This is a genomic window from Streptomyces sp. NPDC058579 (genome assembly GCF_042718575.1).
In the GTDB taxonomy this organism is placed as follows: Bacteria; Actinomycetota; Actinomycetes; order Streptomycetales; family Streptomycetaceae; genus Streptomyces.
The window spans coordinates 1-114,667 of record NZ_JBHXPI010000019.1 but is presented as its reverse complement, the minus strand read 5'-3'; the positions used below and the strand labels follow the sequence as shown (position 1 = coordinate 114,667).

Genomic DNA, 114,667 nt, shown 5'->3' with positions numbered 1-114,667 from the left:
CTGCCGGGCACCACGCCGCAGCTGGTCATCACGACGGCGGCGCTGCGCCGGCTGAAGGGACGCCAGCTCGACGCCGTCCTCGCCCACGAGCAGGGACACGCGCGGGCGCGCCACGACTGGCTGCTGCACTGCTCGGGCGCGCTGGCGAGCGGCTTCCCCGGCATTCCGGTCTTCGCGGCCTTCCGCGACCAGATGCACCGGCTGGTGGAGCTTGCGGCCGACGACGTCGCCTCGCGGCGGTTCGGGCGGCTGACGATCGCGCTTGCGCTGGTCGAACTCAACGAGGAGCGTGGGGTGTTCGGCCCCGGCACAGGCCCCGGCGCGGACCTCCCTCGGCGGGTCGAGCGGCTCCTGACGGCCGCGCCCCGGCTCACGCCGGTACGGCGGCTGCGGCTGACGGCCGCCGCCGCCCTGGTGCCGGTGGTGCCGGTCCTGGTGGCGTTCGTCCCCGCGCTCCGGGCGCTCGGATAGCCCGGACAGGGGGCACGGCGCGGCTTCGGCGCGTGGGTCGGGGAAGATCGACGCATGCGCTCCTCCGCCGTGGTCTCCGGTGCTCTGCTCGTGGTGCTGCTCGTGCTGGTGGGGGTCGGGTGGTCGCCGCTGCTCTCCCTGGACCGGTCGGTCGCGGAGTCGTTGCACCGAAGCGCCGTCGCCGAGCCCGGGCTCACCCGGCTCAACCGGGTCCTGAGCGACTGGGTCTGGGATCCGTGGACGATGCGCATCCTGGTCGGCGTCACGGCGTTGGTGCTGTGGTGGCGGCGCGAGCGGTGGCTCGCGCTCTGGCTGGCCGGCACGCTCCTGGTGGCGGCGGGCGTGCAGCAGGGGCTGAAGGCGGCGGTCGACCGGGAGCGGCCCATGTGGCCGGATCCGGTCGACTCGGCGCAGTACGCGGCCTTCCCCTCCGGGCACGCCACGACGGCGGCGGTGGGCTGCGGGCTGCTGCTCTGGGTGCTGGCCCTGCACTGGCGGGATTCCTGGCGCGGCTGGAGCGTGCTCTCGGTGACGGCCCTGGTCTCCGTGGCCGGTGCGGGGTGGACCCGGCTCTACCTGGGCGTGCACTGGCCGTCGGACGTCGTCGCGGGCTGGCTGCTCGGCTGGTGCGTGGTGGTTGTGGCGATCGTCACGTACCGCCGCTACGGCCCGGACGGCCGAAAAAGGGTGCGGCCGGAATCATCGGGCCCGAACGGGAGCAGAATGGGAGAAACGACGTGAAGCCGCCTGTTCTGGACGATCCCCCGCGTCGCCCAGAACAGACGGCCAACCCGCTGACCAGCCACGAAGGCGCGACAGCAGGCTGCGCTGAGTATATTGGCTGCGAGCCAGTCAACGCAGGAGTCAAGCATGTCCCCGCGTAGCCCATCGGTCAATGAAGAGCTTCGGCGACGCTCTCGGGAGCGACTGCTCCAGGCCACCGTCGAAGTCGTGTCGGAGCGCGGCTACGAGGCGACGACGCTGGGCGACATCGCCGAGCGCGCGGGTTCGGCCCGGGGCCTGATCTCGTACTACTTCCCTGGCAAACGCCAGCTGCTGCAGTCGGCGGTGCACCGGCTGATGCACCTCACGCTCGAGGAGGCGCTGGAGCGGGAGCCGCGTACGGAGGACGGGCGGGAGCGGATGGCGCGGGCCATCGACGCGATCCTGGGGCTCGCCGTGGACCGTCCCGTGCTGATGCGGACGCACATGGCGGGGATCCTGCAGGCCGAGGGGTTCGTGCAGTGTCCGGAACAGCAGCGCCTGGCGTTCCTGCTGCGCGACACGGTGACCCGGTACGGCTCGGCGGACGTGGACGCGGACTATCCGCTGCTGCGGGCGCTGCTGATGGGCGCGGTGGTGGCGGTGCTGCTGCCGGGGGCGCCGATGCCGGCGGCGCGGCTGCGGGCGGAGCTGTTCCAGCGGTACGGGCTCGACTGGGAGCGGGGCATGCCGCCGGACGGGGGGCCGCCCGACGGCATGCCGTTCACCGCTCCGGTGTCACCGGAGCGGGTGCCGCGTCAGTCCCTGTCCCAGTCGCCCCAGCCGCCGTCGAAGTCGTCGAAGTAGTCCGGCTGCGTCTGGACGTTGAGCTCGTCCATCCGGATCCGCTTCGCCTCGTCCGTGCGACGGTCGTCGAGCTTCAGCACGTCGAAGCCCTTGACCAGGTCGTTCGAGTAGATGTAGCCGTTGTAGTAGTACGCCGACCAGGAGCCGCCGCCGACGAGCGTGTCCGCGGAGATCGGGCCGCGCTCGAAGTAGGCGATCTCCTTGGGCTTGCGGGAGTCGGTGAAGTCCCAGACGGAGATGCCGCCCTGGTACCAGGCCTGGACCATGATGTCCTTGCCCTTGACCGGGATCAGCGAGCCGTTGTGGGCGACGCAGTTCTCGGTGTCGGCCTGGTGGCGGGGGATCTTGAAGTAGCTGCGGAAGACCAGCTTGCTCTTCTTGCCCTTGCCGACGATGTCGTAGATGCCGTCGGCACCCCGGTTCGGGCCCACGGCCTCGTTGCAGGTGGCCGCGCCGCCGCCGCCGAGCTCGTCGGTGAAGACGACCTTGTTGGCCCGCTGGTTGAAGGTCGCGGAGTGCCAGAACGCGAAGTTGACGTTGTCCTGGACCCGGTCGATGACCTTCGGGCGCTCGGGGTCGTCGATGTCGAAGATGATGCCGTCGCCCATGCAGGCGCCGGCCGCGAGGTCCTTGCCGGGCAGCACGGTGATGTCGTGGCAGCCGGTGGTCTTGGAGACGCCCGGGTTGGTCGGACCACCCGGGTTGCCGCCGCCGTCCGGACCCTCACCGGGGAACAGGACGGGGAAGGAGACGATCGCGGACTTCTCCGGCGCCTTGCGGGGCACCTTGATGACCGTGATGCCGTCGTGCGGCGGCTGGCAGTCGGGGAAGGCGGAGTTGGGCGAGTACGAGGAGACGTAGACGTACACGTCCCTCTTCTTGGGCACCAGCGTGTGCGTGTGCGAGCCGCACGCGGTCTCGACGGCCGCGACGTACTTCGGGTTGCGGATGTCGCTGATGTCGAAGATCTTCATGCCCTCCCAGGAGGACTTCTCCGTGGCCGGCTGGCTGACGCTGGCACAGGAGTTGTCGCTGCGGGAGGAGTCGGTGGACAGGAAGACGAGGTTGCCGGAGACGGAGATGTCGTTCTGCGATCCGGGACACAGGACCTGGGCGACCGTCTTCGGGGCGCGCGGGTTGCTGATGTCGAAGATCCGGAAGCCGTCGTAGTTGCCCGCGAAGGCGTACTTGCCCTGGAACGCGAGGTCGGAGTTGGTGCCCTTGAGAGCGTCCTTGGGGATGTTCACGAGGTGCTTGATGTTGGCGCTGTGGACGATCTCGTCCACGCCGGGTATCTCCCCGCTCTGGATGGCGGACCGCGCCTCGGCCGCGGTCTCCGAGGAGACCGTGGACCGCGCGGTGCTGTCACCCGGGTCGGGCGTGGCGGCCGCGGGGCCGGCCGCGAGCAGGCTGACCAGCAGTCCGGCCGCGGCGGTCGCCACACCCAGGCCTCTGATCCGAGCGCGCGGGGTACGCGTGATGCGCGTCGTACGCAACGAAGTCACTCCGTCCTCCCTTGTATCCGTTCGCAGTCGAACGGTTGATGGACCCCGGCAGTATCGTCCTTAGCGTGCACATCTCAACAGATGGCAACACACATGTAATGAAGGTTTTTGATCAACGCCCCGTGGAAGCGTGCTAGGAACGGTCCCCCGGCCCTCTCCCCCGGAACCACCTCTGGAGGTCGTCTTGTTGAACCGCCGCCGCATCCGCGGAGCCGTCGCCGTGGCGCTGAGCGCCGTCGCCGTGCTCGCCCTCGCCGCCTGCGACTCGGAGCCCGGCGGGAACACGCCGCAGAGCAAGGGGTCCACGGAACCGGCGGTCGTGGCACCGGGGAAGCCCGGTGAACCGGCGCGGCGGATATCCCCGGCCGAGGCCTCCAAGCTGCTGCCCGACGACAAGCCCAACGCGGCGGACTTCACGTACGCACAGATGATGATCGTGCACCACCGGCAGGCGCTGACGATGACCGCGCTCGTCCCGGAGCGGGCCGCTTCGGCTCAGGTCAAGAAGTTGGCGGAGCGGATCACGGCGGCGCAGCAGCCGGAGATCGGCGCGATGGAGGGCTGGCTGAAGAACAACGGCGGCCCGCGCGACCAGGGCGGTCACGACCACCACACGATGCCGGGGATGGCGACCGAGGCGCAGCTGGCGCAGTTGCGGAAGGCGAAGGGCGCGGCCTTCGACGAGCTGTTCCTGAAGCTGATGATCACCCACCACGAGGGCGCGGTGACGATGGCCGCGGAGGTGCTCGGCAACGGGAACAACGTGCTCGTGGAGGAGATGGCGAGCGACGTGATCGCGCAGCAGTCGGCCGAGATCAACCGGATGCGGACGATGTAGCGCGGGCCGCCGAGGCCGGTGCGAGGCTTCGCGTCACGTCCCGCACCTCCCCTCCGGGGGCTTCCGGTGGGATGCTGGAAGCCTCTCGGCGGGCATCCCCGCGGCGGGAAGGAGTACGGACGTGCTTCGAGTCGCTGTCGTCGGTTCCGGGCCCAGCGGGGTCTACACGGCCCAGTCGCTGGTCCAGCAGTCGCTGGTGCCCGGGGTACGGGTCGACGTCCTGGACCGGCTGCCCTGCCCGTACGGCCTGGTCCGCTACGGGGTCGCGCCCGACCACGAGAAGATCAAGTCGCTCCAGCAGAACCTCCGGGCGGTCCTGGAGGACGAGCGGATCGCCTTCGTCGGGGACGTCGAGGTCGGCGAGCGGGGGCTGACCCCGGCCCGGCTCCTGGAGCTGTACCACGCGGTCGTGTACTGCGTGGGCGCGGCACGTGACCGCCGGCTCGGCGTGCCGGGCGAGGACCTGGCGGGCAGCTGGTCGGCGACGGACTTCGTCTCCTGGTACAGCGCGCACCCCGACGCGGTGACCGACGGCTTCGCCGGGTCCGGAACCGGTCTGGACGGCCGCTCGGCGGTCGTGATCGGCGTCGGCAACGTGGCCGTGGACGTCACCCGGATCCTGGCGCGCGGAGCGGACGAGCTGCGGCTCACGGACGTGCCCGAGGGCGCGCTGCGGGCCCTCGAGGCGAGCCGGGTGCGCGAGGTGCACATGGTGGGCCGACGCGGCCCCGGGCAGGCCAAGTTCACGACGAAGGAGCTGCGGGAGCTGGGCGGGCTGCCGGGCGCGCGGGTGCGGGTGGATCCGGCGGACCTGGCCCTGGACCCCGCGTACGCCGACCCGGCGGGGCTGCCCGCCGTGAACCGGCGGAACGTGGAGGTCGTCCGCGGCTGGGCGGCCGACGGCGCGGGGTCCGACGCGCCCCGCGGGATCCACCTGCGGTTCTTCCTGCGGCCGGTGGAACTGCTCGGCGAGAACGGGCGGGTGGCCGCGGTCCGCTTCGAGCGGACCGAACCGGACGACGCCGGAGGCGTGCGGGGCACGGGCGAACACGAGGAGATCGAGGCCCAGTTGGTGCTGCGGGCCGTCGGGTACAAGGGTGTCCCGCTGTCCGGGCTGCCCTTCGACGAGGCCCGGGGCACGGTCCCGAACGAGGCGGGCCGGGTGCTGCGCGACGGCGTCCCGTCGCTGGGCGAGTACGTGGCCGGCTGGATCAAGCGCGGGCCGACGGGCGTCATCGGCACGAACCGCCCCTGCGCGAAGGAGACGGTGGCGTCGCTGCTCGCCGACGCGGCGGCCCTGACCGACCGGCGGCTCGCGGGCGACCCGCTCGACGCGCTGCGCGCGCTGGGCCACGAGCCGGTGGCCTGGCGGGGCTGGCTCTCCATCGAACGCGCGGAATCCGCCCTGGGCCGCTCACTGGGCCGCGGCCGGGTCAAGATCCCCGACTGGGCGGGACTGCGGGAGGCGGCGGGCGGGGACGGGCCCTAGGGGGTGTCTTGTGGATCAGGCCGGATCAGGGAGCGGCGTCTGGTGCGTGCGATCGCAAGGCGGAGGAGGGAGTCGACGCGGTGGGGGTACCTCCCGTGCCCGAAGGGCTACGGGGGACGTCGGCGAGTGACGACAACGCGGCGAGCGGGCGTGCCAGGCGTCGCGAGCCCGGCATGATCCACAAGACACCCCCTAGGTTCCCTGGCGGGCGGTCTGGGCGTTCGTCGCGCGCAGGACGCTGTCGAGGAGGCCCGGGAAGAGCGTGTCGAGGTCGTCCCGGCGCAGGGCGTTCAGCTTGGCGGTGCCCCGGTAGACCTGCTCGATGACGCCGCTCTCGCGCAGCACCCGGAAGTGGTGCGTACGCGTCGACTTGGTCACCGGGAGTTCGAAGAACGAGCAGCTCACCTCGGCGCCGTCCGCCTGCGCCATGTCACTGACGATCCGCAGCCGTACCGCGTCGGAGAGCGCGTGCAGCACGCCCTCCAGGCGTATCTCGTCCCGCGTGGGGTGGTCCAGGACCCGGGGCTTGGTCGCGGTCGTCACGGCGGCTCCACTTCATCCGGAAGCCGCCATTGTACGATAATCCTCGTAGTTTGACAGTCGCCGTACTACGACGGCTATCGTACGAGGACCCCCGGGAGGCCACCCGCAAGGCCCCCGCCAGAGGAGTCCGTCATGAGCGTCGCCCTGTTCGAGCCCTACACCCTGCGGTCGCTGACCATCCCGAACCGGGTGTGGATGGCCCCCATGGACCAGTACTCGGCGGAGGCGTCCGGCCCGAACGCGGGCGTGCCGAACGACTGGCACTTCGCCCACTACGCCTCCCGCGCCACCGGCGGAACGGGCCTGATCCTCGTCGAGGCGACGGCTGTCTCCCCCGAGGGCCGGATCAGCCCGGCCGACCTGGGCATCTGGAACGACACCCAGGCGGAGGCGCTGAGCCGGATCGCCCGCTTCCTCAAGGAGCACGGCACGGTGCCGGGCATCCAGCTCGGGCACGGCGGCCGCAAGGCGTCCACCAAGCGCCCCTGGGAGGGCCGCGGACCGGTCGGCCCCTGCGAGCACGGCTGGCAGCCGGTCGGCCCGAGCGCGCTCCCCTTCGCCGAGGACCACCCCGTGCCGACCGAGCTGACGGCGGACCGGATCGCGGAGATCCCGGGGCAGTTCGCCGAGGCGGCGCGCCGCGCGCGCGGCGCCGGTTTCGAGGTCGTCGAGGTGCACGGCGCCCACGGCTACCTGATCAGCAGCTTCCTCTCCCCGTACGCCAACCACCGCACCGACGCCTACGGCGGCTCCTTCGAGAACCGCACCCGCCTCGCCCTCGAGGTCGTGGACGCCATCCGGGGCGCGTGGCCCGAGGAGCTGCCGGTCTTCTTCAAGATCTCGGCCACCGACTGGCTGGAGGACCAGGGCTGGACCGCCGACGACACCGTCCGCTTCGCCCGCCTGCTGCGCGAACACGGCGTGGACCTCCTGGACGTCTCCAGCGGCGGCAACGGCGGCCCGGCCAGCATCCCCGTCGGCCCCGGCTATCAGGTGCCCTTCGCCGCCCGGGTGAAGGCCGAGACGGGGCTGCCGGTCGCCGCCGTGGGGCTGATCACGGAGAGCGGGCAGGCGGAGAAGATCGTCGCCAACGGCGAGGCCGACGCCGTCCTGCTCGGGCGGGAGCTGCTCCGCGACGCGTCCTGGGCCCGCCGGGCGGCGCGCGAGCTGGGCGCGAGCACGCACGCGCCGACGCAGTACGCCTGGGCGATCTGAGACCAGGCCGCAGCGGGGTCCGAGGTGGGGGCCGGAGGAACACGCCTCCAACCTGGGGAGACTCCGCCGCGGGCGCCACTGTCGGTGGTCGGGTGCAGACTGGCCCGTATCCGCGACAACGGCGTCCTGGAGGTGTCGGCCATGCCCGACGTAGTCCTGACCGTAGGTACCCGCAAAGGCCTGTTCATCGGCCGACGGCGCGACGGCCGGTGGGAGTTCGACGATCCCCACTTCAACGCGCAGGCGATCTACTCGGTCGCCATCGACACCCGCCGGCCCACGCCCCGGCTGCTCGTCGGCGGGGACAGCGCGCACTGGGGCCCGTCCGTCTTCCACTCCGACGACCTCGGCGGCACCTGGGCCGAGCCGGCGAAGCCGGCCGTCAAGTTCCCCCAGGACACGGGCGCTTCGCTGGAGCGCGTCTGGCAGCTGCACCCGGCGCCCGCGCACTCCCCGGACGTCGTCTACGCCGGGACGGAGCCCGCCGCCCTGTTCAGGTCCGACGACGGCGGGGAGTCGTTCGAGCTGGTCCGCCCGCTCTGGGAGCACCCCACCCGGTCCCGGTGGGTCCCCGGCGGAGGCGGCGAGGCGGTGCACACCGTCGTCACCGACCGGCGCGATCCGGAGGCCGTGACGGTCGCGGTGTCGACGGCAGGGGTGTTCCGCTCCCGGGACGGCGGCGCGAGCTGGGCCCCCGCCAACCACGGGGTGTCCGCGGTCTTCCTGCCCGACCCGGACCCGGAGTTCGGGCAGTGCGTGCACAAGATCGCGCAGGACGCGGGGGACCTGGACCGGCTCTATCTGCAGAACCACTGGGGCGTGTTCCGCAGCGACGACGCGGGCGGGAAGTGGACCGACATCGGCTCCGGGCTGCCCTCCGACTTCGGCTTCGCCGTCGCGGCGCACCCCCATCGGGCCGATGTGGCCTACGTCTTCCCCATCAACGCCGACTCCGACCGGGTGCCCGCGGGCCACCGCTGCCGGGTCTACCGTACGAGCGACGCCGGCGCGACCTGGGAGCCGCTCAGCACCGGCCTGCCCGAGGGCGACCACTACGGCACTGTGCTGCGCGACGCGATGTGCACGGACGACGGGGACCCCGCGGGCGTCTACTTCGGCAACCGCAACGGCGAGGTCTACGCGAGCGCGGACGACGGCGACACCTGGCAGCTCCTGGCCGAGCACCTGCCGGACGTCCTGTGCGTACGGGCGGCGGTGATCGGCTGAGGGGCCGCCGGGCCGCGCCTCCATCGCCGGGTGATCGCCGAGCTCGCTTAACGCACCACGCGGTAGCGGAGGTAGACGACCTTCGAGGGGAAGGTGCGGGTCTCGACGAGTTCGAGATCTACCCGGCGCTCGCTCCGGGGAAAGAACGGAGTGCCGCCGCCGACCAGCACCGGGTAGACCATGACCCGGTACTCGTCGATCAGATCCGCCGCGGCCGCGTCGACGGCGAGAGTCGCGCCGCCGATCGCGATCTCGCCCTCCCCCGGCTCGGCCCGCAACCGCTCGATCTCCTCCGCCAAGCCGCCGGAGGCCAGGCGGGCATGGCCCTGCACCTCCGACAGCGTGGTGGAGAACACCACCTTCGGAAGCGGGTTCCAGAGCTCGGTCCACTCGCGCTCCGCGTCGCCGAGTGCGGGATCCTGGTCGGCGGTCTCCCAGTACAGCATCGTCTCGTACAGCCGTCGCCCCAACAGGTGGACGCCGACCTTTCGCGTCTCGTCGATCCAGAAGCGGAAGACCTCCGGGTCGGGGTCCGTCCAGTCGAAGCCGCCGTCCGGCCCGACGATGTAGCCGTCGAGCGAAACGCCCATGGCATAGGTCACGCTGCGCATCAGAAGCCCTCCTCGGAACCGGCTTCGCAGTATGACCGCCGGACACCGCGGGACTCATCGCGACTCGCGGGCGGGGGCGGCCCGAAGCCCGCTACGGCAGGCGCCAGTCCACCGGCTGGGCGCCCATCCGCTCCAGGTGCTCGTTGGTGCGGCTGAAGGGGCGCGAGCCGAAGAAGCCGCGGTCCGCCGACATCGGCGAAGGGTGTGCGGACTCGATCGCCGGCAGATCGTTCAGCAGAGGTCGCAGATTGCGCGCGTCACGGCCCCACAGGATCGAGACCAGCGGCTTCCCGCGTGCGGCGAGCGCCTTGATGGCCTGCTCCGTGACCGCCTCCCAGCCCTTGCCTCGGTGGGCCGCGGGCTTGCGGGGCGCTGTCGTCAGCGCCCTGTTGAGCAGCAGGACGCCCTGCCGGGTCCACGGCGTCAGATCACCGTTGGACGGGCGGGGCAGGCTGAGGTCGGTGTGCAGCTCCCGGTAGATGTTCTCCAGGCTGCCCGGCAGCGAACGCACGTCGGGCGAGACGGCGAAGCTGTGCCCGATGGCCATTCCCGGTGTCGGGTAGGGATCCTGTCCGACGATGAGCACGCGCACCTCGTCGAAGGGCTGCTGGAAAGCGCGCAGGATGTGCGGGCCGGCAGGGAGGTAGGTGCGGCCGGCCGCGATCTCCGCGCGCAGGAAGTCGCCCATGGCGGCGATCTGCCCTGCCACCGGCTTCAGCGCGTCGGCCCAGCCGGGCTCCACAAGTTCGTTCAATGTCTGAGCTGCCACAACACGTCACTCTAGTGGCGCACACCGACAACTCCCGAACCCGGCAACGACCGCCCGCCTCATCCGCTTTCCCGTTCGAAGCGCGCTCCCCGAACGCGTCCTCCCGGGATAGCCTGCCGTCGTCACTCCCCCCTCTTCCCCTCTTCCCGGAGCCGGTCCATGAGGTCACGCACGCGTTCGTCCGTCGACCGGTGGCTCCCGTGACGGCCGGCGCCGAAGGCTGGGTCGTCGGGGTCGACTCGGGCGGCTCCGGGCTGCGGATCGCCCTGGCGCGCGCCGCGGACGGGCGGGCCGTGGAGACCGTCACGTCCCGCGAACCGGTGCGGACGGGCCCCGGCGGGATCGAGGCCGCCCACCTGCTCGGGCAGCTGCTGCCCGCCGTCGCGTCGCTGCGCGAGCGCGCGGGAGCCGGGCCGGTCGCCGCCGTGGCCGTCGGCGCCGCCGGGATGGCGACGCTCGGCGAGGAGCTGCGGGCCGTTCTGCCCGGCGCGCTGCGGGAGGCCCTGGGCGTACGGTCCCTGGCGCTCGCGGCCGACGCCGTCACCGCCTACGCCGGGGCGCTCGGGCAGCGGCCCGGCGCGGTCGTGGCGGGCGGCACCGGCCTCATCGCCCTCGGTACGGACCTGACGACCTGGCGCCGGGCCGACGGCTGGGGCCACCTCCTCGGCGACTGCGGCAGCGGCGCGTGGATCGGCCGGGAAGGGCTGGAGGCGGCGATGCGCGCGTACGACGGGCGGCGGGGCGGCTCGTCCGCGCTGCTCGCCCGCGCCGAGGCCAGGTTCGGCCCGGCCGCCGGGCTGCCGGCCGCGCTGTACCCCCGGACCGACCGGCCCGCCGTGCTCGCCTCGTTCGCACCCGACGTGGCCGCCTGCGCCACCGAAGGCGACCCGGTGGCGGCCGACGTTCTGCGGCGGGCCGCCGCGCACGTGGCCGAGGCGGCGGCCGCCGTGTGCCCGGCCCCGGGTGCGTACGAAGTGGCCCTGACCGGTGGCCTGTTCAAGCTTGGCGCCCCTCTTCTCGTACCGCTCCGGGCCGAGCTGGCCGGGCAACTGCCGCACGCCCGGCAGACGTCGGCGGCCGGGGATCCGCTCGACGGCGCGCTCGCGATCGCGGCGGCGCTGGCCACGGACGCGCTACGGCTGCCCGTGGAGCCGAAGTTGTTGCATGTGACCGCGTAAGTCACGCTTCGGACAAAGCGGGGCAGATAACGCTCAGCCGCACCTCACCGCACTGCGCGGCGGGCAAAACCAGTAGCATGCGGCCGCATGAGCTCCCCCACTGGGCCCGCTTCCGGCCTGCCTGTACGAATGCCGCGACCCCGCCAGCCTGGACGGCACCGTCGCCCCGAACCCGCGGCGGCGCCCGAGGGCGCTCCCACCCTGGTCCTCGCCGTCCCCGGCGCGCCGTCGGCCGCCATACGCTCGCTGGCCGAAGAGGTCGTGAGCATCGCCCGTTCCGAGCTGCCCGGCCTCGAGGCCGCGATCGGCTACCTGGACGGTGACGACGCCGAGTACCCCACTCTCGGAAGCGTGCTGGCACGCACCGAGACCCTGCGCACCGAGCGGTACGAGCTGGCCGTGGCCGCCGGCCGTGAGGTCAGCGCCCCCGCGGGCCCGGCCGCCGTCGTGGTGCCTCTGCTCGCCGGTCCCGACAGCGCCCTGATGCGCCGGATCCGCCAGGCCGTGATGGACAGCGGCAACGTTGCCGAGCTGACGGACGTGCTCGGTCCGCACCCGCTGCTCGCCGAGGCCCTGCACGTGCGCCTGTCGGAGGCCGGTCTTGCCCGTGCCGACCGCGCGCGGCTCTTCACGGTCGCCACGGCCGCCGACGGCATCGTGCTCGCCACGGTCGGCGGCGAGGAGGCCGTCCAGGCCGCCGGGATCACCGGCATGCTCCTCGCCGCGCGCCTGGCCGTGCCGGTGATGGCCGCCGCGCTCGACCAGGAGGGTTCGATCACCGCGATCGCCGAGCAGCTGCGCGGCTCCGGCTCGGAGCAGCTCGCGCTCGCCCCGTACCTGATCGGCCCCGAGCTGGCCGAGGGCCTGCTCGACGCGGCCGCCAAGGAGGCGGGCTGCGCCGCCGCCGAGCCGCTGGGCGCGTACCCGGCGATCGGCAAGCTGGTGCTCTCGCAGTACACGGCCGCGCTGGGCATCGCCCCGCAGCAGCCGCAGGGTGCCCCCACGCACTGAACGGCAGGACACGCAGGACATGACTGAGGGCCCGCGCCGGATGCGTTCCGGGCGGGCCCTCAGTCGTCGCACGGCCTGGCCGGTCGTACGGCCTGGTCGGCCAGGCGGGTCAGTCTGCCTGGCCAGGTGGCCTGGTCAGGCGAAGACCACGCAGGAGGCCGCCGGGGCCTCGACGGAGCCCGCGCGGTGCGGTATCCCGGTCTCCGGGTCGAGGTCGAACCAGGTCACGTCGCCGGAGCGCTCGTTGGCCGCGTAGAGGCGCCGCCCCGAGGGGTCGAGGGCCAGGTCGCGCGGCCAGCGGCCGCCGCAGTCCACGGCGGTACGGAACTCGGCCCGCTCGCCGCTCGGCTCGAGGGCGAGGACGGCGAGGGTGTCGTCGCCGCGCACGGCGGCCCAGAGGAAGCGGCCGTCGGGGGCGACGACGACCGCGGAGGGGTAGCTCGGCCCGGGAGTCCCGGCGGGGACGACGGGGGCCTCTCCGAGCGGCTCCAGGGTGCCCGCGTCCCCGTCCCAGCGGCAGACCGTGACGGTGGGCTCCAGCTCGTTCAGGACGTAGGCGTGACGGCCCGACGGGTGGAAGGCGAGGTGGCGCGGTCCTGTGCCCGGCTTGAGCGCGGTCTCCCCGTGCGGGCTCAGAGCGCCGGAGACGGGGTCGAGGGCGTAGATCCGTACGGAGTCGGTGCCGAGGTCCACCGCTGTCGCCCAGCGCCCGCCGGGGGCCACCAGGACCTGGTGGGCGTGCGGGCCGCCCTGGCGGTCGACGACGGGCCCCGAGCCCTCGTGCCGTACGACGTCGGTGGCGGCGCCGAGGGAGCCGTCCGCCGCGATCGGCAGGGCGGTGACGCTGCCGGAGGTGTAGTTGGCCGTGAGGACGTGGCCCTGCGTGACGGCGAGGTGGGTGGGGCCGGCGCCGCGAACGGGCGCGGGCGCGCCGAGCGGCCGGGGTACGGCCCCGGAGACGTCGAAGGCGGCCGCGGCGCCCTCCTCGGTCTCGGAGACGGCGTAGAGGACGCCCCGGTCCCCGAGGGCGAGGTAGGACGGGTCGGGGAGCGCGTCCGTCGCGCCGGTGACGGTCAGGGCGCCGGTCTCCGGGTCCACGTCGGCGGCGAGGATGCCCCGGCCCCCCGCCGAGGTGAACGACCCGATGAAGGCCCGTCCCCGTACCGGTTCACGCGCGTCCGTGCCGCCCATGGCGTCTCCCCTCTCCACCGGGGCGGTCGGCCGACGGCCCCGTCGTCGGGGCTGACGTTAGCAGGCGGTCTAGACCAACTTGGATCAAGAGGCATGGCCGAGCGCCTGGATCAGGCCGCTTCGATCAGGCGGCCGGGACGAGCGGGGCGCTCGGTGCCGTGCGCAGGGGCGCGGCCAGTTCGACCAGGGCCCGCTCCAGGCCGTGGAGGTGGCCGAGCGCGACTTCGGCGCCCGGGTGGCGGGCCACCGGCGGGGCGGCGGGCGCCTCGACGGTCGCACGGCGCGCGGGGTGGGCCGGCGGCACCAGGGCGTGGACGGCCGCCTCGACGCGCCAGGAGGCGGCGGCGAGCCGGGCGTCGTGCGAGGCGTCCGGGTCGGCGGCGATCACCGCGAGGCCCCGGATCTCACGGGCGCAGTCGTCGAGCAGGGCGAGGACCCGGCGGGCGCGGGCCTTGCGGGCCCGCAGCGGGCTCAGCGGGTGGACCAGCGGCGCGAGCGACAGCCGGACCCGGCCGAGCAGCACCTCGAGGTGGGCGGCGTGCGGCGCGGGGTCGGCCTCCGGGTCGCCTGCGAGGCGTCGCGCGGCGGCCGTGGTGCAGGCGTGCACGCAGGTCACGGCCCGCTCGATCCAGGCGTTGGTGGCGGCGTGCGTGGTCACCGGCAGCAGGGCCACGCCGACGGCCGCGCCCAGCGCGCCGACCGCGGTCTCCTCGAAGCGCAGGACCAGCAGCCCCGGGTGGAGCACGCCGAGCAGCCCGTAGAGGAGACCGGCCATGACGGTCACGAAGAACATCATCCAGCTGTACGAGAGCGCGGCCGTGTAGAAGATCCCGAAGACGCAGACGGCCACCAGCGCGGCCGTCGGGGCGGGCGCGCCGGCCAGCGGGATCGCGATCAGGAAGCCGGCGGCGATGCCCGTGACCGTGCCGACGACCCGGCGGAAGCCGCGGACCAGGGTCTCGCCGCGCGAGGCGGTGTTGACGAAGATCCACCAGGCGGTGCCGACGGCCCAGTACCAGCGCTCGTGCGAGATGAACTGGCCGGCGGCGAGCGCGACCGCGCACGCGGCGGTCGCCTGGAAGGCCTGCCGGGTGGTGGGCCGGGCGAGCCCCCTGCCGGGCAGCGGGGCGGGCGCGGCGGGCGGCGGGACGCGCCGCTCGATGCACCAGGCCACGAACCGGACCGCGCCCGCGGCCGCGAGGGCCAGGCCCACCGCCGCGTACAGCTCCGGCAGCTGCGCGGGCAGCGCGTGCAGGAACTGGGTGACGAAGAACATCATGAACGCGAAGATGCCCAGCGCGTGCCCGCGCGGGCCCCAGCGGCGCGCGTACACGCCCGCGAAGACCACGAGCAGCCAGGACGCGTCGCGCAGCAGCGGAGTGCTGTGCAGCGCGGTCGCGAGGGCGAGGACGGGGAAGCCGACGGCGGGGAGCAGCGCGGTCGTCACGGCCTGGCGGCGCACGGTGGGGTCGCCGACGGTGAAGAGCGCGAGCAGGGCGGCGAGGCCGCCCGTGATCGAGGCCGTGAGGGAGAGTCCGCAGAGTTCGGCGGCGGCGACCGCGAGGGCGATGGCGAGGACGGCGCGCGAGGAGACGCGCAGCCGGACGCGGCCCGGATCGGGGGCCACGAACATGAGCCTGACCAGCCGGTGGCCGGCGGCCCGGCTCTTCTTCACGACGGTCGTTCCGCCCCCGCTGAAGTACACACACCCTCTTCGCGTCATCTCGTGCCCCGGCCTGCTTGTGGCGGCCCCAGGACATGGGAAAGGCGCCGCGGTCCGGTTCCGGCCTCGTCGCCGGTCCGGCGCGTGCGGCGCCATCACTTCACTCTGTACCCCGAGGAAAACACCTGGTCACCCACTGGCTCAACCGGCGCGACGAACACTGGGCCATTGGTACAGTCGACGGGCGTGGACATCGGCCAGAAGGGAGCCAACGGACCATGGCGGTGGACGAGCTCGACACCCGGATCCTGCGGCTCCTCATCGAGCGGCCGCGCACCAGCGTGCGCGAGTACGCCCGGATCCTCGGGGTGGCCCGGGGCACGGTGCAGGCCCGGATCGACCGCCTGGAGCGGGACGGCGTGATCACGGCGACCGGCCCCGTCCTCTCCCCCGCCGCGCTCGGCCATCCCGTGCTGGCGTTCGTCCACATCGAGGTGACCCAGGGGCATCTGGACGAGGTCGGGGACGCGCTCGCCGCCGTACCGGAGATCGTCGAGGCGTTCTCGATCACCGGCGGCGGGGATCTGCTGACCCGGGTGGTGGCCCGGGACAACGGGCACCTGGAGGACGTGATCCAGCGGCTGATCCAGCTGCCGGGCGTGGTCAGGACGCGTACGGAGATGGCGCTGCGCGAGCGGGTGGCGCACCGGCTGCTGCCGCTGGTGGAGTCGGTGGGGCGGGGGCCGGCCCGGAAGGGCTGACGAGGGCGGGGCTTCCCCGGTCAAGGCTTCCCGGGGCGGGGACCAGGGACTTTCGGACCTGGGGGCGGTGTGCGCGGGTTGAGATGCTTGACCGTATGAGCACCCCTCCGACTGCGGTCGTCTTCGATCTCGACGGAACGCTGGTGGACAGCGAGCCGAACTACTACGAGGCCACCCGGCGGACGCTCACGGCCTTCGCGGGCGACACGGACTTCGACTGGGAGCGGCACACCGCCTTCATCGGGATCGGGACGCTGGAGTCGCTGGAGATCCTCGGCGCCCGGTACGGCATCGAGGCACCGGTCGAGGAGCTGCTCGACGCCACGAACCGTTCGTATCTGGAGCTGGCGCGCGCCTCGACCCCGGTCTACCCGGAGATGCGGAAGCTCGTGGAGCGGCTGTACGTGATGGGTGTACCGATGGCGGTGGCCTCCGGTTCGTCCCGCGCCGCGATCGAGGCGGTCCTGACGGGGACCGGCCTGGACGCGTTCCTGACGACGCTGGTCTCGGCGGAGGAGGTCGAGCGCGGCAAGCCGGAGCCCGACGTCTTCCTGGAGGCCGCGCGGCGGCTCGGCGTGGAACCGGCGCGGTGCGTGGTGTTCGAGGACGCCGCGCCGGGCGCCCTGGCCGCGCGGGCGGCGGGCATGCGGTGCGTGGCGCTGCCGTACGTGGCGTCTTCGGCGGACGATCCGGCGTTCCTGGCGGCCGATCTTCTCTTCCGGGGCGGGCAGGCGGAGTTCACGGCGCGGGAGGCACTGCGCCTGCTGGAGCTGGAACCGGCTGAGCCCGCTTGAGACCGGAGCCCGGTCGAGCCCACCTGAGTCTGGGCAGCCCGCCGCCTCAGCCGCCGGCCAGCGGGCCGGGCTGCTGCCCCTGCGCCGGAAGGCCCGGCTCGTCAGCGGTGGACCTCAGGAGCCGGAGGAACGCCTTCAGCCCGGCGATGATCTCCTCGTTGTCGGTGAGGCGGTTGACGGTGGCCTCGAACTCCCGCGCCAGGGCGGCGATCCTGCGGTCGGTGTCGTCGGCCCGCCGATGCGCGGAGAGGCCCGACGCGTCGACCGTGCGCCGCAGTTCGGCGAGGGCGCGGTACTGCTCCTCGGCCTTGCCCTCCAGGACCTGGCTGCCGCCCTCCAGTTGAGCCACCCGGGCGCGCAGCTCCACCACGTCGTCGCGGGGGTACGTGACGTCCCGGAGCAGCACTCCGAGGCGGCGGCGCAGCTGGGCGAACCAGGCGCCCGCCGGCCGGAGGAAGGTGCTCAGTACGAAGAGTCCGGCGAACCACCAGCCCGCCGCGCGCCCGGTCGCGAGCGTGCCGAGGACCACCGCGACGGCGCTCAGCAGATGGCCGGCGACCGCGACGCGCAGCATGAGCCGGGCGATCCGGGAGGCCTCGGCGTCCCGCTCCTTGGAGACCGTGAGGCCCTTCTCGCGGCTGAGCGCGATCTCGGCCCGGACGGCGTGGGCGCGAAAGTACAGGTTCCAGGGGGCGGTCAGGAGCAGCAGGAGCCACAGCAGCCCGAGGACGCCCGCTCCGACCCCGAGGACCAGGCCGGGCGGTGCGCCGACCGCGTAGGCCACGACAAGCGCCAGGACCGCCGTACCCGCGACCACGAACGCGCCCACGACCTTGCTCATGCCGCCCCCCTCTGACGCCCGCCGAGTTCCGGCCATCGTCCCGCTCGGGTCGACGGTCGGCATGAGTACGGGTACTCAGCTCCGCGCCGCGCCCCGGACATGGCCGTGCCCCGGTACGCGCTGCGGCGTACCGGGGCAAGGAGGGGTCGGCTCGGTCGAATATGTCGGAGCGCCCGTCAGGAGCCCCAGGCCTCCACCTCGTAGATCCGTGCGGCGGGGTCGGTCGTCTGGGTGGGGCGGGTGATGTCCAGGCGTACGTAGCGTGCCGTTCTGCCCACCGGGTGCGTGGTGGTGGCCGCCGTGTTGCCCGTGACGGTCGCGACGTTCGTCCAGGGGTCGGCGGTGGAGCCGCGGACCTGGAGGGTGAAGTCCCGGGTGTTCCAGGCCGCGTTCTCGCCTCCGGCCGCCGCGTGCTTCACCGTGAGCCGGTCGAGCGAGCGGACGGCGCCGAGGTCGACCTCCAGCCACTTCGCGGAGGTGGTCGTGCACCACTTGTCGGTGGTGCCTCCGGAGACGGTGCCGTTGACCGCCTTGGCCGGGGTCTCGTTGCCGTTGCACTGGCCGGAAGCGGTCGCCGGCCGGCCGAGGGCGAGGTTGGACTCGGTGCCGCCCGGCGACCAGGCGACGGTGGTCGTGGCGGCGGGTGAGCGGCCGTACTCGGTGGAGACGGCCTCCACGTCGAGGGTGGTCGAGGTCTCCGTACCGGCGCGGTCGAGCCGGGGGACGAAGAGGGCGTCGTTGGGCGTGGCGCCGAGGAACGTACGGGTGGAGTCGGCGTTGCGCCGGTAGACCTCGTAGTGGTGGACGGAGCCGGAGGCGGAGGGCGTCCAGGCCAGGCGGAGGGACTTGGCGGTGGCGCTCAGGTCGGTGGCGCCGAGCACGGTGACGCCGGTCGGGGCGGCGGCGGAGTCCACGGCGCCGTCGTGGAGCGCGAGTTGGCCGACGCGGATGTCGTACGAGGGGACGGAGCCGGCGGCCTCCAGGCCGATCTGGGCGATGGTCCGGCCGGCGAAGGCGGAGAGGTCGAGGGTCTTGCGCTCCCAGCCGGTGGTGGTGGTCGAGCCGAGGTCGAGGGTGGTGAAGGTGGTGGGAGCATCGGTGAAGGAGACGGCCGCCTTCAGCCGGGTGGGGCCTGCCGCCGGGGTCTTCAGGACCACGGACAGCTTGGTGTCGGCGGCGACCGGCAGCCTCGTCTGGTAGAGCCGCACGGTGTTCACCGCGTCGAGGGTGCCCGTCAGCCGCAGCGAGGAGCCGCCCTCGTAGGCGTCGGCGAAGTCGATGGACGGGGTGAGCTTCGAGCCGGTGGAGGTGACCAGCCAGCGGTAGGTGGGCGGCACGTCCTGGAGGGAGAGGTTGTTCCAGCCGGTGGAGGAGACGCGGACGCCCCCGGAGTTGTAGAAGTCGCCCTGGCCCGCGCCGAAGGAGGTGACGAACGGTTTGGCGGTGATGGCCGAGGACTCGGGGATGTAGTGCGCGAGCCCCTTCCAGGACGAGGTCGTCGTGGTGTTGGACGGGTCGCCGTTGGCGCCGTCCCAGTAACGGGCCTCCCGGGCATGGGAGTCGGCCCGACCGGAGGACGAGGTGAAGGTCCATTCGGGGCGGTAGATGCCGAGCGAGGTGACGTGCGGTTGTCCGGCGGGGAAGACCGAGGCCCAGGGCACGGAGGAGTTGGAGCCGTTCGCCTCTGTGTCGATGCCCGAGTACAGCTCGTACTCGCTGCGGCCCAGACTCCGCGCGAGCGTACGGGAGTTGGTCAGGCCCGAGGCGCTCCAGCCGAAGTCGAGGAACATCGAGTCGGAGGTCCGCTGCGAACCCTCCTGCAGGAACGAGTCGTTGGCCGAGGTGAGGGAGTCCTGCCAGCTCACCGCGCCCGATTCGGTCATGGCGTCGTACCACATGAACTCGATCGGGCCGAGGGAGCGGGCGTACCGCATCTCGTTGCGCAGCTCGGTGGCGAGGGCCGCGTCGCCGCCCGCCGTCTCCTGGTTGATGAACCAGCCGTCGAAGCCGTAGTGCTGGGCGACTTGGGCGAGCTTGTCGGCTACGGGGTAGGTGGAACCGGACTTCTGGGCGAAGTCGCGGACCCACTGGATCTGGCCGCCGTAGGCGGTGGGCGGGAAGAAGACGGTGCCGTAGACCTTGACGCCGTTGCGGTGGGCGGCGTCGATGACGGTCGCGTTCGGGGCGAGGATCAGGCCCTCGCCGGCGGAGCCGCCCCAGAACACCAGCTTGTCGATGTACTGCCAGTGTCCGAAGGCGTAGTAGTGCGGGTTGGTGGAGCCCTGTGAGGGGTTGTTCGAGGTCGGGCCGAAGGAGACGAGGGAGGCGATCTTCCCCTCGCCCGCGCGGGCGTTGGCGTTGGCCTTCAGCGCCGGGTCGGAGACGCGGGGCTTCAGCGGGACGCGGGAGCGGTTGAACCGCGCGTCGGGGTCGGTGGCGGGATCCCAGTTCAGGATCGTGTTGGGGTGCCAGTACGAGGCGTAGGGCTGGTCGCCGGCGGCCGCCGGGGCGGCCTCGGAGGCAGGCACGGGGGCAGGCGCGGCGTGTGCCGCGGGTGGTGCGAGAGGCGCGAGGCCGAGCAGGGCGGCGAGGAGCGCCGCGACGTTCAGCAGAGGCAGGTGTCGTCTCATCCGGTTCTCCGGTCCAGCGGGAGGGGTGGGGGTGCTGGGCGTACGGAAGTGCGGCGGTACGAGCGTGCGGTGCTTCGAGGCCGGAGGCTAAACGGCTTTAGTCGAACGGGTCAAGGGGCCGGCGGCGCCGTGGACTCGCGGACGGTGAGGCGCGGTGTCGGGTTCTTGACGTCCCGCGCCGAGGTCGGGTCGTCGACGACGGCGAGGAGTTCCCGCGCGACCTGCTCGCCGAGGGCGAAGGTGTCACGGGAGAGCGCGGTGAGGGAGGGGTGGACGATCCGGGCGAGGGCGGAGTCGTCGAAGGAGACGATGGAGAGTTCGCCGGGGACGGCCACGCCCATCTCGGTGGCCACACCGAGCCCGGCGACGGCCATCACGTCACTGTCGTAGATGATCGCCGTCGGCCGCTGCGGCCGGGCGAGGAGCGCCCGGGTGGCGGCGGCACCCTCGGCGTCGCTGAAGTCGGTTGGCAGCGAGACCGCCTCGGTGAGGCCGAGCCGCCGGGCGCTGTCCCGTACGGCCCGGATGCGGCGCTGGGTGTGCTGGAAGGCGGGGAGCCCGGCCAGGTGCGCGATGCGGCGGTGGCCGAGGGCGGCGAGGTAGTCGACGATCGACACCATCGCCTCGCGGTCGTCGGCCCAGACGCTCGGCAGGCTGCCGTGCCGGCCGGGGCCGCCGAGGACGGTCGTGGGCACGCCGAGCTCTTCGAGGACGGGGATCCGGGGGTCGCGGACCTGGAGGTCGACCAGGACGAAGCCGTCGACGCGGTGCTCGGAGGTCCAGCGTCGGTAGACCTCGATCTCGGCCGCCGTGTCCTCGACGACCAGCAGGTTGAGCGCCGTACCGCGGGTGGAGAGTCCGGCCTGCAGTCCGCTGAGGAGTTGGCTGAAGAAGGGTTCCAGGCCGATGGTCCGCGCGGGGCGGGCGAGGACGAGGCCGACCGCGCCGGCCCGCGCTCCGCCGAGGGCGCGCGCGGCGCTGTGCGGGCGCCAGTTCATCTCCTCGGCGACCCGCAGGATGCGGGCGCGGGTGGTGTCGCTCACCCCCGGGCGGCCGTTGAGCGCGAAGGACACGGCGCCCTTGGACACCCCGGCCCGGCGGGCGATGTCGGCGATCGTCGGTCTGGCCACGCGGCGCCCCTTCGGTCTCGCGCACGGTCGGTCTCACGCAATGGCGATGCGCGCGCAGTGTCTTGACAGCGGAGTGTAGCGGGAGCATAGTCCCCCATCGCTAGACCGGTTTAGTAACGCGTTCCGTACGTCCGCACAGTCCGCCAGCACAGACCGGGAGACCCCTCATATGCGAACAAGCAGCCACTGGATACGGCTGGCCGTGGCCGCGGTCGCCGCGGTGACCCTCGCCGGCTGCGGCCTCGGCGACCCGAGCGGATCGGACGACGCCGGCGGGGGCGGCGGAAGCGAGGTCACGGGCAAGGTCTCGCTCCAGACCTGGGCCCTGAAGCCGAAGTTCACCGCGTACATGGAGGGCGTGATCGACGCCTTCGAGAAGAAGCACCCGGGCGTCGAGGTGGAGTGGCTCGACCAGCCGGGCGACGGCTACTCCGAGAAGGTGCTCAGCCAGGCGGCCGGCGGCACGCTGCCCGATGTCGTCAACCTGCCGCCGGACTTCGCGCTGCCGCTGGTGAAGCAGAACATGCTGCTCGACGTGGCGGGCGCCGACCCGAAGCTGGAAGCCGACTACGTCGAGGGCGGCACCGCCGCGTACCGCTTCGCCGGTCACCAGGGGACGTACGGCTATCCCTGGTACCTCAACACCGACGTCAACTACTGGAACTCCACGCTGCTCACCCGCTACGGCCTGGACCCGCAGAAGCCGCCGGCCTCCCTGGACGAGCTGATCGCGGCGGCCAGGACCGTCAAGGAGAAGTCGAAGGGCTCGGTCTATCTGATGAGCCGCAAGCCAGGGCTGATGGACTTCGCCAACGCCGGCGTGAAGCTGATGTCCGAGGACGGGAAGAGCTTCACCTTCAACACCCCCGAGGCCGCCGCCCTCCTGGACACCTACCGCGCCGCGTTCAAGGAGGGGCTGCTGCCCAAGGACGTGCTGACGGAGACGTACGCGGGCAACACCAAGCTGTTCTCCTCCGGCACCGCCGCCTGGACCACGGCGGGCGGCAACTACATCACCTCGCTGGCGACGGACAATCCGAGCCTCGCGCCGCAGGTGGTCTCCTCCCCCGCGATGGGCACCCCGCCGCTGTACGTCCAGGGCCTGTCCGTCTCGAAGGCGAGCAAGAACCGGGCCACCGCGCTCGCCCTCGCGCGCTGGGTCACCAACGCCGAGAACCAGGCCGCGTTCGCCCACCTCACCAGCATCTTCCCGTCCACCAAGGCTTCCGCCTCGGACCCCTTCTTCAGCAAGAGCGACGGGACGAACGCCGGGGACGCCAAGGTCACCGCGTTCGGCTCGCTGGCGAAGGCCACGATGCTGGAGCCCGTCCAGGCCAACGACGCGATCAAGACGGTGATCAACCAGCAGATCGCGCTCGCCCTGAACGGCCAGGCCGGTTCGCAGGAGGCGCTGGACACCGCGGTCGAACGCGCCGACCAGCTCCTGAAGGACTGACCACCGTACTCGTTCCTCACCACCGGACCGCGAGCGGCGCCGACTTCCCCCGGCGCCGCTCCCCCACCCGGAAGGCACCCCATGACCCACCGGCGCTGGTTCACGCCGTGGCTGCTCGCCGCGCCGGCCGTCGTCTGGCTGCTCGTCTTCAATCTGTGGCCCGCGCTGAACACGGTGATCCTCTCGTTCACCAACGCCAAGCCGCTGGGCGGCGGCCGCTTCACCGGACTTGAGAACTACGAACGCGCCCTGAACGACGAGCAGTTGACCTACGCGTTGATCAACAGCATCGTCTATCTGCTGATCTGCCTGCCCCTGCTGACGCTGTTGCCGCTGCTGCTCGCGCTGCTCGTGGAGAAGAAGCTGCCGGGCATCACCTTCTTCCGCACCGCCTTCTACACCCCGGTGGTCGCCTCGGCCGTCGTGGTCGCCCTGATCTGGGGCTGGCTCCTGGACGACCGCGGGCTCCTCAACGGGGTGCTCGGCCAACTCGGCCTCGCGGACCGGCCGGTGGACTTCCTCACCGACCGCTGGCTGCTGCTCTTCAGCGCCATCGCCCTGACCGTGTGGAAGGGCCTCGGCTACTACATGGTCATCTACCTCTCCGCGCTCGGGAACGTCGGCCGCGAGCTGCACGAGGCCGCCGCCGTGGACGGCGCGTCCGCCGTGCGCCGCTTCTGGCACGTGACCCTGCCCGGGGTGCGGACCACGATGATGCTGGTCTCCGTCCTCATCTCGGTCTCCGCCCTGCGGGTCTTCTCCGAGCTGTACGTCCTCTCCCACGGCACCGGCGGTCCGGGCGGCCGGGACATGTCGGTGGTCATGCTCATCCAGATGTACAGCCGCGGCTTCTCCGGGCACATCGGCTACGCCTCCGCCCTGAGCCTGCTGCTCTTCGTGATCACCGTCGGCCCGATGCTGCTCCTCGCCCGGCTGAACCGGAAGGCGTCCTGACCATGCCCGTACGAGCCTCACGGGGTTTCGGCACACCCGGCCCGGCCGCGCGGGCGGTCCGCTACGCGCTGCTCCTCCTGGTCCTGCTGCTCACGGTCGGACCGTTCCTGTGGCAGCTGTCCACCTCGCTCAAGGGACCGGGCGAGGACGTGTACTCCCGTACGCCGGACTTCCTGCCGAGCGACCCGACGTTCTCCAACTACGCGCAGGTGGCCGACACCATCCCGGTGTGGACGTACGCCCTCAACTCGCTGACGGTCGCGGCGATCGCGGTCCTCGGCAACGTGGTCGGGGCCACCCTCGCCGGCTACGCGCTCTCCCGGCTGCGCTTCCGGGGCGCGCGGCTCGTGCTCGGCCTGTTCCTGGCCACGCTGGTGCTGCCCGGGGAGGTCACGATCGTCTCCCAGTACGTGACCGTACGGAGCATGGGCCTGACGGACACGCTGCTCGGGGTGGCGCTGCCGGGGGCGATCGCGATGCTGAACGTCCTGCTGATGTACACGGCCTTCCAGGCCGTCCCGCCCGAGCTCGACGCCGCCGCCCTCGTCGACGGCGCGAACGTGTGGCAGCGCCTGGTCCATGTGGGGCTTCCCAACGTGCGGGGCATGCTGAGCGTCGTGGTGATCTTCACCTTCATCGGCGCGTGGGACGACTTCCTGTGGCCGCTGATCGTGCTCAACGACCCCGAGCGGTACACGCTCACCGTGGGGCTCCAGTACCTCGACGGCACGTTCACCGCCAATCCGCGGCTGATCGCGGCCGGGACCATGATCGCCTTCCTGCCGATCGTGGCCGTCTTCGCCGCGCTCCAGCGGTTCTTCTTCAAGGGCGTCGAGGAAGGCGCCATCAAGGGATGACCTGGGGAAAGGAACCCATGCCGAGCACGACCGCTCCGCTCGACGCCCCTCGCTTCGGCGTCAACTACACCCCGAGCCAGGGCTGGTTCCACCACTGGCTGGACTTCGACCTCGACCCGGTCCGCGCCGACCTGGACTCCATCGCCGCCCTCGGCCTGGACCACGTCCGGGTCTTCCCGCTGTGGCCCGTCTTCCAGCCGAACCGCACCCTGATCCGGCCGCGCGCGGTCGAGCAGCTGGTGTCGCTCGTGGACGCGGCGGCCGAGCGGGGCCTGGACGTGGCCGTCGACGGGCTGCAGGGGCATCTGTCCAGCTTCGACTTCCGGCCCTCGTGGACGCTGACCTGGCACCGGCGCAACATGTTCACCGACCCCGAGGTCCTCGACGGTCAGGCCGCCTATCTGCACACCCTGGCCTCGGCCCTCGCGGAGCGGCCGAACTTCCTGGGCATGACGCTCGGCAACGAGATCAACCAGTTCTCGGGCGACCCGCACCCCGATCCGGACCGGATCACCCCGGCCGAGGCCGAGAGCTGGCTGCGGCGCATGCTCGGGGCGTGCGAGCGGGGGGCGCCCGGGCGGCTGCATCTGCACGCGGAGTACGACGCCGCCTGGTACCTGGACGACCACCCCTTCACCCCGGCCCAGGCGGCCCGGCTCGGTGCGGTGACGGCCGTCCACTCCTGGGTCTTCAACGGCACCGCCCAGCGCCACGGCGCCGACTCCGTCGCGACCGGGCAGCACGCCGCGTATCTGATCGAGCTGTCGAAGGCCTGGGCCGACGACCCCGCGCGCCCGGTGTGGCTCCAGGAGGTGGGGGCGCCCGCCCCGCTCATCGCGCCCGACCGGGCCGCCGCCTTCACCCGTACGACGGTGGCGGCGGCGCTCGACTGCCCGGACCTCTGGGGCGTCACCTGGTGGTGCTCCCACGACGTCGACCGGTCGCTCGCCGACTTCCCCGAACTGGAGTACAGCCTGGGCCTCTTGACCAGCGATCGGCGGGTGAAACCGGCCGGGCACGCGCTCGCCGAGGCCGTCGCCGAGGCCCGTGCCCGGGCCCACCACCGGCCGCGGCCACGGACCACGGCGCTCGTCCTCGACCTGCCGGACGAGGCGCCGAAGCGCTCGACGTGCGCGCCGGGTGGGGCGTTCTTCGAGGCCTTCATGCGGCTCGCGGCGGACGGCGCGCGGCCGGCGGTCGTACTGGCGTCGCGAGCCTCGGACCGCGATCATCTCAGCGCACGCGGGATCACCGAGACGGTCTCCGTCGACGACGTCGACAGGCCCTGACGACCACCCTCTCTCACGTGATGGAGCGACTTGCATGCATGACGACCGCACCCTGACCGAGTCCCGTCTCAAGCGCGTCCTGGAGGAGCGGATCTGCCCCGCGATCCACCCGGAGTCCGTGCCCCTGGAGGTGGGGATCTGGACCGCGCCCGACGAACCGGTGCCGGTGGCCGAGGGCATCGCCGCCCCGCGCGCCCCGATCGCCGCCGGTGACGCCTGGGGCGCGCCCTGGGGTACGAGCTGGCTGACCGTCTCCGGGGTGGTGCCGGCGGCGTGGGCGGGCCGGACGGTGGAGGCGATCATCGACCTCGGCTTCGACGCGAACATGCCCGGCTTCCAGTGCGAGGGTCTGGTCTACCGGCCGGACGGCTCGCCGGTGAAGGGCCTCAATCCGCGCAACCAGTGGGTGCGGATCGCGGACCGGGCGGCCGGTGGCGAGGAGGTGCTGCTGCATGTGGAGGCCGCGTCCAATCCGGTGATCCTGGACTACCACCCCTTCCTGCCGACCGAGTTGGGCGAGAAGGAGACGGCCGGCGGCACCCCGCAGTACCGGCTGGCGCGGATGGACCTGGCGGTCTTCGACGAGACCGTGTGGCAGCTCGTGATCGATCTGGAGGTGCTCGGCGAGCTGATGGCGGAGCTTCCGGTGGAGGGCGCCCGCCGCTGGGAGATCCTGCGGGCGGTGGAGAGCGCCCTGGACGCGGTCGACCTGCAGGACGTGAACGGGACGGCGGTCGCGGCCCGTTCGCGGCTCGCGGAGGTGCTGGCCTCGCCCGCCGAGCCGTCGGCGCACCGGATCAGCGCGGTGGGCCACGCCCACATCGACTCGGCCTGGCTGTGGCCGCTGCGCGAGACGGTCCGGAAGGTCGCGCGGACCACGGCGAACATGACGGCGCTCCTTGAGGACGAGCCGGACTTCATCTACACGATGTCGCAGGCGCAGCAGTACGCCTGGATCAAGGAGCACCGTCCCGAGGTGTACGCCCGGGTCAAGAAGGCGGTCTCGGAGGGCCGGTTCGTCCCGGCCGGGGGCATGTGGGTGGAGTCGGACACGAACATGCCGTCGTCGGAGGCGATGGCCCGTCAGTTCGTGCACGGCAAGCGGTTCTTCCTGGAGGAGTTCGGCGTCGAGAACGAGGAGGCGTGGCTGCCGGACACCTTCGGCTTCGCGGGCGGACTGCCCCAGATCATCAAGGCGGCCGGGTCGAAGTGGCTGCTTACGCAGAAGATCTCGTGGAGCCAGGTCAACTCCTTCCCGCACCACACCTTCTGGTGGGAGGGCATCGACGGGACCCGGATCTTCACGCACTTCCCGCCGATCGACACCTACAACTGCTCGATGAAGGGCAAGGAGATCGCGCACGCGGTCCGCAACTTCAAGGACAAGGGGCGGGCCCGGCACTCGATCGCGCCGACCGGCTGGGGCGACGGGGGCGGCGGCACCACCCGCGAGATGATCGCGAAGGCGGCCCGGCTGCGTGACCTGGAGGGTTCGGCGCGGGTGCGCTGGGAGCGGCCCGCGGAGTTCTTCGCGAAGGCGGAGGCGGAGTATCCGCACGCGCCGGTCTGGGTGGGCGAGTTGTACCTGGAGCTGCACCGGGCGACGCTGACGAGTCAGGCGCGGACCAAGCAGGGCAACCGGGCGAGCGAGAACCTGCTGCGGGAGGCGGAGCTGTGGGCGGCCACCGCCTCCGTACGGTCCGGAGTGCCGTATCCGTACGAGGAGTTGGACCGGATCTGGAAGACGGTGCTGCTGCACCAGTTCCACGACATCCTGCCCGGCTCCTCCATCGCGTGGGTGCACCGGGAGGCGGAGCGGACGTACGCGGCGGTCGCCGAGGAGCTGACCGGCATCATCGACCGGGCGCAGCGGGTACTCGCCGGCGACCCCGTGACGGGCGGCGAGCTGGTCTTCAACGCGGCCCCGCACGAGCGCGCGGGCGTCCCGGCGGGCGGGGCGGGGTCCGTCGCGACGGCTTCCGCCGACGCCACGGCGGAAGCGCGGCCGGGCGGCGGGTTCGTGCTCGACAACGGGCTGCTGCGGGTGGCGGTGGACGGGCGGGGCCTGGTCGTGTCGGTGGTCGACCTGGCGACCGGCCGGGAGACGCTGGCCCCGGGCGCGGCGGCCAATCTGCTGCAGGTCCACCCCGACTTCCCGAACATGTGGGACGCCTGGGACGTCGACCAGTTCTACCGGAACACCGTCACGGACCTGACGGAGGCGGACGAGGTGGTGCTCGCCGAGGAGAGCCCGCGGGCCGTGTCCGTACGCGTGACGCGGACGTTCGGCGCCTCGCGCGCGGTGCAGACGCTGAGGCTCGCGGCGGGGGCGAAGCGGCTCGACCTGGACACGGAGGTGGACTGGCACGAGACGGAGAAGTTCCTCAAGGCGGCGTTCCCGCTCGACGTGCACACCGACCGGTACGCGGCGGAGACCCAGTTCGGCCATCTGTTCCGGCCCACGCACACCAACACCAGCTGGGAGGCGGCCAAGTTCGAGGCCTGCAACCACCGGTTCGTCCACTTCGAGGAGCCCGGCTGGGGCGTCGCCCTGGTGACGGCCTCGACGTACGGGCACGACGTGACCCGTACCGTACGGCCCGAGGACGGCGGCACCACGACGACCGTACGGATGTCCCTGCTGCGCGCCCCGCGCTTCCCGGACCCGCACACCGACCAGGGCGTGCACCGCTTCCGGCACGCCCTGGTGCCGGGCGCCTCCGTCGGGGACGCCGTGCGCGAGGGGTACCTGATCAACCTTCCCGAGCGCGTGGTGCCCGGGGACGCGGAGGTCGTGCCGCTGGCCGTCGTGGACGACGACGCCGTCGTGGTCAGCGCCGTGAAGCTGGCCGACGACCGGAGCGGCGACGTGGTTGTCCGGCTCTACGAGTCCCGGGGCGGGCGGGCCCGGACCCGTCTGACCACCGACTTCGGATGGGACGCGGTAACGGTGTGCGATCTGCTGGAGCGCCCCCTCACCGACCTGGCGCCGGACGGGGACGTGGAGCTGTCCCTGCGCCCCTTCGAGCTGGTCACGCTGCGCTTCGCGCGGTCCGGCCAGCACGGGTGAAGGGCGTCGATGCGGAAGTCGTGCACGTGACAGGGGCCGTCCGTGCCGGTGATCGCGCCGGCCAGGTGCGGATGGTCGCCGGCCAGCTCGGGATGGCGGTGTTCCAGGGCCTCCGGGTCCTCGCGCGGCCAGAGCCGTAGGGCGGCGAAGGCCGCGCCGAGGGCGAGGAGGCCGAGCGCGCCGGCGGCGACCGCGAGGCCGGCGCGCGCGGCCGTCCACCCCGCGAGGGGGTAGGTCAGCAGCCAGCAGCCGTGGGCGAGGGAGAACCGGGCGGCGAAGACGGCGGGCAGGTCCGCGCTGCCCGCCGAGCGCCGCAGGAGCCGCCCGCCGGGCGTGAGGACGGCCGAGGAGGCGGCCCCGAGCAGCAGCCAGGCGATGAGCAGGCCGGGCCACGCCCAGGGTCCTGGGACCGCCGCCCCGGCCGCCGGGAGGAGCAGCAGGACGCCGGCCGTCACGAAGGCGGCGGGGAGCATCAGGGTGCGGTCGCCGGCCCGCTCCAGGGCGCGGGGCAGCAGCAGCGCGACGGCCATGGAGCCCGCTCCGTACGCGCCGAGGGCGAGCGTGACGTCGCCGGCCGGGCGGCCGAGGGCCTCGCGGACCAGGACGACGGTGGTGACGAGGACCATCGCGCCGCCGGCGGCGACGACCAGGTCGAGCGCGAGGAGGGCGCGCAGGCGCGGGGTGGCGAGGACGAGCCGGATACCACCGGTCCGCCCGGCGGAGGCGGCCACGGAGGCGGGTACGGGGGCAGGGGCGGGCGCGGGCAGGACGACGGAGGCGACGAGGGTGGCGGAGGCGAGGAAGCCGACGGCCGTGCCGGTGAAGAGCAGGCCGGCCGGGAGGAGCGTGAGCAGCGCGGCCGCGAGCGCGGGGCTGAAGAGGTTCTCCAGGTCGTACGCGAGGCGGGAGAGGGCGAGGGCGCGGGTGTAGTCGCGCTCGTCGGGCAGGACGTCGGGGACGGTCGCCTGGAAGGTCGGGGTGAAGGCGGCGGACGCGGCCTGGAGCAGCAGGATCAGGACGTAGACCTGCCAGACCTCGGTGACGAAGGGCAGGGCGAGGGCGGCCGCGGCCCGGGTGAGGTCCATGGTGACGAGCAGCGCCCGCCGGGGTACCCGGTGGGCGAGGGCGCCGGCCAGGGGCGCGACGGTGACGTAGGCGACCATTTTGATCGCGAGCGCGGTCCCGAGGACGGCGGTGGCGTCGGCGCCGGCGAGGTCGTACGCGAGGAGGGCGAGGGCGACGGTCGCGAGCCCGGTGCCGGCCAGGGCGACGAGCTGCGCGATGAAGAGGCGACGGTAGGTGCGGTGACGCAGCACGGACAGCATGGGGCCCGCCCTCGTTCGGCTCCGGGGGTCGTGACCACCGTAGCGAACATGTGCATGATTGCGCACACGTAGACGGGAGCGCTGGGTTCAGTCGTGCCAGGGCTCTCCGGTCACCTGGTGGTCGGCGTGGCTGATCGCCTCGACCACGAGGCGCCGCATATGGCCGTCGGGGAGCGTGTAGACGACGCGGCGGCCGTCCTTGCGGTGCTGGACGAGCCCGCTGAGCCGCAGCTTGGCCAGGTGCTGGCTCACGGCCGGGCGGGCCGCGCCGCAGGCCTCCGCGAGGGCGGTGACGTCGGACTCCCCTTGGGACAGGAGCCAGACCAGGTGCAGCCGGGTCGGGTCCGCGAGGAGCGCGAAGACCCCCGCCGCCGCCGCGAGCTCGGGGGCGCCCGGTGTGCGCTGGTGCACCACGCTCGCAGGTGGGGACGGTTCGCGTTGCGACATGGGCCCATCGTAGGCACCGGGACGAAAGCCGCCCCGGTGCGTGTGAGTGTCCGGGAAGTATGGCCGTCCGCCCGAAGGGCGGTGCGGACTTCCCGGACACGACCTGGCACCGGGGCGGTCTTCCGTGAGGCTGTCGGGGGCCGTCAGAGAGGGGGCCGTCAGAGCTTGTGCATGCCCTTGTAGGGGCTGAGGACTCGGACCTGGGTGGCTCCGAAGTCGACGAGCAGCGCACCCGTCGGCTCCTGGCCGATGACCTTCCCGAGGCCGTGGCGATCGTGGGAGACGCGGTCACCGACGGCGAAGTCCTTGATCACGGGATCGGTGGGAGCCGCGAAGGGGCTGGTGGACAGGTGGCGCCGGGGCGCGGATCGGTTCGTCATCGTCCTGTCAGTATGCCTCGCGTAAGGGCAGGGGCACAGGCCCTGAGGTGAGGCCTGTGCGGCCATTACGCCAACACACCTGCGCCGCACGGGGGTTGCCCCGCACATTCGCCGCCGCCCGACAGGCCCCTACGTGGTCGTCGCCGCCGGGAGTTCCGCGCGGGACAGGGGCAGGCCCTCCACCATGCGGAGGCTGACGGCCATCGTCAGTCCGCCGCCGGGGGTGTCCTCGGCGGCGACCGTGCCGCCCATCGCCTCGATGAAGCCGCGGGCCACCGCGAGGCCCAGGCCGACACCGGCGCCGCGCGGGGCGTCGCCGTAGCGCTGGAAGGCGCCGAAGATGCGGTCCTTGGCCTCGTCAGGGACGCCCGGGCCCCGGTCCACCACCCGCAGCTCGACGCGGTCGGCGATGGCGCTGGCGGCCACCAGGACCGGCTCGTCCGTCGGGCTGTACTTGACGGCGTTCTCGACGATGTTGGCGACGGCCCGTTCGAGGAGGCCCCGGTCTACGGCGACCATCGGCAGCGTCTCGGGGATGTCGAGCTCCACGCTGCCCTCCGGCACCCCGACGAGCGCCATCGGGACGACCTCGTCGAGGTCGGTCTCGCGGATGACGGCGGTCACGGTGCCGGTCTCCAGGCGGGAGACGTCGAGCAGGTTGCCGACCAGGTGGTCGAGGCGGTCGGCGCCGTCCTCGATGCCTTCGAGGAGCTCCGCGCGGTCCTCCTCGGACCACTCGATGTCGTCGGCGCGCAGCGAGGTGACCGAGGCCTTGATGCCGGCCAGCGGCGTACGCAGATCATGGCTGACGGCCGCGAGGAGCGAGGTGCGGATCTTGTTGCCCTCGGCCATCTTGCGGGCCTCCTCGGCCTCGCCGACGAGCCGCTGGCGGTCCAGGACGGTCGCGGCCTGGGCGGCGAAGGCGCCGAGCACGCGCCGGTCCTCGGCGGGCAGGACCCGGCCGGTCAGGGCGAGCGCCAGGTTGTCGCCGATGGGCATGTCCACATCGGCGTCCTCGGGCCGCTCGCACTGCCGGGTGCCCACGGAGGCGACGCAGGACCAGGGCTCGGACTCCTCCTGGCGTTCGAGGAGGGCGACCGAGTCCATGGCGAAGGTCTCCCGGACCCGTTCGAGGAGGGACTCCAGGCTGGTCTCCCCGCGCAGCACGCTCCCGGCGAGGAAGGACAGCGTCTGGGCCTCGGCCCGCGACCGCGCGGCCTGCTGGGTGCGGCGGGCCGCCAGGTCCACCACGGAGGCCACGGAGATCGCCACGCCCAGGAAGACCACGAGGGCGACGATGTTCTTCGGGTCGGCGATCGTGAGTTCGCCGATGGGCGGCGTGAAGTAGTAGTTCAGGAGCAGAGACCCCACCGTCGCCGAGGCGAGGGCCGGCTTGAGTCCGCCGAGCAGGGCGGCGGCGACGGTGAGGGTGAGGAAGAGCAGGACGTCGTTGGCGAGCCCGATGTCGGGGGCGATCCCGAGGAGCACGGTGAGCAGCGCGGGGCCCGCGATGCCGGTGAACCAGCCCCAGAGGGTCCGGGAGCGGCCGAGCTTCGCGCCCCGGGCGGTCGGCAGGCCCCGCCCCTTCGCCATCTCGTCGTGGGTGACGATGTGGACGTCGAGGTCGGGGCCCGACTCGCGGGCCACCGTGCCGCTGACGCCGGGCCCGAACACGTACTGCCACGAGCGTCTGCGGCTGACGCCGAGGACGATCTGGGTGGCGTTGACGCCCCGGGCGAACTCCAGGAGCCCGGAGGAGACGTGGTCGCCTATGACGTGGTGGAAAGTGCCGCCGAGGTCCTCGACCAGCGTGCGCTGGACGGCGAGTTCCTTGGGCGAGGCGGCCGTGAGGCCGTCACTGCGGGCGATGTAGACGGCGAGCACCTCGCCGCCGGCGCCCTTCTCGGCCAGCCGGGCGGCGCGGCGGATGAGCGTACGGCCCTCGGGGCCGCCGGTGAGGCCGACGACGATCCGCTCGCGGGAACCCCAGATCTTCGAGACCCGGTGCTCGGTGCGGTACTCCTGGAGGTACTCGTCGACCCGGTCGGCGGTCCAGAGCAGGGCGAGTTCGCGCAGCGCCGTGAGGTTGCCGGGGCGGAAGTAGTTGGACAGGGCCGCGTCGACCTTGTCGGACTTGTAGATGTTGCCGTGGGCCATGCGTCGCCGCAGGGCCTGGGGCGACATGTCGACCAGCTCTATCTGGTCCGCCCGCCGCACGACCTCGTCGGGGACGGTCTCCTTCTGCCGTACGCCGGTGATCGACTCGACGACGTCGCCCAGCGATTCGAGGTGCTGGATGTTGACGGTCGAGATGACGTCGATACCGGCGGCGAGCAGCTCCTCGATGTCCTGCCAGCGCTTGGAGTTGCGCGAGCCGGGCACGTTGGTGTGCGGCAGTTCGTCGACGAGCGCGACGGCGGGCTTCCTGGCCAGGACTGCGTCGACGTCCATCTCGGTGAAGTTGGTGTCGCGGTAGGCGAGCGTGCGGCGCGGGATCTGTTCGAGCCCGTGCAGCATCACCTCCGTACGCGGCCGGTTGTGGTGCTCGACGAAGGCGACGACGCAGTCCGTGCCGCGTTCGACCCGCCGGTGCCCCTCGGAGAGCATCGAGTACGTCTTGCCGACGCCCGGTGCCGCGCCGAGGTAGATACGGAGCTTTCCGCGTCCCATGGTGGTGTGATGCCGTTTCTTCGATGGAGGACGGACCGGGTCACGCCTCGAAGCGGTAGCCCATGCCTGGTTCGGTGATCAGATAGCGGGGGTGGGAAGGGTCTCGTTCCAGCTTGCGTCGCAACTGGGCCATGTAGACCCGGAGGTAATTGGTCTTTCCCCCGTAACTGGGTCCCCAGACCTCCTGGAGCAGCCGGCGCTGGCTGACGAGGACCCCGGGGTTGCAGATCAGTATTTCCAGCAGGTGCCATTCGGTCGGGGTGAGCCGTACGTCGCGGTCACCGCGCCGGACCTTCTTCGCCACCAGGTCGACGCTGAACTCGTCGGTGGAGACCAGGTGCGTGGTGTTCGGCTGGGCCGGGGCCTCCTCCGTACGACGGGTCGCCGCCCGCAGCCGGGCGAGCAGCTCGTCCATGCTGAACGGCTTGGTCATGTAGTCGTCCGCGCCCGCGTCGAGCGCGCGGATCTTGTCCTCGGAGCCGCTGCGGGCGGAGAGGACCAGGACCGGCGCCCGGCTCCAGCCACGGAGGGCTCTGATGACGTCGACGCCGTCCATGTCGGGCAGTCCGAGGTCGAGCAGGATCATGTCCGGCTGTCCCGCGGCGACCAGGCGGAGGGCGGTGGCACCGTCGGGTGCCGCGTCCACCAGGTACTGACGGGCCTGGAGATTGATCACCAAGGCTCGTGCGAGCTGCGCGTCGTCCTCCACGACAAGCACCCGGGTCATCGGCGTGCTGCCTTCCTCTTGTCGTCCACGTGCGACGGGAGTCGGCGGGGCCGGGACTTCCCGGTGCCCCGCCGACTCCCTCTGGTGCGTTAAAGCCATCAGCCCTTGGTCAGTTCCTTGAGCGCGATGTTGAGCTTGAGCACGTTGACGCGGGGCTCACCCATGAAGCCGAGGGTCCGGCCGTCGGTGTTGTCCGCGACAAGCTTCTCGACCTGCTTGACGTCGAGACCGTTCTTCTCCGCGACCCGGTGGACCTGCAACTCCGCGTACTCCGGGGAGATGTGCGGGTCCAGGCCGGAGCCGGAGGAGGTGACGGCGTCCGCGGGGATGTCCGTCGGCGTGAAGCCGGCGGCCTTGTTGTCCGCGATGACGGCTTCCCGGGCGGCGAGCACCTTGTAGCAGAGCGACGCCTGGTCGTCCTCGGTCTTGTACTCCTCGATCGGCAGGCAGGACGCCTTGCCGGTCTTCGGGTCGTGCTTGGCACCGTCCTCACCGGAACGGTTGGTCGCGCCCGACAGGATCAGCGAGTACTGCGTGTTGACGCTGTTCGAGCCCAGACCGTTGGAGGGACGCGGCTGGAACCACTTGAGGTCCGCGACCGAGGCCTCCTCGGCGTCGTCCGGGTTCTTCTTCGGCAGGTAGTAGCTCTGGCCGATGAGTTCCGAACCGACGACCTTGCCGTCGCTCTTGATCTCGGAGCCGTTGGCCTTGTTGTTGAACGCCACCTGAGCCAGGCCCGTGACGACCAGCGGGTAGAGCACACCCGTCACCACGGTCAGGACGAGCAGGGCGCGGAAGCCGGCCCAGAGCAGACGCCCTGCGTTTCCTACGGAGTTGTTCATGATCAGCCGATTCCGGGGATGAGGGAGATGAGGAGGTCGATGATCTTGATGCCGATGAACGGGGCGATCAGGCCGCCGAGGCCGTAGATCCCGAGGTTCCGGCGGAGCATCTTGTCCGCGCTCGTCGGCCGGTACTGCACGCCCTTCAGGGCGAGCGGGACCAGCGCGATGATGATCAGCGCGTTGAAGATGACGGCGGACAGGATCGCGGACTGCGGCGAGTGCAGGTCCATGATGTTGAGCTTGTCGAGCGACGGGTAGGCCACGGCGAACATCGCGGGGATGATCGCGAAGTACTTGGCCACGTCGTTGGCGATCGAGAAGGTGGTGAGCGCGCCTCGGGTGATGAGGAGCTGCTTGCCGATCTCGACGATCTCGATGAGCTTCGTCGGGTTGGAGTCCAGGTCCACCATGTTCCCGGCCTCCTTGGCGGCCGAGGTACCGGTGTTCATGGCCACGCCGACATCCGCCTGCGCGAGGGCCGGAGCGTCGTTCGTACCGTCGCCGGTCATCGCGACGAGCTTGCCACCGGCCTGCTCGCGCTTGATCAGCGCCATCTTGTCCTCGGGGGTCGCCTCGGCGAGGAAGTCGTCGACTCCCGCCTCCTCGGCGATGGCCTTGGCGGTCAGCGGGTTGTCACCCGTGATCATGACCGTCTTGATGCCCATGCGGCGCAGCTCGTCGAACCGCTCCCGCATGCCCTCCTTGACGACGTCCTTCAGGTGGATGACGCCGAGGACGCGGGCGCCCTTGTCGTCCTCCACGGCGACCAGCAGCGGCGTGCCGCCGGCCTGGGAGATCTTGTCGTTGAGCGCTTGGGCGTCGTCGGAGACGGAGCCACCCCGCTCCTTGACCCAGGCCAGGACCGAACCGGTCGCACCCTTGCGGATCTTGCGGCCGTCGACGTCCACACCCGACATACGGGTCTGGGCGGTGAAGGCGATCCACTCGGCGCCGGTCAGCTCGCCCTGGTGGCGCTCGCGCAGGCCGTACTTCTCCTTGGCGAGGACCACGATGGAGCGGCCCTCGGGGGTCTCGTCGGCCAGCGAGGAGAGCTGCGCGGCGTCCGCGACCTCGGCCTCGGTGGTGCCCTTGACCGGGACGAACTCGGAAGCCTGGCGGTTGCCGAGCGTGATGGTGCCGGTCTTGTCCAGGAGCAGCGTGGAGACGTCACCGGCGGCCTCGACCGCACGGCCCGACATGGCGAGGACGTTGCGCTGCACCAGGCGGTCCATGCCGGCGATGCCGATGGCCGAGAGCAGTGCGCCGATCGTGGTCGGGATGAGGCAGACCAGGAGCGCGGCGAGGACGATCATCGACGTCTGGTCGTCGGCGCCCGCGTAGATCGCGAACGGCTTCAGCGTGACGACGGCGAGCAGGAAGACGATGGTGAGGGACGCCAGCAGGATGTTGAGGGCGATCTCGTTGGGGGTCTTCTGGCGCGCCGCGCCCTCGACCAGGTTGATCATCCGGTCGATGAAGGTCTCGCCCGGCTTCGTCGTGATCTTGATGACGATGCGGTCGGACAGCACCTTCGTACCGCCGGTGACGGCCGAGCGGTCGCCGCCGGACTCGCGGATGACCGGGGCCGACTCGCCGGTGATGGCGGACTCGTCGACGCTCGCGACACCCTCGACGACGTCACCGTCGCCGGGGATGATGTCGCCGGCCTCGCAGACCACCAGGTCACCGATCTTGAGCTCGGTGCCGGGGACGCGCTCCTCGTTCTTGCCGATCAGGCGGCGGGCCACCGTGTCGGTCTTCGCCTTACGGAGCGTGTCGGCCTGCGCCTTGCCACGACCCTCGGCCACGGCCTCCGCCAGGTTGGCGAAGATGGTGGTCAGCCAGAGCCAGGCGGCGATCGCCCAGCCGAACCAGTCGCTCGGGTCCTTGATGGCGAGCGCGGTGGTGACCACCGAGCCGACCAGGACCACGAACATCACGGGCGACTTGATCATCACGCGCGGGTCGAGCTTCTTGACCGCGTCCGGGAAGGACTTGATCAGCTGCTTGGGGTCGAACAGACCCCCGCCGACGCGTCCGGCCGGCTTGTGTCCGCCGGACAGGTCGCCGTGCGGCGCCTTCGTCGGGGTTGCGGTGGACATGGCGTCCTCTTGCTTCTTCACATCGATGTTCATGACGCGAGCCCTTCAGCGAGCGGGCCCAGGGCGAGTGCCGGGAAGTAGGTCAGACCGGTGATGATCATGATCGTGCCGACCAGGAGACCGGTGAACAGCGGCTTCTCGGTCCGCAGGGTGCCCGCGGTCTCGGGGACGGGCTTCTGCTCGGCGAGCGAGCCGGCCAGGGCCAGCACGAACACCATGGGCAGGAACCGGCCGAGCAGCATCGCGATGCCGATCGTCGAGTTGAACCACTGGGTGTCGGCGTTCAGACCAGCGAACGCGGAGCCGTTGTTGTTGGCGCCGGAGGTGTACGCGTAGAGGATCTCGGAGAATCCGTGCGATCCGCTGTTGGTCATCGAGTCGGCCGGGGTGTCCAGGGCCATCGCCGCGGCGGTGAAGCAGAGCACCAGCGCCGGGGTGACGAGGATGTAGCAGGCCGCGTACTTGATCTCGCGGGTGCCGATCTTCTTGCCCAGGTACTCGGGCGTGCGGCCGACCATCAGACCGGCGATGAACACCGCGATGATCGCCATGATCAGCATGCCGTAGAGGCCGGAGCCGACACCACCGGGGGCGATCTCGCCGAGCTGCATGCCCAGCATGGTGATGCCGCCGCCGAAACCGGTGAAGGAGGAGTGGAAGGAGTTGACCGCACCCGTGGAGGTGAGGGTCGTGGCCACGGCGAAGATCGACGAACCGCCGATGCCGAACCGGGTCTCCTTGCCCTCCATCGCGCCGCCGGCGATGTCGTACACCGGAGCGCCGTGGTGGAACTCGGTCCACATCATGAGCGCGGTGAAGCCGAGCCAGATGGTGGCCATCGTCGCCAGGATCGCGTAGCCCTGCTTGAGCGAGCCGACCATGCGGCCGAACGTGCGGGTCAGCGCGAAGGGGATGACCAGGATGAGCCAGATCTCGAAGAGGTTCGAGAAGGGGTTCGGGTTCTCGAAGGGGTGGGCCGAGTTGGCGTTGAAGTAACCGCCACCGTTGGTGCCCAGCTCCTTGATGACTTCCTGGGAGGCGACGGCGCCGCCGTTCCACTGCTGCGTGCCGCCCGTGAACTGGCCGACCTCGTGGATGCCGGAGAAGTTCTGGATGGCGCCGGTGGCGACCAGGATGAGCGCGCCCACGATGGAGATCGGGAGCAGGATGCGGATGGTGCCGCGCACCAGGTCGGCCCAGAAGTTGCCGAGCTCACCGGTACGCGAGCGGGCGAAGCCGCGCACGAGGGCGACGGCGACGGCGATGCCGACCGCGGCCGAGACGAAGTTCTGCACCGCGAGGCCGCCGGTCTGGACGACGTGGCCCATGGCCTGCTCGCCGTAGTACGACTGCCAGTTGGTGTTGGCGACGAAGGACGCGGCGGTGTTGAACGCCTGGTCCGGGTCGATGGAGGCGAAGCCGAGCGAGCCCGGGAGCGAACCCTGCACCCGCTGGAGCAGGTAGAGGAAGAGGACGCTCACCGCGGAGAAGGCGAGGACACCGCGCAGGTAGGCGGGCCAGCGCATCTCCGTGTTCGGGTTGGCACCGATGCCCTTGTAGATCCACTTCTCGACACGCAGGTGCTTGTCGGTGGAGTAGACCCGGGCCATGTAGTCACCGAGCGGCTTGTAGACCAGGCCGAGGGCGGCGATCAGCGCGAGGAGCTGGAGGACACCAGCAAGAATGGGGCTCATATCCGTACTCAGAACCTCTCCGGCTTGACGAGGGCGAGGACGAGATAGACCAGCAGGGCGACGGCCACGATCAGACCGACAATGTTCTCGGCAGTCACAGCTTGGCCACCCCCTTGGCGATGAAAGCCACCAACGCGAAGATCGCGATCGTGGTGACGACGAAGGCCACGTCGGCCATCGTGAGCTCCTGAGTGAAGAACGGATTCTCGGACTGGATGAGCAAAGCGCTTTTCAGCCACGTCAAGGCCTCCGTTAACGCGTCCCTTACGACCAGCACTGCGCTCTTTACGCATCCTCTACGTGGCCGGGCCCTGAGCTGGGACATCGCCTCCGCCCGGCGCGCCGCGGGGCCCTCTGCGGGGTCCTCCGCGGAGTCCTTCTCGGGGGCCTTCGCGGGGTCCCGGCGGCGGCATCGTCAGCGGAACTCGGCGAGGCGCGAGCGCAGGCCCAGGGCCGTCAGGGCGGCGGCCGCGAGGAGGGCGAGGCCGGCCCAGGGCAGGGTGGTGCCGAGGGCGCCCCTGCCGTCCGAGGCGGCCTGGGCGAAGGCGGTGCGGTTGATGCCGGTGACCTCGTCGAGGGCCGCCATCCACTCGCCGAAGTGGGCGTTGGACTCCCCCGGCTCCCAGCCGATGCCGAAGGACACCGCTTCGCTCTCGTGGCCGGCCGCGACGAGGGACCGGATGGTGCGGTCGTCGCGCTGGTAGACGAGGTACGCCTGCACGGTCCGCTCGGCGGCGTCCCGCTCGCCGGGGAAGGTGATGTTGTCCAGCTCGCGGCGGAACTCGCCGGTGAACCGCTTGTCCGTATTGTCCTGACCATAGGCCTGCCAGGTCTCGGTGAGCGCGGGCTCGTACCCGTCGAGCGTGCTGACGCCCTCGACCCCGTAGAGGCTCTGCGACTTCGCCAGGAAGGCCGCCTCGTGGGCGGAGCGGTTCTCCTTGTCCAGAAGGAAGCGGCTCTCGTCGGCGTTGACGTCGTACGCGATGGCGCGGGCGCGCGAGAGGGCGGCGACGGAGTCGAAGGCGTCGCGGCGGGCGACCCGCAGCTCCTCGGAGGTCGCGGTGAGCGCCTGGGCGCCGAGGACGAGCGCGGTCAGGGCGCAGACGGTGGCGGCGAGGACGCCCGGGTTCAAGACCCGGTGGAAGCGGCGCGCGAGGTACCACTGGAGCGCCACGAGTACGGTGAGCAGCGCGGCCCCCACGCCCAGGAGCAGCGCGGTGTTCGTCCGCAGGTCCTCGCGTTCGGCGCCGTAGGCGTCCTCGAACTGCTGGTTGTTGGCGTCGACGAGGGCGCGGGACTCGGGCAGCATCCGCTCGGTCAGCAGCCCGTAGGCGGTGCGGTAGTCGTCGACGGCGGCCGCCTTGCCGCCGGCGCGGGTGTCGTTCTCCAGGGCGCGTCCGACGAACTCCTGGTAGCGGGCGAAGTCCTGGGTGAGCAGCTCCACGGTCCGCTGGGCCCGCTCGTCGCCCTCCGCCGCCACGGCGAGGGTGCGCAGCTCCTTGCTGACGGACTCGCGCGCCTCGTCGTAGAGCTGGAGCGCCTTGTCGTACGACTCGGTCAGCCGGCCCTTCCCGGCGTCACCGTTGGACAGCAGGATGTTGACGGCCTGCGCGTCCATGTCGTTGAGCGCGAGGTTCAGATCGGCGGCGCTCACCGTGCGCGGGGCGTGCCGGCCGGCGACGGCGTCCCAGGTGCCGGAGGCGGAGAGGCCCGCGGTGAGGAGGATCCCGGCGCAGGCGGCCGCGAGCAGCAGGACGCCGCCGCGCAGCAGGCGCAGCCGGGCGGGCAGGGTGTCGCCGTAGCGGCGGCGCAGCACGCGCAGGCGCCGCGCGACCCGGTCGAAGGACCGGTCGAGGAGGCCGGCGGGCGGGGCGCCGGGGTCTCCGGGTACGCCGGTGGGGCCGTCCGGGCCGCGGCCCCCTCGTGGCCGCGGACCTGGACGGCCCGCCGGTCGTCCGGCTGTCCCCGTCGGTGCGGTGGCGGCCCGGGCCGTCGAGTCCGGACCTTGCGCGATACCTGTCGTGGTAGCCACGCATCCCTCCCACCTCACATGATCGGACAGCCGTCCGATCCCCCGTGCGGTCGAGTCTGCGTTGCGCTCCGGCGCGGAATGACCTTCATTGACGGCCTCCTGACGGTCCGTCGGCCCGCTTTGACGGGCCCTTGGCGCGCGTCCGCGGCGCGCCGTCAGAGCAGTGTCAATTCCGGTGCCCGAACGCGTACGCAGCGTTGCCGTGCGACTAGATTCCCGTCTCGGTCGCTCACCGACCGGGACGTCAGTGGCCTGACCGTCTCCGGCTCGCGAGGGCACGCGCCACCCGACCCCATCCGGTGGCCCGTGCCCTCACGGAGCGACCGACGCCGCACGTCCGCGGCCGTGACCATGGGAACCGGGGTGACCCCGCGCAGCCCAGGCCGTGGGCGACGGTGCTCCCTGCCGTCTTCCCCCGGGCGTCCGCCGCGCGGGCTGCTCCGGGGCCCATCAGAAGGTCCTCCCGCGATGCATCCCGCGTCCCCGCACGCGCCTTCGGCACCGTCCGCCCCCTCGGCCCCGCCTCGCGACCCGGTCCCTCGACCGGGTCGGCGGCGCTCGGCGCGGAGCGGGCTGCTCGACCCCGTCATGCTGATCAAGTGCTTCCCCGAGGCGGTGCGCAAGCTGCACCCCCGGGCCCTGGTGCGCAACCCGGTGCTCTTCGTGGTCGGCGCCGGATCGGTCCTGACCACCCTCTCCGCGCTCTTCGACCCCTCGGTGTTCACCTGGGTCATCAGCGTCTGGCTCTGGCTGACGGTGATCTTCGCGAACCTCGCCGAGGCGGTGGCGGAGGGACGGGGGAAGGCGCAGGCCGAGTCGCTCCGCAAGGCGCGCACGGACACCGTGGCGCTGCGGCTGCGGCACTGGCGGTACGGGGAGGACCTCGACCGGGCCGAGACGGAGGCGGTCGCCGCGAGCGACCTGAAGCTCTTCGACTTCGTCCTCGTCGAGGCCGGCGAGATGATCCCGGCCGACGGCGAGGTGGTCGACGGGGTCGCCGCCGTCGACGAGTCCGCCGTCACCGGTGAGTCCGCCCCGGTGATCCGGGAGTCGGGCGGCGACCGGTCCGGCGTGACCGGCGGCACCACAGTGCTCTCGGACCGGATCCTGGTCCGGGTCACCTCCCGCCCCGGCCACTCCTTCATGGACCGGATGATCGCCCTCGTCGAAGGCGCCTCGCGGCAGAAGACCCCGAACGAGATCGCGCTCAACATCCTGCTCGCCGCGCTGACCATGATCTTCATCCTGGTCGTCGTGGCCCTGCGGCCGATGGCCGCGTACGCCGAGGCCGCCCCGTCCACGACCGTCCTCGTGGCGCTGCTCGTGACCCTGATCCCGACGACGATCGGCGCGCTGCTCTCCGCGATCGGCATCGCCGGCATGGACCGGCTGGTCCAGCGCAACGTCATCGCCATGTCGGGCCGCGCGGTCGAGGCCGCCGGCGACGTCAACACGCTGCTCCTCGACAAGACGGGGACGATCACGCTCGGCAACCGGGAGGCCGCCGCCTTCGTACCGCTGCCCGGGGTCGAGGAGGCGAAGCTCGCGGACGCCGCCCAGCTGTCGTCGCTCGCCGACGAGACGCCCGAGGGGCGGTCGGTGGTGATCCTCGCCAAGGAGCGGTACGGGCTGCGGGCGCCGGCCGAGGGCGAGCTCGCCAACGCCCGGTTCGTGGAGTTCAGCGCGCAGACCCGGATGAGCGGCATCGACCTGCGCTGGGACAACGGCGCCGCGTGCCACATCCGTAAGGGCGCGTCCGCGCAGGTGATCGCCTGGGTGGAGATGTACGGCGGCATGGTGCCGGACGAGGCACGCGACTGGAGCGACGCGATCGCGGACGCGGGAGGCACGCCTCTCCTGGTGGCCGTGCACGACTGGGACGGCCCGCGGGTCCTCGGGATCGTCCACCTCAAGGACGTCGTCAAGGACGGGATCAAGGAGCGCTTCGCCGAGCTGCGGCGCATGGGCATCCGTACGATCATGATCACCGGCGACAACCCGCTGACCGCACGCGCCATCGCCCAGGAGGCGGGCGTCGACGACTACCTCGCGGAGGCCACCCCTGAGGACAAGCTCGCCCTCATCAAGAAGGAGCAGGAGGGCGGCAAGCTCGTCGCGATGACCGGCGACGGCACGAACGACGCCCCGGCCCTCGCGCAGGCGGATGTCGGCGTGGCCATGAACACCGGTACCTCGGCCGCCAAGGAGGCCGGGAACATGGTGGACCTGGACTCCAACCCGACCAAGCTCATCGAGATCGTCGCCATCGGCAAGCAGCTCCTCATCACCCGGGGCGCGTTGACGACCTTCTCCATCACGAACGACGTGGCCAAGTACTTCGCGATCATCCCCGCGATGTTCGCCGGCGCCTACCCGGGCCTGGAGGCGCTGAACATCATGGGGTTGCACAGCCCCACCTCGGCGATCACCTCGGCCATCATCTTCAACGCGCTCATCATCGTGGCGCTGATCCCGCTCGCCCTGCGGGGCGTCCGCTACCGCCCCTCCTCCGCCCACGACCTGCTGAAACGCAACCTCACCGTGTACGGCCTCGGCGGCCTCGTCCTGCCGTTCGTCGGCATCAAGGTCATCGATCTCCTGGTCTCCACCATCCCCGGCCTGGGGTGAATCTCCGTCAGGGGGGCGTCAGGGAAACGGGGTCGTTCTTGCCCCCGGACTCCGGCGCGGGTTCGATGGACACCATGAACAGCGCATGGCTCCTGCTCGACCGGCCGCCTCATCGGGCGCCCCGTCGTGAGCCCCGCTGTCCGCAGACCGCAGCCTTCCGCTGTCCGGAGACCGCAGCCTTCCGCTGACCGTCTCCGGTTCTGCCTTCGGGGCGTCGTGACTTCACAGTCCGGCGCCCCTTCTTCGTACCCGAACACTCTTCACCCTTGAGGGACTGAGACCAGTCATGTCCGTTTCCGACCTTTCCTCCCGCACCGTTCTGGTGACCGGTGCCACCTCCGGCATCGGCTACCAGACCGCGCGGCTGCTCGCCGAGCGCGGTGCGACCGTGCTCGTCCACGGCCGCACGGCCGAGGAGGCCCACGCCGCCACCGACCGGCTCGTCACGCTGGCCGACGTCGACGGGTCCCGACTGTGCGCGTTCGCCGCGGACTTCACGCGGCTGGAGGAGGTGGAACAGCTCGCCGCCCGTGTGCTGGCCGAGCACCCGCACCTCGACGTCCTGGTCAACAACGCCGGCATGGCGGCCCCCGAGCGGCACACCGTGACCCCCGACGGCAACGAGATCGCGTTCCAGGTCAACTTCCTGGCGCACTACCTGCTCACGCACCTCCTGGAGCCGGCCCTGACCACCGACCCGGGCGGCCGGGTCGTGAACGTCTCCTCCTCGCTGCACCGCACCGGCTCGATCCAGTGGAACGACCCCAACCGCACCCGTCGTTACTCCCGCCTGGCCGCGTACGCGCAGTCGCAGCTGGCGCTGACGGTGTTCGCCGCCGACGCGCGCGTCACCGCCGTCTCCGTCCACCCGGGCATCTGCACCACCAGCCTGCTGCCGCTCTACGCCCACGAGGGCGTGTCCCCGGCCGAGGGCGCCGCGCACGTCGTGCGGCTCTGCGACCCGGCCGTCGAGATCGTCAACGGCGCCTACTACGACCGCGACCACCGCGTCGAGCCGGCCGCGGGCGCGTCCGAGGAGCGCACGGTCAAGCGTCTCAACAAGCTCGCCGACCTGCTCGTCGGCCAGCCCGCCTGACGACTCGACGACCCGCTTCACCACCAGCACAACCGGCACCACCAGCTCCACCGAAAGGAACACCGTCCATGTCCAAGCGCGCCCGCAAGAAGAAGGCACGGCGCAAGAAGAAGGCGAACCACGGCTCAAGGGCCGGCGCTCGCTGAATGCCCAGGGGCGGCCCGTCCATTACACGGGCCGCCCCGTCCCGTACCCGAAGGAGGTCTCCGTGTTCCCGCACCCGTCCCACCAGCCCCCCGCCCCCGCCCGGGCGTTCCCGACCGGTGCCCCCGGCACGGCCGCCCTCACGGAGCACGTCCTCGCCACCGGCCACGGCCGCTGGTGGACCGACCGCGCCGAGCGACCGCGCGCGGTCGCCGTCTCCTGCGGGGACCACGCCCTCCTCGCGGGCGACCCGACGGCCATGACACCGGCCGACCTCGCTCCGCTGGCCGACCACTACGTCGAGGCCGCGGACCGCTTCCTGCCGCTGCTCGGCGGCGCGTTCGACCGGGTCACGCCCTGGGAGCGGATGCTCTACGTCCACCGCGTCCCCGTCGCCGCCTCCCCGGTGCCGCGCGGTGTGCGGGTGCGCCGGCTCTCCGCCGAGTACGCCCCGGCCCTCGCCGCGCTCGACCCCTCCATGGCCTGGATCCACGACACCTGGGACGGCCCGGCCGGCCTCGCCTCCTCCGGCCTCGCCTGGGCCGCCTTCCACAAGGGCCGCGTCGTCGCCGTGGCGTGCACGCGGTTCCTGGGCAGCCGCTACGAGGACCTGGCCTGCGCGACCGCGCCCGACGCGCGCCGCAAGGGGCTTGCCCTGGCGTGCGTCACCCGGCTCGTCGCCGATGTGGCTGAGCGCGGCCGCACCGCGAGCTGGTGCTGCTCCCGCGACAACCGCCCGAGCCGGCTGCTGGCCTGGACGGCGGGCTTCCGCCTCGACCACGAGTACGTCCACCATGTCGCGGGTTCGGCCGGGCGCGTGCCGCAGATGGCCGCGGCGGCCTGAGGCCTGGAGGCCTTGAAGGTCACACGGGCGTCGTGCTCACACCGGCGTCGCGGTCCTGCCGTCCTCGGCGAGGGCCGCGGCCGCCTGGGCCGCGAGGTCGAGGGCGACGAGGCGGGACTCCAGCGGCGGCGGTACGGAGCCGGGTGCGGGCTTCATCATGAAGCGGCCCTGGTAGCGGCCGTGGGCGACGGCGCGCAGTTCGATCTCGCCCTCCGGCCAGCCCTGCCGGTCCAGGTCCCAGATCCAGCCCTGCACCTTCACCGATCCGTCCGGGTCGAGCCGTGGCGGGCGCCCGAGCAGCGAACCCTGCTCGAACCGGCAGGCGCTCAGGTCCAGTACGTCGGTCAGCTCGGCGCGCACCCGGCGGACGATGTCGTCGGAGGAGGTGCTGAAGCGGGCGAGCCGTGTCGTGCCGTGCAGCCGCTCCAGATGGGTGGCGTCGATGACGGCGATCCGCTTCAGGGTCCTGGCGCGCGCCGCGAGTTGCGAGACGGCAAGGCCGACGACCAGGAGCAGGACCGAGGTCTCGATGTCGGCCCGGTCCTCGATGTGGAAGCTCTGGTACGGCGCGGTGAGGAAGAAGTCGAACCAGGCGGCGGCCGACAGGGCCCCGATCGCACCGGCGAGCCGGTTTCCGAGGGCCGCCACGGCGACGACCACGACGACGAGCAGCAGCGCCAGATTGGTGGGCGTCACGTTGTCGCGCAGCGGCACCAGGACGAGGGCCGCGGCGAAGGGGGCGAGGACTCCGGCGGCCACGGCCGCGGTGTCCCGGGAGAGCGTGCGCATGGTCCACCTCCGTATGTCACAAGCCTCCGCCCGGTGTCGCGTACGCGGCACCGGGCGGAGGGGTCCTTGACGGATTTCGTACGGCGGATCCGCTGGGATCCGCCGGGATCCGCGGTGTCAGCAGCGGAACCGGAGCCGGCAGATCACCGCGTCGGTGTCGCGCCGGACGGCGTGGGCGACGACCGCGCCCCGCTGGTTCTGCAGGAGCCGCTGCCACAGGTGCGCGGGCTCGGCCTCCGGGATGAGGACCGTGACGCGGGTGTCCGGTTCGCTCTTGGCGAGCTCGCGGACGTACGCGGTGATGGGGCGGCCCAGCGAGCGGCGCTCGGAGGGCAGCCTGACGAGGTCGACCCCCGGGTTCCAGAGCGCCCAGTCGCGCTCCAGGGCCTCGGTCGCGGCGCGGTCCTCCGGCTCCGGGTGGCAGACGGTGACCGCACGGACCTCGTCGCCGAGGGAGACGGCCGCGGTGAGGGCCTCGCTGGTGAGCCGGGTCAGGGAGGAGACCGGGACGAGGACCAGCGAACGCTCGCGGTGCGGGGGCTCGGGGATCCGGCCGACGCCGAGACGCTCGCCGATCTTGCCGTAGGCGCGGTGGACCAGCTCGAAGACGACGACGAGCAGCGGCAGCGCGACCACGATCAGCCAGGCGCCGTCATGGAACTTGGTAGCCGTGACGACGACGGCGGAGACGCCGGTGAGCAGGGCGCCGAGGCCGTTCAGGAATGCCTTGCCCGCCCAGCGCGGGCCGCGCTCGCGGCGCCAGTGCAGCACCATGCCGGTCTGGGCGATCGTGAAGCCGACGAAGACGCCGATCGCGAAGAGCGGGACGAGGGTGTTGGTGTCGCCGCCGGAGAAGACGAGCAGGGCGGCGGAGACGACCGAGAGCCAGACGACACCGTGGCGGTGGACCTGACGGTCCGCCTTCAGGCCGAAGACGTGCGGCAGGTAGTTGTCGCGGGCGAGCAGCTTCAGCAGGACGGGCAGGCCGCCGAAGGAGGTGTTCGCGGAGAGCGCGAGCAGGATCATGGTGGCGAACTGGACGACGTAGAAGGCCCAGTTGTGGCCGAGGGACGCGTCGGCGAGCTGCGCGAGGACGGTGACGCCCTCGACCGGCTGGAGGCCGAAGCGGGAGATCAGGACCGAGAGGCCGATCAGCATGACGCCGAGGAGCGCACCGAGGGCGACCTCCGCGCGCATCGCCCGCTTGGCGGCGGGGGCGCGGAAGGACGGCACGGCGTTGGCGATCGCCTCGACACCGGTGAGCGCGGAGCAACCGGAGGCGAAGGCCTTCAGGAGCAGCAGCGCGCCGACGGTGGTGGCGTTGTCGGCGAGGACGGAGGCGTGGCCCGCGGAGGCGGCCGTGGAGACGGGCGCGTCGCGGAAGAGGCCGACGACGATCAGGACGAGGATCGCGCCGATGAAGACGGCGGTCGGCACGATGAAGGCGCGGGCCGAGTCGACGATGCCGCGCAGGTTGACCGCGGTGATCAGGACGAGGACGACCAGACAGATCCACAGCCGGTCGCCGTAGAGCTCGGGGAAGGCCGAGGTCAGGGCCGCGACACCGGCGGTGACCGCGACGGCCACGTTGAGGACGTAGTCCAGGACGAGCGAGCCGGCCGCGACGAGGCTGGTGCGCCGGCCCAGGTGGGTCTTGGCCACCGCGTAGGAGCCGCCGCCGTCCGGGAAGGCCCGGATGACCTGCCGGTACGAGGCGACGAGCACGGCCAGCAGGCCGGCGATGGCGAGCGTGACCGGGAGGGTGAAGCCCAGGCCGTGGGCGCCGGCCGCCGCGAGGACGAGGACGATCGCCTCGGGTCCGTAGGCCACCGATGCCATCGCGTCGAGCGACAGCGCGGCGAGCCCGGTGACGGCGGTCAGCCGGTGGCGTGCACCGGTATCGGGGGGCTCCTCGGCGCTGGGTGCGGCACCGGTCTCGGTGGTCAGGACGGCCATCTCGCTGATCCCTTTCGTGGCAGGTCCGCTCAGGTTCGGCCCCCACGAGGTCGTCTTCACGCCACCCTTGCGCCCTCTTTACGCACTCCTGGCTTGTCCGTACGCGTTCTTGACACGGCCAGGTCGTCGAGGCGCGGTCAGCGGCGCCGGGCATCGTCGGGAGCGCCGAGGAGCGGAAGGAAGGGGATGGGCGCTGGCGTACGCCGTCCGGGCGGAGGGCCCGGCCGGCGCCGGCCCCGTCAGGCCCCGGTGCCTTGCGGTGCCGCGCACTCGGTGAGCAGGGCCATCGCGTCCGGCCGCGACAGCTCGGCTCCGCGCCGGAAGGCCTCGTCGTACGCCTCCTCGCCGAGCCGCTCGCGCAGGTCGGCGGCCAGGGCCCGCACCTGCGGGTCGCCGTGGTCGAACGCGCCGCGGACGGTCCGGGTCAGGCCCAGTGCGGTCGCGGCGGCGGTCGGGTCGTCCTCCGCCGCGCGTAGTTGGGCGAGGAGCAGGGGTCCCCGGGCCACCGCGTCGCCTTCGCCGCGGTTGAGCAGGCCCCGCACGCTGCTCGGGAACAGGGCGCGCGCCTCCTCGACGGCCCCCTCCGCGAGCCGGTTCGCCATGCGGTCGGCGGCCAGGACGTCCCGGCTCGTCTCCTCGGTGTACGGCAGCCGGTGGAGGAGGGACTCCATGCGGTCCAGGGCCTCGTCGGCCCGTGGCAGGTCACCCAGGGCGCGGTGCACGGCGGCGAGAGCGGACAGCATCCCGACCTCCAGCCTCCGGTGGCCGCGCTCCTTGCCCTGCCGCAGGGCGGCCCGGATGTCGCGCAGGGCCCCTTCCAGGTCGCCCGTGCGCCGGCGTTCCCTCGCGAGCCGGGCCTTGGTCCACAGCAGGTGTTCCTCGGTGCCGAGTTCCTCACTGATGGCGACGGCCCGCTCGAAGGCGGCCATCGCCGCGTCGTGCTCGCCCCGCAGGGAGTGGTGGCCCCCGGTCGGGAGCAGCGTCATCACGAGCCCCCAGCGGTCCCCCACCTCCTCGAAGCCGCGGAGCGCCGCACGCCGTGCCTCGGCACCGCTCTCCACGTCCCCCTGCTCCCGGAGGACGAAGTCGTGGGCCCAGTGGGCGCTCGCCCGCACCCAGGGGTCCGTGGAGCTCAGGGACTGCCGGAGCCCGCGCTCGCGCTCCTCCTCGGTGCCCGCGAGCTGGGACATCCGCAGCAGCGGCAGCGCCGGGTGGAAGCCGAGCACCTCGGCCCGGTCGACGTCGGGCTTCGCCGGGAAGGCGTCGTCCGGGTCGGGAGGGCCCGCCGCGCTCCGGACGAGTCCGAAGGCCGCGCGCGTCTCCTCGGGCAGCGCGTCGCCGAGGCCCAGGACCTCCCCGAGGAAGGTCTCGAACTGGGTGGTCATGCCCCTGATCCCCCAGTACCAGAACAGCGCCCTGACGAAGCGGGCGGACCGCGCCGCGTCCCGCGCGTCGAGGACCGAGCGCAGGGCGGCGGCCATGTTGTCGTGCTCGGCGTCGAAGTCGGCTATCGCGCGGAGCTGTTCGCGGGTACGCAGGAGGGGTTCGAGCTCCTCCGCCAGGGCCAGGAAGTGGTCGGCGAACGGCAGGGTGACGTCGTCCCCGTCCCCTACGAGCCGGTCGGCGGCGAAGGCCCGTACGGTCTCCAGCATCCGGTACCTGGGCTCGTCCTCGCCGGAGCCCGAGCAGGTCACCAGGGACTTCTCGACCAGGGTGTCGAGGACGTACGCCACGTCCGCGGCGGGCAGGGTCGCGTCGGCGCAGACCCCCTCAAGGGCGGCGACCGTGGCACCGCCCGGGAAGACCGACAGCCTGCGGGCCAGGGTCCGTTCGGGCTCGTCGAGGAGGTCCCAGCTCCATTCGACCAGGGCGAGGAGCGTGCGCTGCCGGGGCAACGCGGTGCGGCTGCCCGAGGTGAGGAGGCGGAAGCGGTCGTCCAGGCGGCGCGCGATCCGGTCCACGTTCATGGAGCGCAGTTTGGCGGCGGCCAGTTCGAGGGCGAGCGGCATCCCGTCGAGGCGGCGGCAGATCTCCACCACGGGACCCACGGTGGTGGCGTCCAGGGTGAAGTCGGGGCGGACGCCGACGGCCCGGTCCACGAAGAGCCGGACGGCGGTGGCGTCGGCCGACTCGGCGAGCTCGTCGGCGGTCGCGGGGAGGTCGAGCGGGCGGAGCGGGCAGAGCGCCTCGCCGGTGATGGCGAGGGCCTCGCGGCTGGTGGCGAGGATCCTCAACCTCGGGAGCCGGTCGAGGAGTTCCTCGGCGAGTGCGGCGGCGGCCTCCACGACGTGCTCGCAGTTGTCCAGTACGAGCACGGCCTCGCCGCCCTCGAAGAGCTCGGCGAGCCGGTCGACGGGGGTGAGGCGCCGGTCCTGCCCGCCGTCGTAGAACCGGCGGTCCTTGGAGCTGAGCGCGCCGAGGACCGCGTCGGCCAGCTGGTCCGCGGGGCCGATGCCCGCCAGCGGTGCGAACCAGACCCTGCCCCGGTCGTGGGCCCGGTGCCGGGCCGCGGCCTCCAGGGAGAGCCGGGTCTTGCCCGCGCCGCCGAAGCCGACGACGGTGACGAGTCGGGAGGAGGCCAGCAGACCGGCGACCCGTTCCAGTTCCCGGTCGCGGCCGACGAAGCTCGTCAGCCGGGCCGGAAGGCGGCTCGCTACCGACTCCGCGCGGGCCGGAGCAGTCAACTCGCCCCGGAGGAGCGCTAGATGGATCTCCTGGAGCTCTGCCGACGGGTCGACTCCGAGTTCGTCGCCGAGGCGGCCGCGTATCTGCTCGTACACGGCGAGCGCGTCGGACTGCCGCCCGGCGGCGGAGAGCGCCTTCATCCGCAGCCCGGCGAGGCGTTCGCTCAACGGGCGTTCCGCGCCCGCCGTTTCGAGGTCGGCGAGGACTTCGGCGTACCGGCCGAGGCGGAGTTCGGCGTCGAAGCGGTCCTCTGCGGCGGTGGCGCGCAGGTCGTCGAGGCGGGTGGCGGCGGCGCGGGCGAACGGGGCGTCCAGGACGTCCGCGAGCGCGGGGCCCCGCCACAGCCCGAGGGCCGTGCCGAGCAGCGAGGCGGCCTCGTCCACGTGCCCGGCGGCCAGTTCGCGCCTGCCGCGCGCGGCCAGCTCCTCGAAGCGGTGGGCGTCCACGTCCTCGTCCCGTACCGAGAGGCGGTAGCCGCCGGCGACGGACTCCAGGGTGGCGACGCCCCGCAGGGCCTTGCGGAGCCGGGAGGCCAGGGCCTGGAGGGCGTTCTGCGCCTCGGCCGGGGAGTCGGCCCCCCACAGGCCGTCGACGAGCGCGTCGACGGAGACGGGCCTGCCGCCCTCAAGCGCGAGCCTGGCCAGCAGCATGCGCAGCCGTACGCCCCCGATGTCGACAGCCGGACCACCGACGGTCGAACCGTCTTCGGCCTGACCGCCGACGGCCGAACCGTCGTCAGACGGACCCTCGTCGGCCGTGGCCCCGACCGGGCCGAGCAGCAGAATCCTCACGGCGGCAACCTCCCCCATGGCGCGGTGAACCGCGCCATCCTAGCGATTCGATCATGCGTTCCCGTGTGTCACCTCGATCACCGACGTACGGTGGGAGCCGGTGAGTTGACAAGGCACGCGACGGAAGAGGGAGCGATGGTTCCGGGAACGGTGCAGCAGCTGACCATTCTGCTGATCCTGGTACTGCCCGGAGTCTTCTACCAGGCCGTACGGGAGCATCTGCGCGGCGCGGTCGCGGCGGAGCAGGAACCGCAGAACCGGATCGTGCGGGCCATCGCGGCGGGCGCGCTGCTCGACGCGGTGTACGCGGTGGCCGCCGGGCCGTGGCTGGTGCGGCTGCTCGGCGGGCAGGGCAAGGGGCCGGTCGCGGGGGTGCTCGCGCATCCCCGGGAGGCGGGGATCGCGGCGCTCCTCCTCGTAGTCCTGGTGCCGGCGGGGATCGCCTGGGCGGAGGCCCGCCTGGACCGGCGGCGCAGGCGGGCCCGGTACGAACCGACGCCGACGGCCTGGGACGCGCTCTTCCGGGACCGGGGCTCGTGCTTCGTCCGGGCCCGGCTCAAGAACGGTCTGTGGGTGGGTGGTTGGCTGGGGTCGAGGTCGGCTGTCTCGGCCTATCCGCAGCCGGGCGACCTCTATCTCCAGGCCCAGTACAGGATGGCGCCCGACGGCCGGTTCCTCGGGAAGGTTCCGGACACCGGCGGGGTGTATCTGCGCGCCGCCGACATCGACGTACTGGAAGTGCTGCAGCGGCCGACGGCGCCGGCCGTCCCCTCGGCCCGGGCGCACGCGGAGGAAGGGGTCGAGGCATGACACAGCATCACAAGGGCAGTGAGGACGGGGAGTTGGAGGAGCTGCTCACAGAGTTCTCCGGGCGCCGCACCTACCGGCCGTCCGACGACGCGGCGGAGCCGGACGACGTCCCCCAGGCACCGTCCGGGACCGCGATGGGCGAGGACGCGCCGTCCGACTGAACGAGCGGATCGCCCCCGTCACGGACCGGTGTGGATGTGCGCGGCCCACAGGTGCGGGGCGCCCGCGAGACGACGGCGCAGTTCCCTGACCGGGCGGTGCAGGGCCGTCGCCGGATCGATGGGGCGGCCCCGCGCGAGGTCGTCCACGAGGGTCGCGTACAACTCCTCCGTCAGCCGCGTCGCCACCTTGTCGGCGACGGGCCACAGCGTGCCGATCACGTGCGGGTACCCGGCCAGTTGGAACGACGAGGCCAGGTGGACCGACTCGTCGGGGAGGGTGAATCCGCCCTGGGAGGTCGAGCAGGCCGACAGGACGGCGAGGACCGCCTCGCGGGGGCGCTGCTCGGCGGCGTCGCGCGCCGTGAGCCGCCCGTCGTGGAGGATCAGTCCGCTCTCGGACGGCGTGTTCGGGTCGCTCACGCCGTGGCAGCTGAAGTGGACCCACGGGTGCGCCGGCAGGGCGTCACGGACCGCCGCCACGGTGGCTGCCTCGCCCGCGAGTTCGCGGTGCACGGGGAAGAGCCGCCGGAGCAGTTTCGCCTCCTGGGCGACGCCGGGCAGCGAGGGGGCGCCGGGGGTGTCGGCGAGGCTGACGATCAGCGGGGCGGGGAGGGTCACGGCGGTGCCGACGGGCGCGTTCCGGGCGCGGACCAGGGCGCGCAGGGTCGGGGTGTAGGAGGAGACGACCCGGTCCATGACGGTCTCGCCCGGCCTCGGGTCGGGGCGGCCCGCGGCGTGCAGCGGCAGGAGCGACAGCCAGCCCGTGGGGCACCACCAGAGCCGGGTCGACGGTCCGTCCTCGCGCGGGGCGGCGAGCGGGCCGAGGCGGTCGAGGACGGGTTCGGCGACGGCGGTCCAGAGCCACTCCAGGGTGTCGGACAGGGTCCGCATCGCGGCGACGGCCCGCCGGGCCCCCTGGTCCCCGTACGCCTGGTCGACGGCCTCGACGAACTCGGTGGCCCTGTTGAGGGACTCGTCGTGGCCGAGGGCGGGCAGCGGGACGACCTGGATGCCCTCGTCGGCGGTGACGAGGAGCGCGGCGGAGCCGTGCCGGCTGACGTTGACGACCACGACGGGCCCGCCGGAGGCCGCGCCGAGCAGATCGGCCGCCGTCGGCGTGGACAGGAAGTCTTCGAGACCGGGCAGTCGGCGGATCCGGTCGAGGAGTTCGTCCCACGTCCGGGCCAGGGCGTGCCGCGTCTCGGCGAGCAGCCCGGCCTCGTGCCCGGGGTATGACGGGCCGGGGTACGACGGGCCGGGCCGGCCGGGATCGACGGTGATCATCCCGGGGCCGGCGTGTGGATCGGCGCTGAGGGCGTCGCGGACCCGTTCGAACTCCGCGGCGAGGGCGGGGTCCGCCGTACGCAGCCGGGAGAGGTCGCCGCGGTTCTCCAGGCCCTGGGCGAGCAGGATGCCCCGGCCCTGTTCGAGGAGGGTGAGCGCGGTCCGGGGGTCCCCCGCCCGCAGCGCGAACGCGGCGGCGTCGGAGGCGAGTCCCGTACCGATGACCAGCCGGCCCTCCTGGTCCGCGCGGGCGAGTCCGCGTGGGGCGAGCCGGGACAGCAGACCGACGGCGTACGCGTAGCCGTCGAGCGCCTCGGCGTCCTCGCCCGCGGCGGCCGCCGCGTCGCCCCAGGTACGGGCGGCCAGCAGCCGTTTGGAGACCGGGGCGACCGTGGTGCGGGCGGCCTGCCGGGCGCACCGGATCGCCTCGGCGAGGTCCGCCGCCCGGGCGGCGCCACGGGTCGTGGTGGCGCGATCCGGCCCGGCGAGCCGGGCGCGGGCCACCTGGGTCCTGGCCAGGATCCACAGGGCGTGGGTGTGCTCGGGGTGGCCCTCGGACAGCCGGCCGAGCACCTCCCGTACCGCGCTCAGTCCCCGGTCGAGCAGCGGGCCGAGCGCCGGGTCGGTGTCGTCCTCGGCCATCTCCGCGGTGGCCATGACGGTGCCGGCCAGGTTGATCAGGGCGAGCGCCCGTCGCGGGTGGTGCTCATCGAGGTTTGCGAGGGCCTCCTCCAGGACGCGCCTCGCCTCCAGGAGGAGCCCGGTGTCCATCGCCCCGGTCGGGTAGAGCGCGACCCGGTGCAGCAGGACGCCGAGGTTGATGCGCGCGATGTCCCTGCCGTGCCGTTCGCCGTGGTCCAGGGAGATGGCCTCGCGCAGCAACTCCGCCGCCTCTTCGGCTGAGGCGGAGTCGCCCGTGACGTCGAACCGGAAGCTCAGGGCCTGGGCGAGGTTGGAGAGTTGGACGGCGCGTTCGAAGTTGGTCGGCGCGGACTCGTCCACGGTGCGCCGCAGGACGGTCAGGCCCTCGGCGAGCCAGGTGCGGTCGCCCGTGAGACGCGAACGCCGCACCAGGGCGATGCCCAGGTTCATGAGGACGCCCGAGCGCCCCGTGTGATGGGCGGGGACGACGGCGGTCGCCTCGCGCAGGACGCCGATCGCCGTGCCCATGAGGGTGGCGTCGACGGTGTCGGCGGCGAGGCCGAAGAGGGCGTTGCCGTAGTTGGTGAGGAGGACGTGGCGTTCGCCGGGTTCCTGGTTGTTCTCGAGCGCGGCGCGGTAGTGGTCCAGGGCCTCCTCGCGCTGGGACGCGTCCAGGCTGCGCTGGTGGAGCTCCAGGAGGACGTTGGCGAGGTTGGCCCGGGCGCGCCACACGGAGGCCGGGCGGGTGCCGGCGGTCCTCGGGGCGGGCACCCGTGACGCGGCGACCGCCTGTCGCTGCCAGTGGACGGCCTCTTCGAGGTGCGCGGCGTCGCCGGTGAAGCGGGTGAGCGAGCGCAGGGCGTTGCCGAGGCGGGTGAAGTTGTCGGCCGCGCCCGGCACGGTGGGGCCCGCGTCACGGACGACCCCGCGCAGCACCTCGACGGCCTCCTCGAGGAGGGCTACGTCCGAGCGGTGCTGGGCCAGGCGCTGGAGCGCGTCGCCCAGATTGCCGAGGCGGTGCGCGCGGTAGTGGTCGCGCGGGCCGGTCGCCGCGACCGCCTCCCGGTGCGCCCGTATCCCCTCGGCCAGCGGCGCCTCGTCGGCGGTGAGCATGCCCAGCACCACCAGCGCGGCGCCGAGGTTGGAGCAGGCCACCGCCCTGTCGTGCCCGGAGCCGGGCGCGGCCGCCGCCACGGCGAGGCGCAGCGTGCGCACGGCCTCGGCGCAGGCCTCGGGGCGGCCGGTCGCCTCGCCGTACTCCATGAGGACGCAGCCCAGATCGGACAGGTACTCCGAGCGCCGGGGATCGTCCTCGCCCATCAGGTCGAGCGCCTCGTCGATCAGGGCGAGCCCCTCACGACGCGCCTCCTCGGCGCGTACGGCGGCCGGACCGGCGGCGGGGCCGGCGTCCGTACCTGCTGCCGGACCTGCGCCCGGATCGGCGCCCGGACCGGCCGGATCGCCGTACGCCGCGGCCCGGTTCGCCCGTCGTACGAGCAGCTGCCCGAGGGCGTTGCGGGCGGCGGGCCCGACGCCGTCGTTGCCGACCGTCAGCGCGACGCACTCCCGGTACGTACGCTCCGCCTCCGCCGCGTACGCCTCGGCCCGCTCGCCCCGGCCGTCGTCCGACGCGTCGAGGACCCGCGCCAGTTTGAGCAGCACCCTGGCCCGCCCGGCGTCGTGCGCCGGGCTGTCGGCGGCGACGCGGCGCAGCAGGGCGAGCGCTTCGGCGAGCGCCTCGGGCGCGTCGCCGACGGCGCCCGCACGCAGCCGCAGCAGCTCGGCGAAGTCCAGGGCCCTGCCCTCGTACTGGCCGTCGTGCGGCGCGGTGGCGTCCAGCGCCCTCCGGGCGTGCCCGAGCGCGGAGTCGAGGTCGTCGAGGACGCCGGTCTCGACGTACCGGGTGCGCAGGACCTCCGACAGGACGTACTCGGCGTGGGCGTGGGCCGGGTGTCCGGGCGGGGCGGTCGCCAGGGCGTCGCGGGCCGCGTGGTGGGCGTCGTCGAGGGCGGCGAGGTCGCTGGTGTTGACCGTACGGCCGTTGAGGACGAAGGCGAGGTTCGAGAGATAGAGGGAGGCCTCGATCGGGTTCCCGGCCGCGGCGGCCGCGCGTCGGATGGTGTCGATGCCGTCGTCGTAGAGCCCGGTGCGGTCCAGCGACCCTGTGGCCCGCTCAGGGGCGAGGGAGAGCCCGATGGACGCCATGCCCAGATCGGCGAGATGGGCTGCGGGCGGCGGCTGCCCCGGGGGCTCGGCGGCGACGGACCGGCGCAGGAAGTCGACGGCCTCGATGAGGAGGGCGGGCTCGTCGAGCCGCGGCGCGGCGCTGAGCAGCGCCGAGCCGAGGAGGCCGAGGTGCAGGGCGTGGTACGGGTCTCCCGGCAGGCTCACGTCCAGCGTCCGGCGCAGGGTCTCGACGCCCTCACGCGTCACGTCCGGATCGGAGCTCGCGTCCGCCGCGTGCCTGAGGACGAGCCCCAGGTTGCCCTGCCTGCGGGCCTGTTCGGCCCGTTCCGGGGAGGGGGCGGCCACGGCGGCGCGGCTCCGGTGCACGGCCTCGTCGATGAGTTCGGGGCCGCCGCCGTCCCGGAATCCGTAGAGGAGGACCAGACCGAGGTCGGACAGGCACGTGCCCTGCTCGACGCTCCCCTCGGGGAAGCCCGCTACGGCGTGGCGCAGCAGGGCGGCCGAGGGGGGCAGCAGGGCGGGGTTGCGGTGCTGGGTGTACAGCAACAGGATCCCGGCGCCCGCCTCGTACGCGCTCCCGGGGTCGGCGTCCGCTCCGGCGGGCTCGCCCGCGAGGAGCGCGAGGAGCTGGCTCAGGACGGGCGGGGCGTGCGCGGGCGAGGCGCGGTGGACGTCGAGGAAGCAGAGGACGGCCGAGCCGAGCACCGAAAGGTCCGTGGCGCCGCCCGCGAGGAAGCGGCCCCAGTCGTAGTAGCCGATCGCGTTGACGGCGGCCAGGAGGACGTTGCCGTCCGGGAGCCGACCGGCGTCGCGTACCGCGTCGGCGTCCGCCGCGGCCTCCTCGGTCAGGAACCAGGCGAGCGCCTCGGGGTCCTCCTCCGCTCGCTGGAGATGGTCCAGGATGCGCTGCGCTGTCTCCTCGACGTCCATCGCCCCGCGCCCCGCTCCCCCGTCGGCCCCACCATCGTGCCCGGTCGAGGTCAACGTAGCTCAGTGGTACGGGTGTTGACCAAGGGCCTCGGCTCGCACCGAAACCTCCCGGCCACGCGCCCCGCGAGCCCGGCCAGCCGCCCCGCGAAAACCGGACGGGCGTCGGGAACCGGACGGCGGTCCCGTCCGACTACCGGGGCGGACTCCACGAGGCGGCGGCGGGAAGGCGAGGAATGGGCGGGCTTGACGTTCACATGCGGGGGGTCGCCTGCCGCCATGGCCGGATCGACGCCGTCACGGGCGTGGACCTGGAGATCGCGGCCGGCGAGCGGGTCGCGCTGACCGGCACCAACGGGTCGGGGAAGACCACCCTGCTGCGGGCCGTCCTGGGGCTGCACCGGCCGGTGAGCGGCTCGATCCTGGTGGGCGGGCGGGGCACCGACTCCCCGGCCGGGGCGGCCTGGCGGCGCCGGGCCTGCGCCTGGATCCCGCAGAAGCCCGCGGCCGGCCGGTTCCCGCTGCTCGCGAACGAGCTGCTGGCGAGCGGCGGCGCGCCGGTGGAGGCCGCCGAGGCCGCCGCCCGGCTGGGGGTCGCGCAGCTCGCGGAGCGGCCCGTGCACACGCTCTCCGGCGGGCAGTTGCAGCGCGTGTACCTCGCGCGGGCGATGGGCTGCGTGGCCGCGGGCGCGCAGGTGCTGCTCGCGGACGAGCCCACCGCCGCCCTCGACTTCGAGGGGCAGGAGGAGGCGGCCGACACGCTGACGTCCTTGCCGGTCACCCTGATCGTGGTGACGCACGACCGGGCGCTCGCCGAACGCTGCGACCGGGTCCTGGAGATGGCCGCCGGACGGCTGCGGGAGGTCCGGTGAACCTCGCCGCCGACCTGGGGGAACTGCTCCAGCTGCTGCCGGTCCAGCGGGCCGGGTTCGCGCTGCTGCTCGCGGCGGTCGGGCTGCCGGTGGTCGGGGTGGTGATCGTCGGGCTCGACATCATGCCGGTCCGCTTCGCGATGATGCACGTGGCGCTGCTCGGCATCGCCGTGGGCCTGCTGACCGGTCTGGACCCGATGGGGTGCGCGCTGGTCGCGTGCGCCCTCGCGGGCGCCGGGGTCGCGCCCCTGGCCCGTACCCCCGACGGACTGTCCGGGGCGATGGGGCTGCTGATGAGCCTGGCCATCGCCGCCGCCCTGCTCGTCCTCGCCGTGTCGGGCGTCAACGCCTCCGGGGCCTTCGCCCTGTTGTGGGGGTCGATCCTGTCCGTCGGGACCGCCGACCTCGTCGTACTCGGGCTGCTCGCCGTGCTCGTACCGGGCCTCTTCTGGTGGAAACGGCGGGATCTGGCCCTCCTGCTGTACGACCGTGAGCTCGCGCTCTGCTCGGGCGTGCCGGTGCGCGCCCTGACGCTCGTCCTGCTCGTCCTGGTCGCGGTGGCCGTCGCCGGGGCCATCAAGCTGACCGGTGCGCTGCTCGTGGACGCCCTGACCCTGCTGCCCGCGCTGGCCGCCCGGCGGCTCGGCACCTCCCTGAAGTCCATCACCCTCTGGGCGATCACCATCGGCGTCGCCGTCAACCTGACCGGCTTCCTCATCGCCCTCTGGCTGGACTGGCCCCCCGGGCCCGTCCTCGTCCTGACGGCGGGGGCCGTCGTCCTCGCCGTCCATCTCATCCCCGAACGGAGAACCCGCTCATGGCGCGCACCCGCGTCCACATCCGCATCTCTTCCCTCCTCCCCGTCCTCGCACTGAGCGCGGCATCCGTTCTGCTGACCGGCTGCGGCGACACGGGCCCCTCCACCGATGCCAGTGCCGGTGGCGGCGACGGGAAGCCGGTCGTGGTCGTGACCACGACCTGGGAGGGAGCCTTCGCCAAGGCGGCGGGCGCCGAGGACATCACGGTGATCGTGCCGCCGTCCACCCACCACGCGCCCGACTACGATCCCAAGCCCTCCGACCTCGCCGCCGTCGCGAAGGCCGACTTCGTGCTGTACGCGCCCTTCGAGCCGTACGCCGCGAAGATCAAGGAGGCGGCGGGCTCCAAGGCCGAGCTGGTCGAGGTCGGTCTCGACAACGACGCCGACAAGGTGAAGGCCGAAGTCACCCGCCTGGGCAAGCTGTTCGGCACGGAGCAGGCGGCGACGACGTGGAAGTCCGGCTTCGACACCGAGTACAAGAAGCTCTCCGAGGAGCTGAAGGCCGCCTGGCCGGGCGGGAAGAGCCCGAACGTCGTCGCGCAGGTCTTCACAGCCTGGTCGGCGAAGCTGGCGGGCGCCACGACGGTCGGTACGTACGGTCCTGAGGCGGTCACGCCCGCGCAGCTCGCGGACCTCTCCAAGAAGAAGCCCGCGTTGGTCCTCGACAACGCGCACATGTCGACGGGCACGGTGCTGCCCGACTCCGGCGCCACGCAGGTGAAGATCGTCAACTACCCGGGCGAGGACCTCGATCTGCTGGCCGTGTACCGGTCGGCGGGGGCCGAGTTGAAGAAGGCGATGGGCGCCGCGTCCTGAGGCTGACGGACTCGGAGCATGGGTGAGGGTGGGGGCGGTCCGGGCGGACCGCCCCCACCGTCACGTCATCCGGCCGCGCGAACACCCCTGTCTTCCGCGACCAGTTGGGCTCGCAGCGTCGCTCGGTCGGGCTTGCCCGCCGGGGTCAGGGGGAGTTCGGCGACGGTGAGCAGGCGCTCGGGGTGCTTGCGCGCTTCGAGGCCGTACGCGGTCAGGTGCGCGCCCAGCGAGTCGAGCGCCAGGGGCTGGCCGGCCGGCCCGTCGGCGCGGGGCACCACACAGGCGGCGAGCCGCTCCCCCATCAGCTCGTCCGGCACACCGACGCAGACGACGTCCCGGATCCCGGGGTGCGCGGCGAGGGCGCGTTCCACCTCGGCGGGGCTGATGTTGGCGCCGCCGCGGATCACGATGTCCTTGAGTCGGCCCACCACGTGGAGGATGCCGTCCGGGTCGAGGAAGCCCAGGTCGCCCGTGCGGACCCAGCCGTCGGCGGTGCGGTAGCGGGCGTCGAGTTCGGGCGCGCCGACGTAGCAGAGCGGGGTCATCGGGCCGCGCGCGACGATCTCCCCGACGCCGCCCTCCGGGAGCGGCTCGTGGGTCTCGGTGTCGGTGATCCGGATCTCGGCCACCCGGGGGTCGGGCCGGCCGACGACGACACCGGTTCCGTCGGTGGGCGGGGTGCGGTTCTCCAGGCCGGTGTGGCAGTTGACGCCGTCGGCCGATCCGTACAGGTTGACGACCGGGCAGCCGAAGGCCGCCGCCGCGTCGGCCGCGGTCGTCTCGTCGAGCGGCGCGCCACCCAGGACGAGGGCGGTGGGCGCGGGGAGCTTGGCGGCGGGGGCCGCGGTGGGCGCGCCGTGGGGCGCGTCTTCGGCCGAATCGAGACGGTCGAGCATCATCCGGATCATCGTCGGCACGCCGAGGATGTGGGTCGGCTCGTGCTCCCGGATCGCCGCGAGGGCTGCCTCGGGGGTGAACCGGTCGAGCAGCACGAGCGTGCCGCCGTGCCGGGCCAGGGTGACGGCCGTGCCGTTGGAGCCGAACGCGGAGGCCAGCGGCACCAGAAAGAGGCAGCGTGGCGGGGTGGCGTCGGGGATGAGGGAGGCGAGGAAGTTGCCGCGTCCGCCCGCGAGGGCGTTGTGCGAGTACGCGATCATCTTCGGCTCCGCCTCGGAGCCGGACGAGACGAGGATGCGGGCCGCGCTGTCGGGGTCGGGGCGGGCCGCGACGAAGTCGGCCGGGTCCGAGCGCAGCAACTGGGAGAAGGCCACGGCCCCTTCGGGCGCGGTCCCGGGCCCGGCGGCGACGACATGGCGCAGGGCGGGCAGTTGCGGGGCCAGTGCCAGGAGGTCGGCGGCGGGGTGGGCGTCGCGGTGCTCGGTCGCGGCGATCACGGCGACGGCCTCGGCGCGCCGCAGCAGCGACCCGGCCTCCTGCGCGCAGCGGCCGGCCGGGAACGGCAGCGCTACGGCTCCGAGTGCGGCGAGGGCCAGGTCGGCGATGACGGCGTTGCGGTTGTCGGGGAGTTGGACGCCGACCACGTCGCCCTCGCGTATGCCGAGCTCTCTGAGCCCGGTGGCCAGACATCGGACCTTGCGGTCCAGGGCGGTGTAACAGAGCTTCCCTTTGGAGTCGAGGACGGCCGTGCGGTGCAGCTCGGCGATCTGGCGGGCGCGGAAGAGGCTGTAGAGGTCGAGGTCGGGGCAGGTGCCGTCGACGGCCCAGGAGCGGCGCAGCCGCGCGGGGAGGAGGTCCCGGAGGCCGGTCGCGGTGCCCGTCGTGCTGCCGGTCGTGGTCGTGCCGACAGGGGTCCGGGCGGCGGGCGGGCTGGGGGCGGTGAGGCTGTCGGCGGTCATGCGAAGCTCCAGGGGTCGGGGACTGCGGGTGCGCCGTGCGCGTCGCGGCTGATCGAGCCGGCGAAGCGCGGGTCGTGGTGCAGGTCGGAGAGATCGGTGGTGACGGCCGTCGCGGTCAGGCCGTGGGCGCTCAACTGCCGTACGGCTTCCTCGGTGGGCAGCTCGCTCAGGTCGTACGCGGCCGCCGCTCCGGCGCACGCGTCGGCGGGGGTGACCCAGCCGTCGGCCGTGGGCAGCGGGTGGCGGAACCCGGCCGGGCGGCGCGGGTCCGCCCCGCCGGCGGCCCGCCGCAGCGCGGGAGCGATCAGCGTGTCGGCGGCGCCGAGGAGGGAGGAGTCGACCCGTACGCCGTGACCGGCGCGTTCGCGCAGGAGGAGCCCTGCGAGCACCGCCTCCGCGCCGACGAGACCCCCGAGGACGTCGAGGAGGGTCATCAGGGAGGGCGCGGCGGGTTCGCCGTGCGGGCGGACGGCCTCGCCGACTCCCGTACGGGCCTGGACCATGAAGTCCGTGCCCATCGGGGCGTCGGCCAGACGGTCGGCCCAGCCGCTGGTGTACGCGTGCACGAGGGTCGGGTTGACGGCGGCGAAGTCCTCGGCGTCGAGGCCGAGTTCGGCGGCCTTGCCCGGGGCCCAGTTGTGCAGGAAGACATCGGCATCGGCGGCCATCTCCCGCAGCCGACGCCGGTCGTCGGCCGACTTGATGTCGATCTCGACGGCGCGCTTGCCCCGGTTGAGGGCGAGCCAGCGGGCGGACACCCCCGAGCAGGCGGGCGGCATGCCTCGCAGAGGGTCGCCGCCGGGCGGTTCGATCCGGACGACGTCGGCGCCGAGGAGGCCGAGGAGATGGGCGGCGAGCGGGGCCTGGATGCGGCGGCCCGCCTCCAGGACGGTCAGGCCCGCGAGCGGGCGCTCGGGGGTGGGCGCGTTCCCCGCGGGAGCGGTTGTGCCCGGTCGTAGGAGGCCGAGCGACCAGGGGGCGGCGCCGTCGTCCTCCGCCGCGCGGTCGGCCAGGGTGCGCAGGGCGCAGACCTCGGCTCCGGAGACGCTCGCGGCCCGGCGCACGCGCTCCCAGCCATGGGCGCGCGTGGTGGCGTGGAGCGCGACGGGGAAGGGTGCGCAGGCGGTGGCGTAACGGAACTGGAAGGGCCGCCAGCCCGCCCGTATCGCGTCGGGCGGGGCGTCGAGGGCCCGCCAGAACGCCGCCCAGGCCCCCGGGTCGAGGGTCTCCAGCTCGAACAGGACGCCGTCGGCGGAGGTGAACGGCGGCCCGCCGGGCGCGAGTTCGGCAGCCTCGCCCTCGTCGGCTCCGGCGGCGGCCAGGTACTGGGAGACGGTGAGGAGCCCGGCCCGGTCCGCCGAGGTGCGGACCCGGGCGGGGCCCTTGCCGCCCCGGGCCTGGGCGAGGAGGGCGGCGAGCATGCCCTGGACGGTGAGGACACCGGTGGCGGTGGCGGCGAAGTCGGCGGCGAGCCCGCGCGGAGCGCCGTCACGGCGGCCGTGCACGGCCATGATCCCGGTGGCGGCCTGGACGGTGGCCTCGTCGGCGATCCCGTACGCGGCGGGCGCGCCGCTCCAGGACATGACGGCCTCGACGCCGGCGAAGCCGCCCCCGGTCAACTGGGCCGCAGCAGAGTCGTGTTCACGCCCGGGGGTGGCGAGCGTGGTCGCCGTGGCGCCGAGCAGCCGCAGGTGGCGGGCGACGACATCGGTGAGCTCCGGGGGCCCGACGGCGTCGAACTGGAGTGTGTCGAGCGGCCGGACCGTCTGGGTGGTGACGGATGTCGCCATGCCTCTCCTCTCCCGGCGCGGCGGTGGCGGCGCCCGGTGGGTGTTGGGTGAGCGGGAACCCGAAGGGCTCCGCTCCCGACCAGTTCCACGCATGAGTCAGTCGGACAGCCGTTCCCACGGGTTCCCGGCGACCTGGACCTGGCCCTGAAACCCGAACCGGAGGAGTGACGTGGCTGATACGGCCGTACAGGAGCGGGTGGCCGCGTTCGTACGGACGCTGGTCGTCCCGCGCGAGGACGTGCTCGACGCCGGCGGCCCGGCGGCCTCGGCCGCTCTGCGCGAGCTGCGGGAGGAGGCGGTGGCGCAGGGCCTCTGGGCGCTGCCCCTGCCCGCCGAACTGGGCGGTGGGGGTGTCGGGTTGGCGGAGTACGCGACGTACGCCGAGGTGGAGGGGGCGAGCGACCACGGACCGGCGGCGCTCGGTTCGGCCCCGCTGCTCGACGTACGGATGCTGGCGCGGCACGGCAGTGCGGGCGTACGGGACCGGTATCTGAAGCCGCTCGTGGCCGGGGAGGCGCGGACCTGTTACGCCATGACGGAGCCGGACGTGCCCGGTACGGACCCGTTCCTGACCGCGACGCGCGCCGAGCGGCTGCCGGACGGGAGTTGGCGCGTGACGGGACGGAAGTGGTTCACGTCGGGTGCGGGCGACGCCGACCTGGTGACGGTCCTCGCCCGTACGGACGGAGCGGACGGTGACCGGGAGGGCCTGTCGCTGCTCCTCGTGCCCACGGGCTCGACCGGATTTCGGGTCGTGCGCGAACTTCCCGTGTTCGGGGCGGGCGGTCAGTGGGAGATCGAGCTGGACGGGGTCGTGGTTCCGGGCGACCATCTCGTCGGCGGGCGGGGGCAGGGCCTGGCAGTCGCCGGTGAACGGCTGCTGTGGGGACGGACGTTGCGGTGCCTGCGCTGGCTGGGCCAGGCGCAGCGCGCGTTCGACCTGATGTGTGACCGGGCGGTGTCACGGGTGGGGTCGCGGGGGCCGCTGGCCGGTCACCAACTGGTCCAGCAACACGTCTTCGAGGCCCTGCTCGCGCTGCGCACGACCCGCCCCCTCGTGCACGAGGCGGTGTCCCTGCTGGTGGCTGGGCGGGACGCGCGGACCGAGGTCGGCCTGGCCAAGGTCGCGGCCGCGCGGATGCTGCAGAAGGTCGCGGACGCGGCGATCCAGGTGCACGGCGCGGCGGGGCTCGGCCCGGACACCGCGCTGCCCGCGCTCTTCCGCACCGGCCGCGCGGCGCGGATCCTCGACGGCCCGGACGAACTCCACATCACGTCGGTCGCTCGCCGCGTCCTGCGGGACCGCGAGGCGGGCGGTGCGGCGGCGACTGGTGTGGCGGGCGGGGCGGCAGGCGGTGCTGCGGCTACACGGCCGTGAGGTCGACGAGACCGGTGAGCGCGGCGAGGCCGAGGGCCAGGAAGAAGTCACCCCAGACGAGTTGGTGCCGTACGGCGGTACCGCTCCCGGCGTCGTAGCAGCCGTCGAGGAGCCTGCCGTCGGCGACGTGCGCGGAGACCAGTCGGTGGAGCGCATCCCGCGAGCGCTCCGCGTACCACGCCGAGCGGCTGTCCCGCAGGAGCGCCAGCTTCGCCAGGGCTACGGCGGTGATCGCGGCGGCGGAGGTGTCGAGGGGCCCGTCGCCAAGGCTGGTGTGCGCAGAGGGCACGAGCGGCTCGTCAGGGCGGGGCAGGAGCAACTCCAGGGCCTCGTAGACCTGTTGGGCAGTACCTATGGGCGGCCCGGCGAGCAGGGCATCGGCTGCGGCGAGGAGGAGCCAGGCGCGGCCCCGGGCCCAGTCGGGGGGCGGGTCCTCGCACGGATGCCAGCCGGTGGCGGCGTCCCACTGCCAGGCGGGGCGCGGTCCGCCGGGGCCGTGTACGCAGAGGTCGAGGTGCGTGCGGAGATGCGCGCCGGCGGCGGTAGCGTTCTCGGTTGCCAGCAGCGGGACCAGGCCGGGGACGCCGTCAGCCCGGGCTAGGAGGCGGGGTCCACCGAGCGCGGCGCCCCAGGGGACCAGGCCAAGTTCGGGCTCGAAGTCCCGTAGGCAGGCGCGCGCCGCGCGCGCTCGGAGGGCGTCGGCGCCCGGGTCACGGTCGGCCAGCGCGGTCCCGTACCAGAGGATGAGCCCGCGCGTCGCGGTGTCTGCCTCCGCCCAGGGCGCGAGCCGGGCGGTGCACTCCACCGCCGCCGCGCGGTCCCGCTCGTCGCCGGTGTGCCTGGCCCTCAGCCAGAGCAGCCCGGCCCAGAACCCGCCGGTCCAGGAACCGCGCCCGGTCGTGGTCCAGCGACCGGGGTTGGGGGCGGGGTTGGGGTTGGGGTTGAGGTCGGGGCTGGGGTCGGCGAACAGGGGGAAACGCGCCCCGACCTCGGCACGGCTCGCCGCCACCTGGTCGAGCACCGCCCCGAGCGCTTCGGAGGCCCAGCGCTCCGGCTCGTCGGGACGCGTGGCCTGACGTGCGTCGGGGCGGCCGTGCGCGCCCGGAACGTCGAGCCCGCGCACCTCACCCGCGCCGGGCGGCGCCTCCCCCGTCGGCGTCATGACGCCTTGACCGGGATCGGGGCGCGGTCCCTGCGCGCCCACGCCAGGGCCACCGCGCTGGCCGTGGCGAACTCGGCGGCCACCAGGAGCCAGCCGGTGCCGTAGCGGCCCGATTCCGCGAGGAGGCCGAAGAGCGGCGGGCCCACGGCGAAACCGGTGAAGAAGCCGGCCGCGACGAGGGCGGAGTCCTGGCCCGCGCGGCCGGGGGCGGCGCGTTGAAGGACGAGGACCATCGAGACCGCGTTGCCCGCGACCGCGAAGACGCCGACCGCCGCCGCGCCCAGCCAGGCGACCGGTGCCACGGCCCCCGCGGCCGCGAGCAGGAGCGCCGCACCGACCGCGCCGGCGGCCAGGAAGCCCGGGAGCCACTCGGCGCGGCCGGGGCGGGCCGCCCGCGACCAGCCGACGCGGCCGGCGATCCCGGCCACCCCGAGGACCGCGACCAGCGCGCCGGCGGCGGTCGGCCCGAGGCCCAACTCCCGTGTGCCGAAGAGGGCGAGGTACGTGTTGACGGAGGCGATCCCGCAGCCCAGGAAGAGCGAGAAGACCGCGAGCCAGGCGATCACCCCGCGCGGCACGAGCGACGGGCGCCCGCCGGGCGCCGGGGGCGCGGGAGGGTCCGCCGGGAGCGCCCGCCACGCCCAGAGGCCGGTGAGCAGCGCCGTACCGGCTGCGGTCCATACGGCGCCCTGCCACCCGATCCCGCCCGCGAGGGCGGCCAGCGGCAACCCCGCCGCGAACGCGCCGAGTTGGACGCCGGACTGCTTCGTGCCGGTCACGGCGCCCCTGCGTTCGGGCGGAACGGCGGCCAGGACGGCCTTGTTGGTCGCGGGGTTCGCCAGCGCCTGCGGCAGCCCGCCCAGCGCGACGGCGCCGAGCAGCAGCCCTGCCCCCGGTGCCGCGCCGATCAGCGCGAGCGCGGCCGAGGAGACGAGGAGGAGCAGGACGAGGGAGCGGCGGGGGCCGATCCGGTCCACGACCCGCCCGCCCGAAGGCGACAGTACGGCGGCCGTGCCGAATCCGATGGTCGTCGTCAACCCCAACACCGTGGGCGAGATGCCGAGTTCGTCCACCAGGCGCGGTCCGAGCGCGCCCAGCAGGAACAACTGCAGCATCGAGAACGCCATCGCGCAGGTCAGCAGTGCCGTGAGCCGGCGCTCCGCCCGCGCGTCCCCCTCCATGGTCATGAGGCAAGGGTCGGATCGGAAGGTGTAGCGGTTCCCCGCCTCCGCTGTGACCTGTGCCACAACTCCTTTGCTGAGTAAGGCATCTGGAAGGTTCCGTACCTACCGGTGCCTACGGACGGGGGGAATGCGAGGATGGCCCCGCCATGATTCCGGACCAGTGGTGTCGAGGGATACGGGCCGCGGTGTTCGCGGCCGCCTGCGTGTTGCTCACAGCCACCGGCCACGTCCTCATGTCGGACACCTCCGTGCCCTGGTGGGCGCTGACGGCGGCGTTCGCCGCGACGGGCGGGGCGGCCTGGTGGCTCGCCGACCGGGAACGCGGTCCTGTCGGGGTCACCGCCGCGACGGTCGCCGCCCAGGCGGCCCTGCACACCTGCTTCTCCCTGGCCCAGGGCGCCGCTTGGGCGCCGGGGTCCTGGCTCTCGTACCTGACCGGCGGCGCGTCGGGCCCGACCACCGCGACCACTCCCGGGACCGCGACGCCCACCGCCCACACCTCGCACACGGTCCTGGGCCACGACCACATGGCCCACGCGACCATGGGGCACGCCACCATGGGCCGCGACCCCATGGGCTACGACCCCGTAGGCCACACCTCCATGGGTGGCGGCCCCATTGACCTCACACCCATGTCCGGCCACGACATGGCGGACATGTCCGCGAGCGGCATGCTCGCCGCCCACCTCTTTGCCGCGCTCGTCTGCGGCCTCTGGCTCGCGCACGGCGAGCGCGCCGCGTTCCGTGTGCTGCGGGCCCTCGCGGCCGTCCTCCTGGCGCCGCTCAGCCTGGTCCTGCGGCTTCCCACACCGCCCCACCGCCCACGGATCCGTGCCCGTCGCCAAGAGCGGGCCCGACGGCTCCGGCAGCTCCTCCTCGCCCACGTCCTCACCTCCCGGGGTCCACCCCCGGTTGCCGCCGCCCTCTGACGGCCGGCGGCAACCGGAACCACCGGTCGAGCGCGCCCGCGCCCGGCCGTACGACGCACCGGCCGCGCCCCACACGCGCGCCGCCGGGACCCCATTCCTCACGAAGGACCCGAGGCGATGACACCTGCCCCGAACCAGCCGCGCGTCTCGCGGCACGCCACCTGTACCGCCGACGAGGCGGTGACCCTGCTCGCGCTCGCCGCACGCGACGGCGACCCGCACGCCGTGGACCGCTTCGTCCGCGCCACCCAGCGCGACGTCTGGCGGTACGTCGCCTTCCTCAGCGCCGACACCCAGGCGGCCGACGACCTGACCCAGGACACGTTCCTGCGGGCCCTGGGGGCGCTCGCCCGCTTCGAGGGCCGTTCGTCCGCGCGGACCTGGCTCCTCGCGATCGCCCGCCGCACGGTGATCGACAGCGTCCGGCACGCCGCCGCCCGACCCAGGCTCTCGGGCCGGGACGACTGGCAGACGGCGGCCGAACTGGCCCAGCCGCGCGGCCTGCCCGGCTTCGAGGACGGCATCGCGCTCGCCGAGCTCCTCGCGGCGATACCGGCCGAGCGCCGCGAGGCGTTCGTCCTCACCCAGCTGCTCGGGCTTCCGTACGCCGACGCGGCCGCCGCGATCGGCTGCCCGGTCGGCACGGTCCGCTCCCGGGTCGCCCGCGCCCGCATCGCGCTGATCGCCCTCCTGACCGAGGAGCCCACCACCACGACGCCGCCCGCGCCCGCGCCGTCCTCGGAGCCGTCGCCCGCGCCCTCCCGTCCCCGCACCCCTGCCCGTACCCGTACGAGCGACAGGGCGCCCCTGGTGGCCTGAGCCACCGGGCACCCCCGCGCACCCACCCGCCGAGGCCGCGAGCAGCCACCCCAGCCGCTCGCGGCCTCCGCCGCGCCCGCCCCTACCCCCGCAGCCGTGCCTCCGCCGCCTCCAGCATCAGGTCCAGGGCGAACGGATACCCGCTCTCGCGCATGTCGGCGGCGAGGAGCGGGAACGTCGCCGCGACGTTCGGGTGGGTGTCCGGCGGGAGCTTCCCGTACGAGGAGAGCCACACCTCCTCGTCGGCCTCGCGGGCCGGCGTCGGCAGGGCGTTGGCCGCCGCGTCCAGGGCCGCGAAGGCCAGCGCCTGGTCGACGAAGGCGTGGTAGAGCCGGACGGCGGTCGGATCGGGGAAGCCCGCCCCGCGGAGGATGCCGAGGATCTTCTCCACCGCCGCCGTCTCGTGGGCGCGCCCGGTCGTCCGGTGCGCCGCGAGCAGTGCGACCTGCGGGTTCTCCACGTACACCCCGTGGATCCGCAGCCCCATGTCGCGGAGGTCCACGCGCCAGTCCCCGGTGGGCGTCCAGCCGTCCTGGGCGAGCCCGATGAACTCGTCGGCAAGGCGGAGCAGCAGGTCGTCGGTGTTGCGGAAGTACCGGTAGAGGGAGCTGGGGTCGGCGCCGAGGGCGGTCCCGAGCCGCCGTACGGAGAGCGCGTCCGCGCCGTGCTGCGTGACGAGCCGCAGCGCCGTGTCGATGATCAGCCGTTCCGAGAGGACGGCGCCTTGCTTGGTGGGCCTGCGCCGCCGCCGCTGCCCTTCGGGAACCACTCGCTCGGCCATGCCCGGACCTTACGACAACAGCATTGACATGTAAACGCACCGACCAGTTCCATATCCGTTCACCAGACCCCTCCGCACTCTCGCTCTGGAGCCCCCATGTCCAAGGCCGATCTGGTCTTCACCCACGGCCCCGTCCACACCGGCGATCCCGCCCGCACCCGGGCGAGCGCCCTCGCCGTCACCGGGGAGCGCATCACCGCCGTCGGCCACGACGACCTCCACGCACTCATAGGACCGGACACCGAGGTCGTGGACCTGCGGGGCAAGGTGCTGCTGCCCGGCTTCCAGGACGCGCACATCCACGCCGTCTTCGGCGGGACGGAGCTGGCCGAGTGCGACCTGACCGGCACGGTCGGCGTCGAGGACTACCTGGCCCGGATCCGGGAGTTCGCCGACGCCCACCCGGACCGCCCGTGGATCACCGGTGGCGGCTGGTCGATGGAGAGCTTCGAGGGCGGTCTGCCGACCCGACAGCTCCTCGACGCGGTGGTCCCCGACCGCCCGGTCTACCTCGTCAACCGCGACCACCACGGCGCGTGGGCCAACACCCGCGCCCTCGAACTCGCCGGACTCACAAAGGAGTCGGCCGATCCGGTCGACGGCCGGATCGAGCGCGAGCCGGACGGCACCCCGAGCGGCACCCTGCAGGAGGGCGCCACCGGCCTGGTCTCACGGCTCGTCCCGCCGAGCACCCCCGCCGCCCGGCTCGCGGGTCTGCTGCGCGCGCAGGAGCTGCTGCACTCGCTCGGCATCACCGGCTGGCAGGACGCGATGCTCGGGGTGTACGGCGGCAACCCCGACCCCTCCGACGCGTATCTCGCCGCCGCCCGCGCCGGGACGCTCACCGCCCGGGTCAACGGGGCGCTGTGGTGGGACCGCGAGCGGGGCGCGGAGCAGATCGACGAACTCGTCGAACGGCGCCGCGCGTTGTCGTACGGGCGGTTCCGGGCCGACTCCGTGAAGATCATGCAGGACGGCGTCGCCGAGAACTTCACGGCCGCCATGACCACGCCGTACCTCGACGGCTGCGGCTGCCCGACCGCCAACTCGGGCCTGAGCTTCATCGATCCGCTCGCCCTGCGCTCGTACGTGACCCGACTGGACGCCCTCGACTTCCAGGTGCACTTCCACGCGCTCGGCGACCGGGCGGTGCGCGAGGCCCTGGACGCGGTCGAGGCCGCGGTCGAGGCCAACGGGCGGCGCGGGAACCGGCACCATCTCGCGCATCTCCAGGTGGTGCACCCGGACGACATGGAGCGCTTCGCCCGCCTGGGCGCCGTCGCCAACATCCAGCCGCTGTGGGCCGCGCACGAACCGCAGATGGACGAGCTGACGATCCCCTTCCTCGGGCCCGAACGGGCCTCGTGGCAGTACCCGTTCGGCTCCCTGCTCCGCGCCGGGGCCACCCTGGCGGCCGGCAGCGACTGGCCCGTCTCCAGCCCCGACCCCCTCGCGGGCCTGCACGTCGCGGTGAACCGCAAGGAGCCCGGCGCGACCGACGAGCGCGTCTTCCTGCCGGAGCAGCGCCTCGACCTGACCACCGCCGTCGCCGCGTACACCGCCGGTTCGGCCCATGTGAACGGCCATGACGAGACCGGCACGCTCCTCCCGGGCATGCTCGCCGACCTCGTGGTGCTCGACCGCGACATCTTCACCGCGCCGCCGGAGGAGATCGCCGAGGCGAGGGTGCACAGCACCTACGTCGGCGGCACGCGCGTGTACTCCGCCTGACGCCCCATAGCGAAACACGCCGACACACCGACCATCGGCCCACCGACACACACCGACTCGTTCCCGCGCGCAGCCGGCGCGCGGCGCCGTGAGGCCCGTACCCCATCCCCCCACCCGGCAGCACCGCTCCTCGCTCGATCCCCCAGCGCCCGTCACTACACCCGTAAAGGGGTGGGTCTCCTTGCGCATGTCCAGAGCCACCGCACTGCTCGTCCGTACCGCCACCGCCACCACCGCCGCCGCCCTCGCGGCCGCCACCGCCGGCTGTTCCGGCGCCACCACGTCCGGGGCGGGCTCCGCCGCCTACACGGTCACGCCCACCTCCCCGCCGGCAAAGGGCGCTCTCACCTCCCTCACCTGGTCCCTCTACGCCGAGCCGTACACGCTCGACTACGCCCTCGCCTACGACTACCCGCCCAACACCGTCCTCGCCAACGTCTGCGAGCAACTGCTGCGGGTCACCCCCGACTTGAAGATCGAGCCCGGTCTCGCCGTGAAGTACGCCAACCCGGACCCGAAGACCTGGGTGTACACGCTGCGCCCCGGTGTGACGTTCCACGACGGCACGACGATGACCGCCGACGACGTGGTCGCCTCCCTCAAGCGCCACATGGACCCGGCCACCGGCTCCCCCTGGGGCTCCGCGTTCAAGAACGTCGCCTCGATCACCTCCTCCGGACCGCTTGAGGTGACGATCAGGCTGAACAGGCCCGACGTCCTCCTCAACGAGCTCCTCGCCGCCTCCCCGGGCACGGTCGAGAGCGCCGCCTTCCTGAAGAAGGCGGGCAAGGACTACGGCGGCCCGAAGGGCAAGGTGAACTGCACCGGCCCGTACGCGCTCGACGGCTGGGCGCAGGGCGAGAGCGTGACGCTCAAGAAATATCCGAAGTACTGGGACAAGGCTCTGGTCCCGAAGAACGACACGGTGACCTTCACCTTCATCGAGGACCCGGCGGCCCGCACGAGCGCCTTCCTGTCCGGTACCTCCGACGGCGGCTACATGGTGCCTTCCTCCTCGATCGCGCAGTTGCGGGGGACGACGAAGGGGAAGCTGTACTTCGGCCCCAACACGGCGGCCGCCGACCTCTCCGTCCTCAACCTCAAGGGCCCGCTCGGTGATCTGAAGGTCCGTCAGGCGCTCTCGATGGCGCTCGACCGGAAGAACATCGTCAAGGCGGCGGCCGGTGGTGTCGGCGTCCCGGCGAAGGCCCCCACCGCGCGCGGCGCGTGGGCACTCGTACCGGAGAAGACGGACGCGTACTTCGCGGCGCTGCCCGAGCCGGTCTACGACGTGGCGGCCGCGAAGAAGCTGATCCAGGAGGCCGGCGCCGCCGGGCGCACGATCACGCTCGCGACGAGCACGCTCGCTCCGGAGATCAGCGTCGTGGCCAACGCCGTTCAGGCGGCGGGCAAGGAGATAGGGCTGGACGTACGGCTCAAGTCCGTCGCCCCGGAGGCGTACAGCAGCATCTTCGTCGACCCCACCGCCCGCGAGGGCCTGGACCTGGTCGTCACCAACGGGTACGACAACACGCCGGACCCGCTGGAGTTCTACCAGTACCTGCGCACGGGCGACTTCGGGAACTACGGCAACTGGTCAAACGCCGAGTACGACGCCGCCTTCGACAAGGCGAACGCCGAGCCCGACCCGGCCCGACGGGCGGACCTGACCGCCGAGCTGATGAAGATCGCCGTACGTGAACTCCCTGTCATCCCGCTCTACGAGGCGCCGTACTCGGTCTTCCTCGGCAGCCGGGTGACCGGCGCGCCCACCGGCATCGCCCAGCTGTACTACCCGTGGGCCGCGACGATCGGGGCGGCCCAGTCATGACGCGCTATCTCGCGGGCCGGCTTCTCGGCCTTGTGGCGGTGCTGTTCGTGACCTCGGTCGTGGTCTTCGGCGCCGTGCACCTCGCTCCCGGCGACCCGGTGTCGTTCCTGCTGCACGGCCGTCCCGCGACGCCCGAGGCGGTCGCGTCGCTGCGCGCCCAGTACCACCTGGACGACCCGGTGCCTGTCCAGTACGCGAAGTGGCTGGGCGGGGTCCTGCGGGGCGACTTCGGCCGCTCCGCGCAGTTCCACCAGGACGTCGGCGCGCTGATCGGCTCGCGGCTGTCCGGCACGGGCGTGCTCATCGGGTACGCGGCGCTGCTCGTCGCCCTCCTCGGGGTGTCCGGCGGCGTGCTCGCGGCCCTGCGGCCCGGGACGGTGGACCGGGCGGTGCTGCTCGGCACCGGTGTGGCGACGGCGACCCCCTCGTTCGTCAGCGCCATCGGCCTCGTCTCGCTGTTCTCCGTCCAACTGGGCTGGTTCCCGGGGCCCGGTGGGACGCCCGAGGACTTCGGCGACCGGGTGTACCACCTGACGCTGCCGGCCTTCGCCCTCGCGATCACGTTCGCCGGGCTGCTAGCCCGGGTGACCCGATCGGCGATGCTTGACGAGCTGGGGCGCGAGCACGTCGAGGTGGCGCGCGCCCGGGGTGTCGCGGGCCGCGCCGTAGTCCGCCGCCATGTGCTGCGCAACGCGCTCGGTCCGATCGTCACCGTCGGCGGCACGATGCTCGCCTCCCTGCTGATCAGCACGTCCATCGTGGAGACCGCGTTCAACGTGTCCGGGGTCGGTTCGCTGCTCGTGCAGTCCGTGACCGCGAAGGACTTCGCCGTCGTCCAGGCGATCACCCTGCTCGGCGTCACGGGCTTCGTCCTCGTCAATCTCCTCGTCGACCTGCTCGTTCCGCTGGTCGACCCCCGCCTGTCGCTCCACGGGGAGGCCTCCAGATGACCACCACCCTCTCGCCGCCGCCGAGCGCGCTGCGCCGCCGCCCGGGCATGCGCGGGCTGCGCGTCCTGGGACAGGGCCCGCTCTTCACGGCCGCCGTCGTCGTCCTGGTCGCGCTCGTCCTCGTCGCCGTCCTCGCGCCCGTCCTCGCGCCGTACGACCCGGAGGCGCTCGACCTGTCGGCGAGCCTGGTCGGCACGGGCGGCGACCATCTCCTCGGCACCGACCAGTCGGGCCGGGACATCCTGTCGCGGCTGCTGCACGGCGCCCGGACGGGCCTGCTCGGACCGCTGCTGGTCGTGGGCGTCTCGACGGCTCTCGGCACGCTCCTCGGCCTCGTCGCCGCCTGGCGCGGCGGCTGGGCGGACGCCGTACTCTCGCGGTCGATGGACCTGGTCTTCGCGCTGCCGGGGCTGCTGCTCGCGATCCTGCTCGTGGCCGTCCTCGGCTCGGGCATGACCGCGCCGGTGATCGCCATGGCGGTGGCGTACACACCGTACGTGGGACGGCTCGTGCGCGGGATCGCCCGTCAGGAGAAGGCCCGTCCGTACATCGAGTCGTACCGGGTTCAGGGCTGGTCGGGCTGGACGATCTGCCTGCGCCATCTGCTGCCCAACATCGCCCCGACGGTCTTCGCGCAGTCCGCGATGAACTTCGGGTACGCCCTGATGGACCTGGCCGCGCTGTCGTACCTCGGCTTCGGCGTGCAGCCGCCCACGGCCGACTGGGGCGCCATGATCAACGATGGCCAGGGGGCGCTCCAGCAGGGCGCGATGCTCCCCGCGATGGCGCCGTCGGTCTGCGTCGTCCTGGCCGTGGTGGCGTTCGGCATCGTCGGCGAGGGGATCGCCGACCGGATCGCGAAGCGGGAACGGTGAGCACGATGGACAAGCAGTCTCCAGTCCTGCAGATCGACGGACTAGGGGTCCGGCTGCCGGACGGGCAGGCGGCCAGGCCGCTCCTCGACGGGGTCACGCTCCGGGTCGCGGCCGGCGAGACGGTCGGCCTGGTCGGCGAGTCCGGGTCGGGCAAGTCGGTCGCGTGCCGCAGCGTGCTCGGCCTGTTGCCGGCCGGGGCGCGGACGAGCGGTGAGGTACGGGTCGGGGGCCGGGACGTCCTGACGATGGACCGCGCCGCGCTGAACCGACTGCGCGCCCGGCAGGTCGCCATGATCTACCAGGACCCCCGGGCCTCGGTGAACCCGCTGCGCCGCGTCGGCGACTTCCTCACCGAGGGGCTGCGGGGCGCCGGGACCCCGGCCGCGGTGGCGCGGGCCCGGGCCGAGGAACTCCTCGACGCCGTCGGCATCCGCGACCCGCGCGGCGCGCTGCGCCGCTATCCGCACCAGTTCTCGGGCGGCATGCTCCAGCGGGTGGTGATCGCGGCGGCGCTGGCGGGCGAGCCGGAGCTGCTGGTCGCGGACGAGCCGACGACGGCGCTCGATGTCACCACGCAGGCCGAGATCATCTCCATCCTCACCCGCCTCCAGGCGGAGCGGGGCACGGGTCTGCTCTTCGTCACGCACGACCTGGAGCTGGCGTCGGCGATCTGCGACCGCGTGTACGTGATGTACGCGGGCCGGATCGTCGAGACGGCGGGTACGGACGCGCTGTTCGACCGCCCGCGCCACCCGTACACGGCGGGCCTGCTGGCCTGCACCCCGCGCATCGAGGCCGGGGCCCCGCCCCCTCGCCCCATCCCGGGCCGCCCTGTCTCCCTGGCCGAGACACCCCCTGGCTGCGCCTTCGCGGCGCGCTGCGCGCACGCGCTGCCGAGGTGCGCGGAGGAGCCCCCCGTACTGATCGCCCAGGGCGACGGCCTGACGGCCTGCCACCGCGCGGACGAAGGAATCGAACTGTGAGCACTGCGCCGTCGGACCTGGTCGTGGAAGGCCTGCGCAAACGCTACGGGAACCATCTGGCCGTGGACGACGTGTCGTTCACCCTCGCGCCGGGCGCCTCGCTCGGCATCGTCGGCGAGTCCGGCAGCGGCAAGACGACGACCGTGCGGATGCTGGTCGGCCTGGAGCGCCCCGACGGCGGGACGGTCCGCGTCGGCGGCCGCGACCGCTCGACCCCGGCCCGCGGCCGAGCCGAACGCCTCGCGCGGGCCCGCGAGATCCAGATGGTCTTCCAGGACCCGTACCTCTCCCTGGACCCCCGAGTACCGGTGGCGAGGTGCGTGGAGGAGGTACTCCGCCTCCACCACCCCATGGACGCCCGCGCGCGGGAGGCCCGCGTAGCCGAACTCCTCGACCAGGTGGGCCTGGGCGAGCGGGAGGCGTCCGCCCTCCCCGGCCGCCTCTCGGGCGGCCAGCGCCAACGCGTGGCGATCGCCCGCGCGCTGGCCGCCGAGCCACGGGTCCTCGTCCTGGACGAGGCGGTGGCGGCGCTGGACGTCTCGATCCAGGCGCAGGTCCTGGAGCTCCTGACGAGGATCCGCCGCGAGACGGGCATCGCCTTCCTCTTCGTGACCCACGACCTGGCGGTGGTCCGCCACATCACGGACGAGGTGATGGTCCTGAAGGCGGGCCGAATCGTGGAGCACGGCCCGACGCCCCGCCTCCTGGACACACCGGCCGATCCCTATACCCGCCTCCTCCTCGACTCCGTCCCCCACCGAGGCTGGAACCCGTCCCGGGCGTCGGCGGGCCGCAGGCTTACGGGGGCGTGAGGCCCTTGGTCGTGTCCGGCGAAACTGTCTAGCCCGGGCTGCCGCCACGTAGGCATGATGCGGCGGTGGACTACTGGGAATATTTCATCGCACCGGACGACGAATCGGCCGCACAGGTACAGGGATTCGGGACGGCCGGCGCCTACGAAGCGATGCCTGTCGGCAACTACGACCCGCGGGATTCCGTGGTCGAGTGGGAGGGGCTGTTCGCCGGGGTGACGCCGCAGGTACTCATCCGGGCCGGTGAGCCGCGGCTGCTGAGTTGGCTCACCAACGACGGCAGCTATGTCTTCGTGTTCTCGGCGCGTCTGCAGAACTCGCTCGCAACGGCGGATCGGGAACAGCTCGACTCGGTCGCCCGAGCCTGGTCGCGGCTGCGCCGGGAGGAGGGCGACGACATCTCCGAGGAGGAGGCGATCGACCACCTCGGCGACGTCTCCGTCTGGGCGCGCAAGGCCAAGGACCAGGGGCTTCGGCTCTACTGCTCCGTGACGTAGCGGACTTGGTGATCGACGGCGAGGGCCTGTCCGGCGGATCGTGCCGGACAGGCCCTCGGTCGCGGGGCGGGCTCAGCGCTTGAGCGTGAAGGTGAAGTCGCCGGAGAGCCTGCCGCTCAGCCGGACCGCCGAGACGATGTTCCCCTCCGTGATCAGTCGCTCGACCTCGGCCCGCGAAAGACCGCACCCTTCAGCGATCAGGCGCACCGGCCGGACGGGGATCCGCGCGGCGAAGCGGACCGAGACGTCGACCTTCCTCACGCTCTCCAGGTGAGGGGATCCGCCGGTGTCGAGGCGCCAGGCGTTCTCCCAGTCGAGAGCGATGCGGTTACGCCGCCGCACGACCGGGTCCTGAAGCAACTCGGCCGCCAGGCCGAGGTCGTTGCCATGAAGCCGGTCCAGGAGTTCAGGTCGTACGGAGCGCACGTTCATCCGCTCCAGAACCGTGAGCTTCGCCGTTTCCCCGCACGCCGTGCAGAGCACGAGGAGCCAGGCGTCGATGAGCTTGTGGTGGGCGTTGACGCGAAATTTGCCGTTCGCCCGGAAGCGCTCGGACGCGCACGTGTGGCAACGGCGGAGAACGAGCGGCAGGCACGTGGGCATGACCACCCAGGTGGTGAGCACAGGAGTACACCGGTTTCAGTGAGAAGTCCGCAGCAAAAAGGAGCGCGGCGCACATGCGCGACGCGCGACGATTCATCGCTCGGGAGGTCTCACAGGGTGTACAACGGCACGTCCTTGCCCAGACAGTTGGTCGGGCAGCACGGTACTGACACACAGCGGCACCGCTCCACCGGATTTCCCCGGCCGACGACGAACGCACGGTCCCGGAACTCCCGTGCCCCGCGCCGCGACCAACTACCCGTGAGGCCGCTGGGGTTCAGTGGCGAGGTTCGTGACGGGTGGAGGCTTGCGGCATGGTGGGGATCGATCGGCGGAAGGCGCTGGGGGCGGCGGCGGGTGCGGGGGCCGTCGTCGCCGGGTGGGGTGCCGGCGGTGGGACCGCGGCGGCGGCCACCGCGAGCGCGTCGGCCACGTGGAGTGCCGAGCGGCCCTTGCGCGTGCACATCGTCGTGTTCGACGGCGCCGAGGAGCTCGACATCTTCGGCCCGCTCGAGGTGTTCGGGGCGGCCAGGGCCATGGGGTATCCCGTACAGCCCCTGCTGGTCACCAGTGGGAAGCGGCCCGGTCGGGTCACGGCGAGCTTCGGCACCGAGATCGCCGTCCCGGGCGGCTGGGACCCGAGCGCCGCCGACGCCCTCGTCGTCCCCGGCGGCGGCTTCCGGAAGCGCGACGCGCCCGGCATCTGGACCGAGATCGCCAAGGGCGTCCTCCCCCGCGCGCTGGCCCGCGCCGAACGGCCGTCCCTGACCGTCCTCGGCGTGTGCACCGGGGTCATCGTCCTGCATGCCGCCGGGCTCATCCGCGACAGGCCCTGCACGACCCACCACGGGGCACAGCATTACCTCAAGGACCAGGGCGCCGACGTCCGTACCGTCCGCGTGGTCGACGACGGCAACCTCGTGTGCGCCGGCGGCGTCAGCTCCGGCATCGACGGCTCGCTGTGGCTCCTGGAGCGGGAGCTCGGCTCCGAGGTCGCCACCCGCGTCGAGGCGCTGATGGAGTTCGAGCGCCGGGGAACGGTTCTGCGTACGGCCGCTGGAGCATGAGTTCCGAAGGGGTACGTTCCGGGGAGAGGATCACAGGATCGATGGACGTGACCTGACACCTGACCCTAGGAGCCCGATGCGTGTCGCTCTCTTCCTGACCTGTGTCAACGACACGCTCTATCCCGACACCGGCCGCGCCGTCGTACGGCTGCTGACCCGTCTTGGCGTCGACGTCGACTTCCCGCCGGGTCAGACCTGCTGCGGGCAGCCGCAGTACAACACCGGCTACCGCCGCCTCGCGGAGCCGCTCGCGTTCCGCTTCGCCGAGGTCTTCGGCGCGTACGACGCGATCGTCACGCCGTCCGGTTCGTGCGGGGCCATGGTGCGCGAGCTGTACCCCCGCATGGGCGAGCGGGCCCGGGCGGAGGGGCGTGGCGGCGGGCTCGCCACGGCCGTCGCGCCGGTGGTGCCGAAGACGTACGAGCTGACCGAATTCCTCGTCGACGTCCTCGGGTTGACGGATGTCGGCGCCTACTATCCGCACAAGGTCACCTACCACCCCACCTGCCACGGCCTGCGCGGCCTCGGCCTCGCCGACCGGCCCCAGCGGCTGCTGGCGGCGGTCAAGGGCCTGGAGCTCGTGGAGCTGCCGGGCGCGGAGGAGTGCTGCGGCTTCGGCGGCACCTTCGCGGTGAAGAACCCCGACGTGTCCGCCGCGATGGGCGCCGACAAGGTCCGCAGCGCCGTCTCGACCGGCGCGGACGTGCTCTGCGCCGCCGACAACTCGTGTCTGACGCACCTCGGCGGCACGATGAGCCGGCTCGCGGTCGGCGTCCGGCCCGTCCACATCGCCGAGATCCTGGCGAGCACGGAACAGGAGCCCCTGGCATGAGCAGCACGAGCGGTACGAGCGGTACGAGCAGTACGAGCGGTGCCTTCCTGGGCATGCCTGCCTTCCCGAAAGCCGCGCACGAGGCCGTGCGGAACCCCACCCTGCGCGCCAACCTCCGGCACGCCACGCACACCATCCGCGACAAGCGGGCCAAGGCGGTCGCCGAGCTGGACGACTGGGCCGAGCTGCGCGAGGCCGGCAAGCTGATCAAGGAGCACACTCTTCGCCATCTCGACCACTACCTGGTGCGGTTGGAGGAGGCCGTCACGGCCGCCGGTGGTGTCGTGCACTGGGCCGCCGACGCCGACGAGGCCAACCGGATCGTCACCGACCTCGTGAAGGCCACCGGGGAGACCGAGGTCGTCAAGGTCAAGTCGATGGCCACGCAGGAGATCGGGCTCAACGAAGCCCTGGAGGCCGAGGGCATCGCCGCCTACGAGACCGATCTCGCCGAGCTGATCGTGCAGTTGGGCAAGGACCGGCCCTCCCACATCCTCGTCCCCGCCATCCACCGCAATCGCGGCGAGATCCGCGACATCTTCCGGGCGGAGATGGGGAATTGGGGGCGCCCGGCGCCCGAGGACCTCACCGACCGGCCCGCCGATCTGGCGGAGGCCGCCCGGCTCCACCTCCGGGAGAAGTTCCTGCGCGCCAAGGTCGGTATCTCCGGCGCCAACTTCATGGTCGCCGAGACCGGCACGCTGGTGGTGGTCGAGTCCGAGGGCAACGGCCGGATGTGCCTGACCCTGCCCGAGACGCTGATCTCCGTCGTCGGCATCGAAAAGGTCGTCCCGACCTGGCGGGACCTGGAGGTCTTCCTCCAGACCCTGCCCCGCTCCTCGACCGCCGAGCGGATGAACCCGTACACCTCCCTGTGGACGGGTACGACGGACGGCGACGGGCCGTCCACCTTCCATCTCGTCCTGCTCGACAACGGCCGCACCGACACCCTCGCCGACGAGGTCGGCCGGCAGGCGCTGCGCTGCATCCGCTGCTCGGCCTGCCTCAACGTCTGCCCGGTGTACGAACGGGCCGGCGGCCACGCCTACGGCTCCGTCTACCCCGGCCCCATCGGCGCGATCCTCACGCCCCAACTCCGGGGCACGGCAAGCGAGATCGACGCCTCACTGCCGTACGCCTCCTCCCTCTGCGGGGCCTGTTACGACGTGTGCCCGGTCGCCATCGACATCCCCGAGGTCCTCGTCCACCTCCGCGAGAAGGTCGTCGAGCAGGGCGGCCACCGTCTTGAGGGCGCGGCGATGGGGGCGGCGGCCTGGGCCTTCGACCATCCGCGCGCGTACGAGGCCGGACAGCGCCTGGCCGCCCTCACCCGCCGCCTGCACCCCTCGCGGCTGCCCGGTCCCGGGCGCGCGTGGACGGACAGCCGCGACCTCCCCGAAGTACCGGCGGAGTCCTTCCGCACCTGGTGGAAGCGCGAGCACGACCGAAAGGAGGGATCCGCGTGAGCAGCAGGGACCTCGTCCTGCGCCGGATCCGCCAGGCCCTGACCGACGTACCCCCGACCGACCACCCGGACACCGCGTACGAGGACGCCGTGCCGCGCGCGTACCTCCGGGAGCACGGAGACCGGGACACCGGCCGGACCGTCGACCTCCTCGCCGAGAACCTGGCGGAGTACCGGGCCGTCGTCCACCGCTGCCGCCCGGAGGAGGTGGCGGAGCTGATCGGCCGCCTCCTCGCCGGGCGCGGCGCGCGCCGGGTCCTCGTACCGGCGGGGGTGCCCCACGCGCTGCTCGATCGTACGGACGCCACCGTCGTCGCGGACCGGGCCGACCTCACCCCGTACGAACTCGACGCCGTGGACAGTGTCGTGACCGGCTGCGCGGTGGCCGTCGCCGAGACCGGCACCGTGGTCCTCGACGCCGGTCCGGACCAGGGCGGACGCCGGCTCACCCTCGTCCCCGACCACCACGTGTGCCTGGTCCGCGTCCCGGAGCAGGTCGTCGGCTCGGTCCCACAGGCCCTCGAACGGCTCGACCCGACGCGCCCCCTGACCTGGATCTCGGGCCCTTCGGCCACCAGCGACATCGAACTCGACCGGGTCGAGGGAGTTCATGGACCGCGACGGCTCGATGTCGTCCTGGTCGTGGCCTGAGTGGCCTGAGTGGTCGCGTACGTCAGTGCCTGAGTGCCTGAGTGCCGCCTGAGTACCTGAGTACCGTCCCGCCGGGCACCCCCGCCCGGCGGGACCCCCCTCACTCGCCCGCTGCCGCCGCCAGCGGCTCACGGGACAGCGGAGCCCGTTCGGCCGGCCGGTGGACCAGGGTGAACGGGATGGAGAGGCTGTCGCACATCCTCTTCGCGCGGGCGACCGCGCTCATCGTCGCGGCGGAGGCCGGGCCGCCGGGCAGGTCGAGGACGACGGCCGCCGGCCGGTGGGCGTCGACCAGGGCCTGGATGAGGAGAGCGGCGGCGGCCCGATTCGTGACGTCGAGGCCCTGATGCAGTGTGACGCGGAGCGTGCCGACGTCGATGTGGTGGGTGAGAAGCATGCGACCTCCAGACGGAACCTCGGGTGTGCCCCGGCAGTCCGACGGCGGAGCCAGGGGCAAAAGGGCTGGTTCCCGGCATTTGGCCCGGGAAAACCCAGGTCAGGCCCCCTTCCTGCACCTGGCCCCGCCGGTCGCCCCGCCCAGGCAGGCGGCCGGCCCGCCGGTCAGGTGCCGGACGCCAGCTCTCCGAGGAGCTTCCAGGTGCGGCGGCGGTCGTCCTCGCCGCCCAGGTCGGTCGCCGTAAACACCACTTCCGTCGCCCCCGCCTCCCGGTAGCGCCGGACCTCCGCCGCGACGGTCTCCTCGTCCCCGATCACCGCCACCTCGGCGGCCCGCTCGGCTCCGGACAGGGCGATGACCCGCTGGTAGGAGGGGATCTTCTCGTACAGCGCCAGCATCTCGGCAGCCTTCTCCCGTACCGCGTCGGCGTGGGCGCGAGCCGTGACCACGCCGGGGACGAGCGCCACGACGCGCGGTGCCGGCCGCCCGGCCGCCTCTGCGGCGGCGGTGAGGGCCGGGACTATGTGCTCCGCCAGGGCGCGCGGCCCGGCCAGGAACGGCAGGGCCCCGTCGGCGAGTTCTCCGGTGACACGCAGGGCCTGCGGGCCCATCGCGGCGACCAGGAGCGGCACGGGCGGGGCGGCTCCGGGTACGGCCGCCGGGAGCGGGGTCGTGGCGGTCAGCAGTTCGCCGTGGAAATCGGCGGCGCCGGTCTCCACCAGCTGGCGCAGGGCGGTCAGGAACTCCCGGAGCAGAGCGATGGGACGCTCGTACGGGATGCCGAAGCCGTCCTCGGTCAGATGCCGGGTGCCGAGGGCGAGCCCGAGGTGGTAGCGGCCGCCGGTCGCGGCCTGGGCGGTCTGCGCCTGGCTGGAGACGAGCAGCGGGTGGCGGCCGAAGATCGGGATCGCGGAGGTCCCCACCTGTAACCCGGGCACCTCGCGCCCGACGATCGCGGCGAGCAGGGGAGAGTCGTACGAGAAGGTCTGCCCGAACCAGGCCGAGCGCAGGCCCGCGTCATGGGCCTCCCGCGCGAGCTGGACGGTGCTGTCGATGTCGAGTTGGTGGGCGGTCGAGCTGAGCGTCACTCCGATGGTCATGCTCCGGGCAACAGCCCGCAGCGCGTGCGGCATTCCGGCTCGGGGCGCGCGGTCTTCCGGCTCGGGGCGTGCCGTCTTCCGACTCGGGGCGCGCGGGGTGCCGTCTCAGGGCGCGCGGGGTGCCGTCTCAGGGCGCGCGGTCTTCCGTCTCAGGGCGTGCGGGCGCCGTCTCAGGGCGTGCGGGGTGCCGTCTCAGGGGCGAGAGGCATTCCGCCCCAGGGGCGTGCGGCATTCCTCCTCGGCGCCGCCCGGCGTTCCGCCTCACGGGCGCGGCATCCCGCCCCAGGGGCACGCCGCACTCCGCCTCAAGGGCGCGCCGTGTCGCATCGTGGGCAACGTGTGTCCAGCTGGTGGGCCCGTGGGTGGCGGATCTTGTGAGGTCGTCGAGGAAACCGCAGGTCACAGCCGCGCCTTCGGGGCGTCAGGTGGCGCAATACCGCCGCAACACCACGCTCACGCCCGCCCCGGTACGTTCCCAGACATGCCAGCCGAACCCACCCCCGCCTCCCTCCCGGTCGCCGCCGCGCGGCGTCGGCGGCTCCGCGCGGACCGGGCCCGGCAACTCGCCGACCTGCTGCGCCATCAGATCCTGACCGGCGGCTTCCCCGGCGGCGTCCTCCCCCTGGAGGACGTCATCGCCGCCGACTACCGGGCCAGCCGGAACACCGTCCGCCAGGCCCTGGACCTGCTGCGCGGCGAGCAACTCGTCGAGCGGCAGCCGGGGGTCGGCACGGTCGTCGTCTGCGAGAAGTACCCGCACGGCCTGAACCGGCTCCAGGGCCTGGCGGAGACCCTGCACGAGCACGGCAGGGTCACCAACGAGGTACGGACCATGGGGCCGGTCGCCGCGTCCGGGCCCGTGGCCCACCGGCTGCGCCTGCCCGAGCACACGGACGTGCTCTGCATCGAGCGGCTGCGCCGGCTGAACGGGCTGCCGCTCTCCCTCGACCTGTCGTACCTCCCCATGGACATCGGCGGCGAACTCCTCGGCTGCGACCTGGAGAACACGGACGTGTTCCGGCTCCTGGAGACGCTGACCGGCCGCCCGCTGGGGCACGCCGAGATCACCCTCGAAGCCGTCAACGCCGACGCGCACTCCGCCGCCGTGCTCCAGGCCCCGCGCGGGGCGGCCGTACTGATGCTGGAGCGGCTGACCTGTCTGCCCGACGGGCGGCCCGTGGACCTGGAGTTCATCCGGTTCCGGGGCGACCGCATCACCATGAGCGGCCTGCTGCACCGCTCCCTCTGACCCCTGCCCGAGCACCCCCCGCCCTTCCTTCCTGGAGACAGCCATGCCTCTGGTGCCGCAACGCGCCGACGTGCCCGTGACCATCGACGAGTCCCTGTGCATCGACGGCTGCACCCTCTGCGTCGACATGTGTCCGCTCGACTCGCTCGCGATCCGCGAGGACAACGGCAAGGCGTACATGCACGTGGACGAGTGCTGGTACTGCGGCCCGTGCGCCGCCCGCTGCCCCACGGGCGCGGTCACCGTCAACATGCCCTACCTGCTCCGGTGAAAGGCCCGACTCCCATGCCCGGCACCCGCACCACCCCGCTCCGCTCCCTCTCCCTCCCCCTTCTCTCCCTCGCGCTGCTGCTGCCGCTGGCCACCGCCTGCGGCGGCGCGGCGGACGCCGACGGCCCGGCCGGCGACGGGCGCACCGTCACGGTGACCGTCGGCTACCAGTCGAAGACCATCAACACCGTCACCGCCGGCACCCTCCTGCGCTCGCTGGGCTACTTCGAGGAGGAGCTCGCCGCGCGCGGCAAGAAGGACGGCGTCAGCTACGAGGTCGTCTGGCAGGACTACGCGACCGGTGCGCCCATCACCGCCCAGATGACCGCGGGAAAGATCGACATCGGCTCGATGGGCGACTTCCCGCTGCTCATCAACGCGGCGCGCGGCAAGCAGCTGCGGCAGCCGACGCGGCTGGTCTCGGTCACCGGCTACAACCTGCGCGGCGGACTCAACACCGTGGTCACCAAGCCCGGTTCGCCCGTCCGGTCGCTGGCCGACCTGCGCGGCAAGAAGGTCTCCACGAGCGTCGGTTCGGCCGCCGACGGGACGCTCGTACGGGCTCTCCAGCGCGCGGGCGTCGACCCGGCGAAGGACATCAGGAAGCTGAACCAGCAGCCCAGCGTCGGCGCGTCCGCGCTGACCGCAGGAAGCGTCGACGCGCTGTCCCAGTTCGTCGCCTGGCCGGGCCTGTTGGCCTTCGAGGGCCGCGCCACGGCGCTGTACGACGGGGCGGAGCTGAACCTGCCGACCTTCCACGGGGTCACCGTCCGGGAGAAGTTCGCGAAGGAACGGGCGGGGGTCCTCGACGACTTCCTCACCGCCCAGCGGCGGGCCACCGACCACCTCCGGGCGCGCCCGGTCGCCGCCGCCGAGTCGGTGGCCGAGGACACCGGTCTGCCGGCCGAGGTGGTCTACCTCTACAACGGCGCCCAGGGCATCGCCATCTTCGACCCGGAGCTGCGCCCGGAGCTGGTCGACGCGCTGAAGCAGGACGTGCCGCTCCTGAAGGAGGCCAAGCTGGTGGGCGACGTCGACGTGGACGCCTTCGTCGACCGGGCGCCGCTGGCGCGGGCGGCCTCGAAGAGCGCTCCGTACCCGAAGGCGGCCGCCGCCCGGCCAGAACTGTGGCTGAAGGGGCAGAGCGACACCCGTACGTTCGACAGCCCGAAGGCCCTCCTGAAGGCCGTCGCGGGCGCGGACTCGGCCGTCCGGGCCGCGTACGTGCCGGACGCGGTGACCGGCACGTCCTGGTTCGCCGACAAGGCGGTCTGGGTCGCCGAAGGCGCCGAGCTGCGGGCCTTCGTGACCCCGGCGGGAGCGCGGGCGTACGTCGACGGGCACGCCGGGTCCCGGGTCGTCGACTACCCGACGGCCCTCCGGTTGGCCGCGTCATGAGCGCGGTCGGCCGCCGGCTGCTGCGGGCCGGCTCGCTCGTGGCGGCGCTCGGCCTGTGGCAGCTGCTGACCACGCTGGACGTCAACCTCTGGCTGCGGTTCGAGCAGTTCCCCACGGTCGGCGAGGTGGCCGCCGCGTTCGCCGACCGGGTGGGCACGGAGGCGTACTGGCAGGACCTGGGCCACAGCCTGCGCCGGATCGTGGTCGGCTTCCTGCTGGCCTCGGTGCTCGGCGTGGCGGTCGGGACCCTGATCGCCCGCTCCCGCTGGGCCGCTGATCTACTGGGCCCGGTCCTCGAAGTGGCCCGTCCGATACCGGCCATCGCCCTGGTCCCGGTCGCCATCCTGCTGCTGCCCAGCAACGAGCAGGGCATCGTGTTCATCACCTTCACCGCGGCCTTCTTCCCGGTCCTCGTGTCGACCCGGCACGCGGTGCGCGCCCTCTCCCCCGTGTGGGAGGAGGCCGTGCTCACCATGGGCGGCGGCCGGGCGAGGGTGCTGTTCTCGGTGGTGCTGCCCGGCGCCCTGCCGGGGGTCTTCGGCGGGCTTTCGGTGGGGGTCGGCGTCTCGTGGATCTGTGTGATCTCGGCGGAGATGATCTCCGGTGAGTACGGGGTCGGTTACCGCACCTGGCAGGACTACACGGTCGTCGACTACCCGGGGGTCTTCGTCGGCATGGCCACCATCGGCGCCCTGGGCTGGCTCACCTCCACGGCCGTGGAGCTCCTCGGCCGCCGGGTGACCTCCTGGCTCCCCCGGCCGGCCGCCAGGCCCGTCTCCCGCCGTCGCGGTCGACCGGGCTTCGGCCGGAACGACTCCGGCTCCGGCTCCGGTACGGCGCCGGCTGCCGCGGCCGTCACCGCCCCCGCCCCCGCCCCTGTCCCCTCCCCCGACAAGGAACCGGTGTCATGACCAGCCCAGCCGTGTCCGGGACCCTCGCGTCCGAGACCTCCGGTGCCGAACTCGCCCTGCACGACGTACGGCTCGGGCACGCGGACGGTGCCGTCGTGTTCGCCACCTCCGAGCTACGGGTGGCGCCAGGGGAGTTGCTGGCCGTGGTCGGCGCGTCCGGGTGCGGCAAGTCGACCTTGCTGCGCACCCTTGCCGGGCTGCTCCCGCCTCTGGACGGCCGGGTGACCCACGACGGTCGGCGGATCGAAGGGCCGGACGCCGACCGGGCGTTGGTCTTCCAGGACGACGCCCTGCTGCCCTGGCGGACCGTCCGCGCCAACGTGGAACTGCCCCTGGCGATCCGCCGGGTCCCCCGGGCCGAACGGCGCCGGTCCGCCGCCGAGTGGCTGGACCGGGTCGGCCTCGCCGACCACGCGGGCAAGTTGCCCCACCAACTGTCCGGCGGGCAGCGGCAGCGCGTCCAACTGGCCCGCGCCCTCGCCGGCAAACCACGGGCGGTCCTGATGGACGAGCCCTTCGGCGCGCTCGACGCGCACACCCGCGCCGGGATGCAGGACCTCCTCGTGGAGATCCTGCGCGGCACGGGAGCCACCGTCGTCTTCGTCACGCACGACGTGGACGAGGCCGTCCACCTGGGCGACCGCGTCGCGCTGCTCCCGTCCGGCGAGGTGCTGGACGTGCCGCACCCGCGCCGCAGGGACGCCCGGCAGGCGCCCGCCACCGCCGAGCTGCGCCGCCGCGTCCTCGCCTCCCTCTGATCCGAGCCGCTCTCCGATCCGTACGAAGAAGACCCCCGAAAGGCACCCCGTGGACACCACACCGTCCGCCGTACTCACCGTCCCCGACCTCGCCGACGCGACCGAGCTGACCTGCGACGTCCTCGTCATCGGCGGCGGCACGGCCGGCACCATGGCCGCGCTGACGGCCGCCGGGCGCGGCGCGAACGTCCTCCTCCTGGAGAAGGCGCACGTGCGGCACTCCGGCGCCCTCGCCATGGGCATGGACGGGGTCAACAACGCGGTCGTCCCGGGCCGGGCCGAACCCGACGACTACGTCGCCGAGATCACCCGCGCCAACGACGGCATCGTCGACCAGTCCACCGTCCGCCAGACCGCGACCCGCGGCTTCGCGATGGTGCAGCGACTCGAGTCGTACGGGGTGAAGTTCGAGAAGGACGAGCACGGCGAGTACGCGGTCCGGCAGGTGCACCGCTCCGGTTCGTACGTGCTGCCGATGCCGGAGGGCAAGGACGTCAAGAAGGTCCTGTACCGGCAGTTGCGGCGGCGCGAGATGCGGGAGCGGATCCGGATCGAGAACCGGATCATGCCGGTGCGCGTGCTCACGCACCCGGACGACGGGCGGGCCATCGGGGCGGCCGGATTCCACACCCGTACCGGTGAGTTCGTCACCGTGCGGGCGGGAGCCGTCATCCTGGCGACGGGCGCCTGCGGCCGGCTCGGCCTGCCCGCCTCCGGCTATCTCTACGGGACGTACGAGAACCCCACCAACGCGGGCGACGGCTACGCCATGGCGTACCACGCGGGCGCTGCACTGACCGGCATCGAGTGCTTCCAGGTCAACCCGTTGATCAAGGACTACAACGGCCCGGCCTGCGCGTACGTGGCGAACCCGTTCGGCGGCTACCAGGTGAACCGGCACGGCGAGCGGTTCGTCGAGTCGGACTACTGGTCCGGGCAGATGATGGCCGAGTTCGCGAACGAACTCGCCTCGGACCGGGGGCCGGTGTACCTGAAGCTCAGCCATCTGCCCGAGGAGACGATCGGCGCCGTCGAGTCGATCCTGCACACGACGGAGCGCCCGACGCGCGGCACCTTCCACCAGGGCCGGGGGCACGACTACCGCACCCACGACATCGAGATGCACATCTCCGAGATCGGGCTCTGCGGCGGTCACTCCGCCTCGGGGGTACGGGTCGACGCGCAGGCCCGCACGACGGTTCCCCGGCTTTACGCGGCCGGTGACCTGGCGTGCGTACCGCACAACTACATGATCGGGGCGTTCGTCTTCGGTGACCTGGCCGGCGAGGACGCGGCCCAGTACCGGGCGTACGAAGGGGAGTTGCCACCCGAGCAGGTGGCCGCCGCCCACGAGCTGGTCTACCGTCCGCTGCGCAACCCCGACGGGCCGCCGCAGCCGCAGGTGGAGTACAAGCTGCGCCGGTTCGTGAACGACTACGTGGCGCCGCCGAAGACCGGCGCGAAGCTGTCGCTCGCGGTGGAGGCGTTCACCCGGATGTCGGCGGAGATCGAGGGTCTCGGGGCGCACACCGCGCACGAGTTGATGCGGTGCGCGGAGGTGTCGTTCATCCGGGACTGCGCGGAGATGGCGGCCCGGGCCTCGCTGGCGCGGACCGAGTCCCGCTGGGGGCTCTACCACGAACGCCTCGACCACCCGGAGCGCGACGACAGGGGCTGGCTGCACCATATCGACCTGCGCAAGTCCCCTTCCGGGGCGATGGAGTTCACGGCCCGCCCGATCGAGCCGTACGTCGTCCCGGTCCCTGAGTTCACCCCGGAGCAGGGCCCTGAGCGGTGGCTGGGTGAGGTGGCGCTGGTCCCGACGGCGACGGCGGGCCGCCGGGACGCGCCACCGGCGGCGACCGCGCGGACCGTGACCGCCGCGACCCCGGGCCCGGCCCCCGCCCCGGTCACCGCTTCCCCATCGGACGGGACGAACCCCGCCCTCCTCCGCCTCCTCGCGCTCGCCGAGGAGGCTCCCGACCTGGACGCGCTCCGCCCGTACCTCACCGACGCCGACCCGGCCGTCCGGACCGCCGCGGTGGTCACGCTCGGGGAGACCGTGCCGTCGGGCGCCGGGCCCGCGCTGGCCAGGCGACTGCGGGACGCCGCGCCCCAGGTCCGGCACGCCGCGGCGGCGGCCCTGCGGGAGCTGGTCGAAGTGCTGCCCGCAGAGGCCGAGTTGGGTGCGGGGCTCCGGGAGGCCCTGGCCGGGACCGACCCGGTCGTCCGGTCCGCCGCGCTGGAGGTGCTGCGCGCCCTCCGGCTCGGCGACGCCGCCCTGTACGCCTCCGTCTACGCCGACGCGCTCGCCGAGACCGACGCCGACACGGCCGCCATGACCGACACCAACGCCGACCTCGACGTCCGCGTCCACGCCGTCCGTGCCCTCGTCTCGGTGGACGCCGTCGCGGAGCTCGCGGTGGCCGCCGCCGACCCGGCCCGCGAGGTTCGGGTCGCCGTGGCGCGTGGCCTCGCCGCCGTACGGACCCCGGCGCCCGCGCCGCTGCGCCCGCTCCTGGCCGACCCTGACCCGCTCGTCCGGGCCGCCGCCCTGGCCGCGCTCGCCGTCACCGGCTGCCCGCCCGCGTACGCCGGGACCGTCGTGGACGCGCTCACCGACCCCGCCTGGCAGGTGCGGGCCGGCGCGGCGACCGCCCTCCGTGCGGCCCCGGCCGAGCAGGCCGTCCCCGCGCTCGCCAAGGCCCTGGCCGACCCGAACGCGGACGTCCGCAAGGCCGCCGTCCTCTCGCTCCACCCCCACCGCACCGCCCCGGACGCCCGCACCGCCCTCACCACGGCCACCACCGACCCGGACGCCGACGTCCGCGCCCACGCGGCGCGGGCCCTCTCCTGACCGGTCGCTACGCGGGCCGCTCCGCGGTCAGGACGCCGATCTTGTCGATGCGGTGCTCGGGGTTGCCGTTGGCGTCCCGCCAGAAGTTGCCCGCCGCGTTGTCCTCGGGGGTCGCGCAGGTGGAGAGCGTGATCATGGCCCGGGTGGGCTTCTCCCCCGGCTCGCCCGGCACGGCCGCCCGCTGCTCGGCGAGGGAGCGGTCCGAGCGGAAGGACGTGCTCCGCGTCTCGACGATCGTGTACGTGTACACGGTGCCGGCGGCGGTGACGTGCACGAGGTCCCCCACCTTGACGGAGGGCAGCTCGCGCAGGACCCCGCCGGCCGAGAGCCGGTGGGCGGTCACCAGGTAGTTGCCGATCTCCCCCGGTCCGACGCCCCCGCGCGCGCCGTGGGGGCTGGCGGCCACGCCGCGGTCCTGGATCCGGGTGCCCGCCCGGTCGTCGGTGGTGCCCTGGTACGGCACGACGTCCATCCCGTCGACGCCGATCGACGGGATGGATATCTCGGCGGGCACGGGCTGCCGCGGCGAAGGCGGCTCCGACGACGTCGGAGCGGGCGCGGGCGGCGGTGGGGCCGGGGGCACGGGCGCGGGGCCTGTGTCGGAGGCGGAGACGGTGACCGATGGCGTCGGGGCGCTGTCCTGGGCGGTGGGCGTGCCCGTACAGCCCCATAGGGCGGCGGCGACGACCGCGACCGAGGCAACCGACAGGGCCGGGACGCGGCGTGCGCCCCGGCCTCCGCTCGGACCCCGACGAAGGGTCCCGCCATCCTGGGCACCCATGTCCCCAGGATGGCCCAATCCCGGCGCCCTGGCACCCCGGCCCCGGCGCACCGGCACCCCGGTCCCGACCCCGGCGCCCCGGGGCGGCTGCCGGTCAGCCGACGCGGTCCCCGGCCGCCACCCGGTGCGCCTCCAGTCCTGGGGCGGCGAGCAGCTCGGCGATCAGCTCCTCCGAGCCGCACACGTACGTGCTCACCAGGTCGACGTCTCCGCCCACGCACCAGGCCCGGTCCCGCGGCCACCACAGATCGGGGAGCTCGGCGAACGGCTCCTCTGCGTCGACGGAGACCACGTCGGCCAGCGGTCCGGAGAGCAGGATCTCGTCCCGCTCCGGGGTGCTGAATGTGGGCGTCCCGTGCCACTCCCGGCGGCCGTAGCCGTGCCAGAGCCCGAACCAGCACCGCTCGGGCGTGGCCGTGTGCCGGGTCAGTACGGGGATCAGGGCCTCGGCGACCTCGGCCGGCGTGGGGCCTTCGGCGGGGTGCTCATCCCACACCCCGGGCAGGCCGTAGTCCTCGGCGTTCTGGTAGAACCGTTCGGCGCCGATCACCTCGTACCAGTCGGTCAGCGCTCCGACCCGCCGCGCGTACGCCGCGGCGACGGTCTCCCAGCGCACCGGGCGCTCGTCGAGGGCCGCGGGGTGCAGCACCCGCGCGTACGCCGCGAACCCGGGTGCGGCGACACCGCTGACTGTGCCGAACTCCCCGTAGCCAGGGCGGCGTTCGGTCAGCCAGCCCGCCGGTCCGAGGTCGTCCCGCTCGACCTTCAACCGCCCGTACGTGAGGGACGCCTCCGCACTCCCACCCATCACCGCCATCACCTCCGTCACCACGCGCCGGGACTGCCCGAGGGCCTCCCGAGGACCACCCAGGGGGCTACGTCAGCCTAGTCGCGCGGGCCGTCCGGGGACGTACAGAGCACGTACACAGGACGTCCAGCGGGCCCCTTGCAGAATGGCAACGCCCGCCGCCCCGGTGGCCGCCGCGAGGCACGACTTCGCCGCGGCGGTGGTGCGCGGACCACGTGTCGAGAATCTGATTCGTCCAGTGAATCCAAGGGGAAACACATGCCAGAAGTCGGCGGCTCCAAGGGTCTGAATGTCTCCGGTGACCCGTTCCTGTCCACCGTGGACAGGGTGTGCGCATGGCTCGGCTCCGCGCCCGAGAAGGTGGACGCCCTGTCGGGCGGCGAGCGGATCCAGGTCCTGGGCGAGGTGGCCGACATCAACGCCGCCGCTGCCGCCGGGGACAGCGGCGCCCTGTACGCGCAGCAGTATCTGCTCGACAGGATCTACCAGTTGTACACGAAGATCCCCGGGCAGCAGAGCGCCGAGGGCTCTGTCGTCATCTACGAGATAGCCCGGCTCCTGGAGACCGCCACGGCGGCCGCGCAGGACCGGCTGATCGAGCCGGGTCTGCTCGAAGAGGCGCCCACCGAGCCCCGTGAGTACCTCTCCTGGCTCAAGACCATGGCGAAGAACCACCGGGTCTACAAGCACCCGTACTACCACGAGTTCATCCGCAACACGGCCACGGAGGGCGACCTCCGGAACTACGTGATGCAGGAGTCGGTCGTGGACGGCCGCTTCGACGACCTGCTCGCCATGATGCAGGTGGGCACGGCCGGCGCCGCCAAGTTGGAGATCGCCGCCAACTTCTGGGACGAGATGGGCAACGGCAAGCCCGAGGAGGTCCACACCCACCTCTTCAGCAAGATCTACGAGGTCTTCGAGATCTCGGAGGACGAGCTCGCCCGCTCGCTCACCGCGACCTCGCTGCTCAACGGCAACCTCGCGGTCATGCTGTGCCGCCACCGCACCCTGTACCCGGAGGCCGTGGGCTTCCTCGGGATGACCGAGTGGATGGCGCCCGACCGGTTCGTGCAGGTCGTGCACGCCTGGGAGCGGCTCGGTCTGCCGGAGGTCGGGATCGTCTACCACAAGCTGCACATCACCATCGACTCCCAGCACGCGCAGGGCTGGTTCCACAACGTGGTGCTGCCCGCCGCCGAATCCGCGGACATGCGGCGCGCCATCGCCCGCGGCATCCTCTGGCGGCTCAACTCCTCTGCCGCCTACCTGGACGAGCGCATGCCTTCCGTCGCCGCCTGACGTCCGGCGCCCGACGTCACGCATCACGCATCACGCGTCTTGCGTCCGACGTCCGTCCTTCGTCGCCACCCCACCTTCTGGAGGAGACACCATGCCCCTCGGCAGCGAACGGTTCACCATCATCGACCTGCCGGAAGTCTCGGCCGACGTCCTGCCCAGCTACGACGACTGCCCGGTCGACGAGTACATGGGCCACGGCACCCGCTTCAAGCGCTTCTCGCAGTACCGCCTCCGCCCCCAGGGCGAGGACGCGTGGTCGTTCGAGCGGCTCGCGCACCGGGACTACACCACGTACAAGAAGTTCAACTCGGTCGGCGGCGGCATCCGCCGCATATACGAGCCCATCAAGGTCGACTTCACGCCGCTCATCGAGCACGGCGTCCGCGAGCTCGGCCTGGACCGGTCCGAGGACTGGCAGATCAACGTCCACCAGAACCGGACCAAGGCGGACGGCGGCAAGCCGGGCCCGCTCACCCCGGAGGGCGTGCACCACGACGGGCACGAGTTCGTGATGATCGCGGTCCTCGACAAGGTGAACGTCGGCGGCGGCCAGACCCGGCTGTGGAACCCGGGGGCCGACGAGCCCTTCTGGACCGGGACGCTGGAGCCCGGGCAGGCGGTCCTGCTGGACGACCGCGCGCTGGCCCACGACGTCACCGACGTGCTCTCCGGCGACGGCGGCCCGGGCCACCGGGACATCGTCATCATCGCGTTCTCGCGGTGGGCGGAGAAGTGGTACGGCGAAGAGCACGACTCCGCCGCGCTCGCCGAGCAGTGACCTGGGGCGCCGCTCCGGGGCGGGGCACCACGCCTCGGAGCGGCGCCGCGCCCAGCAGCCAAGGGAGATCATCCGTGATCGACTTCTACAAGTACCAGGCAGCAGGCAACGACTACGTCGTGATCGACCCCCGCCACACCGACATCCCCGTGACCCGTGAGGCGATCCGGCTGATCTGCGACCGGCACCTGGGGATCGGGGCGGACGGTGTCCTCCACGGGCCGCTGGAGCCGCCGAGACCCGGCGTCCCGGTGGTGCTCGACCTGTACAACTCCGACGGTTCCGACTGCGGCCGGAGCGGCAACGGGCTGCGGATGTTCGCGCTCCACCTCGCCGGCCAGGAGCCGGCGGCCTGGGCCGACGGGCGTGAGTTCACGATCCGTACCGGCGCCGGCGACTCCTCGGCGCGGGTCCTGGACCTGGCCGGGGGCCGCGTGGAGGTCGGCATGGGCCGCCCCAGCTTCGACGCCGCCGATCTGCCGCTGCTCCAGGAGGACGCGACGACCCCGTTCGACGGCCTGCCGGTGGGCGTGCCGTTGGCGGTGGAGGGCGAGAAGCTGACCGTCAGCTGTGTGTACAACGGCAACCCGCACACGGTGGTGCCGGTGGACGAGCCGACGGCGGAGCTGGCGCGCCGGCTCGGTCCGGCCATCGCCGGGCACGCACGGTTCCCGCGGCGCACCAACGTCCAGTTCATGCGGATGGTGAGCCGGTCGGTGATGGAGCTCGAGGTCTACGAGCGGGGCGCCGGGTACGTGACGGCGTCGGGCGCCAGTGCCTGCGCCGCGGTGTCCGTGGCCCGCGAACTCGGTCTGTGCGAGGCCCGGGTGGAGGTCAGGATGCCCGGGGGCGCGGTGGAGATCACCGTCGCCGAGGACGGCCGGGTCACCATGACCGGCGACGCCGAGCAGGTGGCCGCAGGCTCGTTCGCGCCCGCGCTGCGCGCACGGCTCGACCGGACGGCGCGGGAGACCTCGCCGGTGTCCACGGGGATCGCACGATGACCGTCTCCCCGTCGCGCTCGCGCGACTACCCCATCCAGCGCTGGGTGTTCGAGGACGCCGCCGGGCGCTTCGACATCGACCTGGGCGACAGCAACATGGTTCCGGGGCGCCTCGACGCCCTCTCGGTGCCGGCCGATCTGGAGCTGGACTACGGCCACGACCGGGGCGTCCGCCCGCTGCGCGAGGCGGTGGCCGGACTGTACGGCGGTGCGGCCGACTCCGTACTGATCACCCAGGGCGCGCAGCAGGCGCTGTACCTGGTGTACGCGGCGCTGCTCGAACCCGGCTCGCGGGTGATCGCCTTCCGGCCGGGGTGGCAGCAGTCCTGGGACGTGCCGCCCGAGCTGGGGTCCACGGTCGACCTCGTGGGCTTCCGCCCTGATCTCAGCTTCGACGTCGAGGCCGCCGAGGCTGTGGCCGGGCCTGACGTGCGACTGATCGTCGCCAACAGCCCGTGCAATCCGACCGGTCGGCGCATCGCGGAGAAGGACCTGCGCGCGCTGGTCGACCTGGCGGAGCGGACGGACGCCCATCTGCTCCTGGACGAGGAGTACGCGCTCGACCTCTCGTCCTCCGCGGCCGTGGGCTCGGACCGGGTGATCTCCGTGTCGAGCCTGTCGAAGGTGTACGGCTTCCCGGGTCTGCGGGTCGGCTGGCTCTACGGTCCGCCGGCCGTCGTGGAGCGCTGCGCGCGCCGCAAGTTCCTGTCCACCATCTCCAACTCGGTCCTGTGCGAGACGCTGGCCTGCGACGTCCTGGCGCACCGTACGGACCACCTGCGCTCCTACCACGAGCTCACCGGCCAAGGCCTCGACCTCGTACGGGAGTTCGCCCGGCGCAACGCGGACGCGGTGACGCTCGTGGAGCCGGAGGACACCCCGTTCGCCTGGCTCTGGCTCACCACAGGGGAGGAGCCGCTCACGATGTGCCGCCGCGCCCTTGAGCTGGGCGTGCTGCTGATGCCCGGCGAGACGCTCGGCGCAAGTGACGGCTTCCGGATCTGCTTCGCGCGCTCGCCCGAGGCCGTCGCGGAGGGGCTGAGCCGCGTGGAGCGGGTCCTCAGACCGCCCACTCCCCCGGCCGACTCGACCCCGGTACCCGGACGCTGACCCGCCGGGGCCCCGGCCCCCGACCCTGGGGGCCGCCGCCCCGGCCCGTCAGACCCCATCTCAAGCAGTCCCCGTCCCCAGGTACTCCCTGGGTACTCCCTTCGCGCCACCCCAGGACGATGCGCCGCCCGGGCGTCGGACCCGCGCCGCCCCGCCGCGCCCTGCCGTGCGTGCCGTAGTCCCTGCTGCCCCGCCCCTCGCTTCGCCCTGCCCTACTTCGCCATGCCCCGAAATGGAGTTCTGTGACGATGAGCAACCACACCGCCGAGTCGCGTATCCAACTGTCCTTCGGACAGGAGCAGTTGTGGTTCCTGGACCAGATGAGCCCCGGGGAGACCACGTACAACGTCCCGATCGCCTACCGGCTGCGCGGCCCGCTCGACACCGCCGCCCTCGAAGGCGCGCTCAACCTCCTTGTGAAGCGGCACGAGCAGCTCCGGGTGACCTTCCACGCGGCGGACGGTGTGCCGTACCAGGTCGTCTCGCCGGCCGAGGACCGGCCGCTGCCGCTGCGGGACCTCTCCGGGCTTGCGCCCGATGAGGCCGAGGAGGCCCTGCGCCAGGAGCTGCAGGTGGAGGCGGACACGCCGTTCGACCTGGCGGCGGGGCCGATCTCCCGGTTCCAGCTGTTCCGGCTCGCCGCGGACCACCACGTGCTCGGCCTCAGCTTCCACCACATCATCACCGACGGCTGGTCCGGCGGTGTGGTGAGCCGCGAGATCTCCCAGGCGTACGCCGACCTCGCGGCCGGCCGGGAGCCCTCGCTGCCCGAGCTCTCGATCGGCTACGGCGACCACATCAAGCGACAGCGCAAGCAGCGGGCCGACGGGGTCTGGGAGGAGGAGCTGAAGTTCTGGGAGGAGCGGCTGTCGGGCCTCGAGGCGCTCGAACTGCCCGCCGACCGGCTCCGCCCGGCCGACCCCACCCAGAACGGCGAGACCTTCGTGGTCGACTTCCCGGCCGAACTCCTCGCCAAGGCCCGGACGTTGGCGCACGAGCAGGGCGCGTCGCTCTACATGGTGGTGGCCGCCGCGCTGAACGTCGTACTGAGCCGCTACAGCGGGCAGGACGACATCGCGCTCGGCGTGCCCATGCTCGGCCGCACGGACCCCGAACTCGAGGACGTCGTCGGCCTGTTCATCAACATGACCGTGCTGCGCTGCGACCTGTCCGGCGGGGTCACCTTCGCCGAGCTCCTGGAGCGCATCGCCGATGCCAACCTCGACATGTACGACAACCAGGACGTGCCGTTCGACCACGTCGTGGACCGGGTGCAGACGACCCGCGACGCGGGGCGCAATCCGCTCTTCCAGATCGCCTGCCAGCTCCTCGGCGAGGCGGCCACCGGCGACGCCCTGGAGCTGACGGGCCTGACGTCCGAGTCGATCACGCTGGCGACCTCCCGCTCGCGCTTCGACCTCTCCTTCAGCTTCGTCGAGGGCGCCGAACGGCTGCGTCTGATCGTCGAGTTCGCCACCGACCTGTACGACCGCTGGCGCGTCGAGGCCATGATCGGCCACTTCCGGACCGTGCTCGACGCGGCCGCGAGCGCCCCCGAGACCCCGGTCTCGGCGCTGCCGCTGCTCTCCGCTGAGGAGCGGAGCGAGCTGCTCGACGTGGGGCGCGGCGCGGACTTCGACTACCCGACGGAGCCGGTGCACGCGACGATCGCCCGGATCGCGAAGGAGAACCCGGAGCTGGTCGCGCTGGTCTGCCGGGGCGTGGAGATGACGTACGGCGAGCTGATGCGCCGGGCCGGCAAGCTCGCCCGGTACATCCGCTCCCGTGGCGTGCGGCAGGAGGAGGTCGTCGCCATCGCGATGGACCGCGACCTGGACGCCCTGGTGGCGATCCTGGGTGTCATGGTGTCCGGCGCGGCGTACACGATCATCGACCCGTCGCACCCGAACGCCCGCCTGGACCACATGCTCCGGGACACCAAGAGCCCGCTGGTGATCACGCGGGCGGGCTCCCTGGGCGACCTGCCGGACTCGTGCGGCTGGGAGAGCGTCCTCATCGACGCCGACTGGGCGGGCATCGAGGCGCTGCCGGACGACGAGCCGCTGGAGGAGTGGGCCGAGCCGGCCTCCCTGGTGTACATCCTCTACACCTCGGGCTCGACCGGGCGCCCGAAGGGCGTGATGATCGAGCAGCGCGGCCTGCGCTGGTTCATCGAGGCGTACCGGCGCACCTTCGGCGAGTGGACGCACGAGGACCGGCTGCTGCAACTGCCCGCGCTGACCTTCGACATGTCCCAGGGCGAGATCTTCGCCGGCCTGATCAGCGGCTCGGCCCTGGTCCTGGTGGCGCCGGAGGACGCCTCGTCCCCCGAGGCGCTCGGCGGTCTGATGCGCGACCAGCGGGTGACGTACGCGGGTCTGTCGCCGGCGATCCTCTCCGTGGTCGAGGCGGGTCCCTACCCGGATCTGAAGTACATCATGGGCGGCGCGGAGGCCCTGCCGGCCGAGCTGGTCAACAAGTGGAACCTGCCGGGCCGGAAGTTCGTGAACCTCTACGGCCCCACCGAGGCATCGGTGGCCACGACCGAGTACCTCTGCGAGCACAAGGAGTGGCAGTCCTCGCCGCCCATCGGCCGGCCGGAGTTCAGCCGCCTGCACTACGTCGTCGACAAGGAGTTCAACCTGGTGCCGGTCGGTGTCCCGGGCGAGCTGCTGATCGGCGGTGACGAGGGCCTGGCGCGCGGCTACCTCAACCTGCCGGAGATGACGGACGAGAAGTTCGTGCCCGACCCGTTCCTGGGCGAGGGCCGCGTCTACCGCACCGGTGACCTGGTGCGCTGGACCCGTGATCTGCAGATCGACTTCATCGGGCGGCTCGACAACCAGGTGAAGCTGCGCGGGCTGCGGATCGAGCTCGGTGAGATCGAGTCCGGTCTGCTGACGCACCCGAAGGTCCGGATGGCGCTGGTCCTGCTGCGCGAGGACTACGGGGAGAAGCAGCTCGTCGCGTACTACACGGTCCTCGGCGACAGCGCGCCGACGGTGGCCGAGCTCCGTGAGCACCTGGGCCGCACCATGCCGGAGTACATGGTGCCGACGGCCTGGGTGGAGCTGACCGAGTTCCCGCTGACCGCGGCGCGCAAGATCGACCGCGCCAAGCTGCCCGCCCCGGTCTCCGGTTCGGGCGACGGTACGGCGAGCTTCGTCGCCCCGGTGACCGCGACCGAGGAGAAGGTCGCCGAGGTGTTCAGTGCCGTCCTGGCGGCGCAGCAGATCAGCGCCGAGGGCAACTTCTTCGAGCTGGGCGGCAACTCGCTCCAGGCGATGCGGGTGGTGAGCCGGCTCAACAAGCACTTCGGGGTCAAGGTCAACGTCCGTCTGCTGTACGGCGGTGCCTCTGTCGCCACGGTCGCCGGTGCCATCGACGCGCTGGTGGAGGCCAAGGCGGGTTCGCGTGCCTGAGGCCCCAGGGACGGCGCTCCCGCCCCCGCGACCGCCGGTGACGGGCGCCCTGCCCGGCTCCGCGCAGGACCTGCTGCTGCGTCAGGGCGCGGAGCTGCTCAGCGGCTCCGACCCCGAGCTGGCCCTGCTCCTCGACCGTGAGGTGGAGGAACAGGCCATGACCCTGGCGATGGTGGCCTCCGCCAGCGCCGCGAACCCGGCCGTCCTGGCCACGGGCGGGGCCGCCCTGTCGAACGTGACGGCGGAGGGCTACCCGGGGGCCCGCTACCACCCCGGCGCGGCGCGGTTCGACGGCGTGGAGCGGCTGGCCGTGTCGCGGGCCCGGCAGGCCTTCGGCGCCCAGTACGCCAATGTGCAGCCGCACTCGTGCTCCTCGGCCAACCAGGCCGTCCTGGCGGCGCTGCTGCCGCCGGGCGGCGCCCTGCTCGCCCTCGACCTGGACTCCGGCGGCCACCTCACGCACGGCTCGGCCGCCTCGGTGACCGGTCACCACTACCGGGCCGTGCACTACGGCCTGGACTACAAGGGGTTCATCGACTACGAGCAGGTGGCCGAGCTGGCGCTCGCCCACCGTCCCCAGGTGCTCATCGCGGGGGCAAGCGCCTATCCGCGGACCCTGGACTTCGCCCGGTTCCGGGCGATCGCGGACTCCGTCGGGGCGTACCTGGTGGCGGACATCTCGCACATCGCGGGTCTGGTGGCGGCCGGGGAGCACCCCAGCCCCATCGACCTGGCGCACGTCACCACGACCAGCACCTACAAGCAGCTGGGCGGGCCGCGGGGCGGGCTGATCCTGATCGGCGCGGAGCACCGTACGGCAGGTCCCGACGCCCGCCGCACCCCGCTGGCCCGGCTGATGCAGCGGGCGGTCTTCCCGCAGTCGCAGGGCACGCCGAGTCCGGCGGGGATCGCGGCCAAGGCGCACGCGCTCAAGCTCGTCACGGAGCCGGCGTTCCGGGAGACCATGCGGCTCGTCCGGGACGACGCGGCGGCGCTCGCCGACGCCCTGGACGAGTACGGCTACCGGGTCCTGACCGGCGGCACGGAGAACCACATGGTGCTGCTCGACATCTTCGAACGGGGCGTCACCGGGGTGGTCGCGGAACGTGCCCTGGAGGAGTGCGGGATCCTCACCAACCGCAACCGCATCCCCAAGGACACCAAGGCCCCGCTGGTCGCCAGCGGGCTGCGGCTCGGCACGAACGTGCTGGCGCAGCGGGGCATGGGGCCCGACGAGATGCGGACCTGCGCCCGGCTGCTGCACGAGGTGCTCGGCGCCACGACCGTGCTGAGCGACACCGAGTTCCGCACGGACCCCGAGGTGCGGGACCGGGTCAAGGCCGAGGTGGCCGCCCTGTGCCGCACCCACCCCCTGCCCTTCGGCGCCGGCCTCCCCCCGGCCGGCGCCGCCGACCGCGAGCCAGGTGAGAGGTCTTGAGCCGGAACCCCGCCCCCGTGACGTCTGCCCCGTCGTCCTCCGTGACGACTCCCGTACCGGCGCCCTCACCGGCGCCCGTACGGGCCCCGGCGCCGCCCGCGCTGCTCCCGGCCGACCGGCCGCGCATGTCCGGAGCCACTCCGGAACGCACCGCCTCCACCCGGGTGCGGCTCGGTCCCTCGGCCCGTACCGCCCCGGAAGAGGTGCTCCTCGCCGGCTTCACGGCGCTGGTCCAGCGCTGGAGCGGCCAGTCCGCCTTCGGTCTCGTCGTCCGCACGCCCGGTGCCGGTCCGGTCCGCCTGGAGCGGACCGTCACCGGGACGGAGACGCTGACCGTGCTGGCGGCCGCCGAATCGGTCGACACCGACCGGCGAGATTCAGCCGAACGGACGCCGGGCCAGGACGAGTTCGAGCTCGTTCTGCACGCGCCGGGCACGGCCGACGACGGCCTGCCGAGCGCGGAGCTGCGGTACGCCCCCGAGCTCTTCGACCGGGAGACCGTGCTCCGGTTCCTCGCCTCCTACGTCACGCTCCTGGAGGACGGGCTGAGCGATCCGGACCGGCCGGTGGCGCGGCTGCGGCTGCTGCCGGACGAGGAACTGCGCCGGATGCTCGTCGACTGGAACGACACGGCGACGGAGCTGCCGCACGAGGTGTGCCTGCACACCGCGTTCGAGGAGCGCGCCGCCGGGGCACCCGACGCCCTGGCCCTGATCGGGCCGGAGCGGACGTGGACGTACCGCGAGGTGAACGAGGCGGCCAACCGGCTCGCCCACCATCTGCGGAAGCTCGGTGTCGGCCCGGACGGGCGGGTCGGCATCTGTCTGAACCGCTCCGCCGAACTGCTCGTCGCCGTCCTGGGCGTGCTCAAGGCGGGCGGGGCCTATGTGCCGCTCGACCCCGACTACCCGCGGCAGCGGCTCGCCACCATGGTGGCCGGCACGGCCTGCGCGGTGGTCGTCAGCCGTAGCGGACCGGCCGACAGCCTCCCGTCGACGGACGACGGCGAGAGCGTCGGCGACGGCGACGGCCCTGGCACGCCCGTGCTGCTCCTCGACCGGGACGAGGCGATCCTCGCCGCGTACCCGGCGCACAACCCCGAGGGCGGCGCCACGCCCGACGATCTCGCGTACATCATCCACACCTCGGGTTCCACCGGCGCGCCCAAGCCGATCGCGCTGCGCCACCGCGGGGTGATGAACAACGTCGCGGACCTCAACGCCCGCTTCGGCGTGGGCCCCGGCGACCGGGTCCTCGCCCTGTCCTCGCCGAGCTTCGACATGTCGGTGTACGAGTTCCTCGGGCTTACCACGGCGGGCGGCACCGTCGTCCTGACCGAGCCGGAACGCGCCAAGGACCCCGAGCACTGGGCCGAGTTGCTCGCGGCGCACCGGGTCACCGTCTGGAACTCGGCGCCCGCGCTCCTGGACATGGTCGTCGAGCACCTCGAATCGACCGGCGCGGCCGCCCTCCCCGACCTGCGGCTCGCGCTGCTCGGCGGCGACTGGATCCCCGTGTCGCTGCCCGACCGGTCCCGGGCGGCGGCTCCCTCGCTGCGCTTCGTGGCGCTCGGCGGGGCCACGGAGGCCTCGATCCACTCCACGATCTACGAGGTCGTGAAGACCGACGCGCGCTGGACGAGCATCCCGTACGGGCGCCCGATGGCGAACCAGCGTACGTACATCCTCGACGAGGAGCTCCAGCCCGTGCCGCCCGGTGTGCCCGGGGAGCTCCATCTGGCGGGCATCGGGCTCGCCCGGGAGTACCTCGGCCGGCCGGAGCAGACGGCGGAGCGGTTCTTCACCTGGTCCCACGGCGAGGTGTCGGACGAGCGGCTCTACCGCACCGGCGATGTGGCCCGGTTCGGCCCCGACGGTCTGATCGAGCTGCTCGGCCGGGCGGACTTCCAGGTCAAGCTGCGCGGTCTGAGGATCGAACTGGGCGAGATCGAGGCCGTGTTCCGCGCCCACGACTCCGTCCGGGAGGCGGTCGTCACCGCGCATCCCGACGGCGCGGGCGACCGGCGGCTCGTCGCCTACCTCGTCCCCGAGGCGGGCCGGACCGTGGATCTGGCGGACGTCGGCGAGCACGCGGCCCGGTCGCTGCCCGGGTTCATGGTGCCGAGCACCGTCCTCGTCCTGGCCGAGCTGCCCCTGACACCCAACGGCAAGGTGGACCGCAAGGCCCTGCCCGAACCGCCCGAGCCGCTCGGCGAGCCGCCGGCCCACTACAGCCCGCCGGCCACGGAGACCGAGCGGACGGTGGCCGAGATCTTCGCGGCCGTCCTCGGCACCGCCCGGATCGGCGCGGACAGCGGCTTCTTCGCCGTCGGCGGCAACTCACTTCAGGCCATGCGGGCCGTCACCCGCTTGAACAAGCACTTCGGGATCCGGGTGAATGTCCGTCTGCTGTACGGCGGTACCACCGTCAGCGGTATCGCCGCCGTCATCGACGAGCGGCTCTCACCCCCTTCGAACGGAGCGTAGGCACCGTGACAGCAACCTCCGGCGGCAGCCTCGTCCCGCTCCGGGACGAGGGCGGCCTGACCCCGCTCCACTGCGTCCATCCGGTCTCCGGCTCGCCCTACTGCTACTCGGCGATGGCGCACCGACTCCCCGCCGGGCGGCCGGTGTTCGGCTTCGAGGCCCCGGGCTTCGACGGGTCCTCCGAGCCGGCGCAGTCCATCACGGAGCTGGCCGAGCTGCACACGGCCTCGCTCCTGGCGGCCCGTCCGCACGGCCCGTACCAGCTGCTCGGCTGGTCGCTCGGCGGGGTCGTCGCCTACGAGATGGCACGACTCCTCGCCGCCCGCGGCGAGGAGGTCCCACTCGTCGTCATCGTCGACGCGGCGCTGCCGGGCACACAGAAGGTGCTGCCCGACGACGCGTTGGCCCGGCACTTCCTGTACGACTTCCTCGGCGTGACCCCGGAGCGGGCGCCGGGGATCGACAAGGCGCTCGTGGGCATGGCGCCGGGGGCGGAACCGGCCGAGATCTTCGCGGCGGCGGAGCAACACGGCGCCGTACCGGAGGAGTTCGACGCGGAGTTCCTGCTGGAGCGGTACGCCCTCTTCCGCACCGGTGTCCTCGCCCTGCGCCGCCACCAGTTCGACACGATGCACCCGGGCTCCGCGATCCTGATCAAGGCCGAGGAGTCGGTGGACGGGCTCCTGGACTGGGAACCGTACGTCGAGCGGCTCACGGTGCACACGGCGCCGGGCGACCACCACTCCGTGTGGCAGGGCCCGGGGCTCGACGCCATCACCGGCATCGTCGACGCAGCCCTACGAGAGGCGACTCCCGCATGACGGAGCACGGCACGTCCACCGCTTCGGCCTCCCCGGCCGAGGCGGAGGACCCTCCGCGGTCGCTCTGGCGCGACAGGGACTTCATGGTGTTCTGGACGGGCGAGGCGCTCTCCCTGTACGGCACCCAGATCACCCATCTCGCGCTGCCGCTGACCGCCGTCCTGGTCTTCGAGGTGGGCGCCGGGGAGCTGGGCATGCTCCGCTTCGCCCAGCTGGTGCCCTTCCTCGGGCTCGCCCTGCTCTTCGGGGTGTGGGTGGACCGGCGGCGGAAGCGGCCGGTAATGCTGGGCGCCAACCTGGTCCGGATGGTGCTGATCGGCATGGTCCCGGTCCTGTACGAGCTGGACCTGCTGACGCTCCCGGCGCTGTACGCGCTGGCGCTCGGGATCGGGATCGCGACGGTCCTCTTCGACGTCAGCTGGATGTCGTACGTCCCGGTGCTCGTGAAGGACCGGCGCAGCCTCCTCGAGGCCAACACCAAGCTGAACGCCACCTACTCGTCGGCGGACATCGCCGGTCCCGGTCTGGCGGGCACGCTGGTGAGCGCGTTCTCCGCGCCGTTCGCGATGACCGCCAACGCCTTCTCCTACGCCCTTTCGGTGGTGTCGCTGCTCCTCATCAGGACGCCCGAGCCGGCCCCGGAGGTCCCGGAGGAGAAGCGGCGGCTGCGCGCCGAGCTCGCCGAGGGGCTGCGCTGGGTGTTCGGCAACCGCTGGCTGCGGGCCATGGGCCTGGTCGGCTGCGCCTGCAACTTCCTGCTCACTATGGTGCAGTCGCTGTTCCTGCTGTACGCCGTGCGCGACCAGGAGCTGTCGGCCGCCGCGGTCGGTTTCGTCATGGGCGCGGCCGCCGTGGGCGGTCTGCTGGGCGCGCTGGTGTCGGGCGCGGTCGTGCGCCGGCTCTCGGTGGGCACCGCCTACCGTCTCTCGGTCTCGATCATCTTCCTCGGGCCGCTGCTCATCCCGGCGGCGGGCGGTCCGCGCTGGCTGCTCGTGGGCCTGTTCGTGGCCTCCTTCTTCATCGAGTACATGGGCGCGAGCGTCTCGAACGTGCTCATCGTGAGCCTGCGTCAGACCATCACCCCGCAGCACCTGATGGGACGGATGACGGCCGCGATGCGGATGCTCCTGTACGGCGGCGGGGCGCTGGGCGGACCCGTCGGCGGTCTCCTCGCGGCGCTCGCCGGCCTGCACGGCGCCCTGTGGATCGCGGGCCTGCTGTCGATCGCGATGCTGGTCCCGATCTTTCTGTCCCCGGTCGGCCGGCTGCGCGAGATGCCGACCGGACCGGAGGACGCCTCGCTCAGCGCGCGGTGAGGTCGGTGGGCCGCACGGGGTCTTCCCACTGCCGGAACGCTGCCCTCCGCAGGACGGCGGCCCGGCGCAGGACGACCGCGTACGCCTCGCCCGGGTCCGTGGCCGGCGCGGGCTCGGGGGCTGCGTCGGGGTACGGGGCGGTCGCCCGTGGTGGGTCCTGGTGCGGGGGCGTGTCGCCCAGGCGGGCCAGGGCCGCCCGCCGGCTCAGCATGGGCTCGCGCTCGGCGCACTCCGCCGCGTAGATCCCGAGGAGGTCGTGCATCCGGAACAGGGGTCCGTGCTCCTCCAGGAAGTGGTGGGCGACCAGCACGTCGATGAGCCGCCGGGCGGTGGCGCGGTCGGTGTCCGCGAGCCGCGCGGCGACGGGGACCGTGATCGGCCCGTCCTTGCGCAGGCCCAGGAAGCGGAACATCCGGGCCGCCTCATGGGGCAGTGCCTGGTACGAGGTCTCGAAGGCGTCGCGGACGCTGGCGAGGGCGTCGTCGCCGACGGTGAGCCGGTCGAGCCGGCCGCTCTCCGTCGTGTACTGCTCCACCAGCGTCCCGAGCGGAACACCGGGGTTCGCGAGGAGCCCCTCGGCGGTGATGCGCAGGGCCAGCGGCAGCCCGCCGCAGAGGGCCGCGAGCCGCCGGGCGGCCTCCGGGTGGCCCGAGAGCCGTCCGCCGGAGAGGGTGGTGAGCAGCTGGGCCGCCTCGTCGACGGCCAGCGGACGTACGGTGAGCGTGCGCGCCCCGTCCCGGGCGGCGAGGCCGGCGAAGCGCTGCCGGCTGGTGGCCACGACGCAGGACGCGCCGCGCGGTAACAGCGGCCGCAGCTGGTCCACGCTGAGCGCGTCGTCGAGGACCACCAGCATCTTCCGGCCGTACAGCAGGCTGCGGAAGAGGGTGGCGCGGCCGGCCGGGTCGCGCGGGATCCGGTTGCTGTCGGCGCCGAGGCTGGTGAGCAGGTGCAGCAGCGCGTCCGAGGCGCTCAGTGGTCTGCCGCGCAGCCCGTTGCCGCAGAGGTCCACGTAGAGCTGGCCGTCCGGGAAGCGGTGGGCGAGCCGATGGGCCAGTTCGAGCACGAGGGCCGACTTGCCGACCCCGGCGGGGCCGTCGACGACGATGACCGGGGTGCTCCGCTGGGCGGGCTCGTCGTCGAGGAGGCTCTCCAGGTGCGCGAGTTCGGTGTCACGTCCGGTGAAGCCGCGTGCCACCGGCGGGAGTTGGGCCGGTACGGGAACGGCGGTGGCGCCGTGTCCCGGTCGGCCCCCGGGGGTGATGCTCCCGCCGGGGAGCCGTAACTCCCGCTGTCCGGCGAGGATCCAGCGGTGCACGTCCTGGAGTTCGGCGCCGGGCTCGATGCCCAGTTCGCGGCGGAGCAGCTGCCGGGTCTCGGCGTACACGGCGAGGGCGTGCGCCTGGCGGCCGGCGTGGTAGAGCGCCAGCATCAGCAGCAGCCGGACCTTCTCGCGCAGCGGCTCCTCGACGGCCGCGCGCGACAGCGTGTCGACCGCCTCGGCGCACCCGCCGGTCGCCAGCATGACGGAGGCCCACTCCTCGACGGCGGTCAGCCTGAGGTCCCGCAGCCGGACGCCCTCGGTCGCGGCGAACGGCCCGGGAACCCCGGCGTACGCCTCGCCCCGCCAGAGCGCGAGGGCGTCCTCGTAGAGCCGTAACGTCGTCTCCGCGCTGCCGCCCTCGCGGGACCTGCGGGCGTGGCCATGGCGCTCGACGAAGAGGGTGGCGTCCACGTCGGCCGGGTCGAGCCGCAGGCAGTATCCGCCGGGTTCGGAGGACAGCACCGCGCTGACGGCCCTGCTGCCGCGCCCCGGTTCGAGGGCCCGGCGCAGCCGTGCGACATAGGTGTGGACGCCGTTGGCCGCCGACTGCGGGGTCTCGCTGCCCCAGAGGGCGCTGGTGATGGCCTCCCCGCTCACCACCTCGCCCGCCCGGCTGGCGAGCAGGCTCAGGACCGCGCGCTGTTTCGGCGAGCCGAGCGCGACCTCCTCACCGTGCCGCCAGGCGCGTATCGGTCCAAGAAGCTGGATGCGAAGAGTTGCCCCCGTGCAAGTCATGATCCCGTTCACCCCTCAGGGTCGCGTGCTGTTCATGCCGGTCCCCGGTGGTGGCCGTTCGGGCCCCGGGCTTCGCGAAGGCGGCGAGTTGCGCCACACGTCGCGCGTTCATGAAGAGCCGGTGCGTCCGCCTACGGCGGGCCCGGCGGGCGGGCGGAACCCCGCCGAAGGCTCAGGCCGCGCCCGAGTGGCTCCGGCGCGGGGCCTGCCGGCCGCTGCTGTGACAACACGAGGAAACAGCCGTACGCCCCGGGATATACCGGGCCGTCCCGCTCGCGGACCGGTGGTGGCGGTCGCATTCGCGGTTCCTGTGAGTCTCGCAAGGCGTCACTGGCGGCATGGCCGCGAATCTAATCCGGTCACCTGAGCGACACCAGGCCCTTCAGGGAGCATCGGGCATGCTCCGAAAGGCGTACGACGCCACTCCCGGCCCACTGGCGCCCCGCCGCCCCACGCGTTCAGACGACACGGCGGAACGCCAACTCCGCGAAGGGGGTCGGCCGTTGCACCGCAGGCTGGCGCGGCGCTGGCTGGCGTGGCGCGGGCTGGCGCGGCGCGGGCTGTTTGGCCTTGGCGGCCGGATCGATCAGGCGGGCCTCCACGGCCTTGTTGACCGCCCCGATGCGCGAGGCCGCGCCGAGTTTCTCGAAGATGTTCCTCAGGTGCCGCTTCACGGTCGCCTCCGTGATGCCCAGTTCGTTCGCTATCTGACGGTTGCTCAGCGCGCCGGCGACCTGGGTGAGGACCTCGCGTTCGCGCGGCGAGAGGGAGGACCCGGCCGGGCTGAAGGCGGCGCCGGGCGTGGCGCTGCAGGGGAGCACGATCATGACCTGCGGGTCGTGGGCCGTGACGCCCCTGATGGCGGAGAGCAGCGAGGCGCGCGGGGCGCTCTTGTGGAGATAGCCGTGGGCACCGCGGGCCAGCAGCTCCTGCACGAGCGGGAGGTGGTCGTGCATCGACAGCATCAGCACCCGTAGCCGGGGGAAGCGCGCGGTCAACTCGCTGACCACGGTGGGTGCGTGGTGCCGGGGCATCTCGACATCGAGCAGCACGACGTGCGCTCCGGTGGACGCCACCAGGTCGCCGAGGCCGACGGAGGTGTCGGCCTCGGCCACGACGCGCAGGTCGTCCTCCGCGTTGAGCAGCTGACAGAGGGCGTCGCGCAGGAGCGAGTGGTCGTCGACCGCGACGATGCGGATCGGCTCGCCCGTCCGCGGGATCCGCTGGTCATCCGGCGTCCGCATGCCACTCCTCACCGATCGGCACCGAGAACGCGAGGGTCGTGCCGAGCCCTGGAGCGCTCCGGATCTCCATGCCGCCGCCGAGCAGCCGGATCCGTTCCGCCACGGAGGCGAGGCCGTTGCCGAACTCCCGCTCCGGGGGGAGACCGACTCCGTCGTCACTGACGCAGGCCCGTAATCGGCGTACGCCCGCGGCCAGTTCCTGGTCGCCGCGCACCTCGACGGTGACGCGGGAGGCGTGGGCGTGTGCGAGGGCGTTGCGCAGGCCTTCGCGCAGGACCAGGAAGAGCTGCTCGCCGACGGTGTCGGGCAGCGGGTCGTCGACGTCCTCGACCCGGATCTCGACGACGGGCCGGTCGATCGCCATGGCGGTGACGAAGGCGGAGAGCGCCACGCCCAGGGAGCCGGCGGAGTGCGCTCCTGTGCGCAGTTCGGTCACGATGTCCCGGGCGCTCTGCATGGTCTCCAGGATCGCCTGCTTGAGGGCGTCGAGCCGAGGGTCCGTCACCGACGAGATGTTCTGGGTGAGTTCGTAGAGTTCCAGCTGGCGCAGCGCCAGGCCGGCCGCGCTGCCGACGCGGTCGTGGATCTCCCTGGCCATCGCGTCGCGGCTCGCTCGGGTCGAGTCCCGTACGACGTCGAGCAGGTGGAGATCGTCTCCGCCCGCGGCCTCCTCCAGCGCGTGGGCGACGGCGGCCTGGACCCGCGCCAGGAACCGGGTCCGGTCGGCCGGATCGCCGGGCGGCTCGGGCTTGGTCCGTTCCAGGAACTCCGCCACGAGCTGGACCAGCAGGGCCCCCGCCCGTACGGCGTGGAGAGGTACCGTCCCCCGCGCCGGCCGCTCCTCCTCGGGCGCCGCGGTCGCGCTCCCCGACGCGTCGCGGCATTCCGACAGTATTCTGCGCGCCTGGTCACGGCAGGATTCCCAGGATTCCGCATGGGTCCCCAGCGGATTGCGTTGATCGATGAGTCTGCTGCGATAGGCGTCGAGCAACTCGGGCTCGCAGGCGATTAATTCCGCGATCAGCCCCGCGTCCTCGCCACACGAGGCCTGCCCCGACATTCCCCGCGCCGTCGTGTCGGACAACGCCTCCCCCCTCCCCTTTACCCGTCCCCCTCCACCGCTCCCCCGTCCCCAGACGGTGCAAAACGGAGAGAAATACCGGAGATCGTCATGATCATGCCGTACCACCTAAAGGACGTCAAGTGTCCCGCTTGCGGAATCCACGCCTCCCCGCCCCATTGACCGGACGCAAATCCGACGAAAGAGTTCGGACGGCCACGAACGTCCGGCATATCCACTTCCCGCCGGTGCCAAGGGGTGCCGAACGAGAACCGAGGGAGGGGCGAACACCCGCCGAACAGCACGACGGGAGCCCTGCGGCCGGGCGGAAGATCGCCCGCCCGACCGGTTTCTGGTTTACCGCTGAACGGCATTTTCCGGCCGAGCGGGAGGAACGCCAGCGGGTCGGACCGCGCCACGCCGGAAGGCCTGTATAGAGAGCCCAACCACCCGGGAGACACCGGCGACTTCCCCTTTGAGCCAAATCCCCCGAGCGCCGGTCAGCGATGCCTTGTGTCGCCGCATTCCCGCGCCATAGGGTCACCGCGGCCTCGAATTAGATTGCCGGGCCGCCGACCACGCCCGCGCCAACTCCTTCCCGAAAGCCGGTGGATTATGTCGCAGCTCGCCGCTCTGAGTCGCCGTACCAAAGTCCCCGTCGGTACCCTGCGGTCGTATCAGGACCTGGATCTCCTGCCGACCGTTCCGGAATACGATGAATCCCATGTACGGAGGGTTGCACTGGTAAAGGCTCTGCTGAATATCGGCGGACTTCCCCATGCCGAGGTGCGCCGGCTCGTCCGTCATGTGGAGGAGGACCGACCACCGGCGAACGAACTCCTCCGCCTCACCCAGCACGCCTTACCGACACCCGGTTCCCCGTCGCCCGATCAGGAGTGGGAGTGGGCTCAGGCCAGGGTGTCCGGCCTGGTCCGGGGCTGGGGCTGGCAGGTGGGCCCGGACAACCCGGCCTGGCAGACGCTCTGTCAGGTGGCCATCGCCTGCAAGTCGCTCGATCACCAGGACATTCCGCGGCTGTTTCCCGCGTATGCCGAGAACCTGGAGCGGATTGCCCGGCTTGAGATGCAAATCCTCAGCGAACAGGACGACCCGGAAAGTGCCGTGACGCGCCTTGTGACGGTCACCGCGCTGGGCGACGTCGCCCTCTCCGCGATGCGCCGACTCGCCCACGAGCATTTCCTGTCCTCGGCCGCGAGCGGGGCGGACCACGCGGCAGCTCGCACGGACTGACCGGGCGGAGCGCGACGCCGCCGGCCGTCACACCGTCGCCCGACACCTCACGCACACCAGTGCGGACGCGGAGCCTCCGCCCACGCATCCTCCACATATTGTCTACAACTGTGCGTGAATTGCCGTGAGTTATGGCACATCTGTTCACAGAACCCCCCAGAGATCGCTAGCTTCCCCTCAACCTCGTTCGCACCGGGAAGGACCTCTGTGAACGCATCACCTCGCAGAGCCGTGGCCACCCTGGCCGCAGCTGCTCTCGCGACCCCGCTCCTGCTCGTCTCCGCCTCCCCCGCCTCCTCGCAGCAGGACAGGCCGGGCAAGGACGCCGCCAAGCTCGCCCAGGCGCTCGTCCGGGAGGCGTCCGCGCAGGACGCCTTACGGCATCTGGAGAAGTTTCAGGCCATCGCCGACTCGGCCGGCGGCCACCGCGTGGCCGGCTCGCTGGGCCACGACGCGTCTGCCGCCTACGTCTACACGCAGCTGAAGAAGGCCGGGTACAACGTCTCGTACCAGCGGTTCGACTTCGTCTACACGCAGACGCTCGCCGAGAAGCTCTCCGCCGTCACCCCTGCGCCGTACGACATCGAGATCAGGGCCCTGACGTACACGAAGTCGACGCCGGTCGGCGGTGTACGGGCCGACGTCGCCGCCGTCCCGGTCGACGCCGACGGCACCACCGGCTGCGAGCCCGGCGACTACGCCGGCGGCGCCTACGCCGGGAAGATCGCCCTGATCAAGCGCGGTGGCTGCGCCTTCGCCGTCAAGCAGCAGCAGGCCGCCGCCGCGGGTGCGATCGGCGCCCTCATCTACAACAACATCGACGCCGGGTACGGCCCGCTCTCGGGCACGCTCGGCGACCCGTCCGCCGCCGTGATCCCCACCGGCGGGATCAGCAAGGCCGCGGGCGAGAAGCTGGCCGCCGACCTCGCCCAGGGGCCCGTGAACCTCTCCTTCGAGATCCGCCAGCTCCAGGAGAAGCGTTCCACCAACAACGTCGTCGCCGAGACCAAGGGCGGTAACGCAGCCGAAACGGTGATGCTCGGCGCCTCGCTCGACTCGGTCCTCGCGGGCCCCGGCATCAACGACAACGGCTCCGGCTCGGCCGGCCTGCTCGACGTCGCGCTGAAGCTGGCCAAGAAGGAGAAGAGCCCCCGCAACAAGGTGCGGTTCGCCTGGTGGTCGGCGGCCGAGAGCGGCCTGGTCGGCTCGCACCACTACGTCGCGAACCTCACGCCGCTCGACAAGCGGGAGATCAAGCTCTACCTCAACTTCGAGCTGATCGCCTCGACCAACCACGGCCTGTTCGTCTACGACGGCGACAACTCCGACGGCGCCAACGGGCAGTCCGCACCGGCCGGTTCGGACCGGCTGGAGCGCGACATCACCGCGTTCCTCGGCAAGCGGGGCCTGCCGCACGCGGGCACGCCGTTCGTCGCCCGCTTCGACTACGGCCCGTTCGTCGACGCGGGCATACCCTCCGGCGGCACGTTCGCGGGCGCGGAGGCGCTCAAGACGGCCGCCGAGGCGGAGAAGTTCGGCGGTACGGCGGGGGTGATGTTCGACCCGAACTACCACGGGGCGGGCGACACGATCAGGAACATCAGCCTGACCGCGTTCGACACCCACATCGACGTCATCGCCAACGCGGTCGGCACGTACGCGCACGACCTCAGCTCCCTGCGGCAGCCGACGGGCGCGGCGCGCGCGGACGCGGACAGCGGCGCGGCAGCGGCGGCCCCGCGCGAGGGACGCCCCTACGGCGTGACCGAGTAGGAGTCCGGCACCCTTCCGCAGCCCCGGTGCCGGGCCCGTCGCGCATGACGGGCCCGGCACCGGGGCACGGGCTCCCCCGGCACACAAGCCACCGTACGGGGAACGGCCCCCGCACGAGCCCCCCGCGCCCGCCCGGCACCAAGCCG

At 72.8% G+C, this 114,667-nt stretch carries 92 protein-coding genes and 1 pseudogene (1 of these 93 cut by a window edge); 56 read left to right on the top strand and 37 right to left on the bottom strand.

Annotated features, from left to right (window positions below; all coding sequences use genetic code 11):
* The 3 genes from ACFWRO_RS21825 to ACFWRO_RS21815 all read left to right on the top strand — a co-directional run.
* A protein-coding gene (locus ACFWRO_RS21825; protein WP_384512670.1) for a M56 family metallopeptidase crosses the window boundary here: on the top strand, positions 1–471 show its 3' portion. The gene continues 465 nt to the left of window position 1, outside the view; the window shows 471 of its 936 coding nt (coding positions 466–936); its start codon lies off the left edge, out of view; the stop codon is at positions 469–471.
* A gap of 54 nt (positions 472–525) precedes the next feature.
* Positions 526–1,212, top strand: coding sequence for a phosphatase PAP2 family protein (locus tag ACFWRO_RS21820; RefSeq protein ID WP_384512668.1), 687 nt, complete (start codon positions 526–528; stop codon positions 1,210–1,212).
* Between the two features lie 129 nt (positions 1,213–1,341).
* The gene (locus tag ACFWRO_RS21815) at positions 1,342–2,040 is read left to right on the top strand and encodes a TetR/AcrR family transcriptional regulator (protein WP_384512666.1); all 699 of its coding nucleotides are present in this window, start codon (positions 1,342–1,344) and stop codon (positions 2,038–2,040) included.
* On the opposite strand, the gene ACFWRO_RS21810 is transcribed toward ACFWRO_RS21815, so the two are convergent.
* A complete protein-coding gene (locus tag ACFWRO_RS21810) occupies positions 1,992–3,545 on the bottom strand; it encodes an LVIVD repeat-containing protein (RefSeq protein WP_384512664.1) in 1,554 nt (517 codons plus the stop codon). The genes ACFWRO_RS21815 and ACFWRO_RS21810 overlap by 49 nt on opposite strands.
* Before the next feature lie 184 nt (positions 3,546–3,729).
* Between ACFWRO_RS21810 and ACFWRO_RS21805 the strand changes: the two genes are divergently transcribed.
* Both ACFWRO_RS21805 and ACFWRO_RS21800 read left to right on the top strand, forming a co-directional pair.
* Positions 3,730–4,383, top strand: a complete 654-nt coding sequence (locus tag ACFWRO_RS21805; RefSeq protein ID WP_384512662.1) for a DUF305 domain-containing protein — start codon at positions 3,730–3,732, stop codon at positions 4,381–4,383.
* A 121-nt stretch (positions 4,384–4,504) separates the two neighbouring features.
* Entirely contained in the window at positions 4,505–5,872 is a 1,368-nt protein-coding gene (locus ACFWRO_RS21800; protein ID WP_384512660.1) for an FAD-dependent oxidoreductase, read from the top strand.
* Between the two features lie 192 nt (positions 5,873–6,064).
* Here the strand turns inward: ACFWRO_RS21800 and ACFWRO_RS21795 are convergent, their stop codons facing one another.
* Positions 6,065–6,415, bottom strand: a complete 351-nt coding sequence (locus ACFWRO_RS21795; RefSeq protein WP_384512658.1) for an ArsR/SmtB family transcription factor — start codon at positions 6,413–6,415, stop codon at positions 6,065–6,067.
* Between the two features lie 132 nt (positions 6,416–6,547).
* Between ACFWRO_RS21795 and ACFWRO_RS21790 the strand changes: the two genes are divergently transcribed.
* Together ACFWRO_RS21790 and ACFWRO_RS21785 are read left to right on the top strand one after the other, a co-directional pair.
* Entirely contained in the window at positions 6,548–7,630 is a 1,083-nt protein-coding gene (locus ACFWRO_RS21790) for an NADH:flavin oxidoreductase/NADH oxidase (RefSeq protein WP_384512656.1), read from the top strand.
* 141 nt (positions 7,631–7,771) lie between these two features.
* The gene (locus ACFWRO_RS21785; protein WP_384512654.1) at positions 7,772–8,857 is read left to right on the top strand and encodes a WD40/YVTN/BNR-like repeat-containing protein; all 1,086 of its coding nucleotides are present in this window, start codon (positions 7,772–7,774) and stop codon (positions 8,855–8,857) included.
* 47 nt (positions 8,858–8,904) lie between these two features.
* Here ACFWRO_RS21785 and ACFWRO_RS21780 read toward each other — a convergent pair whose 3' ends face one another.
* Positions 8,905–9,468 carry a dihydrofolate reductase family protein gene (locus ACFWRO_RS21780; protein ID WP_384512652.1) on the bottom strand — a complete coding sequence of 188 codons (564 nt, stop codon included), beginning with the start codon at positions 9,466–9,468 and terminating at the stop codon, positions 8,905–8,907.
* A gap of 91 nt (positions 9,469–9,559) precedes the next feature.
* On the bottom strand, positions 9,560–10,222 hold the full coding sequence (locus ACFWRO_RS21775) for a uracil-DNA glycosylase (protein ID WP_384512710.1): 663 nt from the start codon (positions 10,220–10,222) through the stop codon (positions 9,560–9,562).
* Between the two features lie 215 nt (positions 10,223–10,437).
* On the opposite strand from ACFWRO_RS21775, the gene ACFWRO_RS21770 reads away from it, so the two are divergent.
* Together ACFWRO_RS21770 and ACFWRO_RS21765 are read left to right on the top strand one after the other, a co-directional pair.
* Positions 10,438–11,415, top strand: coding sequence for an N-acetylglucosamine kinase (locus ACFWRO_RS21770; RefSeq protein WP_384512708.1), 978 nt, complete (start codon positions 10,438–10,440; stop codon positions 11,413–11,415).
* An 87-nt stretch (positions 11,416–11,502) separates the two neighbouring features.
* Complete coding sequence (locus ACFWRO_RS21765; protein WP_384512650.1) at positions 11,503–12,426, top strand: sirohydrochlorin chelatase; 924 nt, start codon at positions 11,503–11,505, stop codon at positions 12,424–12,426.
* Between the two features lie 135 nt (positions 12,427–12,561).
* Here the strand turns inward: ACFWRO_RS21765 and ACFWRO_RS21760 are convergent, their stop codons facing one another.
* Entirely contained in the window at positions 12,562–13,617 is a 1,056-nt protein-coding gene (locus ACFWRO_RS21760; protein WP_384512648.1) for a lactonase family protein, read from the bottom strand.
* Positions 13,618–13,741: 124 nt separating this feature from the next.
* Positions 13,742–15,250, bottom strand: coding sequence for an FUSC family protein (locus ACFWRO_RS21755; RefSeq protein ID WP_384512706.1), 1,509 nt, complete (start codon positions 15,248–15,250; stop codon positions 13,742–13,744).
* Positions 15,251–15,558: 308 nt separating this feature from the next.
* On the opposite strand from ACFWRO_RS21755, the gene ACFWRO_RS21750 reads away from it, so the two are divergent.
* Together ACFWRO_RS21750 and ACFWRO_RS21745 are read left to right on the top strand one after the other, a co-directional pair.
* Positions 15,559–16,041 carry an Lrp/AsnC family transcriptional regulator gene (locus ACFWRO_RS21750; RefSeq protein ID WP_384512646.1) on the top strand — a complete coding sequence of 161 codons (483 nt, stop codon included), beginning with the start codon at positions 15,559–15,561 and terminating at the stop codon, positions 16,039–16,041.
* Between the two features lie 95 nt (positions 16,042–16,136).
* Complete coding sequence (locus tag ACFWRO_RS21745) at positions 16,137–16,835, top strand: HAD family hydrolase (protein ID WP_384512644.1); 699 nt, start codon at positions 16,137–16,139, stop codon at positions 16,833–16,835.
* 46 nt (positions 16,836–16,881) lie between these two features.
* On the opposite strand, the gene ACFWRO_RS21740 is transcribed toward ACFWRO_RS21745, so the two are convergent.
* From ACFWRO_RS21740 to ACFWRO_RS21730, 3 genes are all read right to left on the bottom strand, one after another.
* Complete coding sequence (locus ACFWRO_RS21740) at positions 16,882–17,676, bottom strand: hypothetical protein (protein WP_384512642.1); 795 nt, start codon at positions 17,674–17,676, stop codon at positions 16,882–16,884.
* Positions 17,677–17,852: 176 nt separating this feature from the next.
* Positions 17,853–20,306 (bottom strand): discoidin domain-containing protein, encoded by a 2,454-nt coding sequence (locus ACFWRO_RS21735; RefSeq protein WP_384512640.1) that lies wholly within the window; start codon positions 20,304–20,306, stop codon positions 17,853–17,855.
* 110 nt (positions 20,307–20,416) lie between these two features.
* Entirely contained in the window at positions 20,417–21,436 is a 1,020-nt protein-coding gene (locus ACFWRO_RS21730; protein ID WP_384512638.1) for a LacI family DNA-binding transcriptional regulator, read from the bottom strand.
* A 169-nt stretch (positions 21,437–21,605) separates the two neighbouring features.
* On the opposite strand from ACFWRO_RS21730, the gene ACFWRO_RS21725 reads away from it, so the two are divergent.
* The 5 genes from ACFWRO_RS21725 to ACFWRO_RS21705 all read left to right on the top strand — a co-directional run bounded on the left by ACFWRO_RS21725 (position 21,606) and on the right by ACFWRO_RS21705 (position 29,062).
* Positions 21,606–22,892: an ABC transporter substrate-binding protein gene (locus tag ACFWRO_RS21725; RefSeq protein ID WP_384512636.1), complete on the top strand. Its 1,287-nt coding sequence runs from the start codon at positions 21,606–21,608 to the stop codon at positions 22,890–22,892.
* Positions 22,893–22,973: 81 nt separating this feature from the next.
* On the top strand, positions 22,974–23,846 hold the full coding sequence (locus ACFWRO_RS21720; protein WP_384512634.1) for a carbohydrate ABC transporter permease: 873 nt from the start codon (positions 22,974–22,976) through the stop codon (positions 23,844–23,846).
* A 2-nt stretch (positions 23,847–23,848) separates the two neighbouring features.
* Positions 23,849–24,703, top strand: a complete 855-nt coding sequence (locus ACFWRO_RS21715; RefSeq protein ID WP_384512632.1) for a carbohydrate ABC transporter permease — start codon at positions 23,849–23,851, stop codon at positions 24,701–24,703.
* 17 nt (positions 24,704–24,720) lie between these two features.
* Positions 24,721–25,992 (top strand): glycosyl hydrolase, encoded by a 1,272-nt coding sequence (locus ACFWRO_RS21710; protein ID WP_384512630.1) that lies wholly within the window; start codon positions 24,721–24,723, stop codon positions 25,990–25,992.
* 34 nt (positions 25,993–26,026) lie between these two features.
* Positions 26,027–29,062, top strand: a complete 3,036-nt coding sequence (locus tag ACFWRO_RS21705) for an alpha-mannosidase (RefSeq protein ID WP_384512628.1) — start codon at positions 26,027–26,029, stop codon at positions 29,060–29,062.
* Here the strand turns inward: ACFWRO_RS21705 and ACFWRO_RS21700 are convergent.
* The 11 genes and pseudogenes from ACFWRO_RS21700 to ACFWRO_RS21650 form a co-directional block, all read right to left on the bottom strand.
* A pseudogene (locus ACFWRO_RS21700) lies at positions 29,053–30,387 on the bottom strand (MFS transporter); the annotation flags it as partial. The gene ACFWRO_RS21705 and the pseudogene ACFWRO_RS21700 sit on opposite strands and share 10 nt — an antisense overlap.
* 87 nt (positions 30,388–30,474) lie before the next feature.
* Positions 30,475–30,834 (bottom strand): ArsR/SmtB family transcription factor, encoded by a 360-nt coding sequence (locus ACFWRO_RS21695; RefSeq protein ID WP_384512626.1) that lies wholly within the window; start codon positions 30,832–30,834, stop codon positions 30,475–30,477.
* A 158-nt stretch (positions 30,835–30,992) separates the two neighbouring features.
* Positions 30,993–31,214, bottom strand: coding sequence for a hypothetical protein (locus ACFWRO_RS21690; protein WP_384512624.1), 222 nt, complete (start codon positions 31,212–31,214; stop codon positions 30,993–30,995).
* A gap of 129 nt (positions 31,215–31,343) precedes the next feature.
* Positions 31,344–33,884 (bottom strand): DUF4118 domain-containing protein, encoded by a 2,541-nt coding sequence (locus ACFWRO_RS21685; protein WP_384512622.1) that lies wholly within the window; start codon positions 33,882–33,884, stop codon positions 31,344–31,346.
* A 40-nt stretch (positions 33,885–33,924) separates the two neighbouring features.
* Complete coding sequence (locus ACFWRO_RS21680) at positions 33,925–34,611, bottom strand: response regulator (protein ID WP_384512620.1); 687 nt, start codon at positions 34,609–34,611, stop codon at positions 33,925–33,927.
* Between the two features lie 98 nt (positions 34,612–34,709).
* Positions 34,710–35,453 (bottom strand): potassium-transporting ATPase subunit C, encoded by a 744-nt coding sequence (locus ACFWRO_RS21675; protein ID WP_384512618.1) that lies wholly within the window; start codon positions 35,451–35,453, stop codon positions 34,710–34,712.
* A gap of 2 nt (positions 35,454–35,455) precedes the next feature.
* Positions 35,456–37,591: a potassium-transporting ATPase subunit KdpB gene (gene kdpB, locus ACFWRO_RS21670; protein ID WP_384512616.1), complete on the bottom strand. Its 2,136-nt coding sequence runs from the start codon at positions 37,589–37,591 to the stop codon at positions 35,456–35,458.
* Positions 37,588–39,252 (bottom strand): potassium-transporting ATPase subunit KdpA, encoded by a 1,665-nt coding sequence (gene kdpA, locus ACFWRO_RS21665; RefSeq protein ID WP_384512614.1) that lies wholly within the window; start codon positions 39,250–39,252, stop codon positions 37,588–37,590. The genes kdpB (ACFWRO_RS21670) and kdpA overlap by 4 nt, the downstream gene beginning before the upstream one ends.
* A gap of 8 nt (positions 39,253–39,260) precedes the next feature.
* Positions 39,261–39,350 carry a K(+)-transporting ATPase subunit F gene (kdpF, locus tag ACFWRO_RS21660; protein ID WP_329853613.1) on the bottom strand — a complete coding sequence of 30 codons (90 nt, stop codon included), beginning with the start codon at positions 39,348–39,350 and terminating at the stop codon, positions 39,261–39,263.
* Positions 39,347–39,496 (bottom strand): hypothetical protein, encoded by a 150-nt coding sequence (locus tag ACFWRO_RS21655; protein ID WP_384512611.1) that lies wholly within the window; start codon positions 39,494–39,496, stop codon positions 39,347–39,349. The genes kdpF and ACFWRO_RS21655 overlap by 4 nt, the downstream gene beginning before the upstream one ends.
* A 171-nt stretch (positions 39,497–39,667) precedes the next feature.
* Positions 39,668–41,284, bottom strand: a complete 1,617-nt coding sequence (locus ACFWRO_RS21650) for a hypothetical protein (protein WP_384512609.1) — start codon at positions 41,282–41,284, stop codon at positions 39,668–39,670.
* A gap of 468 nt (positions 41,285–41,752) precedes the next feature.
* Between ACFWRO_RS21650 and kdpB (ACFWRO_RS21645) the strand changes: the two genes are divergently transcribed.
* The 4 genes from kdpB (ACFWRO_RS21645) to ACFWRO_RS21630 all read left to right on the top strand — a co-directional run bounded on the left by kdpB (ACFWRO_RS21645) (position 41,753) and on the right by ACFWRO_RS21630 (position 45,996).
* Complete coding sequence (gene kdpB / locus ACFWRO_RS21645; RefSeq protein ID WP_384512607.1) at positions 41,753–43,912, top strand: potassium-transporting ATPase subunit KdpB; 2,160 nt, start codon at positions 41,753–41,755, stop codon at positions 43,910–43,912.
* Between the two features lie 286 nt (positions 43,913–44,198).
* On the top strand, positions 44,199–45,008 hold the full coding sequence (locus ACFWRO_RS21640; protein WP_384512605.1) for an SDR family NAD(P)-dependent oxidoreductase: 810 nt from the start codon (positions 44,199–44,201) through the stop codon (positions 45,006–45,008).
* A 68-nt stretch (positions 45,009–45,076) separates the two neighbouring features.
* Positions 45,077–45,154, top strand: a complete 78-nt coding sequence (locus ACFWRO_RS21635; protein ID WP_384512702.1) for a 50S ribosomal protein bL37 — start codon at positions 45,077–45,079, stop codon at positions 45,152–45,154.
* Between the two features lie 62 nt (positions 45,155–45,216).
* Positions 45,217–45,996: a GNAT family N-acetyltransferase gene (locus tag ACFWRO_RS21630; protein ID WP_384512603.1), complete on the top strand. Its 780-nt coding sequence runs from the start codon at positions 45,217–45,219 to the stop codon at positions 45,994–45,996.
* Between the two features lie 36 nt (positions 45,997–46,032).
* On the opposite strand, the gene ACFWRO_RS21625 is transcribed toward ACFWRO_RS21630, so the two are convergent.
* The 3 genes from ACFWRO_RS21625 to ACFWRO_RS21615 all read right to left on the bottom strand — a co-directional run bounded on the left by ACFWRO_RS21625 (position 46,033) and on the right by ACFWRO_RS21615 (position 52,217).
* Positions 46,033–46,785 (bottom strand): DUF4118 domain-containing protein, encoded by a 753-nt coding sequence (locus ACFWRO_RS21625; protein ID WP_384512601.1) that lies wholly within the window; start codon positions 46,783–46,785, stop codon positions 46,033–46,035.
* Positions 46,786–46,902: 117 nt separating this feature from the next.
* Complete coding sequence (locus ACFWRO_RS21620; RefSeq protein WP_384512599.1) at positions 46,903–48,741, bottom strand: APC family permease; 1,839 nt, start codon at positions 48,739–48,741, stop codon at positions 46,903–46,905.
* A 239-nt stretch (positions 48,742–48,980) separates the two neighbouring features.
* Positions 48,981–52,217 carry a BTAD domain-containing putative transcriptional regulator gene (locus tag ACFWRO_RS21615; RefSeq protein WP_384512597.1) on the bottom strand — a complete coding sequence of 1,079 codons (3,237 nt, stop codon included), beginning with the start codon at positions 52,215–52,217 and terminating at the stop codon, positions 48,981–48,983.
* 135 nt (positions 52,218–52,352) lie between these two features.
* Between ACFWRO_RS21615 and ACFWRO_RS21610 the strand changes: the two genes are divergently transcribed.
* Both ACFWRO_RS21610 and ACFWRO_RS21605 read left to right on the top strand, forming a co-directional pair.
* On the top strand, positions 52,353–53,027 hold the full coding sequence (locus ACFWRO_RS21610) for a DUF6338 family protein (protein ID WP_384512595.1): 675 nt from the start codon (positions 52,353–52,355) through the stop codon (positions 53,025–53,027).
* Positions 53,024–53,188, top strand: a complete 165-nt coding sequence (locus ACFWRO_RS21605) for a hypothetical protein (RefSeq protein ID WP_384512593.1) — start codon at positions 53,024–53,026, stop codon at positions 53,186–53,188. Before ACFWRO_RS21610 ends, ACFWRO_RS21605 begins: the two co-directional genes overlap by 4 nt.
* Before the next feature lie 18 nt (positions 53,189–53,206).
* On the opposite strand, the gene ACFWRO_RS21600 is transcribed toward ACFWRO_RS21605, so the two are convergent.
* The gene (locus ACFWRO_RS21600; protein WP_384512591.1) at positions 53,207–58,231 is read right to left on the bottom strand and encodes a CHAT domain-containing protein; all 5,025 of its coding nucleotides are present in this window, start codon (positions 58,229–58,231) and stop codon (positions 53,207–53,209) included.
* A gap of 233 nt (positions 58,232–58,464) precedes the next feature.
* Here ACFWRO_RS21600 and ACFWRO_RS21595 point away from each other — a divergent pair, with 233 nt between their 5' ends.
* Genes ACFWRO_RS21595 through ACFWRO_RS21585 form a run of 3 tightly spaced genes read left to right on the top strand, consistent with a single transcriptional unit; the run spans position 58,465 to position 60,736 of the window.
* Entirely contained in the window at positions 58,465–59,100 is a 636-nt protein-coding gene (locus ACFWRO_RS21595) for a metal ABC transporter ATP-binding protein (RefSeq protein WP_384512589.1), read from the top strand.
* Entirely contained in the window at positions 59,097–59,975 is an 879-nt protein-coding gene (locus ACFWRO_RS21590; RefSeq protein WP_384512587.1) for a metal ABC transporter permease, read from the top strand. The genes ACFWRO_RS21595 and ACFWRO_RS21590 overlap by 4 nt, the downstream gene beginning before the upstream one ends.
* Entirely contained in the window at positions 59,918–60,736 is an 819-nt protein-coding gene (locus tag ACFWRO_RS21585; RefSeq protein ID WP_384512585.1) for a metal ABC transporter solute-binding protein, Zn/Mn family, read from the top strand. The genes ACFWRO_RS21590 and ACFWRO_RS21585 overlap by 58 nt, the downstream gene beginning before the upstream one ends.
* 65 nt (positions 60,737–60,801) lie before the next feature.
* Here ACFWRO_RS21585 and ACFWRO_RS21580 read toward each other — a convergent pair whose 3' ends face one another.
* Together ACFWRO_RS21580 and ACFWRO_RS21575 are read right to left on the bottom strand one after the other, a co-directional pair.
* A complete protein-coding gene (locus ACFWRO_RS21580) occupies positions 60,802–62,592 on the bottom strand; it encodes an AMP-binding protein (RefSeq protein ID WP_384512583.1) in 1,791 nt (596 codons plus the stop codon).
* The gene (locus tag ACFWRO_RS21575) at positions 62,589–64,382 is read right to left on the bottom strand and encodes a CoA transferase (protein WP_384512581.1); all 1,794 of its coding nucleotides are present in this window, start codon (positions 64,380–64,382) and stop codon (positions 62,589–62,591) included. Before ACFWRO_RS21575 ends, ACFWRO_RS21580 begins: the two co-directional genes overlap by 4 nt.
* Before the next feature lie 169 nt (positions 64,383–64,551).
* Between ACFWRO_RS21575 and ACFWRO_RS21570 the strand changes: the two genes are divergently transcribed.
* Positions 64,552–65,760 (top strand): acyl-CoA dehydrogenase family protein, encoded by a 1,209-nt coding sequence (locus ACFWRO_RS21570; protein ID WP_384512579.1) that lies wholly within the window; start codon positions 64,552–64,554, stop codon positions 65,758–65,760.
* On the opposite strand, the gene ACFWRO_RS21565 is transcribed toward ACFWRO_RS21570, so the two are convergent.
* Complete coding sequence (locus tag ACFWRO_RS21565) at positions 65,747–66,922, bottom strand: sugar ABC transporter permease (protein ID WP_384512577.1); 1,176 nt, start codon at positions 66,920–66,922, stop codon at positions 65,747–65,749. The genes ACFWRO_RS21570 and ACFWRO_RS21565 overlap by 14 nt on opposite strands.
* Positions 66,919–68,109 carry an MFS transporter gene (locus ACFWRO_RS21560; RefSeq protein WP_384512575.1) on the bottom strand — a complete coding sequence of 397 codons (1,191 nt, stop codon included), beginning with the start codon at positions 68,107–68,109 and terminating at the stop codon, positions 66,919–66,921. Before ACFWRO_RS21560 ends, ACFWRO_RS21565 begins: the two co-directional genes overlap by 4 nt.
* Positions 68,110–68,309: 200 nt before the next feature.
* On the opposite strand from ACFWRO_RS21560, the gene ACFWRO_RS21555 reads away from it, so the two are divergent.
* Together ACFWRO_RS21555 and ACFWRO_RS21550 are read left to right on the top strand one after the other, a co-directional pair.
* Entirely contained in the window at positions 68,310–69,035 is a 726-nt protein-coding gene (locus tag ACFWRO_RS21555; RefSeq protein ID WP_384512573.1) for a hypothetical protein, read from the top strand.
* A gap of 117 nt (positions 69,036–69,152) precedes the next feature.
* Positions 69,153–69,854, top strand: coding sequence for a sigma-70 family RNA polymerase sigma factor (locus tag ACFWRO_RS21550; RefSeq protein WP_384512571.1), 702 nt, complete (start codon positions 69,153–69,155; stop codon positions 69,852–69,854).
* Between the two features lie 82 nt (positions 69,855–69,936).
* Here ACFWRO_RS21550 and ACFWRO_RS21545 read toward each other — a convergent pair whose 3' ends face one another.
* Positions 69,937–70,635: a helix-turn-helix domain-containing protein gene (locus ACFWRO_RS21545; protein WP_384512569.1), complete on the bottom strand. Its 699-nt coding sequence runs from the start codon at positions 70,633–70,635 to the stop codon at positions 69,937–69,939.
* Between the two features lie 96 nt (positions 70,636–70,731).
* Here ACFWRO_RS21545 and ACFWRO_RS21540 point away from each other — a divergent pair, with 96 nt between their 5' ends.
* The 7 genes from ACFWRO_RS21540 to ACFWRO_RS21510 all read left to right on the top strand — a co-directional run bounded on the left by ACFWRO_RS21540 (position 70,732) and on the right by ACFWRO_RS21510 (position 78,314).
* Entirely contained in the window at positions 70,732–72,366 is a 1,635-nt protein-coding gene (locus ACFWRO_RS21540) for an amidohydrolase (protein ID WP_384512567.1), read from the top strand.
* 187 nt (positions 72,367–72,553) lie between these two features.
* Positions 72,554–74,197, top strand: coding sequence for an ABC transporter substrate-binding protein (locus tag ACFWRO_RS21535; RefSeq protein ID WP_384512700.1), 1,644 nt, complete (start codon positions 72,554–72,556; stop codon positions 74,195–74,197).
* Positions 74,194–75,147 (top strand): ABC transporter permease, encoded by a 954-nt coding sequence (locus tag ACFWRO_RS21530; RefSeq protein WP_384512565.1) that lies wholly within the window; start codon positions 74,194–74,196, stop codon positions 75,145–75,147. The genes ACFWRO_RS21535 and ACFWRO_RS21530 overlap by 4 nt, the downstream gene beginning before the upstream one ends.
* Positions 75,144–76,022, top strand: coding sequence for an ABC transporter permease (locus ACFWRO_RS21525; RefSeq protein ID WP_384512563.1), 879 nt, complete (start codon positions 75,144–75,146; stop codon positions 76,020–76,022). Before ACFWRO_RS21530 ends, ACFWRO_RS21525 begins: the two co-directional genes overlap by 4 nt.
* Positions 76,023–76,027: 5 nt before the next feature.
* Positions 76,028–77,005 carry an ABC transporter ATP-binding protein gene (locus tag ACFWRO_RS21520; protein ID WP_384512561.1) on the top strand — a complete coding sequence of 326 codons (978 nt, stop codon included), beginning with the start codon at positions 76,028–76,030 and terminating at the stop codon, positions 77,003–77,005.
* Entirely contained in the window at positions 77,002–77,817 is an 816-nt protein-coding gene (locus tag ACFWRO_RS21515) for an ABC transporter ATP-binding protein (RefSeq protein WP_384512559.1), read from the top strand. The genes ACFWRO_RS21520 and ACFWRO_RS21515 overlap by 4 nt, the downstream gene beginning before the upstream one ends.
* Before the next feature lie 65 nt (positions 77,818–77,882).
* The gene (locus ACFWRO_RS21510) at positions 77,883–78,314 is read left to right on the top strand and encodes a hypothetical protein (protein WP_384512557.1); all 432 of its coding nucleotides are present in this window, start codon (positions 77,883–77,885) and stop codon (positions 78,312–78,314) included.
* Positions 78,315–78,386: 72 nt separating this feature from the next.
* Here the strand turns inward: ACFWRO_RS21510 and ACFWRO_RS21505 are convergent, their stop codons facing one another.
* Positions 78,387–78,938: a DUF1062 domain-containing protein gene (locus tag ACFWRO_RS21505; protein ID WP_384512555.1), complete on the bottom strand. Its 552-nt coding sequence runs from the start codon at positions 78,936–78,938 to the stop codon at positions 78,387–78,389.
* A 293-nt stretch (positions 78,939–79,231) separates the two neighbouring features.
* Here ACFWRO_RS21505 and ACFWRO_RS21500 point away from each other — a divergent pair, with 293 nt between their 5' ends.
* The 4 genes from ACFWRO_RS21500 (at position 79,232) to ACFWRO_RS21485 (ending at position 82,932) form a co-directional block, all read left to right on the top strand.
* Positions 79,232–79,984, top strand: a complete 753-nt coding sequence (locus tag ACFWRO_RS21500; RefSeq protein WP_384512553.1) for a DJ-1/PfpI family protein — start codon at positions 79,232–79,234, stop codon at positions 79,982–79,984.
* Positions 79,985–80,060: 76 nt separating this feature from the next.
* Entirely contained in the window at positions 80,061–80,816 is a 756-nt protein-coding gene (locus ACFWRO_RS21495; RefSeq protein WP_384512551.1) for a (Fe-S)-binding protein, read from the top strand.
* Entirely contained in the window at positions 80,813–82,282 is a 1,470-nt protein-coding gene (locus ACFWRO_RS21490) for a LutB/LldF family L-lactate oxidation iron-sulfur protein (protein WP_384512549.1), read from the top strand. Before ACFWRO_RS21495 ends, ACFWRO_RS21490 begins: the two co-directional genes overlap by 4 nt.
* On the top strand, positions 82,279–82,932 hold the full coding sequence (locus ACFWRO_RS21485) for a lactate utilization protein C (protein ID WP_384512547.1): 654 nt from the start codon (positions 82,279–82,281) through the stop codon (positions 82,930–82,932). The genes ACFWRO_RS21490 and ACFWRO_RS21485 overlap by 4 nt, the downstream gene beginning before the upstream one ends.
* 100 nt (positions 82,933–83,032) lie before the next feature.
* On the opposite strand, the gene ACFWRO_RS21480 is transcribed toward ACFWRO_RS21485, so the two are convergent.
* Together ACFWRO_RS21480 and ACFWRO_RS21475 are read right to left on the bottom strand one after the other, a co-directional pair.
* Positions 83,033–83,329, bottom strand: a complete 297-nt coding sequence (locus ACFWRO_RS21480; RefSeq protein WP_362010052.1) for a hypothetical protein — start codon at positions 83,327–83,329, stop codon at positions 83,033–83,035.
* Positions 83,330–83,493: 164 nt separating this feature from the next.
* Complete coding sequence (locus ACFWRO_RS21475) at positions 83,494–84,429, bottom strand: TIGR03564 family F420-dependent LLM class oxidoreductase (RefSeq protein WP_384512545.1); 936 nt, start codon at positions 84,427–84,429, stop codon at positions 83,494–83,496.
* A 481-nt stretch (positions 84,430–84,910) separates the two neighbouring features.
* Here ACFWRO_RS21475 and ACFWRO_RS21470 point away from each other — a divergent pair, with 481 nt between their 5' ends.
* Genes ACFWRO_RS21470 through ACFWRO_RS21445 form a run of 6 tightly spaced genes read left to right on the top strand, consistent with a single transcriptional unit; the run spans position 84,911 to position 91,872 of the window.
* Positions 84,911–85,678 (top strand): GntR family transcriptional regulator, encoded by a 768-nt coding sequence (locus ACFWRO_RS21470; RefSeq protein WP_384512543.1) that lies wholly within the window; start codon positions 84,911–84,913, stop codon positions 85,676–85,678.
* A 43-nt stretch (positions 85,679–85,721) separates the two neighbouring features.
* The gene (locus tag ACFWRO_RS21465) at positions 85,722–85,949 is read left to right on the top strand and encodes a ferredoxin family protein (RefSeq protein WP_189962398.1); all 228 of its coding nucleotides are present in this window, start codon (positions 85,722–85,724) and stop codon (positions 85,947–85,949) included.
* A 14-nt stretch (positions 85,950–85,963) separates the two neighbouring features.
* Positions 85,964–87,346, top strand: a complete 1,383-nt coding sequence (locus ACFWRO_RS21460) for an ABC transporter substrate-binding protein (protein ID WP_384512541.1) — start codon at positions 85,964–85,966, stop codon at positions 87,344–87,346.
* A complete protein-coding gene (locus tag ACFWRO_RS21455; protein WP_384512539.1) occupies positions 87,343–88,257 on the top strand; it encodes an ABC transporter permease in 915 nt (304 codons plus the stop codon). Before ACFWRO_RS21460 ends, ACFWRO_RS21455 begins: the two co-directional genes overlap by 4 nt.
* Positions 88,254–89,015 (top strand): ABC transporter ATP-binding protein, encoded by a 762-nt coding sequence (locus ACFWRO_RS21450; protein WP_384512537.1) that lies wholly within the window; start codon positions 88,254–88,256, stop codon positions 89,013–89,015. Before ACFWRO_RS21455 ends, ACFWRO_RS21450 begins: the two co-directional genes overlap by 4 nt.
* A gap of 49 nt (positions 89,016–89,064) precedes the next feature.
* Positions 89,065–91,872: a fumarate reductase/succinate dehydrogenase flavoprotein subunit gene (locus ACFWRO_RS21445; RefSeq protein ID WP_384512535.1), complete on the top strand. Its 2,808-nt coding sequence runs from the start codon at positions 89,065–89,067 to the stop codon at positions 91,870–91,872.
* A 7-nt stretch (positions 91,873–91,879) separates the two neighbouring features.
* Here the strand turns inward: ACFWRO_RS21445 and ACFWRO_RS21440 are convergent, their stop codons facing one another.
* Entirely contained in the window at positions 91,880–92,653 is a 774-nt protein-coding gene (locus ACFWRO_RS21440; protein ID WP_384512533.1) for a class E sortase, read from the bottom strand.
* A gap of 94 nt (positions 92,654–92,747) precedes the next feature.
* Positions 92,748–93,461: a hypothetical protein gene (locus ACFWRO_RS21435; protein WP_384512531.1), complete on the bottom strand. Its 714-nt coding sequence runs from the start codon at positions 93,459–93,461 to the stop codon at positions 92,748–92,750.
* 258 nt (positions 93,462–93,719) lie between these two features.
* Between ACFWRO_RS21435 and ACFWRO_RS21430 the strand changes: the two genes are divergently transcribed.
* The 9 genes from ACFWRO_RS21430 (at position 93,720) to ACFWRO_RS21390 (ending at position 107,137) form a co-directional block, all read left to right on the top strand.
* Positions 93,720–94,763 carry an iron-containing redox enzyme family protein gene (locus ACFWRO_RS21430; protein ID WP_384512529.1) on the top strand — a complete coding sequence of 348 codons (1,044 nt, stop codon included), beginning with the start codon at positions 93,720–93,722 and terminating at the stop codon, positions 94,761–94,763.
* A 91-nt stretch (positions 94,764–94,854) separates the two neighbouring features.
* The gene (locus ACFWRO_RS21425; protein ID WP_384512527.1) at positions 94,855–95,541 is read left to right on the top strand and encodes a 2OG-Fe dioxygenase family protein; all 687 of its coding nucleotides are present in this window, start codon (positions 94,855–94,857) and stop codon (positions 95,539–95,541) included.
* Positions 95,542–95,615: 74 nt separating this feature from the next.
* Positions 95,616–96,545 (top strand): diaminopimelate epimerase, encoded by a 930-nt coding sequence (dapF, locus tag ACFWRO_RS21420; protein WP_384512525.1) that lies wholly within the window; start codon positions 95,616–95,618, stop codon positions 96,543–96,545.
* A complete protein-coding gene (locus ACFWRO_RS21415; protein WP_384512523.1) occupies positions 96,542–97,654 on the top strand; it encodes a pyridoxal phosphate-dependent aminotransferase in 1,113 nt (370 codons plus the stop codon). The genes dapF and ACFWRO_RS21415 overlap by 4 nt, the downstream gene beginning before the upstream one ends.
* 248 nt (positions 97,655–97,902) lie before the next feature.
* Positions 97,903–101,076 carry an amino acid adenylation domain-containing protein gene (locus ACFWRO_RS21410; RefSeq protein WP_384512521.1) on the top strand — a complete coding sequence of 1,058 codons (3,174 nt, stop codon included), beginning with the start codon at positions 97,903–97,905 and terminating at the stop codon, positions 101,074–101,076.
* A complete protein-coding gene (gene glyA / locus ACFWRO_RS21405) occupies positions 101,069–102,514 on the top strand; it encodes a serine hydroxymethyltransferase (protein WP_384512519.1) in 1,446 nt (481 codons plus the stop codon). Before ACFWRO_RS21410 ends, glyA begins: the two co-directional genes overlap by 8 nt.
* Positions 102,515–102,531: 17 nt before the next feature.
* A complete protein-coding gene (locus ACFWRO_RS21400; protein WP_384512517.1) occupies positions 102,532–105,000 on the top strand; it encodes an amino acid adenylation domain-containing protein in 2,469 nt (822 codons plus the stop codon).
* Positions 105,001–105,005: 5 nt separating this feature from the next.
* On the top strand, positions 105,006–105,821 hold the full coding sequence (locus tag ACFWRO_RS21395; protein ID WP_384512515.1) for an alpha/beta fold hydrolase: 816 nt from the start codon (positions 105,006–105,008) through the stop codon (positions 105,819–105,821).
* On the top strand, positions 105,818–107,137 hold the full coding sequence (locus ACFWRO_RS21390) for an MFS transporter (protein WP_384512513.1): 1,320 nt from the start codon (positions 105,818–105,820) through the stop codon (positions 107,135–107,137). The genes ACFWRO_RS21395 and ACFWRO_RS21390 overlap by 4 nt, the downstream gene beginning before the upstream one ends.
* On the opposite strand, the gene ACFWRO_RS21385 is transcribed toward ACFWRO_RS21390, so the two are convergent.
* The 3 genes from ACFWRO_RS21385 to ACFWRO_RS21375 form a co-directional block, all read right to left on the bottom strand.
* The gene (locus tag ACFWRO_RS21385) at positions 107,124–109,193 is read right to left on the bottom strand and encodes a BTAD domain-containing putative transcriptional regulator (RefSeq protein ID WP_384512512.1); all 2,070 of its coding nucleotides are present in this window, start codon (positions 109,191–109,193) and stop codon (positions 107,124–107,126) included. The genes ACFWRO_RS21390 and ACFWRO_RS21385 overlap by 14 nt on opposite strands.
* Positions 109,194–109,651: 458 nt before the next feature.
* Complete coding sequence (locus ACFWRO_RS21380) at positions 109,652–110,437, bottom strand: response regulator (protein ID WP_384512511.1); 786 nt, start codon at positions 110,435–110,437, stop codon at positions 109,652–109,654.
* Entirely contained in the window at positions 110,421–111,521 is a 1,101-nt protein-coding gene (locus ACFWRO_RS21375; RefSeq protein WP_384512509.1) for a sensor histidine kinase, read from the bottom strand. Before ACFWRO_RS21375 ends, ACFWRO_RS21380 begins: the two co-directional genes overlap by 17 nt.
* A 591-nt stretch (positions 111,522–112,112) precedes the next feature.
* Between ACFWRO_RS21375 and ACFWRO_RS21370 the strand changes: the two genes are divergently transcribed.
* Together ACFWRO_RS21370 and ACFWRO_RS21365 are read left to right on the top strand one after the other, a co-directional pair.
* On the top strand, positions 112,113–112,748 hold the full coding sequence (locus tag ACFWRO_RS21370; protein WP_384512507.1) for a MerR family transcriptional regulator: 636 nt from the start codon (positions 112,113–112,115) through the stop codon (positions 112,746–112,748).
* Positions 112,749–112,955: 207 nt separating this feature from the next.
* Positions 112,956–114,521, top strand: coding sequence for a M28 family peptidase (locus ACFWRO_RS21365; RefSeq protein WP_384512505.1), 1,566 nt, complete (start codon positions 112,956–112,958; stop codon positions 114,519–114,521).
* Positions 114,522–114,667 lie beyond the last annotated feature (146 nt).

What these genes read in the sequence shown, in the direction of transcription:
- ACFWRO_RS21625 (WP_384512601.1), bottom strand. Translation starts at nt 46,785, where the DNA reads ATGCGCACGCTCTCCCGGGACACCGCGGCCGTGGCCGCCGGAGTCCTC.
- ACFWRO_RS21440 (WP_384512533.1), bottom strand. Translation starts at nt 92,653, where the DNA reads ATGGGTGCCCAGGATGGCGGGACCCTTCGTCGGGGTCCGAGCGGAGGC.
- ACFWRO_RS21560 (WP_384512575.1), bottom strand. Translation starts at nt 68,109, where the DNA reads ATGACCATGGAGGGGGACGCGCGGGCGGAGCGCCGGCTCACGGCACTG.
- ACFWRO_RS21685 (WP_384512622.1), bottom strand. Translation starts at nt 33,884, where the DNA reads ATGGGACGCGGAAAGCTCCGTATCTACCTCGGCGCGGCACCGGGCGTC.
- ACFWRO_RS21585 (WP_384512585.1), top strand. Translation starts at nt 59,918, where the DNA reads ATGGCGCGCACCCGCGTCCACATCCGCATCTCTTCCCTCCTCCCCGTC.
- ACFWRO_RS21705 (WP_384512628.1), top strand. Translation starts at nt 26,027, where the DNA reads ATGCATGACGACCGCACCCTGACCGAGTCCCGTCTCAAGCGCGTCCTG.
- ACFWRO_RS21785 (WP_384512654.1), top strand. Translation starts at nt 7,772, where the DNA reads ATGCCCGACGTAGTCCTGACCGTAGGTACCCGCAAAGGCCTGTTCATC.
- ACFWRO_RS21815 (WP_384512666.1), top strand. Translation starts at nt 1,342, where the DNA reads ATGTCCCCGCGTAGCCCATCGGTCAATGAAGAGCTTCGGCGACGCTCT.
- ACFWRO_RS21565 (WP_384512577.1), bottom strand. Translation starts at nt 66,922, where the DNA reads ATGACGCCGACGGGGGAGGCGCCGCCCGGCGCGGGTGAGGTGCGCGGG.
- ACFWRO_RS21610 (WP_384512595.1), top strand. Translation starts at nt 52,353, where the DNA reads ATGGTTCCGGGAACGGTGCAGCAGCTGACCATTCTGCTGATCCTGGTA.
- ACFWRO_RS21640 (WP_384512605.1), top strand. Translation starts at nt 44,199, where the DNA reads ATGTCCGTTTCCGACCTTTCCTCCCGCACCGTTCTGGTGACCGGTGCC.
- ACFWRO_RS21790 (WP_384512656.1), top strand. Translation starts at nt 6,548, where the DNA reads ATGAGCGTCGCCCTGTTCGAGCCCTACACCCTGCGGTCGCTGACCATC.
- ACFWRO_RS21435 (WP_384512531.1), bottom strand. Translation starts at nt 93,461, where the DNA reads ATGGGTGGGAGTGCGGAGGCGTCCCTCACGTACGGGCGGTTGAAGGTC.
- ACFWRO_RS21755 (WP_384512706.1), bottom strand. Translation starts at nt 15,250, where the DNA reads ATGTTCGTGGCCCCCGATCCGGGCCGCGTCCGGCTGCGCGTCTCCTCG.
- ACFWRO_RS21715 (WP_384512632.1), top strand. Translation starts at nt 23,849, where the DNA reads ATGCCCGTACGAGCCTCACGGGGTTTCGGCACACCCGGCCCGGCCGCG.
- ACFWRO_RS21500 (WP_384512553.1), top strand. Translation starts at nt 79,232, where the DNA reads ATGGTGGGGATCGATCGGCGGAAGGCGCTGGGGGCGGCGGCGGGTGCG.
- ACFWRO_RS21780 (WP_384512652.1), bottom strand. Translation starts at nt 9,468, where the DNA reads ATGCGCAGCGTGACCTATGCCATGGGCGTTTCGCTCGACGGCTACATC.
- ACFWRO_RS21725 (WP_384512636.1), top strand. Translation starts at nt 21,606, where the DNA reads ATGCGAACAAGCAGCCACTGGATACGGCTGGCCGTGGCCGCGGTCGCC.
- ACFWRO_RS21540 (WP_384512567.1), top strand. Translation starts at nt 70,732, where the DNA reads ATGTCCAAGGCCGATCTGGTCTTCACCCACGGCCCCGTCCACACCGGC.
- ACFWRO_RS21520 (WP_384512561.1), top strand. Translation starts at nt 76,028, where the DNA reads ATGGACAAGCAGTCTCCAGTCCTGCAGATCGACGGACTAGGGGTCCGG.
- kdpB (WP_384512616.1), bottom strand. Translation starts at nt 37,591, where the DNA reads ATGAACATCGATGTGAAGAAGCAAGAGGACGCCATGTCCACCGCAACC.
- ACFWRO_RS21455 (WP_384512539.1), top strand. Translation starts at nt 87,343, where the DNA reads ATGAGCGCGGTCGGCCGCCGGCTGCTGCGGGCCGGCTCGCTCGTGGCG.
- ACFWRO_RS21620 (WP_384512599.1), bottom strand. Translation starts at nt 48,741, where the DNA reads ATGGCCGTCCTGACCACCGAGACCGGTGCCGCACCCAGCGCCGAGGAG.
- ACFWRO_RS21535 (WP_384512700.1), top strand. Translation starts at nt 72,554, where the DNA reads ATGTCCAGAGCCACCGCACTGCTCGTCCGTACCGCCACCGCCACCACC.
- ACFWRO_RS21465 (WP_189962398.1), top strand. Translation starts at nt 85,722, where the DNA reads ATGCCTCTGGTGCCGCAACGCGCCGACGTGCCCGTGACCATCGACGAG.
- ACFWRO_RS21635 (WP_384512702.1), top strand. Translation starts at nt 45,077, where the DNA reads ATGTCCAAGCGCGCCCGCAAGAAGAAGGCACGGCGCAAGAAGAAGGCG.
- ACFWRO_RS21550 (WP_384512571.1), top strand. Translation starts at nt 69,153, where the DNA reads ATGACACCTGCCCCGAACCAGCCGCGCGTCTCGCGGCACGCCACCTGT.
- ACFWRO_RS21735 (WP_384512640.1), bottom strand. Translation starts at nt 20,306, where the DNA reads ATGAGACGACACCTGCCTCTGCTGAACGTCGCGGCGCTCCTCGCCGCC.
- ACFWRO_RS21690 (WP_384512624.1), bottom strand. Translation starts at nt 31,214, where the DNA reads ATGACGAACCGATCCGCGCCCCGGCGCCACCTGTCCACCAGCCCCTTC.
- ACFWRO_RS21490 (WP_384512549.1), top strand. Translation starts at nt 80,813, where the DNA reads ATGAGCAGCACGAGCGGTACGAGCGGTACGAGCAGTACGAGCGGTGCC.
- ACFWRO_RS21720 (WP_384512634.1), top strand. Translation starts at nt 22,974, where the DNA reads ATGACCCACCGGCGCTGGTTCACGCCGTGGCTGCTCGCCGCGCCGGCC.
- ACFWRO_RS21430 (WP_384512529.1), top strand. Translation starts at nt 93,720, where the DNA reads ATGCCAGAAGTCGGCGGCTCCAAGGGTCTGAATGTCTCCGGTGACCCG.
- ACFWRO_RS21695 (WP_384512626.1), bottom strand. Translation starts at nt 30,834, where the DNA reads ATGTCGCAACGCGAACCGTCCCCACCTGCGAGCGTGGTGCACCAGCGC.
- ACFWRO_RS21745 (WP_384512644.1), top strand. Translation starts at nt 16,137, where the DNA reads ATGAGCACCCCTCCGACTGCGGTCGTCTTCGATCTCGACGGAACGCTG.
- ACFWRO_RS21525 (WP_384512563.1), top strand. Translation starts at nt 75,144, where the DNA reads ATGACCACCACCCTCTCGCCGCCGCCGAGCGCGCTGCGCCGCCGCCCG.
- ACFWRO_RS21425 (WP_384512527.1), top strand. Translation starts at nt 94,855, where the DNA reads ATGCCCCTCGGCAGCGAACGGTTCACCATCATCGACCTGCCGGAAGTC.
- ACFWRO_RS21380 (WP_384512511.1), bottom strand. Translation starts at nt 110,437, where the DNA reads ATGCGGACGCCGGATGACCAGCGGATCCCGCGGACGGGCGAGCCGATC.
- ACFWRO_RS21675 (WP_384512618.1), bottom strand. Translation starts at nt 35,453, where the DNA reads ATGAACAACTCCGTAGGAAACGCAGGGCGTCTGCTCTGGGCCGGCTTC.
- ACFWRO_RS21530 (WP_384512565.1), top strand. Translation starts at nt 74,194, where the DNA reads ATGACGCGCTATCTCGCGGGCCGGCTTCTCGGCCTTGTGGCGGTGCTG.
- ACFWRO_RS21575 (WP_384512581.1), bottom strand. Translation starts at nt 64,382, where the DNA reads ATGGCGACATCCGTCACCACCCAGACGGTCCGGCCGCTCGACACACTC.
- ACFWRO_RS21470 (WP_384512543.1), top strand. Translation starts at nt 84,911, where the DNA reads ATGCCAGCCGAACCCACCCCCGCCTCCCTCCCGGTCGCCGCCGCGCGG.
- ACFWRO_RS21710 (WP_384512630.1), top strand. Translation starts at nt 24,721, where the DNA reads ATGCCGAGCACGACCGCTCCGCTCGACGCCCCTCGCTTCGGCGTCAAC.
- ACFWRO_RS21450 (WP_384512537.1), top strand. Translation starts at nt 88,254, where the DNA reads ATGACCAGCCCAGCCGTGTCCGGGACCCTCGCGTCCGAGACCTCCGGT.
- ACFWRO_RS21385 (WP_384512512.1), bottom strand. Translation starts at nt 109,193, where the DNA reads ATGACTTGCACGGGGGCAACTCTTCGCATCCAGCTTCTTGGACCGATA.
- ACFWRO_RS21820 (WP_384512668.1), top strand. Translation starts at nt 526, where the DNA reads ATGCGCTCCTCCGCCGTGGTCTCCGGTGCTCTGCTCGTGGTGCTGCTC.
- ACFWRO_RS21475 (WP_384512545.1), bottom strand. Translation starts at nt 84,429, where the DNA reads ATGACCATCGGAGTGACGCTCAGCTCGACCGCCCACCAACTCGACATC.
- ACFWRO_RS21390 (WP_384512513.1), top strand. Translation starts at nt 105,818, where the DNA reads ATGACGGAGCACGGCACGTCCACCGCTTCGGCCTCCCCGGCCGAGGCG.
- ACFWRO_RS21765 (WP_384512650.1), top strand. Translation starts at nt 11,503, where the DNA reads ATGAGCTCCCCCACTGGGCCCGCTTCCGGCCTGCCTGTACGAATGCCG.
- ACFWRO_RS21760 (WP_384512648.1), bottom strand. Translation starts at nt 13,617, where the DNA reads ATGGGCGGCACGGACGCGCGTGAACCGGTACGGGGACGGGCCTTCATC.
- kdpB (WP_384512607.1), top strand. Translation starts at nt 41,753, where the DNA reads ATGCATCCCGCGTCCCCGCACGCGCCTTCGGCACCGTCCGCCCCCTCG.
- ACFWRO_RS21410 (WP_384512521.1), top strand. Translation starts at nt 97,903, where the DNA reads ATGAGCAACCACACCGCCGAGTCGCGTATCCAACTGTCCTTCGGACAG.
- ACFWRO_RS21370 (WP_384512507.1), top strand. Translation starts at nt 112,113, where the DNA reads ATGTCGCAGCTCGCCGCTCTGAGTCGCCGTACCAAAGTCCCCGTCGGT.
- ACFWRO_RS21480 (WP_362010052.1), bottom strand. Translation starts at nt 83,329, where the DNA reads ATGCTTCTCACCCACCACATCGACGTCGGCACGCTCCGCGTCACACTG.
- ACFWRO_RS21415 (WP_384512523.1), top strand. Translation starts at nt 96,542, where the DNA reads ATGACCGTCTCCCCGTCGCGCTCGCGCGACTACCCCATCCAGCGCTGG.
- ACFWRO_RS21580 (WP_384512583.1), bottom strand. Translation starts at nt 62,592, where the DNA reads ATGACCGCCGACAGCCTCACCGCCCCCAGCCCGCCCGCCGCCCGGACC.
- ACFWRO_RS21545 (WP_384512569.1), bottom strand. Translation starts at nt 70,635, where the DNA reads ATGGCCGAGCGAGTGGTTCCCGAAGGGCAGCGGCGGCGGCGCAGGCCC.
- kdpA (WP_384512614.1), bottom strand. Translation starts at nt 39,252, where the DNA reads ATGAGCCCCATTCTTGCTGGTGTCCTCCAGCTCCTCGCGCTGATCGCC.
- ACFWRO_RS21680 (WP_384512620.1), bottom strand. Translation starts at nt 34,611, where the DNA reads ATGACCCGGGTGCTTGTCGTGGAGGACGACGCGCAGCTCGCACGAGCC.
- ACFWRO_RS21750 (WP_384512646.1), top strand. Translation starts at nt 15,559, where the DNA reads ATGGCGGTGGACGAGCTCGACACCCGGATCCTGCGGCTCCTCATCGAG.
- ACFWRO_RS21605 (WP_384512593.1), top strand. Translation starts at nt 53,024, where the DNA reads ATGACACAGCATCACAAGGGCAGTGAGGACGGGGAGTTGGAGGAGCTG.
- ACFWRO_RS21495 (WP_384512551.1), top strand. Translation starts at nt 80,061, where the DNA reads ATGCGTGTCGCTCTCTTCCTGACCTGTGTCAACGACACGCTCTATCCC.
- ACFWRO_RS21460 (WP_384512541.1), top strand. Translation starts at nt 85,964, where the DNA reads ATGCCCGGCACCCGCACCACCCCGCTCCGCTCCCTCTCCCTCCCCCTT.
- ACFWRO_RS21595 (WP_384512589.1), top strand. Translation starts at nt 58,465, where the DNA reads ATGGGCGGGCTTGACGTTCACATGCGGGGGGTCGCCTGCCGCCATGGC.
- ACFWRO_RS21740 (WP_384512642.1), bottom strand. Translation starts at nt 17,676, where the DNA reads ATGAGCAAGGTCGTGGGCGCGTTCGTGGTCGCGGGTACGGCGGTCCTG.
- ACFWRO_RS21600 (WP_384512591.1), bottom strand. Translation starts at nt 58,231, where the DNA reads ATGGACGTCGAGGAGACAGCGCAGCGCATCCTGGACCATCTCCAGCGA.